Source organism: Pseudoalteromonas sp. NZS100_1, assembly GCF_015864285.1.
Lineage (GTDB): Bacteria > Pseudomonadota > Gammaproteobacteria > Enterobacterales > Alteromonadaceae > Pseudoalteromonas > Pseudoalteromonas arctica.
Genome location: NZ_JADYXN010000008.1, coordinates 57672 through 172550, shown reverse-complemented (window position 1 = coordinate 172550; position 114879 = coordinate 57672). Strand labels below are relative to the sequence as shown.

At 38.8% G+C, this 114879-nt stretch carries 80 protein-coding genes and 1 pseudogene (1 of these 81 cut by a window edge); 23 read left to right on the top strand and 58 right to left on the bottom strand.

Annotated elements, in window-relative coordinates; genetic code table 11:
• The 16 genes from I6F66_RS08075 to I6F66_RS08000 all read right to left on the bottom strand — a co-directional run.
• Positions 1-137, bottom strand: a 137-nt coding sequence (locus tag I6F66_RS08075) for a helix-turn-helix domain-containing protein (RefSeq protein WP_197209075.1), incomplete at its 3' end; no start/stop codon positions are given.
• 105 nt (positions 138-242) lie between these two features.
• Positions 243-1724, bottom strand: coding sequence for a VWA domain-containing protein (locus I6F66_RS22820; RefSeq protein WP_197209074.1), 1482 nt, complete (start codon positions 1722-1724; stop codon positions 243-245).
• Complete coding sequence (locus I6F66_RS08065; protein ID WP_197209073.1) at positions 1717-3258, bottom strand: AAA family ATPase; 1542 nt, start codon at positions 3256-3258, stop codon at positions 1717-1719. The genes I6F66_RS22820 and I6F66_RS08065 overlap by 8 nt, the downstream gene beginning before the upstream one ends.
• Positions 3259-3269: 11 nt before the next feature.
• Positions 3270-3800, bottom strand: coding sequence for a HEPN domain-containing protein (locus I6F66_RS08060; RefSeq protein WP_197209072.1), 531 nt, complete (start codon positions 3798-3800; stop codon positions 3270-3272).
• Between the two features lie 124 nt (positions 3801-3924).
• Positions 3925-4617, bottom strand: coding sequence for an amino acid adenylation (locus tag I6F66_RS08055; protein WP_197209071.1), 693 nt, complete (start codon positions 4615-4617; stop codon positions 3925-3927).
• Between the two features lie 24 nt (positions 4618-4641).
• Complete coding sequence (locus I6F66_RS08050; RefSeq protein ID WP_197209070.1) at positions 4642-5313, bottom strand: hypothetical protein; 672 nt, start codon at positions 5311-5313, stop codon at positions 4642-4644.
• 7 nt (positions 5314-5320) lie between these two features.
• On the bottom strand, positions 5321-7270 hold the full coding sequence (locus I6F66_RS08045; RefSeq protein WP_197209069.1) for a dynamin family protein: 1950 nt from the start codon (positions 7268-7270) through the stop codon (positions 5321-5323).
• The gene (locus I6F66_RS08040; RefSeq protein WP_197209068.1) at positions 7263-9473 is read right to left on the bottom strand and encodes a hypothetical protein; all 2211 of its coding nucleotides are present in this window, start codon (positions 9471-9473) and stop codon (positions 7263-7265) included. Before I6F66_RS08040 ends, I6F66_RS08045 begins: the two co-directional genes overlap by 8 nt.
• Positions 9474-9641: 168 nt before the next feature.
• Complete coding sequence (locus I6F66_RS08035) at positions 9642-12671, bottom strand: DEAD/DEAH box helicase (RefSeq protein ID WP_197209067.1); 3030 nt, start codon at positions 12669-12671, stop codon at positions 9642-9644.
• A gap of 47 nt (positions 12672-12718) precedes the next feature.
• Positions 12719-14422 (bottom strand): EH signature domain-containing protein, encoded by a 1704-nt coding sequence (locus I6F66_RS08030; RefSeq protein WP_197209066.1) that lies wholly within the window; start codon positions 14420-14422, stop codon positions 12719-12721.
• Between the two features lie 2 nt (positions 14423-14424).
• Positions 14425-15183, bottom strand: a complete 759-nt coding sequence (locus I6F66_RS08025) for an OmpA family protein (RefSeq protein ID WP_197209065.1) — start codon at positions 15181-15183, stop codon at positions 14425-14427.
• Positions 15183-17360, bottom strand: a complete 2178-nt coding sequence (zorA, locus tag I6F66_RS08020; protein WP_197209064.1) for an anti-phage ZorAB system protein ZorA — start codon at positions 17358-17360, stop codon at positions 15183-15185. Before zorA ends, I6F66_RS08025 begins: the two co-directional genes overlap by 1 nt.
• A 145-nt stretch (positions 17361-17505) precedes the next feature.
• Positions 17506-18180 (bottom strand): hypothetical protein, encoded by a 675-nt coding sequence (locus I6F66_RS08015; RefSeq protein WP_197209063.1) that lies wholly within the window; start codon positions 18178-18180, stop codon positions 17506-17508.
• A 64-nt stretch (positions 18181-18244) separates the two neighbouring features.
• Positions 18245-18427, bottom strand: coding sequence for a hypothetical protein (locus I6F66_RS08010; protein WP_197209062.1), 183 nt, complete (start codon positions 18425-18427; stop codon positions 18245-18247).
• A 442-nt stretch (positions 18428-18869) separates the two neighbouring features.
• Positions 18870-20279 (bottom strand): sugar porter family MFS transporter, encoded by a 1410-nt coding sequence (locus I6F66_RS08005; protein WP_368668194.1) that lies wholly within the window; start codon positions 20277-20279, stop codon positions 18870-18872.
• A 61-nt stretch (positions 20280-20340) separates the two neighbouring features.
• A complete protein-coding gene (locus tag I6F66_RS08000; protein WP_165727822.1) occupies positions 20341-21381 on the bottom strand; it encodes a LacI family DNA-binding transcriptional regulator in 1041 nt (346 codons plus the stop codon).
• A 210-nt stretch (positions 21382-21591) separates the two neighbouring features.
• On the opposite strand from I6F66_RS08000, the gene I6F66_RS07995 reads away from it, so the two are divergent.
• Positions 21592-23202 carry a glycoside hydrolase family 43 protein gene (locus I6F66_RS07995; RefSeq protein ID WP_197209060.1) on the top strand — a complete coding sequence of 537 codons (1611 nt, stop codon included), beginning with the start codon at positions 21592-21594 and terminating at the stop codon, positions 23200-23202.
• Positions 23203-23275: 73 nt separating this feature from the next.
• On the opposite strand, the gene I6F66_RS07990 is transcribed toward I6F66_RS07995, so the two are convergent.
• Positions 23276-24232, bottom strand: a complete 957-nt coding sequence (locus I6F66_RS07990; RefSeq protein ID WP_197209059.1) for a Gfo/Idh/MocA family protein — start codon at positions 24230-24232, stop codon at positions 23276-23278.
• Between the two features lie 162 nt (positions 24233-24394).
• On the opposite strand from I6F66_RS07990, the gene xylB reads away from it, so the two are divergent.
• From xylB to I6F66_RS07960, 6 genes and pseudogenes are all read left to right on the top strand, one after another.
• On the top strand, positions 24395-25852 hold the full coding sequence (gene xylB, locus I6F66_RS07985) for a xylulokinase (RefSeq protein ID WP_197209058.1): 1458 nt from the start codon (positions 24395-24397) through the stop codon (positions 25850-25852).
• Positions 25853-25882: 30 nt separating this feature from the next.
• Positions 25883-27202: a xylose isomerase gene (xylA, locus tag I6F66_RS07980; RefSeq protein WP_007375167.1), complete on the top strand. Its 1320-nt coding sequence runs from the start codon at positions 25883-25885 to the stop codon at positions 27200-27202.
• Positions 27203-27241: 39 nt separating this feature from the next.
• A complete protein-coding gene (gene tal / locus I6F66_RS07975) occupies positions 27242-28180 on the top strand; it encodes a transaldolase (protein ID WP_197209057.1) in 939 nt (312 codons plus the stop codon).
• A 58-nt stretch (positions 28181-28238) separates the two neighbouring features.
• Positions 28239-30257: a transketolase gene (gene tkt / locus I6F66_RS07970; RefSeq protein ID WP_197209056.1), complete on the top strand. Its 2019-nt coding sequence runs from the start codon at positions 28239-28241 to the stop codon at positions 30255-30257.
• Positions 30258-30337: 80 nt separating this feature from the next.
• Entirely contained in the window at positions 30338-30721 is a 384-nt protein-coding gene (locus tag I6F66_RS07965) for a hypothetical protein (RefSeq protein ID WP_197209055.1), read from the top strand.
• Between the two features lie 13 nt (positions 30722-30734).
• Positions 30735-31708 (top strand): annotated as a pseudogene (locus I6F66_RS07960) (aldose epimerase family protein).
• 96 nt (positions 31709-31804) lie between these two features.
• Here the strand turns inward: I6F66_RS07960 and I6F66_RS07955 are convergent.
• Positions 31805-32953, bottom strand: coding sequence for an endo-1,4-beta-xylanase (locus tag I6F66_RS07955; RefSeq protein ID WP_197209054.1), 1149 nt, complete (start codon positions 32951-32953; stop codon positions 31805-31807).
• A gap of 169 nt (positions 32954-33122) precedes the next feature.
• Between I6F66_RS07955 and I6F66_RS07950 the strand changes: the two genes are divergently transcribed.
• On the top strand, positions 33123-33593 hold the full coding sequence (locus I6F66_RS07950; protein WP_231611854.1) for a cupin domain-containing protein: 471 nt from the start codon (positions 33123-33125) through the stop codon (positions 33591-33593).
• 162 nt (positions 33594-33755) lie between these two features.
• Here the strand turns inward: I6F66_RS07950 and I6F66_RS07945 are convergent, their stop codons facing one another.
• From I6F66_RS07945 to I6F66_RS07935, 3 genes are all read right to left on the bottom strand, one after another.
• Complete coding sequence (locus I6F66_RS07945) at positions 33756-36590, bottom strand: ATP-binding protein (protein ID WP_197209053.1); 2835 nt, start codon at positions 36588-36590, stop codon at positions 33756-33758.
• A 574-nt stretch (positions 36591-37164) separates the two neighbouring features.
• Positions 37165-39390, bottom strand: coding sequence for an endo-1,4-beta-xylanase (locus I6F66_RS07940; RefSeq protein WP_197209052.1), 2226 nt, complete (start codon positions 39388-39390; stop codon positions 37165-37167).
• A 596-nt stretch (positions 39391-39986) separates the two neighbouring features.
• The gene (locus I6F66_RS07935) at positions 39987-41120 is read right to left on the bottom strand and encodes an endo-1,4-beta-xylanase (protein WP_197159491.1); all 1134 of its coding nucleotides are present in this window, start codon (positions 41118-41120) and stop codon (positions 39987-39989) included.
• A 115-nt stretch (positions 41121-41235) separates the two neighbouring features.
• Between I6F66_RS07935 and I6F66_RS07930 the strand changes: the two genes are divergently transcribed.
• On the top strand, positions 41236-42210 hold the full coding sequence (locus I6F66_RS07930; protein ID WP_197178077.1) for an SMP-30/gluconolactonase/LRE family protein: 975 nt from the start codon (positions 41236-41238) through the stop codon (positions 42208-42210).
• A gap of 153 nt (positions 42211-42363) precedes the next feature.
• Here the strand turns inward: I6F66_RS07930 and I6F66_RS07925 are convergent, their stop codons facing one another.
• From I6F66_RS07925 to I6F66_RS07885, 9 genes are all read right to left on the bottom strand, one after another.
• Positions 42364-43644 (bottom strand): glycosyl hydrolase family 8, encoded by a 1281-nt coding sequence (locus I6F66_RS07925; protein ID WP_197209051.1) that lies wholly within the window; start codon positions 43642-43644, stop codon positions 42364-42366.
• Between the two features lie 213 nt (positions 43645-43857).
• Entirely contained in the window at positions 43858-44685 is an 828-nt protein-coding gene (locus tag I6F66_RS07920; protein WP_024611074.1) for a ThuA domain-containing protein, read from the bottom strand.
• A 7-nt stretch (positions 44686-44692) separates the two neighbouring features.
• The gene (locus I6F66_RS07915) at positions 44693-45403 is read right to left on the bottom strand and encodes a DUF6445 family protein (protein ID WP_024611073.1); all 711 of its coding nucleotides are present in this window, start codon (positions 45401-45403) and stop codon (positions 44693-44695) included.
• A gap of 5 nt (positions 45404-45408) precedes the next feature.
• Positions 45409-46893 carry a tryptophan halogenase family protein gene (locus tag I6F66_RS07910; protein WP_197209050.1) on the bottom strand — a complete coding sequence of 495 codons (1485 nt, stop codon included), beginning with the start codon at positions 46891-46893 and terminating at the stop codon, positions 45409-45411.
• Positions 46894-46915: 22 nt separating this feature from the next.
• The gene (locus tag I6F66_RS07905; RefSeq protein ID WP_197209049.1) at positions 46916-47926 is read right to left on the bottom strand and encodes a cupin-like domain-containing protein; all 1011 of its coding nucleotides are present in this window, start codon (positions 47924-47926) and stop codon (positions 46916-46918) included.
• 10 nt (positions 47927-47936) lie between these two features.
• On the bottom strand, positions 47937-48680 hold the full coding sequence (locus I6F66_RS07900; protein ID WP_197209048.1) for a SapC family protein: 744 nt from the start codon (positions 48678-48680) through the stop codon (positions 47937-47939).
• A gap of 177 nt (positions 48681-48857) precedes the next feature.
• Positions 48858-51887: a TonB-dependent receptor gene (locus I6F66_RS07895; protein WP_197209047.1), complete on the bottom strand. Its 3030-nt coding sequence runs from the start codon at positions 51885-51887 to the stop codon at positions 48858-48860.
• Positions 51888-52274: 387 nt separating this feature from the next.
• On the bottom strand, positions 52275-53342 hold the full coding sequence (locus tag I6F66_RS07890; RefSeq protein WP_197209046.1) for a glycoside hydrolase family 43 protein: 1068 nt from the start codon (positions 53340-53342) through the stop codon (positions 52275-52277).
• 62 nt (positions 53343-53404) lie between these two features.
• Positions 53405-54760: an MFS transporter gene (locus I6F66_RS07885; protein WP_165727802.1), complete on the bottom strand. Its 1356-nt coding sequence runs from the start codon at positions 54758-54760 to the stop codon at positions 53405-53407.
• A 364-nt stretch (positions 54761-55124) separates the two neighbouring features.
• On the opposite strand from I6F66_RS07885, the gene I6F66_RS07880 reads away from it, so the two are divergent.
• Entirely contained in the window at positions 55125-55853 is a 729-nt protein-coding gene (locus I6F66_RS07880) for an NUDIX domain-containing protein (RefSeq protein WP_166419481.1), read from the top strand.
• A 97-nt stretch (positions 55854-55950) separates the two neighbouring features.
• Here the strand turns inward: I6F66_RS07880 and I6F66_RS07875 are convergent, their stop codons facing one another.
• Entirely contained in the window at positions 55951-56712 is a 762-nt protein-coding gene (locus I6F66_RS07875) for a 2-keto-4-pentenoate hydratase (protein ID WP_197175044.1), read from the bottom strand.
• Between the two features lie 188 nt (positions 56713-56900).
• Between I6F66_RS07875 and I6F66_RS07870 the strand changes: the two genes are divergently transcribed.
• The 3 genes from I6F66_RS07870 to I6F66_RS07860 all read left to right on the top strand — a co-directional run bounded on the left by I6F66_RS07870 (position 56901) and on the right by I6F66_RS07860 (position 61445).
• Positions 56901-59732, top strand: coding sequence for a TonB-dependent receptor (locus tag I6F66_RS07870; protein WP_024594155.1), 2832 nt, complete (start codon positions 56901-56903; stop codon positions 59730-59732).
• A gap of 172 nt (positions 59733-59904) precedes the next feature.
• On the top strand, positions 59905-60642 hold the full coding sequence (locus tag I6F66_RS07865; RefSeq protein WP_024594154.1) for a FadR/GntR family transcriptional regulator: 738 nt from the start codon (positions 59905-59907) through the stop codon (positions 60640-60642).
• A 68-nt stretch (positions 60643-60710) separates the two neighbouring features.
• The gene (locus I6F66_RS07860) at positions 60711-61445 is read left to right on the top strand and encodes a FadR/GntR family transcriptional regulator (protein WP_197175043.1); all 735 of its coding nucleotides are present in this window, start codon (positions 60711-60713) and stop codon (positions 61443-61445) included.
• Between the two features lie 102 nt (positions 61446-61547).
• Here the strand turns inward: I6F66_RS07860 and I6F66_RS07855 are convergent, their stop codons facing one another.
• The 10 genes from I6F66_RS07855 to I6F66_RS07810 form a co-directional block, all read right to left on the bottom strand.
• On the bottom strand, positions 61548-62168 hold the full coding sequence (locus tag I6F66_RS07855; protein WP_197175042.1) for a 2-dehydro-3-deoxy-6-phosphogalactonate aldolase: 621 nt from the start codon (positions 62166-62168) through the stop codon (positions 61548-61550).
• On the bottom strand, positions 62159-63166 hold the full coding sequence (locus I6F66_RS07850) for a 2-dehydro-3-deoxygalactonokinase (protein WP_197209045.1): 1008 nt from the start codon (positions 63164-63166) through the stop codon (positions 62159-62161). Before I6F66_RS07850 ends, I6F66_RS07855 begins: the two co-directional genes overlap by 10 nt.
• 18 nt (positions 63167-63184) lie before the next feature.
• Entirely contained in the window at positions 63185-64348 is a 1164-nt protein-coding gene (locus I6F66_RS07845; RefSeq protein WP_024594150.1) for a mandelate racemase/muconate lactonizing enzyme family protein, read from the bottom strand.
• Positions 64349-64358: 10 nt separating this feature from the next.
• Positions 64359-65786 (bottom strand): NAD-dependent succinate-semialdehyde dehydrogenase, encoded by a 1428-nt coding sequence (locus I6F66_RS07840; RefSeq protein WP_197175040.1) that lies wholly within the window; start codon positions 65784-65786, stop codon positions 64359-64361.
• A gap of 123 nt (positions 65787-65909) precedes the next feature.
• A complete protein-coding gene (locus I6F66_RS07835) occupies positions 65910-66893 on the bottom strand; it encodes a hypothetical protein (RefSeq protein ID WP_197175039.1) in 984 nt (327 codons plus the stop codon).
• A gap of 1 nt (position 66894) precedes the next feature.
• The gene (locus I6F66_RS07830) at positions 66895-67674 is read right to left on the bottom strand and encodes an SDR family NAD(P)-dependent oxidoreductase (protein ID WP_197175038.1); all 780 of its coding nucleotides are present in this window, start codon (positions 67672-67674) and stop codon (positions 66895-66897) included.
• 11 nt (positions 67675-67685) lie between these two features.
• The gene (locus tag I6F66_RS07825) at positions 67686-69257 is read right to left on the bottom strand and encodes a sugar porter family MFS transporter (RefSeq protein WP_197175037.1); all 1572 of its coding nucleotides are present in this window, start codon (positions 69255-69257) and stop codon (positions 67686-67688) included.
• Positions 69258-69458: 201 nt separating this feature from the next.
• Positions 69459-70334: an SMP-30/gluconolactonase/LRE family protein gene (locus tag I6F66_RS07820; RefSeq protein WP_165739252.1), complete on the bottom strand. Its 876-nt coding sequence runs from the start codon at positions 70332-70334 to the stop codon at positions 69459-69461.
• 17 nt (positions 70335-70351) lie between these two features.
• Positions 70352-71515 carry a mandelate racemase/muconate lactonizing enzyme family protein gene (locus I6F66_RS07815; RefSeq protein WP_197209044.1) on the bottom strand — a complete coding sequence of 388 codons (1164 nt, stop codon included), beginning with the start codon at positions 71513-71515 and terminating at the stop codon, positions 70352-70354.
• Between the two features lie 19 nt (positions 71516-71534).
• Positions 71535-72956, bottom strand: a complete 1422-nt coding sequence (locus I6F66_RS07810; RefSeq protein WP_197209043.1) for a sulfatase — start codon at positions 72954-72956, stop codon at positions 71535-71537.
• Positions 72957-73300: 344 nt separating this feature from the next.
• Here I6F66_RS07810 and I6F66_RS07805 point away from each other — a divergent pair, with 344 nt between their 5' ends.
• Positions 73301-75436, top strand: coding sequence for a multiheme c-type cytochrome (locus I6F66_RS07805; protein ID WP_197209042.1), 2136 nt, complete (start codon positions 73301-73303; stop codon positions 75434-75436).
• A 344-nt stretch (positions 75437-75780) separates the two neighbouring features.
• Positions 75781-78321, top strand: coding sequence for a TonB-dependent receptor (locus tag I6F66_RS07800; RefSeq protein WP_165739246.1), 2541 nt, complete (start codon positions 75781-75783; stop codon positions 78319-78321).
• Positions 78322-78391: 70 nt separating this feature from the next.
• Here the strand turns inward: I6F66_RS07800 and I6F66_RS07795 are convergent, their stop codons facing one another.
• From I6F66_RS07795 to I6F66_RS07725, 15 genes are all read right to left on the bottom strand, one after another.
• Positions 78392-80320: a CRTAC1 family protein gene (locus I6F66_RS07795; protein WP_165739244.1), complete on the bottom strand. Its 1929-nt coding sequence runs from the start codon at positions 80318-80320 to the stop codon at positions 78392-78394.
• A gap of 12 nt (positions 80321-80332) precedes the next feature.
• On the bottom strand, positions 80333-81376 hold the full coding sequence (locus tag I6F66_RS07790) for a family 16 glycosylhydrolase (protein WP_165739242.1): 1044 nt from the start codon (positions 81374-81376) through the stop codon (positions 80333-80335).
• A 156-nt stretch (positions 81377-81532) separates the two neighbouring features.
• Positions 81533-83320: an Ig-like domain-containing protein gene (locus tag I6F66_RS07785; RefSeq protein WP_165739240.1), complete on the bottom strand. Its 1788-nt coding sequence runs from the start codon at positions 83318-83320 to the stop codon at positions 81533-81535.
• A 62-nt stretch (positions 83321-83382) separates the two neighbouring features.
• Positions 83383-87093, bottom strand: a complete 3711-nt coding sequence (locus I6F66_RS07780; RefSeq protein ID WP_197209041.1) for a TonB-dependent receptor — start codon at positions 87091-87093, stop codon at positions 83383-83385.
• 580 nt (positions 87094-87673) lie between these two features.
• Positions 87674-88804, bottom strand: a complete 1131-nt coding sequence (locus I6F66_RS07775; protein WP_197159475.1) for an SMP-30/gluconolactonase/LRE family protein — start codon at positions 88802-88804, stop codon at positions 87674-87676.
• Between the two features lie 107 nt (positions 88805-88911).
• Positions 88912-90783 carry a CRTAC1 family protein gene (locus I6F66_RS07770; protein WP_197209040.1) on the bottom strand — a complete coding sequence of 624 codons (1872 nt, stop codon included), beginning with the start codon at positions 90781-90783 and terminating at the stop codon, positions 88912-88914.
• Positions 90784-90808: 25 nt separating this feature from the next.
• Complete coding sequence (locus I6F66_RS07765) at positions 90809-92251, bottom strand: sulfatase-like hydrolase/transferase (RefSeq protein WP_197118738.1); 1443 nt, start codon at positions 92249-92251, stop codon at positions 90809-90811.
• Between the two features lie 69 nt (positions 92252-92320).
• Positions 92321-93844, bottom strand: a complete 1524-nt coding sequence (locus tag I6F66_RS07760; RefSeq protein WP_197118739.1) for a sulfatase-like hydrolase/transferase — start codon at positions 93842-93844, stop codon at positions 92321-92323.
• Positions 93845-94022: 178 nt separating this feature from the next.
• A complete protein-coding gene (locus tag I6F66_RS07755) occupies positions 94023-94913 on the bottom strand; it encodes a family 16 glycosylhydrolase (RefSeq protein ID WP_197159477.1) in 891 nt (296 codons plus the stop codon).
• A 73-nt stretch (positions 94914-94986) separates the two neighbouring features.
• Entirely contained in the window at positions 94987-97413 is a 2427-nt protein-coding gene (locus I6F66_RS07750; protein ID WP_197159478.1) for a glycoside hydrolase family 42, read from the bottom strand.
• A 724-nt stretch (positions 97414-98137) separates the two neighbouring features.
• Positions 98138-100060, bottom strand: coding sequence for a PilX N-terminal domain-containing pilus assembly protein (locus tag I6F66_RS07745; RefSeq protein WP_197159479.1), 1923 nt, complete (start codon positions 100058-100060; stop codon positions 98138-98140).
• A complete protein-coding gene (locus I6F66_RS07740) occupies positions 100061-100573 on the bottom strand; it encodes a PilW family protein (protein WP_007585188.1) in 513 nt (170 codons plus the stop codon). It lies immediately after the preceding gene.
• A complete protein-coding gene (locus I6F66_RS07735; protein ID WP_007585189.1) occupies positions 100570-100980 on the bottom strand; it encodes a prepilin-type N-terminal cleavage/methylation domain-containing protein in 411 nt (136 codons plus the stop codon). Before I6F66_RS07735 ends, I6F66_RS07740 begins: the two co-directional genes overlap by 4 nt.
• A complete protein-coding gene (locus I6F66_RS07730) occupies positions 100974-101426 on the bottom strand; it encodes a prepilin-type N-terminal cleavage/methylation domain-containing protein (protein WP_007585191.1) in 453 nt (150 codons plus the stop codon). The genes I6F66_RS07735 and I6F66_RS07730 overlap by 7 nt, the downstream gene beginning before the upstream one ends.
• Entirely contained in the window at positions 101417-101815 is a 399-nt protein-coding gene (locus I6F66_RS07725) for a type IV pilin protein (protein WP_165721814.1), read from the bottom strand. Before I6F66_RS07725 ends, I6F66_RS07730 begins: the two co-directional genes overlap by 10 nt.
• Before the next feature lie 581 nt (positions 101816-102396).
• On the opposite strand from I6F66_RS07725, the gene I6F66_RS07720 reads away from it, so the two are divergent.
• Entirely contained in the window at positions 102397-103887 is a 1491-nt protein-coding gene (locus I6F66_RS07720) for a SulP family inorganic anion transporter (protein ID WP_007585195.1), read from the top strand.
• Positions 103888-103897: 10 nt separating this feature from the next.
• The gene (locus I6F66_RS07715; protein WP_197209039.1) at positions 103898-104749 is read left to right on the top strand and encodes a universal stress protein; all 852 of its coding nucleotides are present in this window, start codon (positions 103898-103900) and stop codon (positions 104747-104749) included.
• Between the two features lie 87 nt (positions 104750-104836).
• Here I6F66_RS07715 and I6F66_RS07710 read toward each other — a convergent pair whose 3' ends face one another.
• Entirely contained in the window at positions 104837-105754 is a 918-nt protein-coding gene (locus tag I6F66_RS07710) for a LysR family transcriptional regulator (protein ID WP_197175024.1), read from the bottom strand.
• A gap of 116 nt (positions 105755-105870) precedes the next feature.
• Between I6F66_RS07710 and I6F66_RS07705 the strand changes: the two genes are divergently transcribed.
• Positions 105871-106494, top strand: a complete 624-nt coding sequence (locus tag I6F66_RS07705) for a glutathione S-transferase (RefSeq protein WP_197209038.1) — start codon at positions 105871-105873, stop codon at positions 106492-106494.
• A 215-nt stretch (positions 106495-106709) separates the two neighbouring features.
• On the top strand, positions 106710-107354 hold the full coding sequence (locus tag I6F66_RS07700) for a hypothetical protein (RefSeq protein ID WP_197209037.1): 645 nt from the start codon (positions 106710-106712) through the stop codon (positions 107352-107354).
• A 224-nt stretch (positions 107355-107578) separates the two neighbouring features.
• Here I6F66_RS07700 and I6F66_RS07695 read toward each other — a convergent pair whose 3' ends face one another.
• On the bottom strand, positions 107579-109741 hold the full coding sequence (locus I6F66_RS07695) for a pyridoxamine 5'-phosphate oxidase family protein (RefSeq protein ID WP_197209036.1): 2163 nt from the start codon (positions 109739-109741) through the stop codon (positions 107579-107581).
• A gap of 394 nt (positions 109742-110135) precedes the next feature.
• Between I6F66_RS07695 and nirB the strand changes: the two genes are divergently transcribed.
• The 4 genes from nirB to I6F66_RS07675 form a co-directional block, all read left to right on the top strand.
• A complete protein-coding gene (gene nirB / locus I6F66_RS07690) occupies positions 110136-112709 on the top strand; it encodes a nitrite reductase large subunit NirB (protein ID WP_197209035.1) in 2574 nt (857 codons plus the stop codon).
• The gene (nirD, locus tag I6F66_RS07685; protein WP_002959861.1) at positions 112696-113049 is read left to right on the top strand and encodes a nitrite reductase small subunit NirD; all 354 of its coding nucleotides are present in this window, start codon (positions 112696-112698) and stop codon (positions 113047-113049) included. The genes nirB and nirD overlap by 14 nt, the downstream gene beginning before the upstream one ends.
• A gap of 9 nt (positions 113050-113058) precedes the next feature.
• Positions 113059-113922, top strand: a complete 864-nt coding sequence (gene cobA, locus I6F66_RS07680; RefSeq protein WP_197175019.1) for a uroporphyrinogen-III C-methyltransferase — start codon at positions 113059-113061, stop codon at positions 113920-113922.
• Positions 113923-114196: 274 nt separating this feature from the next.
• Positions 114197-114879 carry the 5' portion of a nitrate regulatory protein gene (locus I6F66_RS07675; RefSeq protein ID WP_197209034.1) on the top strand. The gene runs 580 nt beyond the window's last position, so the window shows 683 of its 1263 coding nt (coding positions 1-683); its start codon is at positions 114197-114199; its stop codon lies off the right edge, out of view.

The window sequence follows — 114879 nt, the reverse complement described above, 5'->3', positions numbered from 1 at the left end:
ACCCACTTACTGACGGTTGATTTACCCACCCCCATCGCTTTGGCTGCTTCTTCTTGAGTATAACTTTGGTCAACTACGAGCTGAGCTGTTTCTAATTTTATTGCTGCAGAATACGTTGCGCGTTTTAATTTCGTCATTTTTCACCCAAATTTGTATGCTTATCAGCATAGCATTTCTTTCTTAATGGGTGGCCAAAATCACTGTACCACTACATGATGCATATTTTTCACTTAATCTCATTTTTATAAATCAATCCAGCTATCAATATCAACCAATTCAGTAACACTTGCATTTTTAGGGTTATATATCCATTCTTGATCAAATACTTCTCTTAGCCGTTTACTTAAGTAACAATTTCCCACGACTAAAGAATAAAACTTATTATCTTTTTGTTTTAAAGCAGAAATAATATCAATTTTTTTGCTTGGGAGGCTTCCCATAATAAAATCAGAAACGATAAGTAAGTCTGCTTTGTTGTATGTGTTTTCTGTCATTAAATTAAGTGCATGGCTAATAGCTGGTCCTACATCCGTTCCGCCATAAAACGACATTGATAAAAAGTCAGCCAGTTTATCTAAACTAAAACCCTTAGATAGATCCAAGGTATTAATTGAAGTAGAAAAGTTGATTATGTAGCAGTCTCTATTTTCAGCTTGCGCTTTTAGTGACATAACTAAAGCAACTGCTTTTGCAACAGTTTCAGGCGCTCCTTGCATTGAACCACTAGTATCAATACATATAATAACGGGGCCCTTTTGCTTATCTTCCTCAACGGTCAACTCCTCTTCTACTTCAAATTCCTCATCAACAAATTGCTGCCCAGACATTTCGAAGCACATCAAAGAAGATTCAACATACTTAAGATCAAATAATATTGAGGTATCCTCGTCACTTAATAGCGCCAACTCAGAAGGTAGTGCATGCTCAATATCTTTAGATAGTTTAATACCAACTATTTCTTCTTTAGAGTTGATATCAATTATGGGCGACTTTTGTATAAAAGAATGAGTAACTGTTTCTATTTTTTCACTTTTTTTAACCTGATTAATACGACCTAACAAGTCTAATAGCTTTTTTATACCTTCATCACTATGAATTAGTTCCATTAAGCTTTTAACTTTAGCTAAGTTATTAAGCTTCAAAGAACCACTTGAAAGATCAAGTAAAATGCCTGGTTCAATACCTATCGTACTCAATAAGGTAAGCATTTCATCAATAAGCTTTAGTTTTTCAATTAAGCTTTTTAAAAGCTTATCTCTTAATAGAGATATTTGCTCTAGCTCCCATTGTTCATATAGTGAACATAGTAATTTTTGCCACTCCTTTGCCAATAAATTAGCAGAAGTGGCTAAATCACTAGCAGCTTGAACGTTCTTACTGTTTGGCGTAACAGCCTCATTTTTAAGGTGAGCTAAATCTGTATCCCAAAAATCTATGTTGTAATTAACGTTACTTTTTAAACACAAAGCTTTGTATTTATTTAACGCAAGTTCATATTTTTTTGTGGTTATGCTATCAAAGTCTAAACCAGTAAAGGCATTCAACTCATTTTGAGCATCGTAATAAGGATACTCTAATAAGCAATGCCGGTTCGTTTTATCGGCCCAATTTTTTAAGCGTTCTTCTACTTGTAATGCTAAGTTGGGCGCTTGCTCAAATACACTTTTGTAATCTTTATGCATTTCGGCCAGCATAGTGATTGTACACTCATCAACTTTACGCACTACATAACCCTTTTAAACGGTCGCAATCTTTAATTCTTAACTTCAAATCACTTATTTGCTGATTAATGCCATTTAGCGCTATATTGCATGATTGTTCAGATACAAACGGTGAGTATAAAGAAGCCACATACTCTTTTTGTTTACCTTCACACAACTCTAAATTTGTTCTTAAGCTTTGTGTCAGCTCATCAACTTCAACTTTTAATGCATCAATTAAGCGGCTATTTACGTTTTGCTTCTTTTGCCCTTTTTTATATAAAATTTCTGGAGTGAAAATAGCTTCAGCATCATAATAAGTATGGTTGATATCATTAGCGTTAATTAAGCAACTTCCTTGCTTATCGAAACTACAGTTGAAGTTTTCCAGTTCTTGCCCTTGAACATTCACCGGGTTGAATTCATCCTCACTTCTCATTTTGCTTTTTTCAATATACAACGTTTTCGTAGCTTTCCTCTTATCCCAATTATTACCAAACTCAAAGTTAATCACTGCTTTAAAAAATTCATTCCCATCAATATTTACAGTATCGTACACATCTTTTTCATGAAAAATTTCATTAGTAATTTCTTTATCAAGCGCATCTTTTTTTCTATCAAGCTCTGCTAAGCTTAACTCTGGCGAAAAGCCAGATTCTTCTATTGCATTGTTTACTATGCTCTCAACATCTTCACGGTTGGCTTCTGTAGTCCAAAGGCAATAACGTAATAATAAAGCATCGCTGTGATTCGTTTGTTTGCGGTTATTAAAAAATGCCGAGGCTTTTAGCAATTGTGCTGCTTTTTGCCAACGTCTGTCTGATACATAAACTCCAAGCTCTTTAAATTGCTCCGACAGTTCTTTTCTAATTAAATGAATTATTGTTAACGTATCTTGTGAAAGCTCAACCGTATCAATTTTTTTAAGCCAGCTAGCCCATTCATTATTTTTAATCACTACATCATCAGCTACTTTAATTTCAGCATGAGTTGGTTTACTACTAATTAGGCTTTCAAAGTTTTCTTTTATTTCAATTGGCCCAACCATTAACCTGATGATAAAACGATCATATAGAGCATCTAAGCCTTGGTTTTCTTCAGGCGTTTCGTTTGATGCTGCAATTAGGGCCTTTAAAGGTGCTTTTTCGAGCTCTTGCCCATTTTTATATATGCCCTCATTTATAAGTGTTAATAAGCCATTTAATATTGCAGGGCTAGACTTCCAAATTTCATCTAAAAAAGCGAACTCAGCTTTAGGCAAATAATTATCAGTTTTACGTGTGTATTGATCTTCTTTTAACGCTTTAATCGATACCGGCCCAAACAACTCTTCTGGTGTACTAAAGCGGTTCATTAGGCATTCAAAATACGAAGGGCTATCGAATGCTTTTGCTATACGACGTGATATTAAACTTTTAGCTGTTCCGGGCGGGCCATATAAAAATGTATTTTGTCCGGTCAGCGCACCTAATAGCGCAATAGGAATAATATCTTCACGCTCATGCATACCTACCGAAATTTGGTCAATTAATTTTTTTATTCTTGTTTGTAAACTCATTACTTATTCCTTTAAATTACTGCTAATGCTTTGTCTGTTGCTTGTGCAAGCGCTTTAAAAAAGCGCAAACACTTTTCAAGCTCATCTTTTTTAATTATTTGTGGTTGAGTAGTATCAAGCTGTGCACGATGGACAGCCTCCCCTCTTTTAGAAATCCACTTATTTAACTGCTCTCTAGCATCTTTTGGTAACACATTAGGCCATAACCATTGCTCAGTAACATCTATACCAAAAAACTCTTCAAATAGCTTTTTGGTTTTATTTGAATTTGGGTTATGAAAAAACTTTAAACGTTCATGTAATTGCTTTTCTGCAAAGTGACCAAATTGAGAGCCTTTAATTAAGCTAAACTTGGCATCAAAAATTTCAGTTACCACATCTTCAACATAGGTTTCCCATGCTGTTAGGGTCATTATCAGGCTCGCTTTCTTTAAAACATCATATGAGCATAATTCTGGGTGATTATTTAGCGTTTCAAAGCATGCTAATAGTTGTTCTGCTTCAGATAGGGTTCTATTAAAATTTTGTAATGAGAGGGTCATTTTCTTCCTTAAATATTTAACTAACAATTAGGTGTTTGTTAGTACTGCTTTATTTTTGTAATGCTATACAAAAATTTATAAAAATATAATTTCACAAGCTTGCGAAAACTTAATTGAGTTGGTTTTAGCCTTTTCTGTAGTCACTAAAATTAATAATATTACTGGTATCAACTATTTCGTTTGATTGCCCATGATCACGTTGTCGATTAGTGATAAGCGATTGGCAGTAACTTAATAATCGCTCTATTGGCGTAAACTTCTCTTTTCGAGCAGTTGCTTTATTAGTAATGCGTTTAGGCTGGGTGTTTAAGTAAACGGCTAGTTCAATGGCAAGATCTTTAGGTAACTCATAAAACCCCTCTTCTTTTAATGTTTGGGTAACCCAAAGTGCAGCGTCGCTAATATGGCCGCTGATGCTTAAATCTGTATTTTTAACCCAGTGCGGAGTAAATTCTATTTTAGATAGTTCACTCAACAGCACCGCTATATCGCTGCGAGGTATTAGCTTATACTTCTCAAGCGTTTGAGCCAATATCAATTGCCATTCATACGCAAAGTGCTGCGTTAACTCCTCTTGCGATAACTTAAAATTAACAGGTATAAAAAACGTAAAGCGGCTATTAGCCTCACAAACAATGATTGTTTTTTCACGAGATTTATAGCTGTTATCAATAATCTGCAATTGCCAGTTAAAGCAACTTGTATTGCTTATGAGCGTATTTACCCCAGCTTGTTTACCAGATTCATGTGGCAAGCGAGGTAAATCAGCTTTTAGGTATTTATTAAGTGCGTTTGAAGCGCAAATTTGGAGTTTCATATTCAATATGTGTTTTCTGATCCCTTAATAGCTAAGTGTTCGAAAACAATAATAAGAGGTAGCAATTAAAGCTGGCACTAATAAAACGAACGAAAATAAATTAATCTTTTTGTTAACTTTAAATATTAAACCTTTAATTTCATCATTTTTACTAGTCAATTCCAATGTTGCTTTCTCTTGTTCTTCAATAATTTTAGCTATTTTATTATTAGTGTCTTCTAATCCATGGAATAATTTATCAACCTTGGAATTTAAAGAACTATTCCTATCTAACAGTTCTTTATGACGCTCATCTATCTTGTTACTAAAAGAAACCAACATACCTTTAACGGTATCACTTGAGCATATTATTTCAGACACCGCACCTTCAATAGACTTATTAAAAACTAACAGCTGTTGTTCAACTCTATCTTTATTTTCACTAATAATTTCTGCGCTATTTTTAGCTATATCGTTTAAAACACGCTCTTCTGAACGTGAAATTTTTTTTGTTAATTGTTTTAATAACTCATCTTTATCTGCACTCACCAAATCAAGCTTTTCATTGGCCTCTTCTAGCGCATCTCCTACAGACAAAATATCATTTTTTAATTTTTCCAAGTCATTGATAACAGGAGCAAGTGGTTGCTTAACGATTCTCCCCATTAACTCAGTTAACTGTGTTTCTTTATTATTAATCCCACTGTTTGTAATCATATTCTAATCACTTTTTTCCATGTAAAAGCTCTAACGTATCTCTCTGAGCACTTAATTCACAAAATGAGACTAACTGCATAAAAGCATCATATTCATCATCTTCAACTAAAAATGCATCAATTTTTTTTGTTATTGATGCATGAAACTCTTGCTTCAATATATTAATAAAAGTTTCAAACTTTGTTATATCTTCCTTCATTAATTTTTCAGTATTTATAACTCTTATTTTCAACTTGTTTAATAAACTTTTTTTTACATGTGATTCTTTCTGTAGCTTTCTTTGTTCATCTTTGTTTATCAATATGCTCGCCTCAAGTTGGCTTTTTTTATTGTTATTTTTTTTATTCATTGTATTAATTGCTTTAATCCAAGAACTCTCCCACTGCAAAAGAATAAATTCTTCTGATTTTTTCCTAGCCGTTTCTACTTTATTTTTATCATGGTGGTAGTTTTTAATTGATAAGTATTTTTTTATAAAATATTTATCTAAATCTTTTTCAACCTGCTCAAATATCGTTCGAACCTCATTATTAATCACGCTAGGATTTGGCTCCATAAAAGTTTTCTCAACATCTCTCCAATATGCTTTATTATTAACAACTAAGGATTGGCTTAAATTTAATTCAATTTCATTCAGTTGAGATTTATAATTAAGTATCAGCCTTTTGAGAGAAGTAACACTGTCTTTCTCTGGGTTTCTATCAATTTTAGAGTGACGCTCACTTTTATAAACAACTATCAAGTCATTAATATTGCTTTTTAAATTTTCACTTGTACCGTACTCAATTAACTTAATTTTTTTATTTAACTGTTCAAGCTCTCGTTCATTTAATTTTTTATAGATTTGAACATCTTCATCAATAGCTTGAATCTCTCTGATGATATTTTTTTCGTCCTGTTTCAACCTCTCTAATTTCTTTTTATAAATATATTCGATCCTTACATGACTATCGAGCATATTTCGAAGACGACTGACAGGCGATACAGAAGCATGTATTTCATCAATTAATGTTGCTCGAAGTCCATTAATTAATGGTTTTAACTTTCTGTAAAGTACAGGTTCCTGCTTTTCTAGATTCTGCCAGCTATTTCCAAATTCAAGAGGGAAAAATAGGTTCTGATTTTTACCTTCATTACTTAGCTCTCCAAAGCGCTGAATTTGCTCAATCAGTCTCGCTCTAATATCACTGATATTAACTTCTTCTTTCTTACGAATTAGGTTTCTTATTGATTGAGCTGAGTAAGAAAATGTCGTTACTATACGAAAACGTCCAAGCATGGCTTGCCAATTATCTAGACCCGGAAGACTCATAGCCTCTGAGTTTAGAAAACTCAAATCATCTCCCCTTCCAACTAATAAAATTAAATCAGCAAAAGGGAGATAAGCTTTTGCCATAGCATATACATGCTTTTGCTCTGTAGCATTCGCAGGATTATCACCGGGTAAATCTAAAATACGTATATTAGCGCATTTTTTAGCAGCGATAGGAAAGAAACGTGTTGGTATATCTACAATACATGGAGAATTAAAAGACTGAGTTTCATTTTCCATACTCTCTCTTAAATCACTTAGAGCTATTATCATATCGGACTCAGCAGCATAGAACTCTTTTTTAGAGTTGATTGTCAAAGCCCAATTTTCACTTGTAGAACGACAGTATTCCATAGTTGTTGCAGTGGCTGACTTCCCAGCCTCTCTTCCTCCCCTTAGCACTTGGGAAACTTCACTTATTTTATCTGAATGAATACCGAGTAAATCAAGAAGAAGTGTCGTTTTTCCTACTTGAGTCTTGCCGTAAACAACTACAAAAGGATCTACCTGCTTTCCTTTCATCGATAATGTTTTTTTTATATCGTGACTCATAGAGCTTATTAATCGCTCGTATGCATCAAACGCCCAGTCCAAGTTAGATAGATATAACTCAGACCAGTATTCAGTTAGCCAATCATTAATCATACTCAGCAGTTTGCCCAACTAATAATGGATTTAAACCGCTTGCTGAAGAATCAATTTCAGCTTTAAGATCATTTGATAAAACAATTACATCAGCTAAAGCCTTTGTTAATCTTTCCTTACGCATTAAGTGTTCATCTAAATGATAGCGTTGTCGTAAAATAAACTCTAATCTAGATCTTGCTGAGCGCATTACTTCATCAAAACTGCTGCAAAAGTTTGCATAATGAGAATCGGAAATTGCATTAAGCAAAGAGTGTGCTTGAATACTTAACTCTTGCTCTTGTTTCCTGAGTCCTGATACAGCTTTGGTTGTTATATAGCAAGCAGCAATAACGGCAGTAACAGCAATGGCGGCAGGGTGAAGCATAACAGGGGGAACACTGCCACCTTCTGGCTCACTGGTTGATTCTTCGCTTGCAGAATCATTCGAACTGGTTTCAGTTTCTTTATCTTTGGTATGACCAAAAAGTGTACCTAGTATGTCTGAATCACCATCACTAATAACGTCTACAGCTAATAAAGCAGCGACAGCTTTGAGAGCATTTCTACCTTCATTTGCGCCATTACGAATTGCCTCCACACTCTGCTCTATTAACTCACCATTATCATTCATCTTTAATTTAAGTTCATCAGCTAACAACTTAGACACAGAGTATGACAACCTCGCATATTCAAGGGATATAATAGGTATCAACCTTACACTTTCAGCTAGTTTTTTACTTGTTTCGCTACTAGTATTAAAGTTATGGTTTAGTACTATTTTGATGTCGTTCTTTATTTCTTCGCTTAATACTTTAAACTGAATTGGTTGACCTGATTCCCCAGCATAACCAAGTTCAATAAGTTTTTTAGTGTTCGGTAACTTAGGGGGGTCATTTTTACTTATCTCTATCTCAGAATTGTTTACTGCTCCTAATTTTTCTAAAGTCAAACCTGTTAATTGAGTAGCATAACCAGAAAGAAAGTTACTTCCTTCTTGTTGCCAAGCTTCTTCAACAGTTTGCTGTGCTTTTGTCTTTATTTCAGTTGTGCTGTCAAACGCACTAGTCATCCAATTTTTGAAACCTTCATGATCTGAAGCTAACTTTTCGTCTAGGTTCTTAGTCGCATTTTTCAGGTTCTGGTTTACATGTGCTCTTGCAATTTTTTTGTGCTCTTCTCTTAATGATGTAACAGCCTCATCAAATTCACCTAGAAGCTCTTTACACATTAATGCACTCTCTGTTGCTTCAGAACTATTAAAGATAAGCCTAGCCTTAGATCTAATACTATTTAAAACTTTAGTTAAATCTCGGCCAATTAACTGTGCTAGATTATTAATTTGAAAAACACGATTCGATTGCCCTGTATAATTTAGTTCATCAATCATGTTAACTAATTTCGGCATCCACTCTTCACAGTAATCAGAATCATCTGTTCCAGTCAATATTATCTGCTTATCAATTCGGCTCTCATCTATTTTGAAAGTGTTCATTGCACTATTTTTGAGTTGACTTTGGCGATCTGAGTTTCCTTTGTATGATTCAGTTTTAGAAATAACAACACAGGGTTCGCAATGCTTTAACTCATTTGCAAGCATATCCTTTGTAATATCAAGCTGTTGTTGATTTGCCATTCTTGTTTCGTCTGTAACAACTATACAACCACCTGCAGCTATCATTGCCTGACGCATTAACTCTTGCCAATCTTTATTATCTCGATCTTGTTTTTCATAGCCTGGTAAAAGTAGCCAAGACTGATTCTCCCTCTTAAAATAACGTTTTGGTACTTTTAAGACTGGGAGTAAATCTTCTGCTGAAGGGTCTGTTATAACTTGATTAAAGTTTTCGACATTTATAAGTACATCTTTTATTAATAGCTGATCTCCAATATCACTTTTTTGTAAACGTCTTACATAGCCCTGCGGTGCACTTACTTCATTAGTTTCAATAATCATAACGGGTAATTTTTCACCGCGCCCTTCGTTGCCTTGTAGCCAATCTCCACAGTCATAAATTTTAGACATTAAAGTTGTTTTGCCTGCCCCTTGCGAGCCACCTACTGCAATTATCCACTCATTCCCTAATATTTCAGCTAACAGTAACCGACGCATCACAGCTAATAATTTTTTATCTATTTCTTCATTAGCAAGTACATTGGATGCCCCCCTTAATCTGCGTAAAGTACTGTTAAGCTCTTTTAAAAAAATCTCTGGTGATTCCATATTCCACTATCCTAATTGTCTAAATATATTTACTTTTATAATCAATTAATAATAACTTATTTTTGTATTTGAGACCGCTAAGATGGTAGCGGCTCTCAATATTATGCTTTTATCTTTCGAAATTAATTTCACAAGCTTGCAAAGTAGCAAGCTCATCCTCAATGCCACTTAACCTCTCAACCCCATTGACGACATTAGCTCATGCTCACTCACAACTTCAGGCGTTACTACAGCGTCCCTTAGCATGGTTTTCTTTGCGAGTAGCTTGTCTAAGTTCACATCAAACGAATCATATTCTGGATGTAAAAGGCAGGGTAAGTGAATAAATACAGGCTTTTTTTGACCAATACGATAAACACGGTCGGTAGCTTGAGCCTCTTTTGCGGGGTTCCAGTGGCGCTCTAAGTGCACTACATGGTTTGCACCAACAACCGTTAAGCCAACGCCTGCCGCTACAGGCGACATAATTATAATGTTAAAACCTTCTTGTGCTTCAAAGTCAGTGATCATTCCTTTACGAGACAGCTGATCTTTTTTTGTAGCAATCGCTTTACTATCACCGTTAATAACATGGATATTTAGCTCATAAATTTTGTCTAAGCATATTTTAAGAACAGCCTGGAGCTTTTTAGTTGTCGCAAAAATAATTACCTTCTCTTGTTTGTTTTTTATATCTGACAATATATCTAACAACATACGTAACTTTTCAGACTCTTGTAGATTACGCTGTGCCTCTTTGGCATTATTAGGTGGCTGTTTAAAAACTTCATCAAGCCTTGGGTGCAAGCTAACAGCTCTTAATTTTTGTAATACTGTTAAAGCATGCCCACCGCCCTGTTCTTTTGCTTTCTCTTGCCTGTAATCTTTTACAATTTGGTTATAGCCAAGTAACTGGCCACCTGTCATATTACGCGCAAGCTCTGGTGCAAATGCCATGTTGTCTGCAAGATTTTTATGAATACCTGTTTTTATTGTTTTAGCCGGCATTCCAGTTAGCTCATCTTCTTTGGTTCGGCGTAACATAAACTGCCCAACCGCATTTCTTAAATCAGTACCGACTTCTAAGCGTACCTCTGCTTTTTCTTCTTCATTAGCACTGCTTATTGGCTTAATCCAGCGCTCTCTAAAATAACCCCAATCACCTAATAACCCAGGCTGCGCTGTATCCATTAAGCACCAAAACTCGCTTAAACTGTTTTCAACAGGGGTGCCCGTTGCCAATAACTTAAAATCAGCTTTTAAACCTTTAGCTGCGCGTGTAGCTTGCGTATTCGGATTTTTAATATTTTGAGCTTCATCAAACACCACAACTCCCCAATCAATCACGCACAAAGAAAACTGGTAATCACGTAATGTCTGATAGGTAGTAATAACAACACGCCTATCCATATCTAAGCGCTTTGTAGCTGCATCAGCACCCACGTTCAACGCGTAGCGAATAGATTTATGATCAGCATGTGAGTCATCAATCACGCTCGTCAGCTGCATAGACTCTCTTTCAGCGCCTTTAACCTTAAACTCATTTAAATCCCTAGCTGACTGTAATACCTTAATATCTCTAAATGGTGAGTCATTAAACGTTACTGCAATCTCTTGTTCCCAGTTTTCTAATAAACTAAGCGGAGCCACTATTAAGATTGGTTTTTCGGATTTATCATTTTGCTTTTGTATTGATAAATACTCAGCCAGCATAACTAACGTCATATACGTTTTACCAAGCCCCATATCATCCGCCAGTAAAGCCCCTTGCACCCTATACATATCATCATGATTATCCAATTGCGCTGATTGAAGTAACGACAACATCCAGGTAATTCCTGACTCCTGATGCGGAAAAGGAGTTCGCGCCAAATTAGTCCGGTCAAAGCTAATATCTTTATCAAGCTGTGAAACTTTATCAACAATATCTTTATTGTGTTCTTCGCTATCTTTAAGCAGTAAAGAGACTTGTTCTTTTTTAACTGGTAAATCATCAGTTTTAGGTATGTCAGAGTTATGAGATGGATTTGCTAAATTTTCTCTTACTTCTGCAAGCGTTTCACTAACCCGCTTTTCATCTCGTATATCAATTAGCTCATCATCAACAATGACACTATCGGCATTTTGCCCTTTAGCTTGCTGGTAACTTTTCTCAAACGATACAACATCTTCCTCGCACTCAAGTAACTTAACCAATCGCTCTGTCGGCTCACTGTCTGCATTAGTCGAAAACCAACCATTGCTGCCATCGCTGTCCTGCCCAAAAGGAATGTGTACCATCTTGCCAATACCAGCAACTCTAAGAGAAAACCCAAGATCGAGGTTAAGAATCGACGCATCTAAAAAAGCTGAAGGGGTTTTGATAAACTCGGCAACTTTATGTGCAGGAATGGTTCTATTTTGAAGTACTTCTTTAACGGCTTGTTTTTTATCGTCAGTCAATAAAACAATGCGGTCTTTTATTCGCATTACTTGCCCGTCGGCCTGTAGCTGAGCTAAACGATTTTGTAAGTCTTCAGATGAGGAACCATCTCCAAAGCTTGGAGTAAGCTCTAAACTACCATCTGCGTTTTGATTTGCTGTTACTGTAATTTGTTCTGGCTGTACTAAATCAAACTTATCAAAATGTTTTAAATCAAGTACCAATCCATCTTTAACTGCTTGCTGTAACTTAGCTACAGCCAACACATTGTTCAGTTCAGTACGCTCATCAGGTTTAAGTGAAGAGTGCTCTTCTACGGCCAAAACAGCATTAAGCTGCTCAGGCTTCATTAAAAACTGAGAGTGCTCGCTAAAAGCGAGTATTGGGCCTTTTCTTTTTACTGGGTATTTTTGATGTTCTAGCTTTGCAAACAACTGCAGCGTAAAGCTACTTTTAGTTGTTCTACCTTGAATATCAACGTCAAAGTCGTTATTAAAAAAAGGCGGTAGCCCTAAAACGTCTGTATCTTCGGGGTCTAATAAACATGCTTGTTCACTGTCTAGTCTAAAGCCATTAGGGATAGACTGTGCAATGTCTCGCTCTTGTAGCATTTTGAGTACAACATGCTGAATAAGCTGGCTACCTCCGCCCTCACCTTTGTTAAGGCAGTGGAATGATGCTTCATCAGTGGCAAAATTAACGCCATACGAGTCATACACTAAGGAGTATCTATCATCTGATAAATGAATATTTTTATTGTTAGGCAAAAGCCCTTTTATCAAACTAACAAGTGACATATATGTATTAATTCCCTTTAAATATTCCTAACTTACAACTTACTCAGTCAGTCAACTAAATACCAATAAAAATCATCATCTCTGATAACTTTATTTTCTGATAACATTGTATAAAGTTTAGAGTTAACTACCGAACGCTCGACTTTTATGTTAAACATATTATCTAAAACCTTAACCAACTCTTTAGCTTTAATAGGCTGGTTAAGTTGTAGAGCTTTTAATAAGTTAATTTCTAAAAGATTCTTTTCTTCAATGTTTCTTCTAACAACTGGTAATCCATAACGGCTTACGTAATTTCTATACTCATCTTTGTAAAAAAGCTTTTCTAAATCGAGTTCAACACCGTTTTCAGTTAAAAACTCTATCGCTCTGTTTTGCCAAGTTGTAGGCGAATGAGTTATGTCCTTATAATTATTATTAGGATATGTAGTTCTAAACTCTCGAGGAAAACGATGGATTAGGTCTGATCTGGTCAATTCACTAAGCGTATAATCTATGAGCTTTTCACTTGGTAGCCCCATATATATCCAAAGTTTAAACTCATGAGAACCTTCAACAATATGAAAGTCACCACAATCTAAATAAATAATTGAGGTATGAGTTTCTTGGGAGCCAATTAAATTTATATAATTAATATTCAAATTATTCCCCAACAGGGTCTTAACTGTCTTCGCAGCATTTGTACCAAGCATTAGCCGCGTGTTACGCACAAAACCATGATCATAAAGCCCTTCTAAAAAACGCTTACGTGCAGGAAACATTCTATTTAACGCTTCATCGCCGGTGTAATTTGCGTACTCTTCAATAGCGCCTAAAAATAACCGCAAGTCTTCTTTGGCAAGCCAACTTGTTACTGCTTTTACTCTACTCTCACCAATGGGCTTCCACCACTGGCGGTAATTTGTAGCTGTATTAGCAATACGCGGGTCGCCAGCTAAATTCAATACAAAGTTTTGCCATATTTCACTTGGTGCGCCAGCAGAGCGGTCAATAATAATTTCAAGCGCTATGTGCCCTATTCGTTTACCTTCTTCAAAAGGCATTGTGGCAACATCTTGTTTTAATAACTCGTACAAAACATCATGTTGTTCACCAACAGGAATTTCTTTCAGTGTATCCAGGTAATATTGCGCGTGGCAATTATCTAAAAAACGCCCTTGCGGCAGCTCGTTTAAGCGTAGTTTTTTTAATTGTTCGTTTAAGTCTAAGTGGTTTTGTTTGGCAAGGTTAACCAAAGCCTTAGGAGCTGTTAAATCAAACAGCCATTTAGCCTGATTAAGCACAGACAAAATTGTGTCACTTGTATTTTTGCGATCTTTTAAACGTTGCTCTATTTGCTGGTTAAGCCACTGCGTTAATCGATTAAAAATATTGCCATCAACCAATACATCAAAATAACGATAAACTAACGAAATTAAATTCATTAACGACGACATACCAAGTTTGGGATGTTTAGCTTGAATGTAATCTATTGTTTCTTCGTTTAATGAGCCTTTTCTTACGTCTTCTTTATCAATCCATAACTGAGTTAAAACACGCACACCTTTGCGTTTAAGCAGCGTATTTTTTAATTGTGTAATATCCCTACTTAATACACATTGCCTTACCTGTTGCTCAAGCGCTTTAAATTCTTCGCCTTGCCCTGCACCGTCGGCAATTTTCTTTGTTTGTAAAGTCAGGCTATTCCACTGCTGTGAAAATCGCTCCCAGCTAAATTCTGAAAGCTGAGGAATAGGAGGTAAAAGCAACATAATTAAGGCATCTCCAAACGACTTCTTACCGTTTCATATTCTGCACTAGTGGGTCTGCGAATAGTAAAACGTATGTCTATTCTTCTGTTAGACCTAAAATCACTTTCTGTTAGCTCTTCAACAACCATGCGCCTTGTTGCCGCATAACCACTAACCGAAAAAAGCGGGTTACCTTCTTTGTTAGTAATATCTGCTAAATCATGTTGGCTTGGCAGTAACTTACTCCAAAGCTCCCATAACGAAATCGCCCTGAAGGTCGATAAGCCCCAATTACCTTTACCCAGCATACCGTTAAAGTTTTTACTATCGGTGTGCCCTTCAATAAAAATAGTATCGAGAAATTGCTCGCGGTTATCTTTATTTATAACCTCAGCTAGCACCTCACCAATTTCAAGTGCAGTGTCTTCAAACTGCGGACTTATATTAAATGCAGCGCTATCAAATCCTAAAATATCGTTAGGAATACTTAATACCGTTTCATTTTCGCTTACAGTAACTTGTATACCTCGCTTACGCAGTAACTCAGCGGCTTCGTGTAATATAGTTTTACGAACACCCTCAGCCATGTGCAGCATTTCTAGCTCTTGGGTAAATGCTTGTTGCTTATTTTCAAGCTCTTGTTTGGCTTCCATAAGCTCAACCATCAACACAACAGACGCTAAAACAAATAAAATAAGTAAGCCCGACAAAATATCCGAAAACGACATCCAATACGGGTTTTCTTCATCAACATTTACTTGGCTGCTTCTAAATATCCGCATTAGCTACGCTCCAATTCATCCACTAAATCAGAAATAGAGCTCACTGTTCGGCGCATCTGGTCACCAAACTCAAGGGTTGTGGTATTCCAGGTTTCCATGCGTTCTTTAACTTGGGTATTTACTTCTGATGAATAGCTGCGTAGCCACTCATTCGTTTGCTTTTCAATATCCGATACTTGCTTAGCTAACGTATTACTTAGCCCCTCAAAAGACGCCTCAACACCACTTATAAACTCTATTTGATGCGTTTTCATTTCACTAAAGCCACTTTGAGCTAACTTTGCTGTATTACCAAACTGCTCTGTTGTAGCAACAAGCGACGTTTCAAGCCCTCTAAGCACTTTAGCTTGTTCAATTACATGGCTCGCTAATGCATCATTTTGAGCTGAAATACCTTTAATAGTGTCGGTCATGTCTCCTAAGCGCGTATCAAACAACTCTGTTGCTTTAACTAAATTGCCCGATAACACCCCAATTTGGTTTGAGCTGTTACTTAAGTTTTGGCTACTTGTAGCCGATGACTCAGCAACCGCTTTAAGCTCTCCAATAACTTCTTTATGCTGTGCAATAACCGAATCCATATGCGTTTGCGTACGTTTTACTGCATCAGTCATCGAGGTAAGCATTTGGTCTTGTTGTGCTAGCCACTTACCTAACTGCGTTTGTAATTGCTCTCGATACTCTGAATCACGTTTAGTGGCTTCAAGCTGTTGGCAGCTAATTAATGAGCCAAACGTTTCTTCAAGTGCCTTTTGGCGCTGCTCAGAGCTTTGCATAAAGCTTTGTAAACTTGTTTCAAGGCCATTGGTAAACGCTTGTTGCTGCGCCGTTGTTTTTTCGTTTTGGCTCGAAAGCTCATTAACAAATCCACGATTCGATTCGCCCATCGCGCTTTGTACTTGGGCCATCGAGTCAGAAAGCTTATTAAGTGTTTGCGATTGCTCAGTTAACCAACCACCTAATACCGACTGTAAATTATCTACATGGTTTGCTTCACGCGTTGCTTGCGATTGCTGCTGCGATTCAATCGCCGTAAACAGCTTTTGCTCCATAAGCTGCTGGCGCTCTTCGCTTTTGCTCAGCATAGATTCTAGTTGGTGATTAAATTGCGATGACGCACCCGCTTGTTGCTCAGCCATTAACTCAGCTTGTTTACTGCTTTGTTCAAGCACAGCACTCATTTGCCCGCTCAAGCTACTTACTGCCTCGTGCATTTGCTCAGTCGACTTTTGTATAAGCTCGCCTTGGCCTCTACCTGCCGCTTGCATGCTTTCGGTAAAGTTACTAATTAAATGCTCTAACACGCCGCTGGTTTGTTGGCTGGCATTACTCACTAACGACTGCATAGCAGGTGCCATTACATTGTTAAGTGCATTGGTAAAGGCCTCCTGCATGTCTTTGTTCATGCCTGAAATAGTTTCTTGTAGGCGGTCACCAATACGCTCATGTAATTCTTGCAGCGCTTCACTACTTTCACTGGTGTTTTTAGAAATATCAACAAGTGACTTTTCAGCAGGTAAACGAGGGAATAAAAAGTCAATTTTCTGCTGAATCTTAACTACCTTTTTAATTATTCGGCGTTCTGTGTTTTTTTCAAAAATATTAAGTAATAAGCTAAGCCCCACACCCCAAACAGAGGTAACAAATGCCATTGCGGCACCGTTAATCATGCTTGCAATACCACCCTTAAGCGCTTCTATTTCGTTGCTTTCCATGTGCAGCCCTTTTAAGCCCATAGTTAAGCCTAAAAAAGTACCGAGTACACCAATTGCAGTTAAAAATGAAGGAGCTGCTGCTAGTAATCTATTTGAAGTGATACCCGAGGCAAGCGTTCTTGGGTTAAAAAAGTGCTCTGCGTCTAATGTGTTATACACACCCTTTTCACGGTGATCGAGTACTAAGCTTTCATCAAACTCACGCCAAAGGTTTTTAACTACGTTGTCATTAGATAATTTAGCTTTATCTCTAATATCAGCAATATTATCGTAAAGAGACTCTGTAGTTTGTTTTGCTACAATTTCTTCAACCTTTTTAATTGTTTTTTTACTGTTATGCTTTAGTAAAAGTACCCAACCAACAGCAAATACAAAAAGTAGTACCATAATAATTATAAATGAACGCCCTAACCATGCATTTGGCCATAATAAATCAGCGTTTAATAACAATCCTTCAAACATGCCTTACTCCTAATCCCTTAGTTTACGGGTAGTAATTACTTAATAAGTGGTTAATAGTTTATTTTTTACTTAATAATTAAAGTCATTAATAAAAAAATATCTATCAGCTGTTAGTTTTAATTTTAATATATGAACACTTAGCTCTTTAGCGATTTCGGCTTGGGTTGGTTAAAAACAAGTTGGTGCCGTTGCTTTCAAAGCGCTTATTCCAAACCAAATCAAAATAAATACGGTGGTTTAAACCTATTTTTGCCGCTTCATATTTTAAAAAGTTTTGTATATCTGCGTGGTGCTGCGCTGTTTCAATATCTTTATAAGTAAAGCGACGCTTAATGCCTAAAGCCTTCGCTTCTTGGGCGGTGAATATAAATTCTGACTGGAATATTTGGCTATCAAGGGGTAAAAATAACCATGGTGTTGCGATTTTCCTTGCTGGTGCAAAGTCTTCCCCCATTGCTACAAAGTGCTCAAATACAATATCAACGGGCTTTCGTACTTTATTAAACGACTGCAATTGCGAAGGTTTAATGTTTTTACTCAGTTCAATTTTTAGCTCACTACATAACTCGTTTGCAAGCTCATTTAATTGCATTTCAGAGGTGAGATTATTTAGTGCCTGTATTAAATAATCCTTCTTTTTAGTTAATACATCTCTAAAGGTATGTGAGGCGCCTAAGCAATTATTATTTTTACGATGAAAGCCGCGATAGGTATTTGAGCCTAAGCTTTTTAACACCAATTCCTCGTAGCTGAGCAATGGCGTGGGTGTTAAAAATACGGTATCGCCCACTTCGTTCATGCGTTTTACTTGTGCCTGCATTTTTTATTTATCCTTACGCATAAAGTAAGCAGCTTGTTTTAAAAGCTGGTTTTCAGTTATGTTTTTATTTACGTTGAGTAATGCAACACCCTTGTTGTTCTATGAAAGGCAAGGAGATATCCAAATCACATAATACTGCTACATTAATATTTTGGAGGGCAAATTCTAAACCTACTGGTAACTCCCCACCATAACTATCTTTTATTATTTGAAAGCTGGATATTTTTTGTTTATGAAATCCCTTCACGATTGTTCCTTGTTTTACAAACACAAAATATTAGGTAGATGTTATTTAATAACTAATACTAAAAAAACTTGCTGACCATTTTTAATTGTACAAATAACACTCTAAAAACACAGCATTAATGAACTAGCCCTTAATTATAATGCATTACATTACATAAAACACTCTGAAAATAAAATAGAAAAGCCCTTTCGCATATACTTAATAAATTTAAATCATATGAATTTCGAAAGTTTAATTAATAAAACTTTGCCTATATTTTAACCAACAATAAAATTCTAAAAACTGAGATTGAATAGATTTACAGGATTTACAGGATTTACAAATGAAAGTATTGAAGGGAAAGGATCTTGAATTATATTTGGGACTTAAAATTAATAATAAGTGCCAAAACTATTGCTTTAGTCCTATTGCTTTAGTTTTGGCGCTTATTAAAGGGATAATACTACCCTTTCATTTGTTCAAGCTCTTTGCCTTTGGTTTCGTGTAAAAACTTAAATACAAATATAACTGAAACAAACGCGCAAAATGCGTAAAAACCATACGCACCTGCTAAACCTATACCGGTGAGCATAACAGGGAACGACCAGGTAATTAAAAAGTTAGCTATCCACTGGGCAAAACCGGTAACAGCAAGGCCAGAGCCGCGAATTTGGTTAGGGAACATTTCGCCTAACATGACCCACATTACAGGGCCCCACGATAGGTTAAAAAAGAACACGTAAGCGTTAGCGGCAATTAAAGCAACTATGCCCTGCTCACCTAATTCTAAGTTACCGGTTGGGCCAATATCTGCATTTAAAAAGGCATAAACAATAACCGAAAGCGTCACTGTCATGCCAATTGAGCCGGTTAACAAAAAAGGTTTTCTGCCAATTTTGTCTATAAAATACATGGTAATAAACACCGCTAAAATACTTACAAAGCCGCTTATTATATTAATGAGTAACGCGTCAGATTCAGTAAAGCCTGCCGCTTGCCAAAGCACCGCGCCGTAGTAAAAAACAACGTTAATGCCGACTAATTGCTGAAATGTAGCTAAGCCAATTCCTATCCAAACAATGGGGCGTAAACGTTTTTTAGGTTTATCAATGAGATCAGATAATTTAGGTTGGTGTTTATCACCAGCAAGAGACTCTGCTATTTCATTTAATTTAAGAGCGGCAGTTTCAGCACCATATAATGACGATAAAACACGTGCAGCAGCGTCTTTTTTACCAGCCATAATTAGGTATCGCGGGCTTTCGGGGATAAAAAATAAAGCGATTAAAAACAAGCATGCAGGTAATAACTCAACCCAAAACATCCAACGCCATGTTTCAAAGTCGAGCCAAAATATAGCCGTAGAGCCGCCAGCTGTGTTGGCTAAAAAATAGTTACTCACAAATGCGCTAAATAAACCAAATATAATAGCCACTTGTTGCAGTGTAGAGAGCGTGCCTCTGTATCGCGCCGGGGCAATTTCGCTAATATAAGCTGGGGTCATAACCGATGCAGCCCCTACAGCTAAGCCGCCTAAAATGCGATAAATCACAAATTCAAACGATGTGACTGACACACCCGAGCCCCAAGCACTGATAATAAATAAAGCAGCGGCAAAAAGTAAAATTGGACGCCGACCAAATTTATCAGCCAATCGACCTGCGCAAAACGCACCAATGGCACAACCAATTAGCATGCTTGATACGTTAAATCCCGTACCCGCACTACTGGAGCCAAACGCCGTTTGGAGTCCATCAACCGTGCCGTTAATTACACCGCTGTCAAAACCAAATAAAAACCCGCCAATGGTCGCAACAAAGCAAACCAGTACTATTAAAAGTACATTTTCTTTCTCGTTCATAAGTATCCATATTGTGTGTTGTTGTTATTTTATATAGATTTTGAAGCTCAAAAGGGTGTGCGTACTCGTTTATTTAGTTGTTTTTATTGGCTGAGCTTGATTCTCTTTCTATTAATTCAAAATCTAAAATATGTCTTAAGTCTAAGCTTTTTACATTGCTCAAATCGTTATACTGACCCGATGCAAGTAACGTAATGGCAAGCTCAGCCATTTCATTGATAGGCTGTTTTACCGTAGAAATATTTGGCCAAACTATAGTTGCAAGTTGCGTGTCATCAAAGCCAACAACCGAGAGTTCGCTTGGAATATTAATACCTTGTTTTTGAGCTATTGAGATTACAGCGGCTGCCATATCATCGTTAGCTGCAAAAATAGCTGTTGGTTTATCATCAAGCGAAAGTAATTTTATTGCCGCTTCCATGCCCGATTGATAGGTAAAACTGCCCTGCTCTATATACTCAGGTGGCGTTATTATTTTATTAGAACGCAACGCATCTAAATAACCTTGGTAACGCAAACGGCTTACACCTTGTTTGGTGTCGCCAATAATATGTGCAATTTTGCTATGCCCTTGATTTATTAAATGCTCTGTAACATCAAACGCCGCTTGATAATCGTCCATGCATATATAAGGGGAGCGATTTAATTTTGTATCTGGTGTTATTCTTACAAATGGAACATTTGCTTTAGTTAGTACATCTAAAACCTGTTCGTTGTCGCACATAGGAGGCAGTAAAATCATGCCATCAACCTGTGTAACATCAATAAGTTGCTTTACCGATTCAATTGTTTTGTCAATATCGGTATGCGCTTCGTCAACAACAAGGTGATAGCCCAATGCGCGGCATTTTTTAAGCGCTGCCAATAAAAACTGGCTTATGTAAGAGTCACTTGGGTTATCGTACAACAGTCCTAAAAAGAATGACTTAGTACTAGCAAGACGCCTAGCAGACACGTTTGGTCTGTAGTTTAATTGCTCAACAACCGCCATTACTTTTTCGCGGGTTTTGTCGCTTACTTTTTTGTCTTGGTTGAGCACGCGCGAAACTGTCATCATTGATACACCAGCCTGCTCGGCTACATCTTGTATTCTTGCTCTTTTAGGGTCGGCCATATTCTTATTACCTACTCACAATCATTTGATTGTTATAATTAACTTTCTTAATTTTCATTATACATAATTGCGAAGCTTGATATTGTTTACAGCGTGTTTTAAATGATTACTTATTGACAAAGTCTTATACTACACTGAAAATGTTAGCGCTAACAACAAATTTATAATATTCACAAATAATAATATAAAAAACTTAATAAGGCCTATATTATGAGCATGCTGCAAAACCCAATCCTAAGAGGCTTTAATCCAGATCCCAACATTGTCAGAGTGGATGATGATTACTACATAGCCACCTCAACATTTGAATGGTTTGGCGGTGTGCAAATTCACCACTCTACCGATTTAGTAAATTGGCGAGTTATAGGCCAAGCACTTAACACCGTAGAGCAACTCGATATGCGAGGAGTGCCCGACTCTTGCGGCGTATGGGCTGCGCAACTTAGCTACAACAATGGGTGTTTTTATTTGGTATATACCAATGTAAAAAGCTTTGATGGCCCTTGGAAAGACACACCAAACTATTTTGTATCAACCACTGATATTACCGGTAACTGGTCACAAGCGACTTACTTAAATTCTAGCGGTTTTGATCCGTCTATTTTTCACGATGATGACGGTAAAAGTTATTTACTCAACATGTTGGTTGATCACCGCAACAACGCACTATTTGGTGGCATAGTGATGCAAGAGCTTTGCCTAAAAACCAATAAGTTAATAGGCGATGTTAAACCTATATTTTCAGGCACAGAACTTGGTTGCACTGAAGGCCCACATATTTTAAAACGCGGCGATTACTACTATTTAATTACCGCTGAAGGTGGCACTGGGTATGAACACTGCATTAGTGTAGCGCGTGCTAAAAACGTATTTGGCCCTTACCAAGTACACCCACACAACCCTGTAATAACAGCAGTACATGAGCCGATTAATGCGCTACAAAAATGTGGCCATGGAGATTTTTTTCAAACACAAACCGGTGATTGGTACACGGTATTTTTAACATCAAGACCGCTGTCTGAGCGTGGCCGCTGCATTACAGGGCGTGAAACAGGGATTGAGCAAATAATCTGGAAAGACGATGACTGGCCTTATGCCAAACACACAAATAAAGCCCCCAGAATACACGTACCCGTTGAAGGTTTAATGCTAAATCCACAGCCTCAACCCTCAACACATATTGATTTTAGTAACGATGATCTGACTGTTGATTTTCAGTCATTGCGTATACCCATGTGCAAAAGCTGGGTGTATAAAAACACTCAAAAAGCATCGCTTACCCTAGTAGGTAAAGAGTCTTTAAGCTCATTGCATCAGCAAAGTTTTATTGCCAGGCGTGTACAGGCTCATCATACTGTTAGCAGCACATGCGTTGATTTTGCGCCGAGCAGTTTTCAGCAAATGGCGGGGCTAGTATGTTATTACAACACCGCTCATTACTACTATTTGCATATAAGCGGCGGCGATGTAGGCGATGAAACCATACCACGTTATTTAAATATAATAAGCTGCGATAAATACCAAACAAGCACGCCTGTTGCACCGCTTTTGCTTAAAACAAACAAACCTGTTTACTTAAAAGCTGATTTTAATGGCGCTCAGCTGCAGTTTTACTACGCCACCGAAAAAAGCTGCTGGATAAAGTTTGGTCCAGTGCTCGATGGCAGTATTTTATCTGATGATTACGTACAGCAATCACCACAAGGGTATCGCCCGTGTTTTACCGGTGCTTTTGTTGGTATGGCGTGCCAAGACTTATCGGGGCAAAATAAAGAAGCTCACTTTTCATTTTTTAATTATGACGAACCTAGCGGCGAATAAATCGCCGCCAGTTAAGTTTATTAGTTGATTTAGAGCTGATATAAAACCATTTAAAAGCTCATTCAAAGCTCTATTAAAACAGGGCTTTAATACGCTCCATTTGCGATTGTAAAAGTAAACTTTGAGAGTGACTCATAATGTCACTCTCTCGTTTATTTTCGCTCAGTAAGCGCCCTACTTCTTGGGCTTCAAAGCTGTAACCTTGTGACTGCCTCCCATCTTCAAAATGCTCAATTAAGTCATCAAGCTCATACAAAGAGCACTCATAAGCTCTAAATGCATCGGGTATTTTTATATAGCCTTTGTCGCCAATAATATACGCGCCATTACCTAACCGACATTGAAATGACGTTGCTAAGCTCACCATTACATCGCCACAATTAGCCGTAATAAGTACATCGTCCTCTACGCCTTTGTAGCGAATATTTGCTCTTACGTATAAGTTTTCCAGGTCGTTATTTAAAAAGTAATTGGCAATAGCTAGCGGATAAATTCCCATATCAAGTAAACAACCGCCCGCTAAATCGGGGTTGTATTCACGCCCGTCGGGATTAAAAGGCACGGGGTAGCCAAAGTCGGCTTTAACATGCTTAATAGTGCCTATTCGTCCTTGCTCTACCCATTGTTTAGCTTTTTGTATTGCTGGTAAAAAGTACGTCCACATGGCTTCCATTAAAAATACGTCGTGCTTTTTAGCCAGTAAAGACAACTGCTTACACTCTTCAGCCGAAACCGTAATGGGCTTTTCACACAATACATGCTTACCTGCTTTAATAGCATCGCTGGCATTTTTAAAGTGAAAGTTATGCGGGGTCGCAATGTAAACCACATCAACGTTTTTATCGTCAAATAATGCTTGGTACCCTTCGTAGGCATTGGCCGCACCATACTTGCTCGCAAAAGCGGTTGCATCACTCCCGTTTCTTGCTGCAACCGCGTACGCAACACCATTATTGGTATGTGCTAAGTCTTCACAAAATTGTGCAGCAATTCGGCCACAACCAACGATACCCCAGTTTATTTTTTTCATAGTGTTTCCTTATGATCTTAAAAAGAAATTTAAGTGAACTCCAACAACCAAGCAATAAACTTGCAAATTAATTGTTAAACATAGTTTAAAACTAGCTTGACTTAACAATATCAAATCATTAATGTTAGCGCTAACACTAAAACAACATTAAGCATCACATTTATGTTCCTTGGTATCGATTTAGGCACTTCAGGTGTAAAAGTAATTATTTTAGACGAGCAAGACCAATTGCTTGCTCAAGCGAGCGGATCTTTGAGCGTTTCACGCCCGGCCCCCCTTTTTTCTGAACAAAATCCAGCAGATTGGTGGCTTGCTACATCTAGCGCAATCGAGGAGCTTAAAAATACTCACCCTGCATTACTAAAGTCAGTAAAGGCAGTAGGCCTTTCTGGGCAAATGCATGGCGCAACACTACTTGATAAAAACAATAATATTATTCGCCCCGCCATTTTATGGAACGACGGGCGTAGCGCAGCGCAATGTGTAGAGCTTGAAAAACGCGAACCAAATTCTCGTAATATTACCGGCAACATTGCCATGCCTGGTTTTACTGCACCAAAATTAGTGTGGTTAAAAGAGCATGAGCCAGCAAATTTTGCCAAAGTAGCCAAAGTATTGTTACCAAAAGACTACCTACGCTTTTTAATGACCGGCGATTTTGCATCAGACATGTCTGACTCAGCAGGCACATTATGGCTAGACGTAGAAAAAAGAGCATGGTCGCAAAAAATGCTTAGCGCTTGCGACTTAACAGAGGAACACATGCCTACTCTTTTTGAAGGCACACAAATTACGGGCAAATTAACCGTTGATGTGGCTGCTAAATGGGGAATGGAGCAAGTACCTGTTGTTGCAGGCGGTGGCGATAATGCCGCAGGCGCTGCCGGTGTAGGCGTTGTAAAACCAAAGCAAGCGTTTTTATCATTAGGTACTTCGGGCGTTTACTTTGTTGCCAACGAAAAATACCTGCCTAACCCAGAAGGTGCAGTACATACCTTTTGTCATTGCATTGAAAACACCTGGCACCAAATGTCAGTGGTGTTAAGCGCAGCGAGCTGTTTAACCTGGGTCACTAAATTAACCGGTTTTAAAAACGAAAGCGCATTGCTTGAACAAGTAAGTAAATGCGATTTTAGCAAACCAAGCTCAGTCATATTTTTACCTTATTTAACTGGCGAGCGTACGCCGCATAATAACCCCGATGCCAAAGGCGTATTTTTTGGTTTAGACAGCGATACCGATGCAGCAGCTCTTGGCCGTGCAGTACTCGAGGGCGTTGCTTTTGCCTTTGCCGATGGACAACAAGTACTGCTTGATGCCGGTGCACAAATTGACGATGTAACCGTTATTGGTGGCGGCGCTAAGAGTCCACTGTGGGGAAAAATCATCGCAAGTGTACTTAACCGCCCCCTTATTTACCGAGAAGGCTCAGAAGTTGGCCCTGCATTTGGCGCCGCAAGACTTGCCCGTATAGGAGTAGAACAACTCCCTGCACAACAAGTGTGTGTTAACGGCAAAGTAACGCAAATAATTGAGCCAGACCCAGTTATGCAAGACTTTTACGCACAGCAATACACAACATACAAAGCACTTTATCAAAGTGTAAAAACATACTTTTAATACACTATTATAAAATTAATGGAGCACATTATGAGCGAGCAATTTTTTACAAACGTTGAAAAAATTAAATTTGAGGGTGAAAACTCTAAAAACCCATTTGCATTTCGTTACTACGACGAAAACCAAGTAGTGCTTGGCAAAACAATGAAAGAACATTTACGTTTTGCAGCCTGTTACTGGCATAACTTTTGTTCTACTGGGTTTGATATTTTTGGTGAAGGTACATTTGATCGTCCTTGGATCCAACCTGTAGGCAACCAATTAGAACTTGCTGAACAAAAAGTAAAAGTAGCCTTTGAATTTTATGAAAAATTAGGCGTTCCTTACTTTTGTTTTCATGATGTTGATATTGCCCCTGAAGGCAAAACACTACAAGAAAGCCACGATAACGTAACGCACATAGCTAACATTATCGAAAAAGAAATGCAGCGCACAGGTGTAAAACTACTGTGGGGTACTGCTAACTTATTCTCAAATCAGCGTTTTTGTGCCGGTGGTGCAACAAACCCTAATCCTAATACGTATGCATACGCAGCGGCACAGGTTAAACATGCAATGGAAATTACGCATCGTTTAGGCGGCGAAAACTACGTACTTTGGGGTGGCCGTGAAGGTTACGATACGCTACTAAATACAGACCTTGCACAAGAAAGCGAACAGTACGCACGCTTTTTGAAAATGGTTGTAGAGCACAAGAAAAAAATTGGTTTTAAAGGCACATTATTAATTGAGCCAAAACCACAAGAGCCAACTAAGCACCAATACGATTACGATACAGCAACGGTTGCAGGCTTTTTATATAAGCATGGCTTACAAGACGAAATTAAAGTAAACATTGAAGCAAACCACGCAACACTTGCGGGTCATAGTTTCCATCACGAAATTGCAGTTGCTTGCGCAGAAGGCATTATGGGTAGTATTGACGCTAACCGTGGCGACATGCAAAACGGTTGGGATACTGACCAATTTCCTAACGATGTGGCTGAATGTACGCTTGTTGTTTACGAAATTTTAAAAATGGGTGGTTTTACAACGGGTGGCTTTAACTTTGACACTAAACTTCGTCGTCAATCGTGTGAACGTGATGACTTATTCATTGGCCACATTGGTGGTATGGATACGATGGCGAAAGCATTACTCAATGCAGCAGCGATGATTGAAGGTGGCGAGCTAACTGACTTTGTTGAAAAACGTTACGCAGGTTGGAAAGAAGACCTAGGTCAAAGCATTCTAAATGGTGAGCAATCACTTGAGAGCCTTTCTGCCTTAGTACACGAGAACAACATCGATCCTAAGCAAGTTTCTGGTCGCCAAGAACTGCTTGAGAATATTGTTAACCGCTACGTATAAGGACATCGCCTCGGTTTTAAAGCCGAGGCGTACATCATTATGAACTTGTTAGAACAACTCAAAAAAGTAACCACGGTCGTTGCCGACAGTGGCGATGTAGAGTCAATCAAAGCTCTACAACCGGTTGATGCAACAACCAACCCTTCGTTAATTTTACAAGCTGCAAAATTACCTCAGTATAAACATTTAATTAGTGATGCTATAAGCAAAGCTGGCAACGACGTTGACGCTATTTGCGACCAACTAATTGTTAACTTTGGCTGTGAAATACTAAAAGTAATACCTGGGCGTATATCAAGCGAAGTAGATGCGCGTTTATCGTTTGATACCCAAGCAAGTATTGCCAAAGGGCGTAAGCTTATTTCACTTTACGAGCAAGCGGGTATTTCAAAAGACCGCGTACTTATTAAACTTGCTTCAACATGGGAAGGCATTAAAGCCGCCGAGCAGTTAGAAAAAGAAGGCATTAAGTGTAACTTAACGCTGCTTTTTTCGATGGCTCAAGCCATTGCGTGCGCACAAGCTAACGTAACGCTTATATCTCCGTTTGTTGGGCGTATTCTTGATTGGTACAAAGCCCGCGATAATAAAGAGTACACCCCAAGTGAAGATCCTGGTGTGCAATCGGTTACTGGTATTTATCAGTATTACAAAAAGTACGATTATAAAACCGTGGTAATGGGCGCAAGCTTTAGAAACATTGAAGAAATAATCGAACTTGCTGGCTGTGATTTACTTACTATTTCGCCATCACTGTTAAATAGTTTACAAAGCCAAGAAGGTGAACTGGTTACTAAACTTGACGCTGCAAACATAACAAAAGCGCCGCGAAGTGAAATAACCGAGCTTACCCATCAGCAGTTTTTATGGCAGCACAACGAAGATGCAATGGCCTGCGAAAAACTCGGTGAAGGCATTCGTAACTTTGCCAAAGACCAGCGTATTTTGGCTAAATTGGTTGAAGACCTACTACACTAATTTCCCTCAAGCCTGCCACATTACGTGCGGGCTTTTTTAATTTTATTTGAGGTAATACATGACTCAGCTTTCTTCTCGTGCGCCTTTTGCAAATGCTATTCGCGCACTCAGTATGGATGCGGTACAACAAGCAAACTCAGGGCATCCGGGCGCACCTATGGGTATGGCCGATATAGCCGAAGTACTGTGGAACGATTTTTTAAACCACAATCCAAACGATCCAAAGTGGCCAAACCGAGACCGCTTTGTACTCAGTAACGGTCACGGATCTATGCTTATTTATTCTTTATTGCATTTAAGCGGGTACGAACTACCACTTAGTGAGCTTAAACAATTTAGACAAATGCATTCAAAAACCCCAGGTCACCCTGAATATGGTTATACCCCAGGTGTTGAAACAACCACAGGTCCGCTTGGCGCCGGTTTATCAAATGCCGTAGGTATGGCTATTGCCGAAAAAGCCCTAGCAGCACAATTTAACAAAGAGAGTTTTGATATTGTTGATCATTACACTTACTGTTTTATGGGCGATGGCTGTTTAATGGAAGGTATATCGCACGAAGCATGTTCGCTTGCAGGCACATTAGGCCTGGGTAAACTTATTGCTTTTTGGGACGATAACGGCATATCTATCGACGGACACGTTGAGGGCTGGTTTACCGACGACACCGCTAAACGCTTTGATGCTTACGGCTGGCATGTAATAAAAGATATAGACGGCCACGACCCAGAGCAAATTGCCAACGCCATTGCACAAGCAAAACAAGTAAGCGATAAACCTACTCTACTGTGTTGTAAAACCGTGATTGGTTTTGGCTCGCCAAATAAATCAGGCTCGCACGACTGCCATGGCTCGCCATTAGGTAATGACGAAATAACTGCTGCACGTAAATTCTTAAACCTACCAAATGAAGCATTTAGTATCAGTGATGATATTTACGCCCATTGGGACGCTAAACAAAGCGGTGATAAAAAACAAAAACAATGGCAGCAACTGTTTAGCGACTACACCAAAAGCCACCCAGAGCTTGGCAAAGAATTTGAGCGTCGCGTAATTAAACGCAACCTGCCTGAAAACTTTGAAACAATTGCAAATGACTACATTGCACAGTGCAACAAAGACGCTGCTAATATTGCCAGCCGAAAAGCCTCGCAAAACACCATTGAAGCCTTTGCCCCGCATTTACCAGAGTTACTGGGTGGCTCTGCCGATTTAGCCGGCTCTAACTTAACGCTTTGGTCTGGATCTAAAGGCATAAGCGCTGATGACGCCAGCGGTAATTACCTGTTTTATGGTGTGCGCGAGTTTGGTATGAGCGGCATTATGAATGGCATATCACTGCACAGTGGTTTTATTAATTACGGTGCTACATTTTTAATGTTTATGGAATACGCCCGTAACGCAGTAAGAATGTCGGCACTTATGGGTATTCAAAATATATTTGTGTATACCCACGACTCTATTGGCCAAGGTGAAGACGGCCCGACTCATCAACCTATTGAGCAACTAGCCAACCTACGTATGACGCCAAACCTAGTCACATGGCGCCCGTGTGATGCAGTAGAAACCGCCGTTTCGTGGAAAAACGCGATACAAAATCAGCAGCAACCTACTGCGCTTATTTTTAGCCGCCAAGGGCTAAACCACCAGCCACGTAGCACACAGCAAATTAGCGATATAGAAAAAGGCGGCTACATTCTTAGCGAAAGCAATAAAACGCCTGAGCTTATTTTAATTGCAACTGGCTCTGAGGTTGATTTAGCAATGCAAGCCGCTAAAGAGCTAACAGAACAAGGCGTTGCCGTGCGTGTGGTTTCAATGCCAAGCACCACATTGTTTGATCTACAATCAGACGATTACAAGCAAAGTGTATTACCAAACTCGGTAGCAAACCGTATTGCAATTGAAACATCACATCAAGATTACTGGCTTAAATATGTAGGCTTACAAGGCAAAGTAATTGGTATGAGCACTTTTGGTGAGTCGGCGCCAGGTAACGTGTTATTAGCGCACTTTGGCTTTACCACCAAAAACGTAGTGAGCACCGCGCAAGCGTTAATTAAAGCCAACGCTTAATACTCTTAAAAATACAATTTTATCCAATTAATGCGCTAAGTATCCCAATGCTTAGCGCATTTTTAAATTTAAGGAATATGATGAAATACTTACTATTAATTATGCTTTTTAGTGCAAGCACTAGTTTTAACGCATGGGCAAATGACGCTCAAAATGATGAACTAATGCTGACGATTTTTTTAAAGCACGACCAATCAAAAAACCTCTCTGAAATAAAAGAAATACTCAACAACGCTAACTTTTACAAACACTTCCCGCCAGAAGGCGCAACAGTAGAATCTTGGAAAGTAATGATGGGCATAGGGCAAGTAGTTACTTTGCGCTTTCCAGCAGCGTTATTACCAAAAGTAAATTTATCGATTGAACGTTATGGTTGGAAAGCCTACAGCACTGAGTTTTATCCAACATACGATCTGTATCCAATCGTAAAAGAAGAAATTAAAAAAGCTAGAACGAACAATTAAAAGAGTAACCAACATGACAACTTCACTTGTTCAATACACGCTAAGTAATGAGGTAAACGACACTATTTCTATTATTAACTACGGTGCCCGGCTTACCAGCTGGGTTACCCATGTTGATAATAAAAAACGAAATATTGTACTTGGCTATTCTAATATTAATGACTATTTAAATGACACGTTTTACTTAGGCGCAGTAGCCGGCCCTTATGCAAATAGGCTAAGTAACGCCCAAATACACATTGATAATAAAGCTTATGCGCTTAATAAAAACGAAGGCAATAACCAACTTCATGGCGGGCATAAAGCATTAAGCGACTTGTTTTGGCAGCTCGATTATCATCACAAAAATGCATTAAGTTTAAGTATTACCCTACCCGATGGTTACAACGGCTACCCAGGTAAAACCACATTTAATGTGCTGTACAGCTTTACCACTAGCAGTAAAAACGAGAGTAATCTTGATATTAAATTTACAATTACCAGTAATAAAAAAACCATTGCAGGGCCTACATCACACCCGTATTTTAATTTAAATGGCATTACTAACAGCGCACAAGGGCATATATTAAAATTGGCCGCCGCGCATTATACGCCCATAAATTCGCACGCAATTCCCACAGGTTTAATAGCCCCTGTAGCCAATACGCCTTTTGACTACATAGATGCGCGCGTGCTCAATAAAACCGATAAACTCGATCATAACTTTGTAACCGAACAAACACTTAACCTGCAAACCAATAAGCAACACGCTGAGCTTACAAGTGCTGATGAAAAGGTAATGCTGAGTGTCTTTCTAACTACCCTGCTATTCAGGTATATACGGGGCAGCATTTAAAAAGTCCTTTTAATGCACATGACGGTATTTGCCTAGAGCCGCAATTTTGCCCCGACAGCCCTAATAACCCACTCTTCCCATTTAGCTATTTAACACCACAAGTGCCTTTGCAAACGCATATTAGTTACTGCTTAACTAACTTGAAATCTTAATAATAAACCTATCAAAAATAGCTATTTTAAGCGCTTAAAACCAAAAAAGGATCGCTATTAAGCGATCCTTTACGGGAGGTTAAATGTTTTTTACTATTATAAATCGCTTACAAAGCTTTTAAGTTTTAGCTCACGGTCAATTAATAATGGGTAATCGGTGCGCCCTTGCATTGGCCAATCGTTACGCCAAGTGCCTGCATCGCTTATACCCCAAAATGTTACGCGGCTTACTTTATCGTCATGCTTTTTAAGTATGTTAAACACGGCTTTATAGCGCTCGCCTAACTGGGTATTTACTTCGTTCGGTAAACCATTAGGGTATGGGTTAAAGCGCTCTTGTAGCGCAATATCTAACGAAATATCAGCGCCTTGCTCTTCACCTTCAGGGAACGGCAATACTGAAATATCAAGCTCGGTTATCATCACATCAATACCCGTTGCAGCATATGCCACAATAGAGTCTTCCATTAACGACAGCTCTGGGTTATCAAGCGAATAATGCGCTTGCATGCCAATGCCATCTATTTCAATGCCTTTGCTTTGTAAATTTTTAATAAGCGCAATTGCACCGGCTCTTTTTTCTGGCTTATACAAGTTGTAGTCGTTGTAATACAGCTTGGCATTAGGCGCTGCCTGCTTAGCGTATTTAAACGCGTATTCTATAAAGTCGTCACCAATAATAGTGCTCCATTTAGATTCACGCAGTGTGCCGTCTTCGTTTAATGCTTCGTTTACAACGTCCCATGCAAAAATACGGTTTTTATAACGCCCTGCAACAGCATTAATATGGTTTTGCATGCGCTTAAGTAATGCATCGCGGGTTAGCGGTTCGCCCTGCTCGTCTTCAAAAACCCAATCAGGGGTTTGCGAATGCCACACTAATGTATGCCCAACTAACTCTTGGTTGTTCTCTTGTGCGTACTGAACTAACGCATCAGCGGCTTCAAAATCATACGTTTGTGGCTCTGGGTGTATACGCTCCCACTTCATAGAATTTTCTGGCGTAAAGGTATTAAATTGCGCTTTAGCCACGTTTAAATCTTCAGGCAAAGCCCCTAATACTTGGTCGCGGCTAATCGCTGTACCAATTTTAAAATGGTCTTTAAATTGCGCTTTAAGCGTTAATTGTACCGGCGCTTTTTGTGCTTTTAAAGTCGGTTTACTTTGCTCTGCTGAGCCATTACAGCCAAGTGCAAGGCTCGACATTCCTAATAAAATAGCAATCGTTAGTTTATTTTTATGCATGATGTACCTGTTGTGTGTTTTTTAGTGTGCAAGGTAAACTTAACACCATATAGTCTTTTTGACAACAACGTTTTATTAAAATAGACTGAACAAAAATAACACAGCACACATTTCTTAATTGCATACCTAACTAGCAAGATAATTAGTAAATAAATTAGCAAGGACACACATGAAAAACACAACAAACACTTTATCACTAAAAGCCGCAGGCACCTTTGCATTAACGGTCGCATTAACTGCTGCATTAACTTCTGCAATAATTACTGCATTACCTGTCAGCGCAGCAGATAAACCCAAGCAACTTACCTCATCTATAGTGAGCCAAAAAGACGCGCACATTACTCACTACGAAGGCGGTGATTTTCATACCTACTTTTACGGCGATACATCACTTACCAAAGGCGCTATTACAGGTGTGGCGGTTATTAAACCTAATAACGAAATACACCCCGCCCACCAGCATCCCGATGAAGAATACTTAATGATTCTTGAGGGCTCAGGTACCTGGACACTTAATGGCAAAAGCCAACCAGCACTCACCGGGGATATTTTATTTGCAGCCCCTAATGACCTACACGGGATTTATAACAACGGCGATGTGCCACTTAAGTTTGTGGTAGTGAGGTATCAGGCTAAGTAGGTTTGATTTTTTAGTTTTTAAGTGAAATAGATTAAGTGAATTATGCACTAAGAGGTTAAGAGACGCTTCGCTTTTAGAGGAAATAAAACAGCCTGATATTAGATCAGGCTGTTTCTTCAAATTATTTATATAGTCTGTTAGCAGAAATTTGAAACGTGTGTATTAATCATTTTTCATGTACGGTAACTGACCATTTTCTTTTAGCCAAGCTCTTGAAAAAAATGAAGGTTCTTTATCGTCAACAATGTTGTCCCAGTCTAAATAACAACTTATGAAGCCGAACGATTTAGACTTATTTAGATCACTAGTAAGCTTTTCCAAATCTAGATCCATTTCAGGGGTACTACCAATAGACATTAAAACCCAATCATCATTACTCCACTCACATTCTAATCTATTCCAAAAAGTTCTTGGAACATAACCAGGTGCAACAAGATCTTTAACATCTGTTTTTTTAATTAATATCCTTCTTCCACATATTGGTAATGCAGAAATACCACTTTTAAGTAACCAGTGGTGTTCATGAAATTCAAAAAATGTTCTTATAAATGATGTTCGGCTAGATTTAGCATCAGTTATTTTTTCTACAAAAAGGTAGGAATCGCATTTTTTAACAAATTCAGGAGATGTGAATGAACCTCTATTTTCACTTAAATTAATTGCATCAACATAAATAGTATTAACTTCCATATTTTCAATTAATTCATAATCTAATGGTATCAGTTTATTATCCTTAAAAAGCATTTTTGACACATCAGATAACTGGTAATTATTAAAACTTTTAAGCCCCTCTACAGAAATATTAGTTAACTTATTAATTAAACTTTTCTCTAGTCTTATAGGACCAAGGTTTTTAATAAATGAAATTAAATTTTTTGCTAAGTAATGAGATAAATCTTTAGATAATTCATGCTGAAAGGGTAAATAACGGCCTACCAAATCAGAGCGTTCTAAATTAATAGGTAGACGACCATCTTGATCAAATACATTAATAGAAGGTGTACTAACATCAATGAGTCCAATTTTACTAGAAATATCAAAATGAGCTAAAGACAATTCATCGGTAACAACTATACCATTACATATCAAATGATTACCTGAACGTCCATTTTTCCTCTTTTTTATCTTCTCGTATGTCCATAAAATATCATCATAGCCATCCGCCGCTGTTCTATTCCATGAACTGTCACCTAAATTTGAATCTGAATTCGGCACAGTTCTAAGTTGTTCTAAATGCTTTTCTTCTGAATTTTTAACTATTTTCCTAATAACTTTTGGAGATGAAAGGCAGAACCAATCCCATAAGTCCTCATTATCCAATAAGATATCTCTTACATGATCATTTATACTAATTGTGATTCTGGTTCCTATATGAAAATCAATATTAGATACTATAATTTTTTCAGAACCTTTATTACATTTAAATTGGAGAGCTTTGTTTTCAGCTTGACTGATATGTCTAGTTTCAACTTCTAGTTCATCTCCGAGAAGGTATGCTGCCAATAATCCTATGCCAAACCTTCCTGTCCTATAAACATTAGAATGACCTTCAGTTTCATGATCTTTTTTCCATCGATCACTATTTCGGAATGAAGCCCCTATATTTAAAAAATAATTCTCAATTACATCTAGAGTCATTCCTATACCATAATCTTCAATTACAATTTTACTATTACCATCTTTAATATCGAGAGTGATCGAAACATCAAAATCTGACTCGTGGCTAAATGAACGACCATTTTTTATAAGAGTATCTTTAAGCTCTGAGCAGGCATCGATAGAGTTTTGAACTAGTTCCCTTATCCCTATCTCAGGTTTATCCCCATAGAGTGGAGCTATCAATAATTCCATCATTTCAGAGTCAGCGGTTCTAAAACTAAGAACTTTGGGAATATATTTAGGTTTTTTATTAGTTATAAATTCATCGAAAGAATCTAAAGAAGACCTGATTCTTCTAATTTTAATAGCGAAATTTTTAAGGTGTGGTGATTTTCCATAAACCTCTCCCAGTACAGACCATGAAAGGTCAAGCTCTGACTGAATGCCAGTAAAAAGCTTTTTTAATTCTTCATATGTAATTGCATCGCTTGGTTCTGCATCAACATAAATTGCTTCAGGGTCGTCATGCTCTTGATGTATACCAATAATTGAATCGTGTTTTTTCCATTCACCTATAGAAGTTGGACTTATTAGAGTTTTCAAATGTAATAACTGATTAGGAGCTCGTTCCCCATGTATTTGGATATAATCAGAAATTCTTAAAAGAAGCATAATGAATGGCACGTGTGTATCTAAATGTACTCTCCTCGTATTCTTTTCTATCATATCCACGGCTTGACGTAATCCTAAATGGTGACTTCTAGCAATAAAGCCACATAAATCTAAGAAGTTACTCTGCGGCTCCTCACCTAACTTGACAGTTTCACCGTCAACTCCTGGTACACCATAAAAAGCAATTTCATGCGCCATTCTTGCATGGTGCCTGCGAATAAACTCCCCAATAAGTAATTTATCTCTTGTTGTTAAATCAATTTTACTTGTTGGGATGTTTTTGACAGGGACAGTATCACCAAAAATTGAATGAAGTTTCTTCGAATCAAACCTTTTTGCCTCAGAAAAATAATCATTCCATACCTCGCTCCAACTTTTCTCTGAATTAGTATGGCGAGATTCAATTTTAGGGAATTTATCTTGTATTAAGCCATAGAATCCATCCTCTGTAATATGCATTGCACAATCATGTAACAAGACAGATATAATCATTGCAGCTGCATCGTTTGGAGTGAGGTATTTCCAACTTTCATCTGAGGTAATACTATCCGCAGTTAACAACACCTCATTTAAATGAGTAAACCCATGATCTGTGTATTCTGGAAAAAAGATTGGCTTATTATCACTAATCCAAGGTGTCAAATTGGAAATACTCGAATACACAAAAGCTTTTAATGCAGTGCTTTTTTCTAGAAGAGTTTTTGTTCTATTAGGTAAATGTAGCAATTCACTATCCTTATGATTTAAATTGTTATCTTTTCAAATAAAAGCTTTAAAGTTTGTCATTAATATGCGTGAGATATAATACCCAAAAGTCCATGGTCTTATATGTGAACCTATTTAAAATTAGGCATTAACAGTATCTGAGTTCCCATTTTGATTCAATCATTTATAAAGCCTACTTATTGTACGAAAATCGTAATTAAAACTTAATATGAGGGTTTTGAAAGACTTTAAACGATGGCTTGATATATTTATTTACGTACTGCTATCTATTTAAAACTTCCTAAAAAGCCGAGTATTTTTAAATACTCGGCTTTGACTACAAAATGCGGTTTACTGAACTACATCAGAAATTATTTTAATAATCGGTTTAGGGTTTTAATCGCAACCCCATCGTATTGGACACTTTGTTTGGTATTAGGTAATCGTTTATCAAGGCATGCTATTAAGCCACCTCAAAAGGTAATGCTGATTAACCTGCTGCATCATGCACAAACAAAAAAACACACGCAAAAAAATAGTCTGTATAAAAATACAGACTATTTAATTTGGGATTAATTACTTTTAGGTAGGTTTATTATTCGACCAAAGTCACCGATATATCATCCACATAAAAGTCTGCCATGAGTTCGTTTGACTCAACATAAAGTAAAGCGGCGCTTTCCTGCGTTGTAATTGAATGAGTATAAGTACCTGATAACTGTACCCAGTCACCTGCTGCAACGGTTGTAACAGGCGTCAACTCAAGGTATTCAGTGCTAGTGTGCTCTATTTGTAGTGTGAGTTTTATATCTGGTGAAACGGTACTGGTATCGTCAGATAACTTAACCCATGCAGATACGTTATACGTTTTACCTGCGCTAAATAAGCCTTTTACATCTTTTTGTAACCCATTCCATGTTTCTGTTCGCCCTTGTACTAAAGCGCTATTATTGCCACTGTGAGTTTGGGTTGACTCTAAGGTTATGCTTGCATTGCCACGGGCTTGCCATGAATCAAGTCCTGCTTCAAAGTCGCCATTGGTTAGCAGCTCCGAGGAAGGTGCTGGCTCAGCTACTTCAATTAGCTCTTTTAATGCATTAGCAAATCCTTGTAAGGCAGGCTTTGCAGTAAAGTCATTAAAAAATAACAGTGGCCATTCTGTTGTCGGCTCTGGCCAGTTTTGTAACCAGCTATCCTCGTCAATTACGCCCCAAATTGTAATACCACCGCGTTGATCTTCAGGTACAGTTTCTAGGTATGTTTTAACAATATCGTAGTAGTACTGCTTTTGTTCATCTGCTCTTTCACTGGTTAGGTAAGTTAGAGGAATGCCGCCTTCGTTGTTCATACGAACATCTAGCTCGGTAATTTTCACTTTAATTTTAGGGCGAATATCGACCACTTTTTGAAGATGTGCCTGAATGGTTGAAATATCAGGGCTGTTGAGTGAAATATGAGATTGAAAACCTATGCCATCAATAGGCACGCCATTGTTTTGAAAATCGTTAACCATAGATATAACGGCATCTAATTTATCGGCATTCCAAATCAGGTTGTAATCGTTGTAGTATAAGTCTGCATCGGGGTCGGCAGCTCTTGCTGCTTTATAGGCTAATGGTAAAAATTCGGCTCCTATATTTTCAAACCATACAGATTCGTCGGCGCTGTCGTCAGTGGTTTTTTCACCACGGTATTTACCATTTTCCATAAACGCTTCGTTAACTACATCCCAGCTAACGACGGTATCGTTATCGCCTTCTTCTTCAAAATGAGTGGCAACTTGAGTGATGTGATTTTCCATCATGGTTATCCACGCGGCTTTATCACCTTGAAAGCTCTGCATCCAAGGCGCAATTTGCGAGTGCCACACAAAAACATGGCCATGTACCGTGAGTGAGTTGTCTTTGGCGTAGTTAACTAGCTCATCAGAATCATCGTAAAAAAATTCGCCTTGGGTTGGTTGTAAATAGGTAGGCTTCATAATATTTTCAGCAGAGAGCTGATTAAAGTGTTGTTCAATAATCGTTTTAATCTCTGGTCTGTCTATTACGCTGTTACCAAAACCACCCGCTGGCACAGCCACGCCAATATTAAAATTAGGTGCCAATGCTTTTAAACTTTGTGCTGTTACTTCGCTGTATTGAACATCAGGTATTTCTTGTGCTGGTACATCGTCTAAAATAAAGCCTGAAAATTCGTCTAGGTATATAGACTTGTTAATATTCTCTTCTTTTGAAAAGTGAATTGCCAGCCTTACTAAAGAGTCAGCTTCGGCTGTTGCGGCTGTTAATGTAATTTTTTGCCACTCGCCTGTGAGTGTTTCTTTTACCAGGCTAAGTTGACCGTAATCTGGTGCGGGTGTTTGAATCCAAAAATCGGCACTGGTTCCCTCTTCACCTTTGGCCCAAACACTAAACTCATAATTTTTACCTCCAGTGACAGGAATGTCCTCATAAGCTATTTCAATACCCCAAGGGTTATCACCTAATTCACTAACGATAACCTCTACCGCTTTTGTCCCTTTATAGGTATTAATGCCTTCTTGTGATTCAATTACTTCTATAGTTGAAGAAGCGCTTAATTCTTGAACAGGTCTAAATACCCAATTTCCGACGGGCGTTGTTTGACCTGCAGTGTCTTCCTCTAATCCACCATTAACTATTTCAGCCGCAATTGGGGCTTCAGGCTCTGGAGTATCAGGTGCTACCACTTCCGGTATTTGTACTTCAGGTATCTGCGTATCACTTTTATTACCCCCGCACGCCACTAATAGCGACACTAAGGTCACTAATCCGGTGTTACGAAAAATCGATCTTTTCATTTTTTATTCCTTAGACTAAAGCAATAAATGAGTCGTTTTTTAACTAGATGCAATAAACGTCATTTAAGTGAATAAATATGCTCAAAGTGTTTTTTACAACACTTTCAAACTATCTATTATTCAATATGACTACAACTTACTAGTAAAAATAGACTGTCATCTATATTTATTATTGTAATATCTCTTTAATTATTAATATTCACCTTGTAAAAAACCACAAAGAGAAGCTAATAATCAATTAGTTATAGTTAAGGTTTAAATTAAATTTTTACTGTTCTATATCGTGTGTGTGAATATATCATCATTAAATTAACCTAAAACCAACACTGTTATAGTCTAATTAACAATAAGTATCAAGATTAAAATTTGTTCTACTTTTATATTTGCCTAGGTGGTTAAATCGTAAGGTGAATACTTTTATAAAAGGCATAGTGGTATCTGAACGTATAACACTTGCGTAAAATCAGGATATTTAAAATCACTAACTAGCTAAGTTAGTGAAGCGGTTGCTCATTATTTTTCTTTGTAACAACTTCAAACACAAAAAAGCCGAGTATTTAAAAACACTCGGCTTTACATTTTACACATTAAATTGCTTACTGAACTACATCAGCAATTGTTTTAATAATCGGTTTAGGATTTAAATTACGATCCCATAACAACGGGTAGTTTGTTCTGTTTGGGATTGGGTAGTCGTTTTTCCACGACATACCATCGTGTAATCCCCAAAAGGTTACGCGGTCTATCTTGTCGCGTTTTGCGTAAAACAGTTCAAACAAGGCTTTATAACGGGCGTTTAATTGCGCCTCTACGTCGCTAGGTAAGCCATTTTTGTATGGGTCGAGGTAGGTTTCAAACTCTTCTAACTGAAACTGTGGTTTCATCATATCGGTGCCGGTAATCTGCCCTTCTTTTGTTAAAGGCAGCACGTCTATATCAAGCTCGGTGATCATCACTTTTATACCCAGCGCGGCGTATGCATCAATGGCTTGTTCAATATATTGCATTTTAGGAAAGTTAAGCCCCCAGTGCGCTTGTATGCCAATGCCATCGATTCGAATACCTTCTTTTTGCAACATTTTGATCATACGTATAATGCCGTCTCTTTTTTCTGGTCGCCATGCATTAAAGTCGTTGTAGTAAAGCTCGGTATTAGGTGAATACTGCTGGGCGTATTTAAACGCGGCTTTTACCATTGTATCGCCATCACCTACGCGGTTAACCCACACAGTTGGGCGATAAGAGCCGTCATCAGCAATTACTTCGTTAACTACGTCCCATGCATCTACTTTGTTTTTATAGCGCCCTGCTACCAGCTCTATGTGTTTGCGCATTTGCTCTAACTGCTCTGCTGGGGTATTTGGCTCATTTTTGCTATTTGTAAAAAACCAGTCAGGCGTTTGGTTATGCCACACTAAGGTGTGGGCTACGGTAAACATGTTATTTTGCTTGGCAAAATCTATAAATGCATCTGCACCACTAAAATCGACCTTACCTTGCTGTGGGTAAATTACTTCTGCTTTCATGGCGTTTTCTAGGGTGACTGTATTAAATTGCTTAGCAATAATTGACTGCGCGGCTGCGTTTTTGCCTGTCACTATATCTTGATTTACAGCAACCCCCATTTTAAATGAGTCTGCAAAGGTGTTTTTAAGACCTTGGTCTTGTGCAGCGTTTACGCTTAATGATCCTGCAAGTAAAAGCAGGCTGAGTGTGTGTTTTTTATGCATGTGTGTGCTCCGTTGAATCGTTATTATTTTCGATAAATATCATACAACGAAAAAAATAAATGATATAGTCAAAATGACCATTAATTATAAATTAAACAAACCTGAGTAAACGTCTATGCTAAAAACACACAAAAAAACGCTAAGCCTAGTTGTATTAATGCTCTTTTTTAATAAAGCAGCGCTGGCACAACAACCTGAAAATACACCTTTGTTAAACGCTGTAAACAGCCAAAGCAATGAGCAGTCGCCATTAATAAAGGGCGTAACACCCACACTCGTTAGTGACAATTTATTATTTTTAGAAGGCCCAACGTGGTCAAGCCAAGACAATGCGTTTTATTTTTCAGAAATGAACTTTGCTAGCTCGCAAGCACTTGGCCCTGATTCGACCATTTATAAATTAGTGCTGCCCAATACCCTCACCACTTATTTAAAACACAGTGGTACAAACGGCTTGTATGCCAAAGGGCAGAACCTCTATACGCTTAACCATAGTACGCAGTCGCTTTCTAAAATTAATATAAAAAGTAAAACTAATACCGTAATAGTTAGCGAGTTTGATGGGCTAAGCTTTAGCTCGCCAAACGATATGACTATGCATAAAAATGGCGATATATTTTTTACCGATCCTAACTGGCAAATAGGCGAACGCACTCAACAAATGCCTTATACTGGTGTGTATAAGTTAAGCAATACAGGCGTACTTAGTTTAATTGACGCTACTCTTGAAAAGCCCAACGGTGTTGCGCTCTCGCCCGATCAACGTACCCTTTATGTTGGCGACTTTAGCAACCGCGTAAGCAAATACACTATCGATGAAAACGGTGATATTTCACCGCGCGAAGACTTTATTAAAGTAACCTCGCCCGATGGTATAAAAGTAGACTCTGCTGGCAATATTTACGTTAGCAGCCACAAAGAAGGCGTTATTAATATTTACACGCCAAGCGGCTTACTTATCGATAAAATTGAACTGGGCCCTAATGTAACCAACCTTGCGTTTGGTGGTAAAAATCGCAAAACATTATTAATAACCACCGCTAAGGGCTTGTTTACGCTTGATGTAAAAGTAGCGGGTTTGGCTAATTAGCTAAATTAGTTAAGTAACTTATTAAAGGGAAAGTTAAGCTCACTCGTTAAGCACAAAAACCGGTGTAACTTGGTTACACCGGTTTTTTATTATTTAAGTTTTTGCTGCCTAAGCTTTTGCTACTTAGATTTTTGCTACTTAGGCACCGTTATTTTAATTAAACGTGTTGTTATAAAACTTAAAATTGCCCGATACATGCAGCATAGCTAACATATATAACGAACCATTATAGTAACGGTAGTCACCCGTTGGTTGCGATAAAGACCAAAATTCGTTAAAAAACTCATTTGCTTGCCCAGCGTTTGTTGAAGCAAGTAACGCTACTGCATTCGCGGCTTTTTGACCTTCGCCTGCACAGCCTTTGTTTTGCGCTCCACCGTACGAATACACTTGCTCGTAACAGTTATTACTGTTGTTAGTTTTTGCATAACTTAAAAAGCCCAGTGCTTTATTTACTGCGCTTTTATGCCACGCTTGAGCACCCATTAAATGCGCGTCTAAGCCAACATTCATAATTACGCGCCATGCATCAAACTCATACCATTGACCTGGGTTTGCTTGGCCGTTAAAAATGTAGCCAATAACAGGGCTGCCATCTAAGCGCGATAAAAATGTAGGTAAGTTCCAATGCGGATTATCATTCACTTTTGTAAAATGGTTTTTAAGTAAGGTTCTACTTTTTGTAGCCACTTGTCGCCAGTAATTTTTGTCGGCTTGGTTAGTTACGTTATTTGCAAAGTAGTCATAAAACGCAGGTATGTGATAAGAAGGGTCTGTTAGGTTATCAATGTAAGGTGAAAAGCGGATTATTTGGTTTTCCATCAGCTTATTTTTAATTGTGTTTAACATGGTAATGGCATCGTTGTAGTAGTTAAACTCACCCGAATTCCCCCAACGAGCAGAGGCATTAAGTAGTGCAAACGCAAAGTACTCTTCACCATCGGGAGCGGGGCCCTCATCCACTTTATAAACAAAGCCGTTTTGATTAAGCTTTAGTTTCCACGCGTAAACGCCTTGTTTTTTTACATCAGGGTGATTGTCTGGATTTTTTTGATACGCTTTAGCAAAGCGCCATAGGTTATCAAATTCTTCTTGCTTGTAGAGCATAACAGCGGCGGTCATTCCCCACGATTGCCCTTCTGTTCTTATATCGTCGCCTTCGTCTGGGTTAATTGCTTTTATGTAGTGTGCTTTATAAACACCGTTTTCGGTGTACGGGTAGTAAAGTTGTTGAGTGTTGTTATAGCCAAACATATTGTCAAAAGTACTATTCACCTTTTGCTGTATATTTGTTTTACCCATTTCTTGTGCGAGGTTACGGTATGTCCCTGAACTGTCGGCGCCTACACTCGATGGGTTATTATTAAATGCAGCAAGTGATTGATAGCTTATTAGTGTTAACAATAAAGTTGTTATTTTAAAAAATACTTTCATGTTTATCCTCTTTATTTGAATTATATCAGCGTGCAAATTTAATATAGTCCTCTTGACCATTTGATCAAGCAATTCTCAAAATTATTTGTTTATTTTATAAACTAAGTGAAATGAGTGAGGTGTTTAAACAGTGCCTAAAATGCAAAAGGCCGCTTAAAAAAGCGGCCTTGAACGATGTAAATAAAACTAAAAAGTACATTTATGAGTTATTCATTAATTACTGCTTTTTAACCCTTTACCTGTTGCAGCCCAATAAATACCGCCATAAATATGTTCGGTTAAAAACTCACTGCTATACACCGCATTAGTATGCCCAAGAGCGGTATAAAATGAGCGGCCGCCATCGTAATTGTGATACCACGAAATAGGATGAAACGATCCCATGCCTGAGCCTGTTTTGTTATTACCCCAATCGGCAGTTGGGTTGTAAGTTTGCTCATCAACCGTGAGTAAGTAGTTTAACTTAGTGAGCTCTGGCCCAAACTCGTACCACTCGTCAGTCCAAAGCATTTCCTGCGGCATATGGCTTAAGCCAATAAAGTTAGTATTAGGCACTTTGCTTAATACACCGGTTTGAATAACAGGATGAATGTTAAAGGTGCGCCCCACCAGCTTTTGATACCACAGCCAATCGTATTCGGTGTCTGATGCGCTATGAATACCCACAAAGCCTTTACCTGCTTTTACAAATCGTTCAAGCGCGGCTTGCTCTTTTGGGTTTAAAATATCGCCTGTGGTTGATAAAAACACTACTACATCAACATTTTTTAAGTAATCGTCGTTAAAATAATGGCTTTCTTCGTGCCAAATTAAATTAAAAAAGTGCTTATCGGCTAAGCCTTCTAGCGCTTTAACGCCTTCGGTTTGCGACTTATGGTGCCACCCTGCGGTTTTTGTAAATAGCAGCACATTAAATTGCTTTTTAGGGAGGGTATCAAACCCTGTAGCATGACTTTTTTGCACTGTTGCCATACTCAGCGCCAATACAACAAAGCTTAATAGCCAACCCTTATATGCGAATCTAGGTAAAGAAAAAAACATAGTATTCCTATTTAAAATGAACAAACATATTGGCCGTTAACCGCCCTGTTTGTGGACACGGTGAAATATCGGTGGCTGTATTAAGTAAACTGGTGTGCAGCAAATACCCAGGAAACACAATAAGCCTATTTGGCTTGTAGGGTATGTGCTTGTAGCATTCAAACTCACTGTGCTGTGGGGTGCAGTAACTAGGTTTTGTGTTACTGCACTCAAGAATGTGTTGAGCATGCGTTAAATACGTGTTTTTGCGCTTTGTGCTTATTGTTTCAAACCCTGTTTTTTTATGCCTAAAAAACCCCGTTCCGCCATGCGGCCCCTCTCCAAGGTAATGAATAATGGCAATTAGGTTAGGATCGTTGGTATCAAAGTGTGGCAAGGTTTGTATTGGTGATAGCTGCTGCTCCGTTTTAGTAATTAACGATAAGGCATTATCTTTTGGGTATGGGGTAAGTGTTTGCCCAATATTAAATACGTTATAAAACCCCTGTATAAGAGGCTTTAAGTAATCAACCACACATTGCTTTGGCAGCGGCATACGTAAACCTGGGTATTGAGTGAGTTCGTCGGGTTTAAACTCTCCATTACTTTGAGCAGCACTTTGCGCTAATTTTATAAGTTTTTGCGGCTCACTAAGGTAGTCGTCAATTATAATAATTGGCGTTTGCTCTTGCCCTATAAACTCATACTCTGGCTGTAAGTTATTGCCAAGTGTTAGCATAATACTTACTTAGCCTTGCAATAATGATTAATAAAATCAATGTGACTCGGTAAGCTATTTGCTTTTTTAGCCACATGATTTTTTATTGATTCTAAAAATCGTTTAAGCTCATCATCGCTCATGCTATCTACAATGGGGTGATAATTTTGCGGCACTAGCCCTTGCCCTAACATCACTTGTAACCACGATGCTTCGCCAAATAGCTCTTGCTCTGCTTTATAAACATGCCCGCTTTGTTTAAATAGCTCAAGGCGTTTAGCGAGCGACTCTGGTATTGGCATATTTTTACAGTAACGCCAAAAGTCGCTGTCGGTGCGCTGCGTTACGTGGTAATGCAGTACAATAAAGTCGCGGATATTTTCCGCCTCAAAGCGCATTTTGTTATTAAAGTCATCTTGATAACACGACTCAATTGCCTTGGTTGGCATGTTTTGCATTAATCTAATAATGCTTTGCTGAATTAAATGAATACTGGTTGATTCAAGCGGCTCAATAAAACCACTTGCCAAGCCAATAGCAACACAGTTTTTGTTCCAATGTTTACGCCGTGTACCGGTGCGGTATTTAATAACGCGCGGCTCATTAATAGGTTTGCCTTCTACGTTATTAAGGAGCGCTGTTTTTGCCTCATCATCGCTCATGTATTTACTACAAAACACTAAGCCATTACCACGGCGGCTTTGCAGCGGTATTTGCCACTGCCAACCACATTTATGTGCCATTGCACGCGTATATGGCACTATTGGGCTTACTAATTCGGTTTGTACTGCTACTGCGCTGTCGCACGGGAGCCAATGGCTCCAATCTTCGTATCCGGTGTGTAGCGCTTGCTCTATTAATAAACCTTTAAAGCCGGTGCAATCTATAAATAAATCGCCCTCAATAATTTGCCCGTCACCTAAAGTAAGCGATTTTATAAAGCCATTATTGGGCTCTAAGTTAACTTTGCTTATCATGCCTTCTATACGTTTAGCGCCGTTTTGCTGTGCAAAATTTCGTAAAAACTTAGCGTACAAACCGGCATCTAACTGATAAGCATGGTTACGGTCTTGATTCGGCACTACGGCAAATTTACCCAAGCGACTTGCTACGTGCTCTGTGCAATAATCACCAATATCGGCTGCTACACCTTGTTGCATACCTTTTAGCCAAAAGTGCTGAAAACCTGCAGCCCAACAACCTTGCCCCACATAACCAAATGAGTGAAAGTAGCTTTGCTGGTTTTGTTTCCAGCCCTCAAACGATATGCCTAACTTAAACGTGGCATTAGTGGCTGCCATAAATTCTGATTCGCTAATTTTTAGTAAATCGTGAAATATATGCAGCGTAGGAATAGTTGACTCCCCGACCCCTACGGTAGGTATTAAATCGGATTCAACCAAGCATATTTCAATATTTTTACCTAGCAGCTTTGCCATTGCAGCGCTGCACATCCAACCAGCGGTGCCGCCACCTGCTATTACTATTTTTTTAATTGCATTTTGATTCATAATTCAAACCTTACAAGTACGCTTAGCGTCTTAATTTATTTTGTAATTCGGCTCTTAATTTACGCGCTGTTAGCTCATCCATTGGCTTTGTTAAAATAGCCTGTGCGGGCTCTGGTATGTGGGTAAATTCGTTATCAGCAAATACATAGTAATTAAACAAGCGTTGCCATGCTGCTCGCTCATGTTTTGGTAAATTACGTATGTTTAAAATAGCAAGGTGCAACGCATTAGTAGGCTGCCCATACACCGCAGGCGTATTTTTAAACCAATAATTAAACAGTATATTTAAACTGCCAAGCCCCTCTACTTGGTGCCACCACATGCTGGGTAATATAAGGGCATCGCCGGCTTCAAGATCAACGGTAATTGCCGCTTTTATTGCTTGCTCAAACTTAGGGTATTGCGTGAAGTTGGGCGCAGTTGTGGTGGTTAAGCTTATTGGCTGACCACCGGGTGCTTTATCAAGCGGGCCTATGTATAAATTATCTATTTGATCGGGGGCAAATAAAGTAAAACGCCTTTTACCTGCAACACAACATGCTAAATTTTGCGCTACGTCGTAATGTGCTGGTACGGTAACCTTTCCGCCTGCCCATACATTAAATAAACAGCCTTCGCTTAATGCGTTAACATGGCAGTGTTTAACCAAAGCAGGTAAGCACTGTGCAATGCTGGTAGAGCCAATGTATAAAGTGTCGGCTTGTGGGCTATTTGCACTTTGCGTTATTTGCTCAAGCGCATTAATAAATGCAGCTTGCTGATTAGTAAAATTAAAACCGCTCATATCGGGGTTATACCCTACAACCCCGCTTTGACTGGCGGGTATTGTGCAAGTATTAACTAAAAAACCTTCGTAAAACGGCGTTAAATAATCAATCGCTGCACTGTCTGACTTTTTAGCAGCAATAACTAAGGGCCAATCGCTTACAAACCCTTTTAGTACAATAGGCACAGGCGAGTTTAAAAGCTCCTTGGGTAACGTACTGGGAGTTAAGCCACTCAGCGTTTGAATATTATTTGCTAAACTTTCCATAGCTAAGTACTTACACAGCGTGCTTTTGTAGCATAAGTTGCTCGTTTTTAAGCGCCACTAAATCACGCACATGTACTTGCGATGCAATGATCATGTATATACACGCTAAATATCCTTGCGAATGCAGCTGTGTAATTGCATCGCTACTTAGCTGGTTAAGCGACTCTTCGTTTATGGTGTAAAAACCAAGTAAGTTATGTTTAAGCCCGTTTACTAAATCAAGCTCTAGCGATACCGATTCAAGCAAACCATATTTAATTAAGGTTTTAATAAAGGGCTGGTTTTGTTGTAGGCCGTGATGAAGGCTGTCGAGCACGTTTATTATATTTTCGAGGTAATCACTATTCCCGCCGTGTTCTAAAAAGAGGCTAATACCCTGCTTTGTTGACACTTTTGGCGAGTCTAAATCAATACTAAGCATGCGCTCTTGCGTTGCTACACCGTTTTGCATTGTATTTTGAGTCGCAATAGCAAAAGGCAGTCGCTGCATGCTGAGCGGAATGTAGTGTGCTTGCCATTGTTGGTTTACTAAAAATAAGTTTTCGTCTTTGTTTATGCCGTATAAACACACCGGCGAAAATGTATTTGTTGTATCGTCTTTGGTAAAAAATATTGGGTAATGTGCTTGAGCGACTCTAAATTCACTCACAAATGTTTCGCTGTACCAAACCCCGTCACCTAGGTGTGTGCTGCGTGCAGGGTTTATTTTTAAATGCTGATGTTCAACATTATTTAATAATGCATGATTGGCCATGGATTGTGTGCTCCAATTGTTGTTGTGTGCCTTTACCTATTGCTACACATTAAATGTAACTAATAAGTTAAATTCACATTGACTATAACAGCTGGATATTATTATTACTAGGTTAATTTAGGCAAATAAAAAAGCCGCAAAATGCGGCTTTTATAAGGTTGCTACAAGGGTAATTTATTAAAAATTATAACGAACACCTAAACCGTAACGAGAGCCTGTTTGAGTGATGTTATAAATCAACTGTTGCTTACGCCCGTACGATGTTACGTACTCGTCGGTAATGTTTATACCTTCAATAAATACAGTAAGTCCCTCTACTGCTGGTACTTCGTAACTTACGTTAAAGTCTATTTGGTAATACTCATCGGTGTAAATTGGTGCGGTTAAATCGCCATTTACACGACGTTCATTTAAAAACGAGTCGCGCCAGTTATACGCAATACGTGCTTGTAAGCCTTCTTTATCGTAAAAGAACACCACGTTTGCAGTATCACTTAACCCTACGAGTGCTTCTGTATCCTCTAGCGAATCGTTGTCGTATTCAAGACCCGAGTCAACCATGGTGTAGTTAAAAATACCGCCAAAGCCTGACTCACCAAATAAGTGCTGAATATTAAATTCAAATCCATCAATGGTGTATTCTTGGTCGCCATTTACAGGCACGTTTATTCTAAAGTTAATTGGATCATCTGAGTCTGGGTCACCAACAATTGTGCCGCCGTCTAACTCACCATCTTCATCAAATTTAGGTTGCACATTTGGATCATCCGCAAAGTTTTCAAATATGTAATTTCTGATGTCTTCGTTAGATGCATTACCACCTAGAGCACTTGATGCAGCTCTAAATTTTTCACCATTTAATGGATCCGCTAAGTTAAATATATTTGAGTCGATAGTGCCTGTAGTTATCCAGTTTGTTACGTCTTTTTTAAAGTAACCAAACGAAATATAGCTTCCTTCGCCGTAATACCATTCACTTGATAAGTCGTAGTTAATTGATTCAAGCGGTTTAAGTCCTGGATTACCAGACCCACCCGAATAACCACTTAAACTACCGCCGGTATTAATAGTTGTGCCGCCTTGCAGCTGACCATAACCCGCTCTTGAAATAGTTTTGCTTGCTGCTGCGCGAATCATTACATCTTCAACAACTTCAATATTAAAATTAATATTTGGCAGGAACTGGCTGTAATCTGCCGATTGGCTTAGCGTTTCAATACCGGTAACACCCGTTACTGATGTGGCTGTATCTTCGTTCCATTCTACGCGGCTGTAGCCGGGTGCGGTTGCTTTAGAATATACGTCTGTTTTTTCGTAGCGTAAGCCAACTTGTAGATCGAAGAACATGCCGCTCAATTCGCCTTTGTAATTTACTTGTGCAAAAGCAGACTGCGTTTTTTCTTCAGTAAAGCGGTTTGTTGCTGCATCCCAATCGGTTGAGGCACAAAATTGTCCTTCCCCGTTTGGTCCTGCCGCTGCGCCGTCGGCTGCTTTACAATCACCGTAAAGGTTATCTACGTTAGCAACAGGGTCAGCAAACTCGGCAGCATTTACAATCGTATCAAAGTCGGCAAAAAAGATTGTATTAAATAAATCGTATTCGCCTTGTGTTGCAGTGCCTTCAAAGTTACCCGCTTTAGCTTGAAACTTATCTAAAATAGTATCTTGGCGCCAATCAATATCAGCAAAGTCGCCCTCAACACCAACACCACCCCAATCTGGGCGTTGTACTTGGGTATGACGATAATGGTTATTTACTTTGTTAACCGCAACACCAAAGTCGATGCTTAGGTTGTCGTCAATGTAGTAGTCACCTGAGATTTGTGTTTGATCGATTTCTGAATCGTATTTATCATTTGCAAACCAGCTACCCGATAAGCGCATAGTGCTTGGGTTAAAGTTTTCGATGTTACCAATTGCAATACCGGGTAAATCGCCAGTTAAATCAAGCCCAGAGCGCGTACGTGTGTACGAAGGTAACTGAATATTATTACGTGTACCGTGGCGTGGATCAGTTGCTTTCATTGATGCTTTTGAACTGTGATGATCAAATTCTAGGTTAAGCTGATCCGATACCGCCCATTCTAGGTTAAAGCCTAATGAATCTGTTTTTTCTTCGCGACCCCAAGAACCTACCGTAAGCGACGTATCGCGGTAGTCGGCATCACTTTGTATGTCATAAATTTCTGAGTAAATAAGTGGGTACGCGTTAGGCTCGCCCGCCCAAACAGATTCACTTCTGTCGCCAGCGTAGTTAAACCATACTGAAGCATCAGTGTGCTGCTCTTCAACGGTTGTTTTAAAGCCCGTGTAATCAAGGGTTGCTGTAATATTTTCAACAGGTTGATATTGAAATACCAACTGACCATTTACACGTTCACGTTGACGCTCTTCAAACACATAACGTGGTTGTTGCGGGTTTGAGTAAATGCCTGATGTAGGTCTGTTTGTTCCGCCTTCTGCGCCTGCAGGTACGCCGCCCCATCCTGTATTTGTGTAATCAGATGCTCTGTAGCCTTGATCTTGAATAAACTGTTGCATACCGCTTTCACGGTCTTGGTAGCTACCTGAAATCGAAATACCAAACTTGTCATCCCCAAATGTTTGCGAATATAAACCGCTTACCTCTGGTGTAATGCTACCCTCGTCGGTAGATTGATCGTCTACAGCTTTAACGCCAAACGATGCTTTTATACCTGGGCTATTTAAGGGTCTGTTGGTTGTTAAGTTTATAGTTGCACCAATGCCACCTGAAGTAACACTTGCGTCTGATGTTTTATAAACTTGCACGCCCGATACGCTTTCAGATGCGACATTTGCAAAATCAAATGTACGGTCACCTGTTGTATTTGGAAGTTGGCGGCCATTAATTGTAATTAAGTTATTAGCAGGTCCAAATCCACGTACTGTTACGCGGCTACCTTCACCGCCCGCTCTATCTATTGATACGCCGGTAATACGTTGTAGTGATTCAGCAAGATTGGTATCAGGAAATTTCCCCATATCCTCAGCCGAAATTGCATCGACAATACCAGAAGAATCGCGTTTAACATCCATAGAGCGCTGCAATGAACCTCTAATGCCTGTTATTTGTATTATTTCTACATCTTCATCGGCAACGGTTTCTGCAGCGTAGCTTTGGTGAGGAAGCGTAACGGTACCCATTGCAGCGAGTATGGCTGTTGAAATTATCTTTTTCTTAAACATCATGATGCCTTTTTCTTATTAAATTATTATTGACGTACTGCAAGACTTTAAGAATTACTCGAAACATAATTGTAAACTATTTGTTTCATTTTACGGTCAATAAATAATTATTGTGTGTGTATGTTTTAAACGTTTTACAAAGACCACAACCAGTTTTAAACATGTGCTACTTAACTAAAAAACATTAAATATCATCAAGTTTATGCTAATTCTTTGTGCTAATTTTTTACTTTAAAATATTTTCATTTTGTCATATGTCCTCAGCTTCCTCTTAAATCGACCATTAACAAAATAAATTAATGGTCATATTGACTATATCTTTTTTATGCAAATAAAAGGCGTTGCAGTGCTCACGCAGATAATTTGCATTGTTTGTAACAATTTATATTAAGCGTGTTCATATGGGCTTATTGTTTGGATTTTTCCGTTTGAGTCGTGCTCAAGCTTAGCCATTTTCATACTGCGTAAATGGGTTTGTCCGCCCGACAACGTACTGTCGTGATAAAATAAAAACCAACCATCATTGTGCTTAACAATTGAGTGATGCGTGGTCCAACCAAGTACTGGGTTTAAAATAACGCCCTGATAGGTAAATGGTCCGTATGGGTTATCGCCCGTTGCGTATACAATTTTGTGTGTATCGCCCGTTGAGTACGAAAAGTAATAAACACCGTTGTGTTTATGTACCCAAGGACCTTCAAAAAACCGGCGGTTGTTATCGCACACTGTAATTGGTGAGCCGCTCTCATCTAATACAACAACCTCTTTTACGTCTTCGCTTAGGCTGATCATATCTTCAGATAATTTTGCTACGCGCGCAGGAATTGCAGGTTCACTATTTTTGGGATACGTGTTTTGTTCATTAAATTCGCTCGTTTGCCAATTTTGTAATTGGCCACCCCACAAGCCACCAAAATACAAATAATGGCTTGAGTCGTCATCTTCAAATACAGCAGGGTCAATACTAAACGTCCCTTGAATGCAATCGTCTTCGGCTTTAAATGGACCTGTTGGGCTGTCACTTTTTGCAACGCCAATTCTAAAAATACCTTGCTGATCGCGCGCCGGAAAATAAAGGTAATACTGACCAAGTTTATGCGCTGCATCGGGTGCCCACATTTGCTTGCTTGCCCATTTTACGTCATCTACACAAAGTGCTACGCCATGGTCTATGGCTTTACCTGAGCTTTCGTCAAGGGAAAACACATGGTAGTCGCGCATTGCAAAGTGGTCGCCGTTATCATTAATTTCATTTTTTGATTCAATGTCATGCGATGGATAAATATACACTTTGCCGTTAAACACATGCGCAGACGGATCGGCGGTATACATGTGATCAACTAATACATTATGATTTTGTATTAACGAGTTGGCTCGTTGTAAGTCTTTTAACTGTTTAAGTTCAGCGTCACTTAATCCATTAGATGGGGGTGCTGCTTGCGCTGTATTTTGCATTTTTACTCCTAGTATTGCCTGCCCAATTTACACTTTTAAAAGGTGAAAAATGGACTGCTAAATTAGTTTATGGTTTTGTTATCAGCCAGCTTCGTTTGAATGCGCTTTACTTCAGGCTCGGTAAGTTTGTAACGTGTTATAAAAATTAAACATGCCACGGTACAAATTACTGGAATACCAGCAAAGGCGAGTAAAATGCCTGATAACGTGTGTTCTGATTGCTCTTGATTTGGTACGTAGGCGTACCCTGATAATATCCAGCCTGCAATAGCACCGCCAATTGCAAAGCCTAGTTTTATTGCTAATAAATGACCCGAAAACGTAACTGCCGTTAATCTGCGGCCAATTTTTAATGCGCCGTAGTCAACCGTATCTGCCACCATCGAAAACATAATTGGGGTAATAATCATGTGGGCAAAGTTAGCAATAAAGTACACAATAAAAATGGTTACGATTGCGTCGCTCTCAAGTACGTAAAACATGCTGTGAGAAATAATTACGACCACTAAAGCGACAATGAAAAGTGTTTTCTTTTCAATAAATTTGGTTAAAAAGTTGGTAGATATAGCGCCCAATACTGAGCCAATTGCTGAGAGTGTTAAAAAGTTAGAAGTAAGCGAGGCTTCCCCTACGTAGTATTTAATATAATGCGGCGCTACTGAGGCTCTAACGCCAATTAAGATTAAAGTTGCTAGGCTTATAACGGCTATAACAACCCATTGATCGTTTTTAAATAGGCTTAAAAACTCAAGAAAGGCATTCTTTTTACTTTGCGCGGGTTTAACTTGTTTGGTTTCTTTGGTCATTTTAAAACACAGTAAAAAACACGCTGCGGCAAGTCCGCCTAAAAACACCATTGCTAGCGGGTAACCTACTACATCGTTGCCGTCGCCAAAAAAGGCAACCAGCTTAGGCAGTGCCCATACAATTACAAGCAGTGCTGCCATTGCCATTGCAAATCGGTATGACTGTAGCGATGCGCGCTCTTTAGGATCGTTTGTCATTACTGCGCCAAGTGCACCGTACGGTATATTAATGGCGGTATAACACGTCATTAATAGCCCGTAAGTTAAGTAGGCATATATAAGCTTGCCCGTAGAATCAAAATCTGGGGTTATAAATGCTAAGCAAGCAAACACACCGTACGGAACAGCTAAAAATAATATGTAAGGACGGTAAGAACCCCAACGGCTGCGCGTTCTATCGGCAATGCTGCCCATTATTGGGTCGGTAATACCATCAAATAAACGAACCGCTAAAAGTAGCGTACCCGCAGCAGCTGCAGATAAACCGTAAACATCGGTATAAAATATCAACATAAAGTTAGCGACCATTTGAAATACAATATTACTGGCTGTATCACCTAGGCCGTACCCTATTTTTTCTTTAATTGTGAGTGTGTGTTTTGTGTTGTTCATGTGTGCTCAATTTTCAATGCAAATCGATATAGTCAAAAATACTATATGCATTTTTAGCGCATGTAAACATTTATGTTACATTTTTAATCAACTGGTAATTTATTTAATACATGACGCTAATTTGGCGTTAAATTTACTAACATACAAAGGCATTAGCCGTTCAATAAAAAACCACTACTTGGCCAAAATAAAAAATGTGTGTTGATACATTAAATTAGGTACAGCAGAAATAGCAGTTAATTAAATAGATGTGATTGTTTTAGATAGGATTTATAAATGTTTTTTATTTGCGCTTTAAGCGCCTTTTATATACTCTTAATAGTCTTTATAACAATATGTATGTATAGCATTGGCTGAGTAATTTATGCACCATAAAACATCAAATATTTCTAACAATATTGACGAAGAATCGATTCCTGATGACTGCATTAGTAATCTAACCGTAGATAATATTGTATTTGCTATTCATGAAGGTAAGTTAAAAGTGCTGCTGGTTAAATATAATCGCGGTCTTGCAACAAGCCAATGGGGTTTAATTGGTCATTGGGTTCGTAAAGACGAAAACTTAGACCTTGCAGCTCTGCGTGTTGTTAAAAGTACCACCGGTGTTGAAAACCTTTATTTAGATCAGTTAGGTGCATTTGGTAACGTAGACCGCTACCCCGCTAGGCGTATTATTACTATTGTTTACTACTCGCTCGTGCGCTTTGAAGAAACCAATCTTGTGAGTGGCGATAACGCTGTAGAGTGTGAATGGTTTGATGTAAATAACGTCCCTAGTTTAATGTTTGACCACGCCGACATTTTAAAAAGTGGCCTTGATTACTTACGTTATAAAGTAAGGCACGAGCCTATCGGTTTTAGCTTACTCCCAGAAAAATTCACCCTGCTTGAGCTACAAGGAATTTACGAGTCGATTTTAAATAAGTCACTCGATAAGCCTAACTTCAGACGTAAGTTTCAAAAAATGAACTTATTAATAAACTGCAAAGAAAAACAAACCAACGTAGCCCACAGAGCTGCTACTTTGTACCGTTTTGACATAAACGTATATGAAAAATTAAGAGAGTTTGGTTTTACATTCGAGTTTTAAATAATTTAATTTTTTTTACCGTAAAATCAAATACACGTGTAGGTTAGCTGTACAACGTAATTTAAAAGCGTTTGCTAACCTACAGAACCTCAATGTATCAACATGAAAATTCGACTGTAATCTCTCCTAAACCTTCGTACTTTATTGATGTTTTTTTATTTATGTCTAATTGCATTAGACCGTTATAAGAGCCTGTAATAAAAATATGGCCTGCTTTTAATTCAAACCCATTTTCCGTTAAAAAGTTAATAGCCCAATATAAAGGAAGTTGCGGCAAACCTGCAGGATGCGTCCCCGCATAGCTTTGTAAATCTTCGCCCTGTTTAACATCAATATTTATATCACTGCTCTCATATGCTTTTTTAACGTCTACTTTAGGGCCTAAATATACACCTTGATTAGATAATCCATCGGCCAATTTTTCATAGTGTGTTGCTTGATAACCCTCTGGAAATCTGTTTTGAATAAGCTCCAACGCTAAATGGGCACTACCAATGGCATTATCTATATCCTCATTTTTATATTCTTCATAGCTTGCTAGGTCTTTGTTTAGCACAAATGCAATTTCTGGCTCAATGAGCGCTTTATTATTTTTTGTGAAAAGAGCACAACGTCCCATAGATTTAACCGGTGCATGCAAAAGTGGCGCGAGAGTAATCGTGCCATCACCTGATGGAAGCATACATTTCCAACCATACACTTTTTGGTTATTTAGCTTAATCATCAACTTCTGAACTGCTAAAACGTCGTCTATAGAATTAAGCGTTATATCTGATGATAAGTCAGGTATCGCAATGCCTTGCTCTCTTTTATTTAGTAAATGCTTAGCGATATGTTCAAGCAAGATTGAGTTATCCACTGTAGTTCCTTTTTTGCTATTGAAAGTTATTTGCATAGTAATAATAACAGTGTTCTTGACAATTAAACATATGATGTTTAGATTTGTCGAACGTTACTCTTTTGCGAATTTACTTCTTGTTAAGTGAGTAAACTCTCAAAGGTTGAACTTTACCTGACGACACGACACACAAATATATGGAGATCACTATGCGTTCAAAGAAAAAAATTGCACTCGGTGTTTTAGCCGCTCTCTCAAGCTGTTCATTTGCTCAAGCTGCTACAAACGATAAAGTAAAAGACGATACTGAAGTCATTGTTGTAACGGGTGTTCGTTCAAGTCTCGAGGCCGCATCATCTCTAAAACGTTACAGCGATAGTGTTCAAGATAGTATTGTTGCTGAGGATATTGGTAAGTTTCCCGATCAAAATGTGGCTGAGTCTTTACAACGTGTTCCTGGTGTTTCAATTAACCGTGTAAATGGTGAGGGCTCAAAAATAACCGTTCGTGGTTTTGGCCCAGAATTTAACGTTGTTACATTAAACGGGCGCACATTAGCTACTTCTGAAATTGGTCGCTCGTTTGATTTTCAAGTATTAGCAGCTGAGCTAATATCGGGTGCTGATGTCGTTAAGTCGCCTACGGCTAAAACACCTGAAGGGAGCATTGGTGCTTATGTTAACGTTAAAACTGCACGCCCATTAGATAACCCCGGATTACATGTACTTGGCTCTATAAATGCCAAATACAGTGAACTTTCTGGCGAGACGAGTCCTGAATACTCTGCGTTATTTAGCAATACGTTTGCTGATGAAACATTTGGTTTTAATATTGCCCTTTCACAACAAAAAAGTGATAACCGATACGATTCAATGGGCACTACCCGTTGGTTATTACTCAATAATGAGCCAGGTGTGATTGAAGGCGACATTCATAATTTAGATGGCAATGTGGTTACGCCAACTATGCTTCGCCATGCTGGGCGAATTGAATACGCATTAGGGCAAGAGCATCGCGAACGTACAGGCATTAATACCAGTTTTCAGTGGGCACCAGATTCAAGCTTTACCAATACTTTTGATTACATGTATACGGATCTCTCAGTAGAAACTCAAACTCAAGGTTTGCAAGCCGGTTTACAGTATCCTAATTGGCGAAATGTGGTTGTATCAGACAACGGTACTATTTTATCAGGCACTAAGTTTTCGGGTAAAACACTGGGCGGAACTGGTGAAAATGTAGATTTTAGAATTGATGGTTTATTTCAAGAGCTGGAGTCAAAATCAAAAACACAGGCATTTGGGTTTAATTCTATAAAAGAATTTGATGTATTAACGCTTGAGTTTGATATAAGCCATTCAACATCAAAATCAACGCCGCGTAGCGACTTATTAGTTCCTAATTATATTTCACCGGAGCGAAACGACAGTTTAAATTTTGATTTTAGAAACACTGATACCGTTAATTTAGACACAACCATTGATTATGCTTCGCCGACAAGCGTGAGAGCACATTGGAATCAAGTTTCACATTACGAATTAGAAGACACGATTACAGAGCTGCAAACAAAAGGGAAATACCTACTCGATTTAGAGTTTGCTGAAAGCCTAACCTTAGATTCAATCGATTTTGGTATTGCGTATTCAGATCGCGAAAAAGTAAGGGATCGCTTTGAAACATTCCATGAAGATAACTGTGGTTTAGTAGCACCGAATGCCGATATTTGTGGCGAACTTAGAGATATGCCTGATGACATATTTTCAGCAAGTCCCTATTCAGATTTTTTAAGTAGTGAGCCAGGTAATTTTCCGCGTGACTTTTTGTTTGCTGATATAAATAAATACCATAGCGCTATTCGTGATATGACCAAAAATCCAAATTGGCCAAACGAGCAATATAACGAAATCGCATCATCAAGCGTCACCGAAGAGAAAATAAGTGCTTATTCGCAGTTTAATCTCAGCGGCTTAATTGGTGATTACGATTGGCGCGGTAATGTGGGAGTCCGTTATGTAAAAACGGATACAAGCTCAAGCGGTTACGGCAAAAGGCGCCTAGGTTATACGGGCGAGCTTGATAATGGCCAACCTTTATTAGTTGTTGATTACACAGACTCAGGAAGCCTTAAAGCCAAAAATAGTTACACTAACTGGTTACCTAGCGCTAATTTTAGTATTAATTTAAGTGATAACTTATTGGTAAGAGCCGCAGCGGCTAAAGTTATGTCGCGCCCTGCCATTGACGACATTGGCGTACAAACAACGTATACCGATATGCAAGCAGGTAGCTTTTCTCAAACAGGTGGCAATCCTTATTTAGCACCTTATAAAGCTAATCAATACGATTTATCTTTTGAATATTATAGTGATAGCGGCGATTCTTACGCGGTTAACTTTTTCAAAAAGGATATATCTAGCACAATTGCACAAATAACTTATCTAGATAATACGCCTGATATTTGGGATGGGTCGCAATACGTTGATTCATCAGTAAGTATTGATGGATACGGCAATGTAAACGAAACTATTAATACTAAACAAAACCAATCAGGCGGCTCAATTACTGGAGTAGAACTTGCTGTACAACATAATATGGATTATTTACCGAGCTTTTTAAATGGCTTAGGTGTGCAAGCAAACTATACATGGGCTGATACTACAAATAAAAACACACAAAAAATAGAGCTTCCAGGTGTGACCGACCCAGGTGATAAATTAGAGGGGTTTGCCGAAAACTCTTATAACATTGTTGTCTACTACGACAAAAATGCATTTCAAGCGCGTTTAGCTTACAACTGGCGAGATGACTTTTTAAGTAGCCGAGCTGGTATACGCAGTGGTGGATTACCAGAGCATACTGCGGCTTATGGTCAGCTCGACTTTAGTATGTCTTATGCGGTTAACGATAACTTTACGCTAACAGGCGAAGCAATAAATATAACTGATGAACGTACCTATCAATATGCCGATGTAAAAGAGCGCGTTATTAATACCCAATATACTGGTCCGCGTTACCGTATAGGTATACGCGCTAAGTTTTAACGCTTTATTGAAATAACCCAAATTGCTATAAAGATCGCTCATCAGCGATCTTTATTATATTCCCACTATGTCAGTTTTAAACATATAAACAACGATTAAAATTAGTTACCACTCCCCCTATTTTGTGCACATTACATTGACCAGCCAAACATAATATGTTTATATTAAAGATATGAGCGAACTTATATATTACGACCTAAAACAAACATCAGGAATGGCAGCAAGCCTTTCTGTTCAAGTGGCTAAAGAAATTGGCAGACGCATTGTGTCTGGATCATTTGAAGCCGGCAGTTTAATTGATGATGAAGATGCACTCGCTAAACGCTACCAAGTAAGCCGTGTAGTAGTACGCGACGCGGTAAAAATCTTAGTAAGCAAAGGCCTACTTGATGTACGCAGAGGTATTGGTACGCGTGTACTACCTCGTGATAGATGGAATATGCTAGACGATGACGTATTAGCATGGCATTTATCAGCACCACCTAATCGTAAATTTTTAGAGCAATTAATGGACGTGCGCCTAGCCTTTGAGCCAAAAGCAGCACGTTGGGCAGCTGAACGTGCGCGCCCTGAGGATTTAATTGAAATTGCAGCCGCATGCGAGCGCATGGCTAAAACAGATAACAGCGTAGAAGATTTTATTATTGCTGATTCTTTATTTCATAAGGCCATTATAAAAGCAGCGCAAAATAGCTTTTTAGCTTCTATGGAAGGCGTTATTTATTCTGCACTTTTAGTTAGTATTAAAGTAACAAATAAAGACCCGCGCGATAACGGTGCATCTATTCCGTTTCATCGTGAAGTGTACGAAGCCATTGCTGCAAAAGATGGCGATAAAGCCGAATTTCTCACCGAAAAACTCCTAAAAGATGCCAGCTTTCGTCTTTCTGCGACAGTAAATAACAAATAGCCATTGTTTATTGTCGCAAATTCATATAAATAGTACGTATAAATAAATAATACGGACACTAAGATACTATGAGCGAATTAACATACTACGATCTAAGACGCAGCAGTGCCATGTCACCTAGCTTACCGGTACAGGTAGCTAAAGAATTAGGCCGTAGAATTGTTGCTGGCACATATACTCCTGGCACACTGATTGATGATGAAAACCGTTTAGCTGAACGTTTTCAAGTAAGTCGAGTTGTTGTTCGTGATGCAGTAAAAATTCTTGTTGGTAAAGGGCTTTTAGATGTACGCAGAGGCATTGGCACTCGTGTAAAAACCCGTGATAACTGGGCGTTGCTTGACGATGATGTTCTTGCGTGGCATTTAAGCGCCCCACTTAATCCTGAGTTTTTAACTCAATTAATGGAATTTCGTTTAGCATTTGAGCCCAAAGCAGCCAGTGTTGCAGCGCTTCGCGCAGAGCCTGAAGATATTAAAGCCATTGAAGATGCATTAAATGAAATGCAAAGCTCGGTAAGCGATTTAGATAAGTTTGTTATTGCTGATGCGCATTTTCATGGCGCTATTTTACGCGCTTCTCATAATGAGCTATTTATTTCGATGGAATGCGTTATTTTTTCAGCGTTGCTTGTGAGTATTAAAGTAACAAACCAAAGTGCACAAAGTAATCATGCTTCTATTCCGTTTCACAGAGAAGTATTTGATGCTATTGCCACCGGTAATAGCGAAAAAGCACAAGCCCTTACAGAAAAGCTTTTAGCAGATGCTAAAGCCAATTTAGCTAAGTTAATGGATATTTAATTTATTTTAAATAGCACCGCTAACTCATCATTTAATGTGAGAGGAATGATGAGTAGCGATGCAAGCACAACAACGTTTTATCGCAATTTAATTAAAAATTAATTAAAGATAATATTCAGCATAATTTTTAGCATTAGTCGTAAATTCTTCTAAACCCATTCCGGCTTTATACAAGCCGCTTCCTAAACCAAAACCCGATGCCCCTGCATTAACAAATTCATCCTGGTTTTGAGGCGATACACCGCCCACAGGGTAAATATCAATACCCGAAAGCACCGTTGTAATTGCTTTTAAGCCTTTTGGACCTGCTGTATCTGCTGGAAAAAACTTAAGCGCGTCTGCACCGGCATGCAATGCAGCAAACCCTTCAGTGGGTGTATAAAATCCTGGTACGCAGTACAGTCCTTTTAATTTACTAAAACGGATCAGCTCTACATCGCTATGCGGAGATATAATAATACGACCGCCCGCTTTAATTACCTGATCAACTTCGTCTTTAGTAACAACCGTTCCCGCACCAATAATGGCTATATCTGCGTATTTATCACTTAATAACTTAATACTTTTTAATGCATCAGGAGAGTTAAGTGGCACCTCTATAACGCGGTAACCAATATTAATAAGTACCTTTGCATAATCAAGCACTTCACTTGGTGTAATGCCGCGTAAAATGGCAACCAATGGTAGTTGCTTCATAGCATGAGTTAACGAAATTAATGACATAATTGAGTTTCCTTTTCAGTGACTAAACCGGCCTGTACAGCTAGTGTAAACATGCCTTTAGTAGATGCAGTTGCACTGCTTAAAATAGAAGAAGTAAAGCCGAGTTCTTTTAATGCTTCACAATACAGAGTGTTTAAACTTGAGTTACCAATTAAATAAACATGCTTAATGTCGTTTAGCTTACTTTTAATACCCGCAAGCTCAGCGCCAATAAGTAAACCAGATAAGTAACTAGGTACGTTTTGCAGCGTTAATTGTTTATCTAGCTTTAAAGTACGCGCACTAAATAATGCACTTAATAAACTGCTTTGAACTTGACTAACACCAACGCCTTTTAAAAAGCTTGGCATATCTGTTGGTGTTTTACCTAGTGCCTCTAATCCTTCACCTAAAATGCTTTGTTTAGTCAATAAATCAAACATTTCACCGGTCATGAACGTACTAAGGCTCGTAATAACCGTTTTACGTTGAATATCTTTTGCAACTTGAACCCATTTAGAGTGGGTGCCGGGTAAGCAAAACATAGTCTCACTTAAGGTTTGATTACTTAGCTCACCCGCTGTTTGCTCTACATCTAATACAGCGCCAAATACTTGTACTTCTTCACCGCGCATTACATCGCATACATTATTTTCCATAACGTATTTAACACCCGGCACAATACTAATTTGTAAGCCTGCTTTATTATTTGCTTTACAAAGGTTTACGCTCATACTACCGAGATTAGCTGGCGCATTTACATAGCCTGTATCTTGCCAACCTATAGCACCGCCTACCATACCTGCCATAATAATCGGCGTTTTATGTTTTGATAACCAGCCTGATATATAACTAAGTAATACGGTTTCTAAACAGTCGTTTTTAATACAAAGTACGCCCTGCTCACCATTAACAGTATCTAAAATGCTGCCTTTGCCATCGACTAAAAAAGCTCTAAAGTTAGAGCTTCCCCAATCAACAACAATTAATGCTGGAAAGTTGCTTTTGTTATCGCTCATAAGCCTTGCCCTTATTTATTAAATTGATACTTCGTAATGTTTAATAAAATCAAGGTCGGGCTCAATACCAAGGCCTGGACCTTGTGGTAGCGCAACTGTTCCGTTGTTATTTTTAACTTGCTCGTTAATGTTTAGAGACTCTTGCAATAACTGCTCTCTAAATAAGTTTGGCGTTGTATCGTACTCAAGCATAGGTTGTACTGGGTGTGCAGCACCTGGTAAATCAGGTAACGCAGCTAATAAATGTAGATTAGTACCTACCGCAATAGCCGAGCCCCATACATGGTTTATTACAGGCACAAAATGCGCGTGTGCCATAGCTAATACTTTTTGATATTCGGTAATACCACCGAGCGCACACACTTCTGGCTGGAGTAAATCAACGCAGCGGTTTTTAATTAAGTCTCTAAAGCCCCAGCGGGTAAATTCGGCTTCGCCACCGGCAATGCTCATATCAAGTGCTTCACATAAATCGCGATAGCCTTGATGATCCTCTGGTGCAACCGGTTCTTCAAACCAGTACACGCCTAAATTTTGCAGCTCTCGACCTAGCGGAATAGCTTCGCGCGCTGTATATGCATGGTTAGCGTCAACCATTAGGCGCATATCGCGGCCAATACCTTTACGTACAGCTTCAACAAGCTTTATATCGCGGTCTGGCGAAAGGCCTATTTTCATTTTCATGGCCGTAAAGCCCATTTCTTTAATACGCTGGCTTTCTTCGGTAAAGCGCTCTTCCAGGTTTGGAAACTTTTGTAGCATCATACCGTAACCATAAGCCGGAATGCGGTCTCTAAAAGCACCCCCTAGTAACTTATAAACGGGTTGATCTAAAAATTTACCTGCAATGTCCCACAGAGCAATATCTACACCAGATAAAGACTGAATAGGCATGCCTTTTTGGCCATGATCGCGCAGTAAGTTATAAACTTTATGCCAAATCACTTCTCTGTCGAGTGGATCCATGCCCAAAATCATAGGCTGAATCACATGCTCAACAATTGTTTTATTGGCAAACGCAACGCCGCCACCGCCAAAACATTCGCCCCAACCTGTAATACCTATATCGGTACGAACTTCAACTAAATGTGCGGTACGTTTAGCGTAATACTGCTGCGAATAACCAAGTTCTTCTTCTAGGTCGTACTGTAAAACGTGGCTAATAATTTGTGTGATTTTCATAGTCTGTTCCTTAAACCTTTAACGCGCGAGAAACACGTTTATATGCAAGGTAGTCATCTAAAGCTAACAACGAACAATCAACACCCACGCCCGATTGCTTAATACCAAAATGAGGTAAATTAATGCTGTATTTAATGCCGTTTACTTGTACTTCGCCAAAGCGTAAATGTTTTGCAAAGTAAGAAATAGTGTCTTCGTTACTACTAAAAATAAATGAACTCAAACCAGCGTCCGTGTCATTTGCATCGCTAAGCACCTGTTCGTTATCACTAAATATAATAATACTAATAACAGGGCCAAATATTTCGTCTTTGTATAGATTCATGCTCGAATCTACATTTGTAAGTACGGTTGGTTCGTAAAAATACCCATTAACGCCTGTAGGTTTTTTACCACCTAATTGTAATTTAGCGCCTTTTTGCTGTGCATCTTTAACTAGCTCATCAATACGTTGCCATGAGTTAGCATCCATAACGGGGCCCATATCAATAGCCTCGTTTTTATCAAAACCAACTTTTACTGCTTTTGCACGAGTAAGTACTTTTTCAATAAATTCATCAGCAACGCTTTCGTGTACAAATACACGATTTGGGGTAACACAAATTTGCCCTGCGTTGGCAAACTTAACGCCACAAATCACATCGGCTGCGTTATCTAAATTTGCATCGCTACATACAATGGCAGGTGCATTACCACCAAGCTCCATTGAATAACGCTTGATTGACGTAGCACCTGTTGCAATTACATGCTTACCCACATTAGTAGAACCAATTAAAGTAAGTACAGAGGGAATAGTTGACGCTGAAATGGCATCGCCTACGGTGCTATCTGTGCCCGAAAGTATGTTAACCACACCTGCTGGCAAGCCGATTTGTTCACATAATTCGCCTACAGCATAAGCAGACAAAGGCGTTTTACTTGACGGTTTTACTACAAGCGGACAACCCGCAGCCATTGCTGGGCCTAATTTATAAGCCAAATTTAATAATGGAAAATTCCATGCTAAAAATGCTGCAGCCACACCAACAGGCTCACGCGAAAGAACGTGGCTATGTGTACCTTCATTATCTTTTAATTCTTCATCGGCGATATTAACAATGGCATCAGCGTAAAAATTAAGGCTATCAACTAACATTTGAAAGTCGTCAGCGGTTGACTGCCATGGTTTAGCCATTTCTAAATGCACGCATTCACGTAAGTGTTGCTCGTTTGCAATTACTGCATCTCGCAGTTTAAGCATCCATTGAGCACGCTCTGTTGCAGGCGTTGTTGACCAACTTGAAAATGCTTCTTGCGCAGACTCTAAGGCCATGTTTGCTTCATTAATACCTGCAGCCGAAATTTCGCCTACAACTTCAAGTGTTGCAGGATTGATAATTTCGGTCGTTGCGTCACTCGTTATTAATTTTCCACCGATATACAGTTGTTTAGAAAGCATTTTGTCGCTCCATTATTATCTACAACACCCTAAGGGCTAAATGACTAAAGTAAGACACACAGGCCTTAATACATAATAACTATTTAAACATATGATGTTTGATTGAGCAAACACAAAATACATTTAGTTAACAAAAAAACTCATATGCCAAGATTTATGAGCATTGCCTTTAATTAACCCTTCCTCTTCACTCGCCATGGCTTTGTGTAAAGAATCGCTATTGCCTATACAAGGTTCTATCCCAAGTACAAAAGGGGGTAGCTGCTCATTGGCAGACCAACCGTTGTAATTAAACCAAAGCCCCAAGTGACTTATGTTTGTTGATGAAAATTCAAACCCGCAGCTTTGCTGAGCTTTATCATCAACCAGTTTTACAATTATATTTAGATCTTTATGAGTGCCCGTATTTAGGTGTTTGCTAAAAACCTTACTTGCAAAACCACTGTTATAGGGCATAACCTTATTTAGCGGCGGGACTTTAGTTGAGCACTCACTCCAGTTAATAAAGGCACTATTAACGTTATAAAAATGACTTAGCCCTTCATCAACTTTAAACTCCATATGTTTGTTATTTATTAAAATACGCATCTCTGGTTTTATGGCAAAAATAGGATGCGCTGACCAAACAAAAGGGAGATTGTGAGTTGTGTTATTTTTTACGTAGTAATCAACAAGCAGCCGCTTACTGTGTTTTTTTAAGGTAAACGTTCTTATAAATGTAAAAGTAGAGTCAAAAACCTCAGCTTGTAAGCTAAGTATTATTTCTTCATCGCTAATATGGGTATTAGTTATTTGCCATGCTTGGCACCACAACTCACCATGATCATGTGAAAAATGCGTTTTATTGGGGATATGTTCGTACAGCTGAGGAGAAATACCCGGAAAACATTCATCCCAACCACCGCTATCATGCTCAGAGAAATCATTGTTTTTTGCAGGTTTTAAAGTGATTTGTTTATCGTGAGCAAGCCACTCTCTATTGTGTTTTAAGCTTACAATAGAGATGACTTTTGCACCCAACTGAGGAATGACTGTAATAGCAAGCTCACTATTTTTTAGCAAAATAGCCTCAAAACCATGAGCCTTACAGTGTGTTAAGTTAAGCACTTTAATCGTGATAAATTACAGAACGGCCACCATCAATGATTAAGCTTTGCCCTGTCATAAAACTCGAATCTGAACTGGCTAAAAACACGGCTGGGTAAGCAATTTCTTCTGTTGTTCCATTTCGTTTTAGAGGATGTACATCGCCCATTGCTTTGCGTGAAGCTTGCGGATCGTCTGTTTGCTCCCACGACTTAAACGCCATAGGTGTTTCTATCATGCCTGGGCACAGTGCGTTTACTCGTATGTTGTGCTTTGCGTATTCAACGGCCAAGTTTTTAGTTAACCCTATAACCGCATGCTTAGTTACCGCATACGGAAAATATCCCGGTACAATTTTATAAGAATGTACAGAACCTACATTTATAATACTACCTCGGCCTAACTCTTTCATATGCTCAAGTACGGCTACAGCACACTGCCACATACCTTCAACATTAACTGCAAAGCTATCACGCCACATTTGTGGAGTAACGTCATCTACGTTTCGCCCGGGGCTAATTAAAGCGGCGTTATTAACTAAAATACTGGGCTTGCCGAGCTCATTAACTACTTTTTCAACCATGTTTTTTATAGCCGCTTCGTCCCTAATATCGGTATGAGCAAAAATAGCATCAAACCCTTTGCTTTTTAGCTCTGCTACAACACTTTCACCCATTTCTTTATTTATATCAGCAACACACACTTTAGCGCCTTGCTCACAAAATACGCGTGCTACTGTTTTTCCAATTCCATCGGCTGCGCCAGTGACAATAGCAACTTCGTTTAATAATCGTGATGACATAGTTATATTCCTTATTTATTGAGCCCAGGGACCAAATCGCGTTCAATGGCCTCAATAGACTTGCCCTTAGTTTCGGGAAGTATGAATGCCATAACAATGCAGCCTACAATAGCGACGCCTCCGTAATATAAAAACGTATTTGCTGCGCCCATATTCTCTAATTGCCAAGGGAAAAACTGCTGAATACTCCAGCTAGAAATACTCTGTACTAAGGCGGCAAAGGGTAGCGCAACACTGCGTACTCGGCTTGAAAATATCTCCGAGAATATCACCCACATTATTGGCCCTATCGACATATTAAAGGCGGCTAAAAATGCAAATAAGCCAAATAAAACATACGCAGGGCTAATATTTATAGAAGCATTAATAATTGCACCGGTAACAACTGGTAGCTCTTTTTTACTGTAAATAGTGGCTAAATCTGCTTTTAGCGCAACATCCGTGCTGTATATTTTATTTTCGAAAACGTGCAGCTTTGTAATATCTACTTTTTGCTCTGCAACTTTGGTTATTGCTTCACTGTTGAGTGAGTACGTGGCATTTTCAAAACCATACCAAATTGATACATGCGCAACAGCAATAAGCAGCAAACCGGTAATTGTTAATGTTCTTCTGCCGAGTTTTTCAACAAAGAATATGGCGACCAATGTAAATAATACAGATACCGCACCAAGTACTATTGTTTGTAAAAAAGAGTTTTCGACGCTCATACCTATTTGCTCAAACACGGTAGGTGCATAAAACAATACGGCGTTCATGCCAGTTGCACCCTGCACTACTGCGTAACATACAGCAAGTAGCACAACAAAACGCATAGGCTTACTAAACAATACTTTAAGTTGCTCTAGTGCACTGTTTTTTGAATCTTCTTGAATGGTTGCTTTAATATCATTGAGTACTATTTCGGTATCGGCGTTATTTATTCCCATACCTTTGAATACAGCGCGTGCTTCTTCATCACGTTTTTTGCTCATTAACCAGCGCGGCGATTCAGGAATCGTCATTAATAACGAAAACCAAATAATATTAGGCACAATTTCAAAGCCAAGCATATAACGCCAAATATTGGCTTCATTTAACCATTCAATTGAGCCCATGTTTTTAACAAAAAAGTAATTAACAACAAACGCAAATAAACTACCTAACGTTATAAGCAACTGATTAACTGATACAAATTGGCCGCGTTTATTAGCGGGTGCAATTTCACCAATATACATGGCTGAGACGGTTATGGAGGCAAATGCGACCCCTCCTATAAAGCGTCCAACAACCAGCATGGGGTAACTTACCGCAAAAGCAGAAATAACCGTAGAGAGTGAATATGTTAAAGCAATGCCAATAAGTACCTTTTTACGACCAAATTTTTGGCATAAAGTACCTGTAAAAAATAATGCGATGATTACGCCAACAATGGCGCAACCCACTACATTACCTGTTTGTAAACTGGTTAGCTCAAACTGCGAACTAACATAGCGTAACGCCCCCGATATATTGGCCGCGTCTAGGCCAAATACAAATCCGCCAAATGCTGCAATGAGGGAGTACTTAATTGCTTTTGTTGATTGTGTGTGTGTGTCTTTCAATGTATTACCCTTAGTTTTATTTTTATACTTTTACTGTGTTGGTAATGAGTGCTCTACAACATATAAAAGAATAACATTGATAGAATTAGTAAAAACAATATAAACATATGATGTTTATATGTGCAATGTGTTTTTCCTCTCACATCTAATTAATGTAAGAGGAAAAAACACAAAATTAATATTTAAAGTGAATACGTAAAATTAAAAGCCGTCTATTTTAACACAAGGCTCAAACACGCCTTTTACCGCATTTTTAAATGCAAGCGTAGCGCCGTGAGGTATAGCATTAAATGGGGTATCTTCTAGGCCACATTGTGCTGACGTTACGTAAAGTGTTGTACCATCGTCGCCAAACGCTGGGCAGGTAGGGCGAGGTGTTTGAGTCGCTAAGCTTTGAATTACCTTAGCTTCGGGCGATATGCAATCTACACGTGCGCCATCCCAAAGTGCAATCCACATGTTGCCTTCGCTATCAATTACAGCGCCATCAGGTGATACAGCTGAGCTCGAATAGTCAAAAAACAACACACTTTCTCCTATTGGCGAACCCGTAAGTGAGTCGACGTCAAATCGGTAAATTTTTTGCGTTTTTGAATCTGCGTAATAAGCTCTAGCACGCGACTTATCAAAACAAATACCATTGGGTATGGTTAAATCACTAACAACTTGAGTAAGTACGCCGTTGTGAAAACGATATATTGCCCCTTCGTTTTCGTGAGCATCACCGTGCATTGTGCTTATCCAAAACCCACCCCACGGATCGGCACGCCCATCGTTACTGCGGTTGTCAGGTTTATCTGCTTCAACGCTGCACAAAAAAGTTTGCTTATGCGTGCTGGTATTATAGGTATTTAGGCCTTTATCACTTGCTAGTAATAGGGTTTCATTGTTTACCCAAGCCAGAGCGGTAACCATATTGTCTAAGCGTTGCTCAACTTTATGGTCGCCTTTTTTGCTGTGCAAAATATGGTTTGGAAAATCAACCCAATAAAGCGTTTGTGTGATCGGGTGCCACAAAGGCCCCTCGCCTACAAAATTTAGTGTGCTGTCAAAAACAGTCGCTGTAATTGTATTCATTTAATTCTCTAAACAAGTTACCAGTTAGTATGTGAACCATCACGCTTTGATAAATGCGGTGCTTCGGTTTCTACAGGGGTTGCCAATCTAAACGCGGCTTCATTCACTTCAACACCTAAACCAGGTACTTCAGGGATAGTAAACTTATTGCCTGTTAACACATGCTGCTTAGGAAAAAGAAGTGGATCATGGGCGCCAAACTCACTAAACGGGCCTTGGTGCGTTTCCATTAAGCCTAAATTTGGTAGCGCTGCTGCAAAGTGATTTGTGGCTGCTGTACACACAGGGCCAAGCGGGTTATGTGGCATAACATCGATATAATGTGCCTCAGCCCAACCAGCCACTTTCATTGCTTCTGTTAAGCCACCAATGTTACACACATCAACACGTAAATACTGAGTAAGCCCTTGTTCTATATAAGGCTTAGCTGCCCATTTAGAACTAAACTCTTCACCAATCGCAAAAGGAATATGCGTTAAAGTACGCAGCGTTTTATACGCATCAGGAGATTCATGACGAATCGGTTCTTCAATAAAATCAAGTGTATCGGGCTTTAAACGTTGGCAAAACGAAGCTGCCTCAGCCACGCTTAATCTGTGATGGTAATCAATACCAAGTGTAATATCAGGCCCGAGTACTTTACGCAGCTCATTTAAGCAGCGAGCTGTGCGCGTTATAGATTCTTGTGGTTCAAAAAACTGTAAATCGTCAAAACGACTCGGTATGACTCTTATTGTTGTCCAACCTAGCGCTATAAGTGCTTTTGCTTCTTTAACTAAATCGTCAAATTTATCAGGATCGGCCTCTGTATAACAACACGCAAAACACTCTATGTGCTCGCGTTGTTTGCCCCCTAACAACTGATAAACAGGCACTTGTAGTGACTTACCTAAAATATCATAAAGAGCAATATCAATCGCTGAAATAGCAGCCGTAATTACACGGCCCCCTTCAAAGTAATGGCTGCGGTATAGTTCTTGCCAAATACGGCCAATTTTACGTGGATCTTGTCCTTTCAAAAATCCAGCAAAGTGATGTATCGCGCCAATAACTGCTTGCTCTCGATTTGATAAGCCCGATTCGCCCCAGCCAACTATGCCACATTCGGTTACTACTTTTACTAATAGCTGATTACGTTTCCCTACGCAGCCTAAAAGCGCTTCAACAGATTCTATTTTCATTATTATTACCTATGCGTTATTAAGGTTGAGTTGCTGGTAAACGGTATTTATCCATGCGGTCTATATCGTATTTTTCGTATTTTCTTTTTAATAACCAGCGCGGACGCTCTAACGTTAATTCCCATTCAAACAATGATTTAAACATAGTTTTAACACGTTCAGGATTTTTTGCTGCTAAATCTGTTTGTTCACTAATGTCTGTGCTTAGGTCGTATAGCTCTGCAGGGCGGTCTGGGTAACGAATAAGTTTCCAATCGTTATCGCGTATTACAGCTCTGTTTTCTTTTTTCCAGTACATCACTTTATGTGGGCGTGCTGTGTTTTTACCTTGAATATAAGGGAGTAAATCAACGCCATCAATATCATTACCTAACGCCTTACCTTGTGCGGCACTGTAAAAAGTAGGCAGTAGATCTAGTGTGCTTACTGGGTAGTCGTAAGTCGAACCTGGTTCAATATGCTTTGGCCAGCTAATTAAAAATGGTACACGAATGCCCCCTTCTAACTGGTTTGATTTAGTCCCTGCAAGTGGTGCATTATTTGATGCGTTTTTATCAGATGGGCCACCGTTGTCGTTTGAAAAAACCACAATAGTATTTTCATCCAAGCCTAGCTCTTTAAGTTTATCAATTACATAACCACTGGCTCTGTCTAACCCTAGGGTCATTGCAGCAAGCTCTTTACGTTTGCCCGTTAAGTTTGGAAACTTAGCTAAATCTTTAGGATCTGATTCAAGCGGAGTGTGTACTGCGTTAAAAGCTAGGTAGATAAAAAAGGGTTCGTCTTTGTTTTGTTCAATGTATTTAGCGGCTTCTTTACCTAACTCATCGGTTAAGTACTCTTTTGGCTCTTCGTAATTGCCAAAGTCGCGTTCTAATTTTTTATCAAAAAAATGTTTGTTTCCGTTTTTCATTTCTTGTTCTGAATAGTTAAAGTAGCTTCTGTCGCCACCTCTAAACCCTAAAAAGGTATCAAAACCACGTTTTAAAGGATGAAACCTGTCGGCGTCCCCTAAATGCCACTTACCAAATACCGCTGTTTTATAACCCTGCTCTTTAAGATAATCGCCCATTGTTTTTTGATCTAATGGCAAGCCCATATCTGCACCTTTAAGTGCTGAGTTATCGCTCATAAAACCTGGTACGTTAATTTCTTCGTAACCAAAACGTTGCTGGTACTTACCCGTCATTAAACCTGCACGTGAAGGACCGCAAGTAGAATCACTTACGTAACCTTGAGTAAAACGGACACCGCTTTGGGCAAGTTTATCTAAATTAGGTGTTTTAAGCTGCGTACTACCTTGAAAGCCAAAATCACCAAAACCTGCGTCATCAGCAAAAATTAAAACAATATTAGGTTTTTCTGTTTGTGCTTTTGCCATTGCATTAGCACTAACGCAAAAGCCTAAACATACAGAAAGAAGAACAAGTAGCTTATTCATCACAGTTTCCTATTTAATATAATAGTTAAGCACATAGCTAAAAAATATTAATTACACCATAGCTAACATATTGGTTATATTAGACTATTACGGCTAGTTAATTTAATGGTTGAGTTGTAAATAATGCGTTTATAAATCACAATATCGCTACACTAAACAAAACATAACAATATTGCAAACATATGATGTATGATATTTTGAAATTAATTTTTCAATTTCTCACTATTACTTAAGCCTAATAACAGTGTCAGTTTAAAGGCAAAGCCTATTTACTGTGTACTTAGCTGCGGCCCGTTATTTAGTTTTAAGTATGCATTAGTGTGCTATTAAAGGTGGATTCTAAAATGATAAATATAAAAAACAGCCTTTTTGTTGTTCTTTTTTTATGCAGCTGTTTTTCAGCGGTTGCAAATGATGAGTGCCAGTCTTGCCATCAACAACAAACCTACGATTGGAAGCAGTCAGACCATGCAAGTTCAATGGCTTTAGCCAATAAAGATACCGTGCTTGGTGATTTTAGTAATATAACCGCGACCCACTTTTCTCAAAAAGCCGTGTTTTATAAAGAAAAAGAGGCCTTTTTAATTGATTTGACCGAGCAAGGTACAAAAAAAACGTACACCGTAAGTTATGTATTTGGCTTTGACCCACTGCAACAGTATTTAATTGAAGTTGAAAAAGGCAAATACCAAGTATTTCCCTTTGCATGGGATAGTCGCGCTAAATCACTAGGCGGTCAGCGTTGGTATGCCAACTACGCTAACGAAGATGTAAAACCCAGCGACCGTCTCCATTGGCTGCAACCTCTGCAAAACTGGAACGGCATGTGCGCCGATTGCCATTCTGATAATTTAAAGCGTAATTTCAATAGTGAAAAGGAGCGCTTTGATACGCACTTTTCAAACATAAATGTGGGCTGTAAATCGTGCCACAGCGATATAACGGATGAACATAAAACTAAAAAAATAATAAAGACAGCTCAAACAAGCCCTACCAATATGTCGCAGTGGAAAATAATCGGTGATGACACCATTGCTACCTGGCAAGGTGAGCCGCGCGATAACAGCTTTATGCAAGGCTGTTATGCGTGTCATTCGCTTCGAAGCCCATTAACCGATGGCTTTAATAACAGCCAAGCGTTTTTGGATCAATTTAGCCCTTCATTTTTAGAACCAAATTTGTATCACGCCGATGGCCAAATTAAAGAAGAAGTGTATGTGTTTGGCTCTTTTACACAAAGTAAAATGTACAAAGCCGGAGTTAACTGTGTTGACTGCCACGATAAACACACCATGAAAGTTAAAACAAAAACAAATGGGCTGTGCTTACAGTGCCACAGTGCCAGCGAATACAACAAACCCGAGCATCATCGCCATAAAGAACAATCAACCGGTGCACAATGTGTTAGCTGCCACATGCCAACCAACAGATACATGGGCGTTGATGACAGGCGCGACCACAGCTTTAAAATTCCGCGCCCTGACATATCAATAAAATACGATACACCCAATGCGTGTGTGCAATGCCACGACGGTCAAACAAACGAATGGGCAGCAAGCACGCTTGAAAAATGGCATGGTAAAGCACCGCCATTAAGTGCAAGCGACCACAGTATGCTTGAACTGCGCTCATTAAAAGCGATATCGCAAAATGCACATATGCGCTTAATTAATGACTTTTCGTTAAATGAAATAGACCGCGCCAGTGCAATTGCCTATTTAGGTAATTCGGGCGCTGAGCTAAACGATGCCACAGTAAAAAGTTGGGTTAACTCGCCGCTTCCGCTTATTCGCTTAGCGATTGCTAAAGTGGGCTTTTTACTCCCCGAAGCAGAGCGCTTAAAAAGCTATAAGCAACTATTAACCGACAAATTAAAGTCGGTGCGTGTTGCTGCTGCGCAAAACCTAAGCCAAACAACAGCGCAGTTAAACGGGCTTAATCAATCAATTATAGAGCTTGCACACGCTAATACTGTCAATACATGGCGCGGTGAAGGTAACATAAATCAAAGTATGCTCGCGCTTAATAAACAAGACATAAACGGTGCTATAAAGTCGTTACAAAAAGGCATTAGCGTTGACCCTTACTTTGATGCAAGTTATGTAAATTTAGCCGATATTTATTATCGCCTTGGTCAAACAGCAAAAATGCAAAGCACATTAAATAGTGGTTTAAAAGCAGTACCTACCTCTGCGCCGCTACATTATGCAAACGGTATGGCGCTTATTAGAAGCGGTAACAAACCCGCTTCGGTTAACTCGTTTAAACACGCAATGACACTTGAGAGTAATAACGTGCAATACGCTTATTTGTATTTTTTAGCGCTAGATAGCATTGGCTCAACAGCGCAGGCCATGGGTGAGTTAAAGCTCAAAATGGGTGCTTATAATAATGCGCAGCAGCTCAAAAACTTAGGGATGAGCTTTGCTCAAAAGCTTAAAAATGCTGAGAATTACCACTTTTTTGCTCGTTTAAAATAATTTTTGAAAATTGAATTATTTTTCATTCTAAATTTGTAATTTAGATTAGAGATTAAAATTCAACCACTTAACTTAATAATCTTGTGTTACTTAAACGGTAATACAAGGTTATAAGCTCAATATTACAAGCAACATTTAATAAACAAGTAATCAACACATTGCACTTGCAAACATCATATGTTTAAATTGTTAGAATGAATCATTCGTGATTATTTACACTTCTTGATTGCTTATAGCTTTATCGCAATTAAGAGTCGCTGTTTAATTAGCCTGATTCTAAATAACAGATACTGCCGTTGCATTATCTGCACACACAGTAATTATGAAGAAACGGAGTGGTTAAAATGCTTAAACACAGTAAATTGCATACAGCAATATTACTTGCATGTTGTTCTTTATCAGCTTTCACACACACTGCATATGCACAAGAAGAAACAACCGCAAAGCAAGCTAAAAGCAATTCAGACGATTTTGAAGTTATTTTAGTGAGCGCACAAAAACGCGATCAAGCATTAAAAGAAGTTCCCTCTTCAATCGAAGTGCTAAGCGGTGATTTAATTCAAGAAATTGGTATAGATAATGGGTTTGATCTAGTCACCTACTTACCTGGTTTTGGCATTGATGACAGCAGTGAAATACGAACTACAACATTAAAAACACGTGGTATAGGCACTTTTACAAATTCAATTGGCTTACAGTCTTCAAACCTAGTCGTTATAGATGGCGAAGTATTACCTCGCCAATCAATGCTTAACTTACCTATTTCAGATGTACAGCGTGTAGAAGCAATGCGCGGCCCACAAGGGACTTTATTTGGCCAAAACACATCAACAGGCCTATTGCATTATGTAACTAAAAAGCCGCAACTAGATGACCGAGTTTCAGGCACGGTTAGAGCACAAGTTACTGAGTTTGATGGCACTGATTTTAGCGGCACCGTAAATGTACCCCTTAACGAAAACTGGGCAGCTCGATTTAACGCGCAATACAGTGATATTGATGGTTGGATAAAAAACACCATGCCTGGTGAAGAAGATTACACCATAGGCGCAAAAACAACGAAAGCTGGTCGCGGCCAACTTTTGTACGATAACGGCCAAGAACTAAACGTACTATTTCGCTTAGAATATTCAGAGACAGACACAAATTGTTGTTCTCTTACTCGTTTAGGTGGAATAAACCCAGATTTTGGCCCTCGTCCAATCGTTAATGTAAAAGATGATGGCACTATTGAAGGCACAACCTATAACCGTGTAAATCCTGAGTCTACTTTTGAAGAAGCCGGCGGCCCAGTTACATCGCGTAATGCAGAAGGTAACTTTGGTAGAACAGAAAATTTTGGCTTTTCAATATCGGCTGATTACTACCTAAATGATGAAATTACACTTAGCTATAATGGTAGCTACAGAGATTTTGATTTATATAACAGTTCAGCATTTTTCACTATTAATTTTCCTGTAGAGCGAACCGCTTTTGGTGGTAACGAATCAGTAGATGTGCTTCAACAAGAGTTTCGTATTTCGTCATTTAATAATGAAAAATTTGATTGGGTATTAGGTCTTTTTTACCATGATACCGACGGTCAGCGCTCTGAAATACGTGACGGCTGTATTGCAGGTAACCGTGGCTTTATTGAAGGCGGCAAATTAACAGGGTGTTATTCAAAGCAATCTACCGATGCTTTTTTAGCTAACTATGCAACTACTGGCGATGACGACCGCTCATTACTAACGCCTTCTCGCTTACTAAATAGTGGTGATTTTACAACTGGTTTTGAAAACGTCGCTATTTTTGGACAACTTGAATACCAAATAACTGAGCAATTAGATGCTACTTTTGGTTTTAGATTATTACACGAAAAAAGTGATGCAACCTTTGCTCGTACAGATTTGGCAACACCTTCTACAGGTGTTGGAATGGAAACATTCAATGAAGTATTAGAACTTGCTCAAACAGATCCATCGCTTATTTTACGCCAAGACGCGCCAACTAAATTTGATAACTCAGACACCGCCTTTATATACAAAGCGGTTGTAGGGTATGACTTTACTGATGATATTCGCGGTTATGTAAATTATTCTACCGGCTATAAAGGGGCATCTTACTTTGTAACAACAAATACCGACCCTGCCGATGCAGACAACTTCCCTACCGATCCTGAAAACTCTTCAAACTTTGAAGTAGGTCTGCGTTCAGCGTATTTTAATAACGATTTACTGTTTAACTTTACGTACTTTGATATGAGAGTTGACGATTATCAAGTACGTGCCAGCCGTGTAATAGATGAAGAAAATAACATTATTTTTGCAGGCTATGTAAACGCAGCACAAGCACGTTCAACCGGTATTGAAGCCGATGTGGTGGTTAAAATATCAGATAAATTAAAGTGGTCATTTAACTACGCTTATTTTGATGCACGCTACGAGGACTTTGCTGATACACCTATCAATTGTCCTGCTGGTGATGGTGGTTTACTTGCTTCTCGTTGTACAACTGATTCAACAGGCAATCAGAGCTTTGATCAAACGGGTTTATCTTTCCCTAATAATGCTGAGCAACAATTTTTAAGTACTATTTCATATAATACACAAATTGCTGATACAGGCTGGAATGCTAATACACGTGCAGTTTGGCGTTATAATGGCAGCCACACGCAATCAATTAACGAACTTGCCTTTGGCGAATCAGCTAACCCATCGTCAAGCATTTGGGATGGTTATTTAAGCGTAAGCAAAGATAACCTAAAGTTTAGTGTATTCATTAAAAACTTATTTGATAAGTCGTACACTACCCGCCAACGTATAAACTCTGAAGGGTTTGGGGAAGCATTCTACCCTCGAGATTGGAGTCGTTATGTGGGTGCAAGCGTTCAATATAGCTTTTAATAGATAACGAAAACTAAATACAAAAAAATAGCGCTTAATAAGCGCTATTTTTATATCTGCATTTAATTACTTACAGCGGCTCTTTTCTTCCAACTAACTCCCCGTTAGCGTCATTTATAACTGCATTGTTAATATCTACATGCTCATTATTACTCCAACGAACCGATACATTATTTATCTGTGTACACGTACCTAAACCAACGTGTAACTTGTTATTTTCGCTTTGTGAAAAGCCAGCACCTGTCGCGCCTACAACTTGTTTATAAGTTTGCCCACACGCTTTTATAGTCGCAGTAGCTCCCAATGCCGACACACCAGCGTTAGGTGAGTAACCAATATTAGTGACTAAAAAATTATGCTGCGTATCTAAAGCTGTGTTATTAGTAAATAAATGCCAACGGCCGCGCTCGTTTGAGTAAATTAAGTCAAGGTCGCCGTCATTATCATAATCAAAGGCCTGTGCGCTGCCCCCTGTTGCTCCAAGCTCAGTTGAAATAACACCATGATTTTGTAAAGCCTTAAAGCCTTTACCTTGCTGATTTAAATACAGTAGCTGCTCGTTGGCTTTTGCTGGATTGCCATAACGTAATACAAATAAGTCACTCCAACCATCGTTGTTAAAATCTCCGGCTACAGCACTGGTTGTGGGTTCGCTAAGATTAATATTTAGCTTGGCTGTTGCATCAACAAATTTTCCTTGCTGGTTTTCTAATAATACCGCTGGTAATGGCTCAAGCCCTTTTACTTTGGGTGAATTAGTCACTCTTTTAATAACACCGGCTGTAGGTGATTTAGTATCCCCCGCTACGCGCCAAGTATCGTTACCTAAGTAACCTATATATAAACCTTTTTTATGTAGCTTTTTAGGCCAGCCAGCAGCTTGCTCTTTTGTTACCTTTACCGTACGTTCACTGCCGCCGTGCCCTTGTAATGCTAAAGGCGCACTATTTTTACCAATAAACACATTAAAATGGGGGTAAGCCATTTGCAGGTTTTCTATTTCAAAGTCACCTTCGATTTTAAAATCTTCAAATTTAAATGCTTCGTTACGAGTGAAAAAAGCAAAGTTTTGAGATTGAGCATCGTAAAAGGTGTGTTGCTCAAATTGGTGTTTAGCGCGAGTTAAAAATAAATCAAAGTCACCGTCATTATCAAAATCGATTTCGGTCATGCTGCTTACATGGCTAATATTGCGATTATTTCCTAGTACAGCCTTACTTTTATTTTTATAACCTAAATCAGATTTACTCTGCGCTGCAACAATGTCATCTCCACCGTAAAAAAATAAATCACTGTGCCCGTCATTATCAAAATCACTAACTAAGGCTTTATATCCAAGCCATTTTGCAGTAGGTAAGTAATCGACAAACTTAAACTGATTATGCCCTTCGTTTTTATATATATGGTTGGCTCCCTTTTTTTGCTTTTTAAGCGGAAAAGCAGAGAGCATTAAATCTAAAGTGCCACTGTTATTGCCATCAATTAATTTAACCGCACGTCCGCGTGTACGTTCAAAATTATTAAACGTTTCTCCGCCTTCAACAGTCCGGTCATGATTTATTTGAAACGATACAGGTAAACGCGGTTTTAGGCCTCCACCACCGCCTTGGGCTATTATTAAATCCATACGACCATCTAAGTCGTAATCAGCAACAGCCACGCCGTGTGTGTCGCCTTTAATAATTATCTGTGGTGCTGAAAAGGTATTGTTTTTGTTATTCCAAAAAATTTTTACTGCGTGGGTATGCTCAGTAATTAATACATCTTGATAGCCGTCTTTATCAAAGTCTGCAATCAGCGCGCTATCCCATTTACGACGCGATAGCGGCTCAAAAGGTATAATATTGTGCGATTCGCTAAACATTAATTTATTACTGCTGTTGTCGCTTAGCGTTTCATTGCTTGCCCTTTGAGTGGTGTTACATCCATAAAGCAGAATACTTGTAGCGATCAGTGATAAACAAAATAACGTGTTTGCTGGCTTACTATTTTTTTTCATTTAACCCACTCCTTACTTAACTGACTGTAATGGTTTTTGCTGCCACACACGGATGTATTCAATTTCAAAGTCGACTACACCATCATCTTTTTTGCCCTCAGGGCTATTACGTTCAAGCTCTTCTTTACTTTTTGGTACGCCATGCCAAGGAAAAGTCTCCTGATCAAGCCATAAAAACAGTGGTTTAGTGGCTACATAGCCTGTATCAACCCCGCGATGCTCTTTTGCCCAGGCATCAGCTTGTGCTGCAGATACTTCGCTAAATAATTTACCGTCAACATAATATTTAATTCCTTGGGCGCTCCAGTCAATTCCATAAACATGAAAGTCATCTGCTACTCTAAAGCCTAAATCTTTGCGCTCTGTATAAGTTGGCTTGCCTTTTACTTTTTTATTCCAATCGCGGATTGACCACCATAATTCACTGTCTATGTGATCTTTTTTAGGATCAAGTGAGTCGCCATATAATTCAAAAAAATCAACTTCTAACTTTTCGCCCATCGACCAAAATGCACTGCTCACTTGCGCATCAGCGGCTTTGCTTTTAATTTCTATGTATCCGTACTGAAAAGACTTTCTGCCGATAAAGCATGCCGTTGTGAGGTTTTCGTATTTAAGTGCATCGCCAAACACAGGCTTATGTATTTTTTGTTCAAAAGGAAAGTCAGGCTCCCAACGTGTCTCAAGTTTTAGTTTGCCATTTTCTAGGCGATAGTTATTACCCGAAAATTGCGAAGGTGCGCGGCCTTTCCATACTTTTTTATTTGGATTATCTGGATGCTTATAAACAGGTTTACCGTTTTCAAGTTTACCCACAATGTACCAACGTTCTTCATTGATAGTGCTGGTTTCAAATTCGTCACTTACTTGAGTGTTAAGTACCCATTTACCGGTGTTTTGCGGATCTGTTAAAGGCAATAAGTTATTTTTAGTTTGGGGAAGCTTTTGCGTGTTAGTCGTCGCATCGCTGCTACAACCGCCAATGGTTATTACCGACAATAATGCTGCTGTGAGCGTCAATTTATGTGTTTTTATATTTTTTTGCGTGTTGTTCATGATGTCTCATTATTTTGTATGTAAGTTTGTGTGAAAGTTAAAAATTAATACGTAAATAAATAGATTTTTAGTGGCTTATAAGCAAACAAAACGACTTTAAACCTATTTAGTTTAAAGCCGCTTTAATTAATATTATGTTATGCGTCTAGTACTCGCTTAAATATCGGTACGCGTAACGGCGTAATCGTCAATCAAGATTGAATCACCCGTTGGCAGTCCGTACACTTCCCAAAGGGTAAACACATCAGTTACTGAGCTCCATGTTGCTGGAATAGCCCAGTCGCGTTTATTAGTTGAATCCTCTACAAACTCGATGTATTGCCACTGCGTAGTAGCTGCGAGTGCTGCGCTAAATAAGCCCGCTTCTGAGTAACGACCTGTAAATCCATTTGCATCCTCAGGTATGCCGTCATAAACCCACGGTACAACAACATGGCGCAACGTAACGGGTTCAACAGGCACTTGATTTAACTTAACCCACACGGCATAACGGTATGTTTTATCAACAGACTCGGCACCACGTCCATAGTTGGCGCTATACCAGTTACGTTGTTTATTCCAAACTTGCTGAGTTGCAAAAGAGTACGGTGTATTCGCTTCACCTTGAGTTGCAGTACCCGCTGTAATTTCAAGCGAACGACCATTACCCGACACAGAGGTTGCCGATACGCTATAAGTGGCATTGCCTTTATAAGGTGCGCCTTCACCATTGAGGTTAAAGTCGGTGTTAAAGCCTGCTTCGTGTTCAGACACACCCGGCTCACACATTTGGTTATTAACGGTATTGACCGTAATACTTTTTTGCGAAATAAGTGATAAAGGTGTACTTGCTGTATCGCCATCAATAAGTTCAACCGTTACCGTATTTGAGCTATCTATTGTTGTAGGTGCTTTAACGGCAAGTACTTCTCCAAAGCCGCTTTTTGCGGTTAAGCTTTTCGTAAATGAAACTTCATCGTTAAGTGTCCAATCAAAAGTATATTCGCCGCTTAACTCTGCGTTTAGTAAAGCCGGCTGTACTTCTACACCACTGGCCACACAGATTGGAACGTCCTTGTTACCTGAAGAAGCGCCTAGCTCATTTTTATCGTCGTTTGTTATTGCAAGACTAAAAGCACCTGTCACTGTAAGTGTGGCGCTTGCTGAAGCATCGGGGTTATCAACACTTGTGGCTGTAATAGTTGTTTCACCGGTATTTTTAGCGCTAATAAGGCCATTTTCATCAATGGTTGCAATATCTTCATCTGCAATTGAATAAATAAGTGCGGGGTTACACGCGTAACTTGGTATCGCTGATGCGAATACACTTGCTTGACCACCAGCAGGAATTTCAATCGGCGAGACGCTGACCTCAGTTACAACATCATCAATCGCATTGACAGTTAATTGTAATGTACGTGTAGGCAGTGCGCCGCTCGGTTCAACAGCTGCACCATTATTGATAGAATATGTAATGTTATAAATAACTTGGTTCGGAAAATCTAAGTTACCATCAGAAATAGGATTACCACCGCCATCTAAAGCGCCTCTTATATCGGTTTGGTCGCATTGTCTTAATGCCGCCGAAAACGCATCGGTATTTATAACTAATTTAGTGCTATCACTTGATTGTGTAAAAGGTGAAATTCGGTGTGATGCAATGGTATTAGCACTTGTTTGTGGGGTAGTGAAATTATTATTAACCACAAACTCTAACTCACTTACGTTTATGGTTGCACCTGACTCAGAGGCTGGTTTACCGTCGATTGTTACGCCTTGCAGTAAATCAATTTCTTGAACTCCGGACTCTTCATTTAATGTGCTCGTGATTACTGCGGTATCGATTACAAGTGCTAAATCAGATTTAAACTGCGGATCGTAACCTTCATCCGTTCCACCGCACCCTGTTAATACTGAAAATATAACACTGCTAATTGCTGTTTTTATTAGTAAGTTATGTTTCATCTTACTCTCCAAGATTTGTAAGGCAGCGCGCCTAACGTGGCCCGCTGCTAATAGTTTCTCAATTAAAAGGTACCGCGAAGACCAACACGGAACTGACGACCTGTTTTCCAAACTGATGCTGTACGCGAAGTAGTCACACTGCTATCTTCAATTGCATTACCTTCATCAAGCACAACCTCTTGCGAGTTAGCTTCAAACGCATTACGACTAAATGAACTGGTGTAATAAATTCGGTTAGTTTCATCAGTTAAGTTAAGTGCCTGAAAAGTTAAGCTAAAGTTTTTATTAATTTTATAACTTGAGCTAAAGTCCAAACGATGGGTTGCCTCTTGCCATGTAGCGCCGCCAACTAAACCTCGGTTAACTAATTGATCCCCTGTGTAGCGACTCGCTAAACGTAATTGAATCCCTTTTTGTTCCCAATACAGTGTTGTATTTAGGGAATGCTTTGGAGTGAAAGGTTGTGGTAGTGGTTTTAAAAATATATCGGTATTACCTACCTGCTGACGATCAGATTCTGAATCTTGGTAGGTATAGTTCATGTTTAAACCTAAGCCACCCCAATAACTTGGTAAAAAGTCATAGTTTTGGTTGTAACCTAGTTCAACACCTTTAATATCGGCGCCTTTACCATTAGTTACTGTGGTTACGTTTACAACGTCACATTCAATGCGCCATTGGTCAAAAAATCCCGCAACTTGCCTAAGTGGCATACAATCTTCTTCGCTACCTGGTGCTCTATTCTCATCGTAATCAAGTAATAAATCGGCTGTTTGTAAATCGTATTCAGTCCTAACGTCTTTGTAGTGATACGGAACAACCACCGTTTCTTCAAAGTCTTTCATATCTTTGTAAAAAAACGCTGCCGACAGCAAGCCTGAATCGCTAAAGTACCACTCATAAGACAAATCGAGATTGGTTGATTTAAGCGGTTTTAAATTTGCATTACCTGCTGAGCCATTAGCAGAGTCCCATTGTTGCTCAAAAATTTGTGTACGTGGGTTTAATGAATCAAAACGAGGACGCGTCATTGTTCTACTAACAGCAAAACGTGCAATCATTTCTTCGTTAACTGCATAATTTAAGTTTAAGCTAGGTAAATAAGCGTCATGTCCGCCTTTTTTAGTAACCCATGCAACGCGGTCTTGTACTTCACGTCCGCTACCTTGTGGCCCTGTAAATGAGGTTGTTCTGTCTAAAAATGGCCAAATTTGTCCGTTACTTGCAAAGTGTGCCCATGCATTAGCTGACGTTGGAACTAAATTTCCGTTGCTGTCGTAAATTAAAGAAGGTAATGCATTGTTAGCTATAATGTTGCCATTTTCATCTACAAACACTTGCTGATTTACACCCAGCCCAGTGTTGCCATCAGCACCGGGAATTACAAACTGACCCGTTTGCGGATCAACAGGGAAAGTAGCTGGGTTTGAGCGGTTATACGCATGAGTGATTTGCCATGCCCAACAGTTTTGTAGCTCAGCATCGTTTGTAGGTGTGTAACGATGATCAGCCTGACCCGTGTCAGAGACCCCCATAACAGCTGCCGGGCAGGCATCTAAATTTGTATTTGCTAAACCACGTTCAACTAACAAATTGTACGCATCAACCATTTGCGGATTACGAATAAAGTTAATACCGCCTACGCCTGTTGCTGTTGTGTCATCTTTTACATACCTAAGGCCTAAGTTACCTGTTAGCTTGCCATCCATCAGCTCAAAGTTTGCTTTAAAATAAGCGGCTTTTGTTTCGGTTTCAATATTACGACTGCCTGTAATGGTTTCGCGTATACCTACTTCGCCTGCATCTTTACCTGAAACAATTTCAAGCGCTTTTTCGGCATCTAGTAACGGCCAGCCATTAAAAAACGGTGCAGAGCGGTCTGATTGAATATCTTCACCAAAATTATCGTAAGGATAGGCGCTATCAGCCACTATATCGGCTAAGCGAATTGTACCAAGCCCACGTACTTCAAACGCTTGATCAGGGTCTTCTAAATCTATTAAGTCACTGCCATTTGTGGTTGCTCTATTTTGAATAGAGACATCTTTTTTACGATTTGACCACTTAACTCCAAATTCAAGCGATCTAAGAAAGTCGCCATCAAGCGCATAGTCAAAATCAACAAAAAGCGACTTGTTTGTATCCGCTAATTTATTTTTACGAAGCACTAAACTACCTAAGTGATTGTGCTGCAAGTCATACGGATTAAAACGGCTGTATACCGCATTAGACGTACCATCAAAGGCGTCAAACTCCCCTGGAGTAACACCTGTTGAGTAACTACATTCTCCATTGCCGCCACAGTCGTAGCCAACCATTTCGTGGCTGCCATCGGGCATTGATTCAACTATTTGACGACCTGCCGTGCCCCATGTAGCTGTACTAATAGAGATGTAACGGTCTTTCTCATCATCATTTGGTGTTTCATCTGTCGTTTTAGAAAAACCAGCTCTTACATTCATATTTAATGAATCGGTTACCTGATAATCAATATCGAGTGACGCTACATTAGTATCAATTTCTCTAAGTCCGTAGGAGCGAACAAAGTTACCACCTGTAGAGCGGCTACTTGATTGCTGCAAGGTATTGGTCGATAAATCAACCCCGTTTAGTGCTGTATTATCGTCACCGGCATAAATTAAAGGTGTTACAGGCCCCATGTTCAAACGCAGTCGTTGACTGTCGGTTAACACATCTTGCTCTGTATGAGTTACATCTAGCTGAATATCGAGTGACTCTGTTGGTTGGTATTGAAAACCTGTAGACACTGACAAGCGATCTCGTTGGTCATTATTCAATGTAAAATCAATAACCTCACGCGCTAAAACAAATAAATCACCTTCATGTAATATTTGCGTTTCAGGGTCGTAATTATTAAGTGAACTCAGTGGATTTAATAATGCTTCTCCATTTTCACCAAAAAGCTTATTTCCATCAGCATCACGTTGATTGCCAAGTACCCTGATTGCTTTGCCTGTAACGGTGTCATGTGCTGTACGACCAGTTGCATCATCTAAATCAACAATAGGAATTGCGCCGTTAGCCCAATCGGTATTGATACGATCTTGTCGTGTTTTTTGGGTATCTTTAGAGGCCGTTATAATAAAGCCAAAGGTGTCGTCGAAGTATTTATCAGAAAAGCTAAAATTAATGCGTGAGTCACTTTCATCAGAAAACTCGTTGTAGCGCCCTTCAACCGTAAAAGAGCGACGTGGTTTATTTAAATTTAACGGTTTTACAGTTCTAAGCACAACACTTGCGCCGAGTGAGCCTTCATCGTTATCAGCAGAAGATGTTTTAATTACATCGATAGATGACAATATATCTGACGAAAAAGAGCTTAAATCAACACTGTTATCGTTAGTAGCACCCGCACTAGAGCCATCGGTACTTAGTCCGCCGGTAAGTGCTACACCATTCATTGATATTTGATTTAAAGAAGGTCCGGCACCACGAATTGATATACGTGTTCCTTCACCGCCCTCTTCTTGAATACTCACCCCGGTTACTCTAGATAGTGCATCAGCGATGTTTTGATCTGTTGATTTACCTACATCTTCAGCATGAATTGAGTCACTTACGTTGTCGGAAAAGCGCTTTGCGTTTACCGCTTTTCGTAAGCTACTTTTGATTCCTTGGACTTCAATTATTTCGATATCTTTTTGTAGTTTTATTTTCTCTTTTTCTTCATCTTCTTGTGCAAAAGCAGATGATGAAATAAGCGAAGCAATAATAGCTGCAGAGACTGCTGATAACCTAAAGTTATGCTGCATTGTGTGCTCTCCTGTTTATCGGCATCGTTTTTCTCAATGCCAGTGTGTGATGATGTCGTCTGTTTTTATTGTTAGTTAAGCGCCACAGATAAAATGAATGAACGTCCTGGTATCCTAATTTCGTTTCAGAGCGTTGCTTAACTTGCGATCAAGTTAAACATATGATGTTTATATTTACAAGTCGTTTACTTTGATTTTTACATTTTTGTTTATTTTTTAAACGAAGTAATTTAAATCGCTGTTTTTAAACAATTTAAATTCATTAATATTTAAGTGAAAGTGATGTAGATATTTTTATTTTTTATACAAAACAAAAAAAGAGACTCAAAATCCCCATTAATAAATAAAATATGTTGTTGAAAATGATCAAAATTGAGTTGTTCAGAAAGAAATTTACGAGGGTTTATAATATTAACTTATGCTCATTAGAATATTTACAGCGATCAAAAGCTGCCAATCAGCAGTTTTGAAAGCGGTAAACCAAATGTATTGCCCATAAATCTAAAGCTCAAACATACACGGCAATACACACGATTTTAATTTAAGAACCTAATTTAAGCGCTTAACTTAAATTAAAACCTTACTTATTATGTAACTTAATTTCACTTACCGTATAAGGTTTGCCATGCCCAGTATTGGTAATGCCTGGGCCTGTAAGCAAGTCAAAATTCGACATAAGCAAAGAGCCTTTATAATAAATAATATCGGCGGGTTGGTCTAATTCACCATTTTCTGAATTGTTATCGGGGTACGATGCAATAACGGTTACATTTTGGTTTGTATCAATTTTTATAACTTGATTATTTAAAAAACCTGCGGCGTATAAATTACCTTGAGGGTCTATAGTTAAGCCATCAGGTCCACTTCCTTTTGTAAGTGTTGCATAGGTACTTTGGCTAAGCAGGTTGTTGTTTGTATCAAACGTTAATTTATAAATTAAGTCGTCACCTAGGTTGGTTACAAACAAGTTGCCCTGTGAATCAAACACTAAGCCATCAAGTCCAAATTTACGTTGCTTATTAGCTGTTTTAGCCAAAAACAATAAATGCGGATCATCTGTACTGTTAGTCACTAATATATTGGTATCTGTGGCCTTAAAACGATATATCCCGCTGAGAGTCTCGGCCTTATTTTTACTTGGCACACGCAGTTGAGTTACGTAAATATAGCCATTTTGATAGCGCACACCGTTTGGCGAACTCATGCCTTTTGCTACTATTTGAGTATTGATGACTTTGTTATTTTTTAAGGTGAGTTTAAGTAATCGAGCTTTGCCAGCACCTTGGTTATCGGCTATAAATAACGCACCATCGGGGGCATAGGCAAGCCCCATAGGACGGCCCTTCCCTTTATTGTTTGGCCCCGATAACTGGGCTATTTTAGTAAACGTTTTATCATTATTAATATTAACCAGCACACCCGCTTGTAGCCCTTTATTGGCATAGTTAACACACGATAAAGTAAGCTCTCCTGAAGGAGAGACAGCAAAAGCGTCTGGGGTTGGGCAATAATCAGGGAGTGATGCAAATAAACTCGCACTCTCAAGCAGTGTATTAGACGTTTTAACAGACGCTAAAGATGCACTTTCGCCCCCTTTATTTATATTTTTATTATTGCTTTGAGCCGTGTGGGTACTGCAACCAAACACAGTAAATAAGCACACTAAACCCGCTAATTTATTTTTAAGATGAGTGATGTTATTTTTATTCATTATTGCTCTCTTTTACTCTTAATTTTTTGCGAAAAAAAAGCAAGGCTTGTTACCAAACCTTGCTTTTTACCTCTCATAGTTAACTTTGTCGTAATCAAACGTTGTAATTAAAAATTGATTACTTGATCTGTCCCAACCTTAGATTTATTGATTACTTCGCCATTGCTGTAACGCACACTTACGTTATCTATTTCGTTGCACTGGCCTAAACCAAAATGAACCACGTTATCAAATGATTGTGTATAAGGTGCGGCATCAGGCGACACGCGCCTTGTAAGGGTTTTACCACAGCCTTTAAGTGTCGCTATAGCGCCAATGGGGCTTGCATTATGCTTAAGTGAATTACTTATACGCAGTAATGCATAGTGATTACTGTTATTGGCTTGATTACTAAATAAGTGCCACTGACCTCTGTCGTTATTCATAATAATATCGACCTGGCCGTCTAAGTTGTAATCAAATACATTTGCGCCTGAGCCAATGGTACCTAAGGTGTTTGTTATTAATCCCGAATGAGTCGCTTGGCTAAATGTGTTATCGCCATTATTTAAATACAGTATTTGCGATGTAGGCGTTACCAAGTTGCCTTGTTTAACAACAAACAAATCTTGGTAGCCGTTGTTGTTAAAATCTCCCACACTTACGCCGGTCGTATTTAAATTTGTTTTAATGCCAGCTTTAGCACTCACATCTACAAATTTTCCACTTTCATTTTTAAGTAACAAATCTGATGGAGCTATTGGTTTTTTATTTACCGTATAATGTTTAACACCGGTTACAACACCCGTTGTAGGTGAAAAAGTATTACCCGCCATACGCCATTTATCATTGCCTATATAACCAACATATAAGCCTTTATTAGGTTGGGTATCGGCCCAGCCTAGGCCATTACTGCTAACAATATTGACGTTTTGACCACTGTGCCTTTCACCTTCAAATTTATATTTATAAGTGCCTTCGCCTACAAATACATCTTGGTTTGGATAAGGTGACTGGTAGTTAACTAAATTAAGCGTATCGCCAATAAGTAAGTCATCATATTTAAATGGTCCACGCTTGGTGTAAAAACCAAATGTGTGGCTTTTAGCATCAAAAAACGTATCGCCTGCTTGTAATGGGTTAGCACGACTTATATATAAATCAAAGTCACCATCATTATCAAAATCGATTTCGCTAACACCCGTCGCATCCATTATTTTATTAGGTAAAACATTGGCGGTTACGTCACTAAAGGTAAAGTCGCCATTGCCTTTTAAAACACGTAAAGCACCGTCGCCGTAAATCACTAAATCGTCAATTTTATCGTTATTAAAATCTGTAATAAGGACTTTTTGACCATCTCGATTAGTTTTTGGTAAATCACTTGCGTGAGTTATATTGCCGCTACCATCGTTTTTATAAATAAAATTACTGGTTTGTTTACCGCTATTAGCCTGCGGGAATCCCATTAGTAATAAATCTAAATGACCGTTGTTATTGGCATCAAAAAACTTACTAGTGCGCCCACGCAACGTTGGCAGTTTGGGTAAAAACTCACCGCCTTCAACAATTTCTCTTTTGTTAAAGTGAAATAACTTAGCATTACGCGCGTTATCGCCAGAGCCACCACCACGCGAAAGCAAAATATCCATTTTGCCATCTTTGTCGTAATCGCCTACGCCAATACCGTGCATATCACCCACAATCAGGTCGCGCCCTTTGTCGTAAACACCTTTATTGTTCCAATACAAACGAATGGTATAACCATGATCGGTAAGTAATAAATCTGGGTAACCATCTTGGTCTAAATCGCTTATTAATGCGTTATCCCATTTACGGCGATTTTTGTTTTCTAATTTAATTGCTTGGTGCTGCTCAGTAAATAATGTTTTGCCCGGTGTTAGCTGAGCACCCGCTAGAGCACTCGCTTGTTGACAACCTAGTAAGCTTGCGCCCATGCATAACAAAGAAACATGCCATACAATAGTTTTTACTTTCATAAAGCCTCCATGAATTTGATAAAACTTACTTAGTTGTTTTAAACGTTTTATCGAATCGTGGCATGGCATCTAATCGCCAGTTCGCACCTTCAGCCGTTTCGTGAAACCATTTTGGTTGTTGATTATCCCAGCTCCATTTTTCCATTTCGCGAACCATGTCGGTTAACAGTGCTTTGTTAGATTTACTTACATCGTGTTTTTCAGAAATATCGTTTTCGATATTAAATAACTGCCATGGTTGCTGGTTAACTTTTAATGCTTTCCATTGGTTCATACGAATTGCAGCATCGCTATAACCTTTACGATGGCGAAGTGCATAAATAGGCTCATCTTTATGTGGGTTTTCATTTTTAATAAATGCAGGCCACATATTTGTACCATCTAAATGTTGGTTTTCTTCAACTTTAGCGCCCGCTAAAGCTGCAAATGTTGGGTATAAGTCAAGTGCCGATACAGGATGCGAAAAACGCTTGCCCGCAGGTACATGTTTAGGCCAATGAAACAACATAGGAACTCTAAAACCGCCTTCTTGTGTACTGCCCTTACCTGCTTTAAGTGGGAAGTTATTAGCGCCTTTACTTAATTTGCCACCGTTATCACTCATAAATACGATAAGCGTATTATCATACTGATTATTTTTTTTCAGGGTTTCTACTAGTTTGCCCACGCCGCGGTCAACTGCGTAAACCATACCTGCGTATGTTTTACGGTCTTTATTTTTTATATCAGGAAACATCGCCATATCTTCGTCTTTAGCTTGCAATGGCACATGCGGTGCGTTGTAAGCTAAATATAAAAAGAATGGATTTTTTTTATCCGCTGCTTTGTCTACAAAATTAACGGCTTCGCGCGAAAGTGCATCAGTAATGTACTGCGTTTCTTTTACTTCTTTGCCGTTGTGCTCTAGCGGAGTTATGTACTCAAAAATATTTTTTAAGCCTTGTGCCTTTTGCTTTTTATACTGAAGTTGATATTGGTCAGGAAAATAATTGTGCCCACCGCCTAAAAATCCATAGTATTCATCAAAACCACGTTTATTTGGATGATACTGCGGCGCATCACCTAAGTGCCACTTACCGAGAGCGCCAGTAAAGTAGTTATTTTCGTTTAATAGTTTACTAATAAACTTAGCGTCAGTAGGCACGCCTACGTTTGAGCCGCGTGTCGGTAAATTAAATTGTGAGCCAATCTTATGTGGATATCGACCGGTCATTAATGCCGCTCGGCTTGGGCCACAAAACGGGTGCGCTACGTAAGCGTCTGAAAAGGAAGTACCCGATTTAGCAAGATCATCAATATTTGGGGTAATAATATCCTTAGAGCCATTAAAACCAACATCTGCATAACCTAGGTCATCTGCAACAATAAGAATAATATTGGGTTTTTGTTCACTTGCGTGTATGCCCGCAGAGCCAATTAATAAGGCAAGCGATGATAAAGCGCTCAATAATTTTGTGTGTGTTTTCATAGTGCCAATCTCAATTTTGATAATAAAAAATAGCAGGCCAATTAAGGCCCACCAAAGGGCATTACTCGGCTATAAAAAAGCTTTCATGTGGTGATTAAATTTAGTTAATGATGGGTCTTCAATACGCTTAAGCTCTCCTGCCATTTTATGCACTAAATAAGTAAGCTGTTTTTTGTATTTAGGATTATCTATTTGGTTTGTGATTTCGTACGGATCATTTTTTAAGTCGTATAATTCATCGCGGCTGTCGCCTGGATTCCATACAAATTTCATTTCAGGGGTACGTATAGCTCTAATACCAAACCATCCACCGTTGTACCATTCGTAGGCATATAACGAAATATCATCTTTATCAGCATCGGCACTATCGCCTTGTTTCATCAATGGTAAAAGTGAACGTCCATCTTCATCGCCATCAAGGGGGAGTGTCATCCACTGGCGAAGTGTTGGTGCTATGTCTAGCATAGACACTTGGCGGTTAATTATTTTAGGCTCAAGGCTAGGGTCACGAATAATAAGTGGCATACGCATTAATTCGTCATACGCATATGGGCCTTTGTCATAAAGGTTATGCTCGCCTAGCATACTACCTTGGTCGCCTACTAAAATAATGTGTAGGTCGTCGTATAAACCTTCTTCTTTGGCGGTATTAATAAGCTCGCCAACTGCGTGGTCAATCATGGCAATGGCACCATAGTAAAAACTATGCGCTTTGCGCCAATCGGTTTCAGTCATGTGGCTTACATCGTGCCAAGGCCACCAAATATCATCTTGCGCCATTGGTTTATGTTTACGTTCTATACCAAAGTTTTTAGGAAGTTTTATATCTTTGTAGTCGTACATGCTGGCGTAAGGTTCTGGTACGCGGTACGGCGGATGAGGTTGCTCAAAACTAACAATACCAAAAAATGGTTTGTCTGATTTGGCCGCATTTTGCAGCATTAATTTGCCTTCGTTTACTTCTTTAGCTGTTACTGTATCTGCGTATGTACCCGGAAGTGTTTTGTAGTAATCGTGCTTTTCGCCGTTTTTATCGCGTTCACCTGCATTCATACGGGCAACATTTTTTTGTGTTCCATAAGGCGTAAAAGGACGGCCATTACGCTCTTCATCTTTATCGTGCCCCCACATAAAGTTTGCACCGCGCAGTGCTGGGCCTTGTGCGCCTAAGTGCCATTTACCTACATAACTAACATCGTAACCTACGCTTGTTGCACGTTTAATTACGCTGCCTTCACTAAGTGATAACTCCGAAAGGCGAGAATGATAAAGCCCCACGTTATCGTCAAGCCCTGTTTTATGTCCCCACCGCCCAGTAAACATAGCCGCGCGCGAAGGAGAACATAAGCCAGTAGATGTCATCGCTTGATCAAAACGTGTACCTTCGTTTGCTAATGCGTCAATATTTGGCGTTGAAACTGGACCATTACGATAAGAAAACGTATCAAAGCGCATATCATCAAACAGTAAAATAAGCACATTTGGCTTTTTGGCTTCAGAGTTTTTCAGCTCGGCATCTTTTGCATATAAATTGGGAGCAAATAATGTGCAGCACCCTAACAGCATCACCATTTTTATTTTAAATAAGTTCATGTGTGTGTCCTTTTAAACAACTAAAAATTGCTACGTCAGTGTTTTAGCAATCTGCCTGTACTTTATTATAAAAGTATAAAATTGATTTTAATAATATAAACATATGATGTTTAAGTTGACAACAAATAAATTTAATTTGGCTAATATTTACACTTTATTAGAATGGGTTTTAAGGTTTTTATTGCTTTAACCACGTTCTCACGTAATCAATTTCCATTGATGTTGGAAAACCTTGTGCTGACTGATTATCTGAAGGATAAAATTGATTACATTTCCATTGTGTATGCGGTGCGCGTAAGCCCTGCGACAATGTTAAGTTCATCTCGCGGTGCCAGTACAAATTCTTTTTATAGCCAACCTGAACGTTATCTACATACCATGTAATGTCGTCTTTGGTTACATTAACCCCATAAGTATGAAAGTCTTCACTGGGATCAAATGGTAAGTGATAGCCATTATGATTTGTTTCTGGCGAGCTACCAGGTCGCATCCACTTTGGTGCGCCATCTTTTATAACAATATTATGTAGGTCGTGGTCCGACTCCTGAAGCGTCTGTTTTTGAGTTAACTCAACTACGTCTATTTCACTATATTGCACATCGCCTTCATTCGTTAAAGTACGATCTATTTTGCTGTACATCCAAAATGCAGGTGACACTCCCGGAAATTTATCCGCACCCTTTATACGTGCCTCATAATATCCGTAACTCCCTGTTGCTCTAGATTTAGCAACTCCCGAAGTGTAAAACAACCTATAATTAGGCACTTTTGTTTTATTACAGCCATCCCAAAACGTTCTTAAATGCGTTTCTCGTTTAGTGGTTAGTTTTAATATGCCTTCAGAAACACTGGCATTTTCATCTTTCCAAGACCAAACACCGTAGTTTTCTGTTTGAAAATTCCATTTTTCAGCATCTTTAATATCAAACTCATCTGAGCGATCGGTTTGTAAAACCCAATTTTCGCCTGGTTGCGCAATATGAGGCATCGGCTGAGCATTAACCCCTGCACTACCAAGGATTAAGCTCAACGATATTGCTATTAGTTTAACCTTATTATTTGTTTTCATTTGCTATCCACAACTTAATGTATCGTGTTAATTGAAAAGCGAGCACATAGGTATGTACTCGCTAAAAAACTATTTATTGAGCTGCAACTTCAACAAGCAAGACACCCTCAGAAGGAATATCAAAGCTGGTGTTCATTTTATTGCTCGTCATTAAGTTTTTAACATGAATAGATTTACCATTTTTAAGCGACAGATCAACGGTTGCTGTTGTGTGGCCTAAATTTAAAATATTAACCAGGTAACTACCATTGTCTTGCTTAACAGTACGCCATGTTGTGGTTTTAAATGACTCACCATTATCTACTTTTACAACAACATCAGGCGTACTACCCGAAACCTCTGCAAGTGCAGTTTGTTTAATAGCTTCAACGTCTGCGCCTTTTGGCATAACAATAAGCTTACCTTTACTGGCAACTAACTTAGCCTTACGCGGATGCCCATACTCGTCTAAAGACAAGCTTTGCGCTGAATCTAAAATAACGGTACCGCCTTTGTTTAAATACCCTTGAAGCGCTTTAAACTCTTCATCTGTAACAAAGTTATTGCGATAAACCAGTATTGCATCCCAGTTGCTATTGTCTTGCTTTTCGATTACATCTTTAGTTGCAAAACCAAGCGGGAAGCCTTCAAAAAATAAATTTTCGTAAAGTGTGTAGCCCTTTGTCATATAGTCGTTTGTATTAATTGCTGTTGTTTCAGAGTAAAACAAACGAAGTGGACGACGCTGCTCTCTAAGCTCAACAATTTCCTCAGAAAAACTATTAAGATCAAACATTACTTGGGTAACTTCGTTAGTTACATGTGGCTGCATATTGTTAGAACCCGCAAATGCACCGCCAAGACCTGGGTCAAAAAAGTCCAGTTCGCCTTCTAAACGATCTTCTGGTGAACCATCTGGATCACGCGCCCAAAACCAGCCCATATTGGCATCCATACCAAGTAAAGTTGCAAGCCAATAAACACTACGTACATAACTTGTACGTGTGTCTAAATCTCGCCACTGACCAGATGATAAAAAATGAGACTCTGAATTTACATTAATTTTATTAGGCGCAACTGATTCCATAAAGTCATGAAACATAGTAACTATGCCCCAGTTATACGCGTATTTTTCAATCCACTTAGATGACTTACCAGGACGAATATTTTCGCTACCAAACGACTTAGCATCGTGCCCTACCATGGTTGTTAACTCAGCTAATGCTTCGGTATCAATACCGCCAGAGCGTGAATCGTCCATAAACATGCGCGGCATAATTTTTATATGGGTATCAGCGTCTTCATTTACAGAATGCAGTTCGTTTTGAACGTAAGTAAACCAGTCAGTACTTCTGTCCATATTGTAACGCGTCCAGTCGTACCACTTAGGCTCGCCTTTAATCGCAGGATCAATAGGTATCTCAATAGCTACATCTGTAAACTGGCTAAAATGCGTTCCCCAGTTTTCATTTAGCTCGTTAATATCACCTTGGTATTTTTTATCTAACCAACTTCTAAACTTATTTAGTGTGTATGAAGAGATGCTGGTCATTTCTTCATATTTTTGTGTCCAATGGCCTTTTTCGGCGTACCAATGCGGCTCGTTAGCTAACACAAACCCAACTTCAGTTACTTTTTTGCCTTTAGTAAGCTCACCCGTTTTACGAATTATTTTACCCCAAAGATCTCGCGCTAATGGGTTATCAATATCGAATCCTGTAAATAACGAACGGCCTTTTCTAACTTCTGGCTCTTGCTCTTCAACCCACTTTGGAATACCCATTAACCAGTAAACTAAAAAACCAATGTTGGTATCAGGGATACGCGTTAGCTCTTTCATTAACTCTTCGTCAAAAGTGCCATCTTCACGCACTAAAAATGAATTAATGGCACGGTCGTGATCTACCGGGTATAGATCTTCACCGCCATGATAGAGCGCGCCTAAATGATCGTTATAAACATCTTTATTTGTAAGTGGCTGACCAACACTCTTTGAAAAATAGTCATATAAAAAAATAGGCTTGCCATTACTAACAAACATATTGTCTTGTGCTTTAGTATTTTGCCAATCAACCTTATTTACAGGGCGGCGTTTGATTTCGCCTGCAAGCTCTTTAGACAAGTCATCAATACCTTTATCTAAAATTTGAATTACTTTTTCGCGTTCAAAATTTGGTAACTCTTTTGCTAACCTTTCCTTGTCCGCTGCATAGTGGCGCTCGTAACCAAAAAGCTTTACAACCGCGTCGTAATTATTTTCATCCCAGTTAGCAAATTTTAAAAACTGCTCTGCAAACCAAACTACGCTTTCTTCACGAGTCACATCAATCTGTTTTGTTTGAGCTTGTTCCATCAGCTTTTTAAGTTTACTGATTTTTAAAAGAGCAGATTGCTCGTAACTATTTTGAGAAGCGCTTAGTGTTTCTGTGCTATTAACTTTAGCTACGCTTTCTTGCTGCGAGCATGCTGTTGTAAGTAGAAATAAGGGGGCTAGTGTGAAGCCTAATAGATGTTGTCTCATATTTTCTCCCGTTGAGGTCGTTATGTGTTAACAGGTTTTTGCACTGCTGTTATTATTTAATATCGACAACATACATCATATGTTTATATTTGTAATTCCTTTTCTTTCTGGAAAGTGAAATATTTCATGATGGCACCACATACTTATCTAACTTAAATGTGAATGCTTTTTAGTCTTTATGATGGCGATCCTAATTGATAAAAACTATAAGGATTTAAAAATGAAAGTATTGAAGGAGAATGATCTTAAATTTATATTATTGGACTTGAAATTAATAATATGCGCCAAACCCGTTACTATGGTTTTTGCACTTATTAAAAAGGATAGTATTTACTCTGTTATTGGTACAAGCTTTTTGTTTCATATAAAAAATTTAATAAAAATATCACTGAAACAAACCCGGCAAAAGCAGCTAAACTAATGTCTATAAGCATTACATTGAACAATCCGGTAATTAAAAAGTTAGCTATCCACTAGTATAGTAGGTTTCAAATTCGCTCCAAAATGTAGCACCACTGCCACCATGAAATTGCTAAGAAACTGCAAAGAAAAACAAACGTGGCTCCCGAGCTCCTATTTTTACCGTTTTGACATAAACGTATATGAAAAATTAAGAGCGTTTGGTTTTACGTTCGAGTTTTAAATTTTAGAATATTAATAAGAGCAATTAATTTAGCAAGCCTAATAGCTTCTCTTATATAAATAAGCTTATTAGCAGTATTTTTTATTCATTACTTTGTTCAATGGGTGTAAAGCGCCACCCTTTAAAAACTAATTTGCTTGTTGATCCATTACCACCAGATGAAGAGCCACCAAAACTTGCTTCATTTAATGCCGTGTCAAAGTGAATACCACCGGCGCCGCTTACAATAACGGTATCTCCTAAAATAGAACCTTTAAAACCGACAGCTGAAGTAACTTTAACTTGTGTAAGTGGTGCGTATATAACAGCGTAAAGCTCTCGTGTACCACCTGAAAACTCTATCCCAGTGTCACTTCCACTGTATGAACTATAAATACTAAAAACGGGTCGGCCTTCATTTGTAACTCCATTATCTGGTGCGTAAACTTGTGCCCCATTTCCTATCTTAAGTTTTCCTTTAATTATTATAGTTAAACTGCTGTTATCAGGGATCGTTAGCGAACTTGCGCCATTCATTGTAAAATCACCATCTACAAACATAACCGCATTGTGGTTGCTTTTTACCTGCATTCGCCCCTTAATTTTCACGTCATCAAAATAAAATATTTGAGTTGCTGAATCAAGAAAAGCTGCAGCTTTAGCAGTGATGGCACCATCTGGAGTACTTCCAAAATCTACTAAAAAGTTAGCCTCATTAGTTTCTAATTCGAGTAAGTCACCTGCACTGCTATTATTATTTATAAAAAGATCAGGGCTTGCCGTATTGACTGACACACCATCAATTGCTGTTGCAATATCAAGTGGATCACACGCAGTTAACCCTCTATTATTTTCACTTTCTGGTGTTATTTTTTCAACTGGCTCTATAGTTGGTATTGATATGTCTGGACTTGATACTTTATAAGGTGAAAAAGCATACTCTGGTGTGTCGCCCTTAAAAGAGCCATTACCTGCGTATCTAAGGTCTTTACTATCAATAGTACTGCCCCACTGTTTAAGCGTCACATTACCTTGAACACGCACTCCACCGTATACACTTCCCCCTGTTTGCTCATAATTCCCGGAGGTATAAACGCCGTGCCGTATTGTTGTTTGATTAAGAGCGACTAAATCATATGAACGAATTGTTCCTTGGACTGCATTACCTGTAATAGAAATTGGACCTGATGAACTAATATCACCACCAACTGGAGTTTGCTTTACTGATATAGATTGGTTTGCTGAAATACTACCTGAAACAGTACCACTACTTTGTGTGAAACTTAGATATGCCGATGCATCCCCTCCAACGACCACGCCACCAGAGAGTATTAAATTTCCATTACTATGAATATTGCCTTTAATATCAGCGCCTTGAATAATTGATAAATTACTAGAGGATAGAACATTACCTTCAATTGTACCGCTACCATTGAGCGTAATATCACCAGAGTCGTTAACTGTATTAACAAAAGATTCTTCTGATGTATTTTTGTTACCATCAGCTAGTGTGTCGTTATAATCCCCTAAAGACGAATCATAGCTATCAATTAAGCCACTTCCACTAATTGCAACACCAGAACACCCTGTAATTCCATTAGAAAAAACTGAGGCACTGCTGGTCGTTCCGCCCCCACCAGCTACATATTCGAATATAGCTTGCATTTGGTTCTCACCTTCAAAGCGAGTACCTTCGCTAGAAATTAAAATATCGCCATTACTGTCAATCTCAATGGTTGCATTGTATATACTAGATTCAAGCGAACTTGTACCAGAAACTTCACTATTATGGGCTATTAAATCGTTAATATTTATAGTCGGATCTGCAAGCATTGCTGTTTCTAGTTTTTCAATACTTGAAAATACCCCTTTCTCAGACATCAACCTTGCGTTCAATTTTTTCTGAAAATTACCACTCAAGCGCTCCTGGATCACACTATCTCTAAGAGTACTAAGTACAACAATTGAAGCCATAGATGTTAAAATAAGTACAGTAACAAGTGTAAAACCAGATGTATTTTTCATTTATTGAAATGCCTTATTCATTACCATTTGCGACAAAGATATATCAATCACTAAGCTGTTATTGAATTGGCTTGGTAAGTTTGTAGGTTCTACAAGGACACTCACTACGTTGTTATCAATTACGTAGCTAATTGCATTAACACCTTTTAATATTTTTACTTTTCCATTCCCTACATCACAAAATAATGAGTCATCTTCATGGCTATATTTTTCGATAAATGGCGCACTAATAGTTAAGCCAGTACAAGCAGATGACCCCATCTCTTGCTCAACACTTAGAATATTATTTGTGTAAGTAGGGACTGAGTTGGTTTGTTTTAGACTTCGTGTAAATACTTTACTGCTAAATCGGATTACATCTAATGCATTTTCTAAATCTTTTGCTGTGCTGGTACTGCTATTAATTGAAGAATAAGCCAGACTCACACCGCCTAATAGAAACATACCTGCAGCAAGTGCAACCATAAGCTCTATTAAAGTAAAGCCTTTATGTTTATTTATTAGATGTTTCATGGCGTGCAACCATCAGGTAGTGTTGGGAAGCTTCCTGTAATTACAACGCGATTTTCTAAATTGTCAGTCAAACGCTTATCTTGCCAGGTTACTTCAACCGATAAATCATTTGAAAAGTTAGCAGGTAGAGTGAGTGTATATGCATCAATTTGTGGGGATAAATAATTTCTAAAGTCAGTATCGTTGTACAAACTTGGATCTGTTTGTTGTAGCTCGCATAAATGAGGCCAAATACGCTCTAAAACATTATTAGCCTCAATTATTGACACCGTATAATTAAAGCTGTTTGTAATATATTGCAATGATTTTAGTTGACCTGAAGCAAGCCCTAACAATGCAACCGTCGCGACAATTAAAGCAACCATAACTTCTAAAAGAGAAAATCCTTTGCTGTAATTTATTAGCATGTCTCTGGGGCCTCAACTAACCAACTTTGTCCACTTTGTAAAATACATAAAGTAAAGTCGCCAGTTGTACTGTCCTTATCGCTCACCAAGATTTGATACATTTGGCCTAATTCACCCGTACTTGAAATATTAATATTCTTTAAATCTACAGAAATGCTGCTATGTGTAGTTTCAAAAATATTTAACGTGGTTTGCGTCGAATTAATAGCAGTTTTTACTAGCCATTGTTTATTCAACGTTTTGATAGAAACACTTTGATCTCTTTTAATGGCTTCACTACGCGCAAATTTAAAAACACTGTGCAGTTGATTCGAATTTGTAACTAATCTATCCCGCTTTATAAAAGTAATAAACGAAGGAGTCGCAACTGCAGTTAAAATACCAATAATGGTCATCGTGATTAAAACTTCGAGTAAAGTAAAACCAAGGCTTTTTTTTACCAGCATTTAGATTTATCTGCTGACTTAGTACCACTTTGATTTACAGACAACTTGCCACACTCATCACTTTTCTGAGCACCTTTAGGTGTAACTTGTATTGTAAATTCAGACCCATTTGAAGCGCCTGTAGTTGCATCGGTTGTATAGCTAAAGGAGTAATAATCTGAGGTAGGAAAAGTAAATGTATTTGGGTAACCACCAACACGAGTGTATTGCCTTTCTAAAACAGCTGTTTGCTGTAGTAAAACCTGTTGGATATCAGCTCTTCGACTTTGTTGTATGTAACTCGTATAACTTGGAAGTGCAATTGCATATAAAATCCCGATAATAGCAATTACTATCATTAATTCAATAAGGGTAAAACCGTAAGGTATCCTTAATTGCTCCGTTTTCACTTATTTAATTTCCATTATTTATATCAAACATATTTTATTTTTACGTAAAATAAAAAGTAATTTGGAGTTTTTTGAAGAATGTATAATAGCGACAAGTTACATCTTGTCAACAATATAACGTTAGAATATACAGAAGCATTTATTTAACTCCAGTTACGCACCAGATTAAATAAAAAAACGTTTGAGTGCACTAAAACAGTGCAAATAACGAGTGTTTTAAATAACATAGTATTATAATTACCTTAATAGCTCACTGTTAATATACTAAGTTATTTTATATAATTAATAACTTATTTATTGTATATGTTTCTAAAATGTAACTAGGATTTTATTCATCAGCCGTAACCTTCTATTTTTCTATTCGCTAGAAACAAACTTTTTCTTATGTTATTTTCACGTAGCTAGTAAATTAATTAATCAAAAAGGAGCTTTTTACTTGAAACTTACGCCGCCCTAGGCAACCACTCCCTTTTTCATCAGCACGTTACGTGCAACCTTAATCGCCATCTGTGCGAGAATCATTGTTATTTAAATAAAATACTCCCCTATACTCTGGGAAACTAACTAATTAGGTTTATTACATGTTTGATCACGTAAAAAGAGATTGGCTCTCTAATGTTCGTGGCGATGTGCTTGCTGGTATTGTTGTGGCGCTTGCCCTAATACCGGAAGCTATTGCCTTTTCTATTATTGCGGGTGTTGATCCTAAAGTGGGTTTATACGCCTCATTTTGTATTGCGGTTATTATTGCCTTTGTAGGCGGACGCCCTGGCATGATATCGGCTGCTACCGGTGCAATGGCGCTGTTAATGGTAACGCTGGTTAAAGATCATGGTCTGGAATACTTACTGGTTGCTACCTTACTTACCGGTGTACTGCAAATATTTGCAGGCTTTTTAAAGCTTGGTGAGTTAATGCGGTTTGTATCGCGCTCTGTTGTAACAGGGTTTGTAAACGCGCTGGCGATTTTAATATTTATGGCGCAATTACCTGAGCTGACTAATGTTACTTGGCATGTTTATGCGATGACCGCAGCGGGCCTAGGTATTATTTACTTATTTCCGTATATTCCAACTATTGGCAAAATACTCCCCTCTCCTTTAGTGTGTATTGTTGTTATTACGCTGGTTTCACTGTTTTTAGGGCTTGATATAAGAACCGTTGGTGACATGGGCGAACTGCCAGACACCCTGCCTATATTTTTATGGCCAGATGTACCGCTAACACTCGAAACGCTGCAAATTGTATTACCCTATTCAATTGGTCTTGCGGTTGTGGGCTTACTTGAATCAATGATGACCGCCACTATTGTTGATGACTTAACCGATACAACGAGCGATCGTAATAAAGAGTGTAAAGGTCAAGGTATTGCCAATATTGGCGCAGGTTTATTTGGTGGTATGGCGGGTTGCGCCATGATTGGACAGTCAATCATTAACGTTAAATCGGGCGGTCGTGGACGACTTTCAACCTTTATTGCTGGTTTATTTTTAATCATCATGGTGGTGTTTTTAGATGAGTGGCTGCGTTTAATTCCTATGGCGGCATTAGTTGCAGTAATGATTATGGTATCGATTGGTACGTTTTCGTGGGCATCAGTTAAGGATTTAAAAAAGAACCCGCTTTCGTCAAACGTAGTGATGATTTCCACCGTTATTGTAGTAGTTGCCACGCATAATCTAGCCATTGGCGTTTTAGTTGGCGTGTTGTTAGCTACGTTGTTTTTTGCAAACAAAATTGGTCGCTTTATGGTTGTTACAACTAAGCACGATGAAACTAAAAACCTAGTAACTTATGAAGTTGTAGGTCAGGTATTTTTTGCCTCAGCAGAGCAATTTATTGCTTCGTTCGATTTTAAAAGTGCGGTAACAAATGTTGTTATAGATTTAACCCATGCCCACTTTTGGGATATAACCGGTGTATCGTCACTCGATAAGGTGGTTATTAAATTTAGACGCGAAGGTGCAACAGTTAATATTGTTGGTATGAATAGCGCAACCGAAACAGTTGTTGATAAGTTTGGCGTACATAACGACCCTAAAGAAGTCGATAAACTACTTGGCGGTCATTAAGGAGAATGTAATGGAAAAAATAATTACCTGTATCGATGGCTCTGTCATTACACACGCTGTAACCGAAGCTGCTATTTGGGCTTCAAAAAAGCTAGATAAATCAATTAGATTTATACATATGCTTGAAAAAATACAACAAACTAATGTAGGTAACTACACCGGTACAATTGGTTTAGGTGCCCAATCGGATTTGCTTGAAGAAATGACAAAACTCGATGAACACCGTAGTAAAGTTTCTTTAAAACTAGCAGATGAATTACTCGACTCGGTTGCTGTACAAGCAAAAATTGCTCATATTCAAAACTATGAATTAATTAAACGTCACGGTGATGTAATCGACGCTATTATTGATTTTAAAGATGATACTCGCTTAATCGTTATTGGTCGAAATGGTGTTGATCATCGTGTTGATTTAAATGCACTTGGTTCACACATCGAAACGCTCGTGCGTAGCGCCTCGCAACCAATATTGCTTATTTCTAGAAAGTTTAAGCAGCCTAAATCATTTATGATTGCGTACGACGGCCGCGAAACAGCCGACAAAGCACTGCAACAAGTTATTGATGGCGGTTTATTACATGGGCTTCATTGTCATTTAGTGAGTATTAATAATAATGAGAAGAACTTAGAAGAGAAGTTTCTTAACGCTCAATTTAAACTTAGTAGTATGGGTTTTGAAGTGTCTGCAAGCTTTTTAGAGGGCAATATTTTTGACTCGTTAATGCAATACAAAGAGCAAAATAACATTGATTTGATTGTTATGGGGGCTTTTGGGCATTCGAAGTTAAGGCAGTTTTTTGTGGGCAGTAATACCATTAAAATGCTCGAAAACAACGATGTGCCAGTTATTATATTAAAGTAAGTGGTTGTTTTAAGTAAGCGCAACTTTTAAGTAAGCAACTGTTTTAAATTATATTTTAATGACCCATTTTAAAAAGCCTAAAATCACTTAACTGATTTTAGGCTTTTTTGTTTTTGGCTTAGCTTCAAACTTTTCAAATAAAAACTGAATAAACGACGTAACCTTTTGAGCCACAAACTTTCTATGCGGATAAATAGCAAATAAGCCAAACTCAAAGGTTTTATAACCTTGCATAACCTGTACAAGCTTACCCGATGCAATATCGTCTCTCACCACTATTTCAGGGATTAAGCCAATACCGCCACCCGCTACAACCACCTCTTTTACTGCTTGCGGATTATTAACCGAAACACGCGAGTTTACGTTTGCCGTTAATGCCTCACCAGTAGGTGAAACAAGTGGCCAATGGCGACCTATTTTAAAGTTGCTATCAATCACTGTGGCGTGTTGTTCAAGCTCATCAACACTCGCTGGTGCGCCAAAGCGCTGAATGTATTCGGCTGATGCACATAAAATTAAAGGGTAACTGGTAATTTGCCGCGCAATTAAATTAGAGTCAGACACACTGCCAATTCTTATTGCTAAATCAACCCCCTCTTCTAGCAAATCGATTGTTTTGTCTGAAAGCACTAAATCAATACTTAAATCAGGGTAGCGGCTCAGTAACTCAGGCATTAACGGCGCAAGATTTGATTCGCCAAACGACACCGGCGCACTCACCCTAAGCTTGCCGCTAGCAAGCGCTGTTTGACCCGATAAGTTATCGAGCATTTCGCTGTAGCTTTCAATTACAGGCACTACGCTTGCGTAATAACTTTGCCCCGCCTCGGTAATCGAAATTCTGCGCGTGGAGCGGTTAAATAATCTAACCCCTAAGTCTTGTTCTACAATGCCCACGTATTTACTGACCAACGCCTTTGAAAGCCCTAGTCTGTCGCCTGCGGCTGTAAAAGAGCCTGTTTCAACAACCGCGATGATTGTTTTAATGCCAATAATAGTATCCATGATTGTCAATATAGCATTGACATTAATTCCTTGCTAGCTCGGTTTTTCAAAACTAATAATAATGAAAGAATAGCGTTACTAAAAATCACTATTCAAAATTAAAAACAGGACTACCCATGAACAACCTAACGCTATACCGTTTTACTTTATCTGGTCATTCACACCGCGCAGAGCTATTTACATCGCTTTTAAAGCTTGATGTAAATATGGTTGATGTGGCACTGCAAAACGGCGCACAAAAGCAAGCTAACTTTCTAAAAATGAATATTTTTGGACAAGTACCGGTACTTAAAAATAACGATGACATTATTAACGATTCAAACGCTATTTTAGTGTACTTGGCACAAAAATTTGATGCTAACAGAACCTGGTACCCTGAAGATGTAACTATTCAGGCACACATTCAGCGTTGGTTGAGTGTTGCAGCGGGGCTTGTGGCTTCAGGTCCCTGTTCAGCGCGTTTAGTAACAGTATTTGGCGCGCAGCTTGATCATCAAAACGCTATAAACATTGCCCATACATTATTTAAAACTATGGATGCGTACTTACAAAACCGTGAATACTTAGTAGGCACTCAACCTACTATTGCCGACATTGCCAACTTTTCGTACATAGCACACGCACCAGAGGGCGGCGTATCACTTAGTGAATACCCAAATATTTTAAGATGGTTAAGCAACATTCGTAAACTTGATGGTTTTATAGCAATGCCTGAAACAAAAGCAGGTTTACTGGCTTAGTAGTCCAAGTATTTAAGAGTGTTTTAAAAGAGGCTATTAAGCCTCTTTTTTGTTTTTGTTAAAGTGAAATCTGAAAAGCTAGTGCATAATATTTATAATTGGCAATAACTTAAACTATTTGCTTATAATACATATTCACAATATAGGAACATTACCTTATGAGAATAAGGGAGTGTTCCTTGATAATGTTGTTATATTAATTGCAAGGAATTAGCATGGAGTTATTGAAGAAGTTATTGGCTTATCTATTTAGTGCTTTTGCTGGCGCGGCTGCATGGATAGCATCAATTAATTTTCTACCACAGATTGGTGCGTACGACGCTAAGGTTCTTGCTGCAATCGTCACCGTGGTTGGAACACTTATGACAGGTGTCGTACTTGCGTTATTAAACCACTCGAAATCAAAAACACGTGAAATTGAAGCTCAAAGGAAAATATCTGAGCGCGAACTTGAAGTTCAAAAACAGATACGAGAAAGAGAAATAGAAGAGTCTCATAGAGGTCGAAAAGTCGATATGTACCTTGAGTTTGTGGGAATGGTCTCACATTTTATGCAGGCATCTAATACAGAGAATAAAAAAAAGCCTCTAACACAACAACAAATATTAGACAAAATAGAGAAATTTCAAAATGGTATTTTACTATGGGGTGGGCCTAAAGTTATAAAAGCGTATTTGAATTACAGGCTAGAGGCAGAGAGTGGGCATGGTAAGCTCTTTGAATCTGTTGATGTGTTATATCGAGCTATACGCGAAGATATTGGTCTATCAAACGAAGGGTTAGAAAATTTAGAAACAGTAAAGCTATACCTAAAAGATCCTGGCGAATTAGAAAAAATTAAAGACATAACAAGATCATAAACATTTAAAAACCTCTTAATGTAGATCTCTTTTCGTTCACCTGTTGTAAATACGCTGTCTTACTATGAGGGTATGAGTACCGATCAAAAAAGGAGGTTAAGATCAAAAGAATTACTTGCAACCACTAACTTTTGCCTTCATAAATTAAGAAATATGATTTTGATTATAGGCTGGAGGATTTCTACACCTAAGTGCAATTTCACCCCATAGCTCTATATTAATAACTACAGCACTAAATCAAGCTCATCAACACCTTTAGCGGGTACGGCGCAGCAAATTAGCGCCTGCCCTGCATCTACTGGATAACTTACGTTATTGCGATAAACCACAGCGCCTGTATTTATTTTTACTGCGCAACTGCCACAACTGCCGTTTCGACAGCTAAATTCAGGTTCTAAACCATGAGCTTCGGCTACATTAAGTATAGTGTTATCGCCTTTATTCCAGCGTTGTTCAAAACCCGATTTACTAAATTTAATTACGGTGTTGTCTGCTTCTTCTACCCTAATCTCTTTCCTTTTGTTAGGCGCTTCGTTTGTTTTAAGTACTTTGCGCTTAATAGCGGAGGGTCCAAATGCTTCTGCAAATATGTTTTTATCCTGCACACCGAGCATTAATAACTCGTTATATACGTGTTGCATAAACGCTTCAGGTCCGCATAAAAAGAATTCGTAATCATCAAGTGGTAAATAAGATCTAAACACATCAGCATTTATGCGCCCTTTTAAATCAAAGCTTTCGTCTTTTAAATTAAAGCTCTCATCTTTTACGTTAAAGCCATCGCCTTGTTTTTCATCAAGCTCAGGCTGAGATAAAAGTGAGTAGTAATCAATTGCGCCGCCACTCGTGTCTGCAAGTGTTTTTAGCTCGTTATAAAACGCACGCTGTTGTTTATTTTTAGCACTGTGAAAAATATGCAAAGGGCGTGTATAGCGGGTTCTTAACCCTTCATTGGCAATGTGTTTAGCCATTGAGATCATAGGTGTAATCCCTATTCCACCACCAATGAGTACCGCTGGTTTGGTACTAGTTGGGTCAATAAAAAACTGCCCTTGTGGGTACTTAGCTAAAATAACGTCGCCTACTTTTACGTTATTATGAAAGTAGTGTGATACCTCGCCACTGAGCTCTTTTTTAATCGATAACCGATAAAAGAGTTCATGCGGGCTTGATGAAACGGTGTAGGTTCTAATAACAGGTTTGCTATTACTGTTATTGCTATTGCTATTGCTACAATTTTCACTTGGTATTTGTACGGTTAAATGCTGCCCAGCTTTAAACGGTAACAAAGTTGTATTGTTATTGCCCTCTAAATAAAAGGAGGTAATTACATCACTTTCTTTAATTATTTTAGTTACTTTTAAAGGCTGCCAAGCATGTTTTAGTTTTTCGGCTTGTTTGTTTTTATCAGCCTCAAGCCACGTGCCTGTCATTTTAGTGTTAGGTGAGTAAGCATCAAATTTAGCACTAAACGGGAGTAAGTTTTTAAGCCATATTCCTTTAGTGAGGGTTAATTTCCAGCCCCGGTCTGCGCCAATAAAACCTTTAAGCTCTGCGTGCCCGTCCCATAAAATCTCAACGCTGCCGGTAAGCATTAATACATTACCCGTGTCAAAATCAGGAAATAACAAACCCGCTTTTGGGTTTAATAAAAAGTTACCCAAGGTATTAAAAAAATTGTTACCTGCGTAATCAGGTATCGTTAATGTGTTGCCCTCTCGCTTTACAAAGCCCGGCAACCCACCACGGTGAGAAACATCAACACCTTCAATTTTTGGATTGTTTTTTGCGGTTATAAAGCTTGATACAAAAAACGTATCGGTGGTGTCAATTAACGCACTGGCTGCGTTATCAAGTGTATTAAATTCAACTTTTTGTACAGTATTACTTTTAAGTAAAGGATCTCTATTAAACGTTAAGTCGCGCGTTTGAATATACTGCGGGCAATTTCCAAAAGATTGATCAACATTAAAACTCACCTGATTATCGCTAATTACCTCACCTACGCGCACATTTAAACGGTTACGCCTACGCGTGCTTAGCTCAATGCCTAATAAACCAATTGGTGAGCCGGCAATATTTAACGTGTTATGTAGAGGGTCGTTTTTATCAACCGCGTGGGTCATTAATAACGACGTGGAAGTTGGGGCGCTTAAAAAGCCTGACTGCCCTGAAACAATAGATACCCACACATCGGCATTTTCATCAACACTGCCTGCAACCACAAACGGTAACTGCTCAAAAAATGCTTGATGCTGCTCTGGCATAAATGAGCGCACGGCACGTTTGCCAAATGTTGCCATTATTTCTCGTTTACCGAGTTTGTCTTGTATTGCCAGCTCGCCTTCATGAAAAGGTGAAGCATCTATTGAGTTTGTGTTTATCATTTTGCTCGTAATTCATCTGCGTATTTCATGGGTTAAATTTAACGCAATACACAATGAATGATAATGAGTGTTTTATTGACTGATAATGCACAAAATAATGACAATACTTGCACCCTCTTAGTGCCGGGCGCGCACCAACATATAACAAAATAGGTTTTATCTTCACTCTAAAAACACATTAAATGCTATTTAAACAACAACTTAAAAAACTGGCTGTATTTTTGCAAACATTCTATTAACAAGCCCGTTTTACTTACGGCAAAAATTTAGGTTGTGAGCACAATAGCTATTAGCAACCATCGGCAAAGAAGCCCGCACACAGTTATGCATAATGCGTATTTGTGGCGGGCTTTTTTGTTAATTGTATTTAAACCGTCACTTTAAGGAATGCCCTATGCAAACCTCGCAAAAAATACTCATTATTGGTAATGGTATGGTCGGACACCACTTTGTTGAGCAAATGCGCCAAAGCGATGCCAACGCAGACATTACTGTACTTTGCGGAGAAGCTAATCTTGCATACGATCGCGTGTACTTATCAAGTGTATTTGATGGCAAAACCGCTGCCGATTTAGCACTTACCACTCACGACAACTATAAACAGCTCAATATTAATGTGCATACCAGCCAGTGGGTTGAAGGTATTGATAGAGCTGCAAAAGTAGTGACAACGCTAACGGGTGAGCAATACCCGTACGACAAACTTATACTTGCAACCGGTTCGTTTCCATTTGTGCCGCCTATAAAAGGTAACGACCAACCCCATTGCTTGGTGTATCGCACATTAGAAGATTTAGAACAAATAAAAGCCAGTGCCGCTGTAAGTAAAAGCGGTGTTGTTATTGGCGGTGGTTTGTTGGGGCTTGAAGCCGCAAACGCCATTAAGCAACTGGGGCTTGATACCCACGTAGTTGAATTTGCACCGCAGCTTATGGCTGTTCAACTTGATGGACAAGGCGGTACGCTACTAAAAAATAAAATAGAAAAACTTGGCGTAACTGTACATACATCAAAAGCGACCAGCGAAATAGTCAAAGGCGAAACGAGCCGCTTTAGGTTAAATTTTTCGGACGAGACATTTTTAGAAACAGACTTGATTTTGTTTTCTGCCGGTATTCGCCCGTATGACCAACTCGGCAAAATTGCCGACTTAGAGCTGGGTGAACGCGGCGGTATTATTATTAATAACCAATGCCAAACGTCAGATCCTGATATTTTAGCCATTGGTGAATGTGCCCTGTGGGACAAAAAACTATTTGGCTTAGTAGCACCAGGTTACAATATGGCGCGCGTTGCAGCGAGCCAATTAAGTGGTGGCGAGCTTGAGTTTTTAGGTGCCGACATGAGCACAAAACTTAAGTTATTAGGCGTAGAAGTAGGCTCAATTGGCGACGCTCACGCAAAAACGCCAGACTGTAAAGAACTTATATACCAAGACGCTATTCGCGGCTGTTATAAAAAAATCATACTAAGTGAAAAAGGCGATAAATTACTGGGCGCTGTACTTGTTGGCGACACCAGCGATTACGATACTTTATTACAGTACATGCTTAACGACATGGACTTACCCGAAAATCCTGAGTGCTTAATTTTGCCAGACAGCGGTGGCGCGCCGTCGTTATCGGGCAGTGCCCTACCCGACACAGCCACTATTTGTTCGTGTCACAATGTGAGTAAAGGTGACATTGTAGGTGCAATTGATGGCGGCTCATGCGATTTAGCATCGGTAAAATCATGCACTAAAGCAGCAAGCGGCTGTGGTGGTTGTGCCGCGTTATTAAAGTCAGTTGTTGATAACGAATTAGCGAACCGCGGTGTTGAAGTTAACAACCATGTATGTGAGCACTTTGCGTATTCACGCCAAGAACTACTGCACATGGTAAAAGTAGAAAGCATTAAAAGCTTTGATGACTTACTAACTAAACACGGCAGCGGTCATGGCTGTGAAATATGTAAACCTGCCATTGGCTCTATTTTAGCCTCAACATGGAACGACTTCATTTTAGAACCCGCTCATGTTGGCTTACAAGACACTAACGATACGTACCTAGCAAATATGCAAAAGGATGGTTCGTACTCTGTAGTACCCCGTATTGCTGGTGGCGAAATAACGCCCGACAAACTCATTGTAATTGGACAAGTAGCAAAAGACTTTAACCTGTACTGCAAAGTTACTGGCGGTCAGCGTATTGATTTATTTGGTGCGCGCTTAGAAGAGCTTCCTGTTATTTGGGAGCGACTTATAGAAGCTGGATTTGAGACCGGTCATGCCTATGGTAAATCTCTTAGAACCGTTAAATCGTGCGTGGGTAGTACGTGGTGTCGTTATGGTGTGCAAGACAGCGTTGGACACGCAATAGAAATAGAAAACCGCTACAAAGGGTTACGTGCGCCGCATAAATTTAAAATGGCGGTATCGGGTTGTACTCGCGAATGCGCCGAAGCACAAAGTAAAGATATTGGCATTATAGCCACCGAAAATGGCTGGAACTTATACGTGTGTGGTAATGGCGGTATGCGCCCTCGCCATGCTGATTTATTTGCGACCGATTTAGACACGCCAACACTTATTAAATACATTGACCGCGTAATTATGTTTTACATTAAAACGGCTGACAAATTACAGCGTACATCGGTATGGATGGAAAATCTTGAAGGCGGTTTAGACTACCTTAAAAGCGTAGTCATTGACGACAGCTTAGGCATTTGCGACGAGCTAGAAGCGCAAATGGAATTAATTACACAAACCTATGCCTGTGAGTGGAAAAAAGCGATTGAAAGCCCAGATGCTGCCAAACGATTCCGCCAGTTTGTTAATAGCCCCGAAACCGACGACAACATTTTATTTGTGCAAGAGCGTAACCAAATCCGCCCTGCTACAGAAGCCGAAAAACGTGAGCAACGTAATACACAAAACCGTATTCCAGTAATGGAAGTTGAAGAGGAGCAAGCTGATGTCTTGGCATAATATTGGAACAATCGACAACTTAGTGGCTAATAGCGGCGTATGCGCATTAGTTAATAATCAGCAAGTGGCTATTTTTTACATTCCACAAAATCCAACGGCTGTGTTTGCCATTAGCAACTACGACCCGATTGGCAAAGCCAACGTATTATCGCGTGGCATTATTGGCTCAATCGACAATAAATTAGTTGTCGCATCGCCTTTATATAAGCAACACTTTTGCCTAGAAACAGGCGAATGTTTAGAAGCAGAAGCAATACACTTACCGGTTTTTAATGCAAAAATTGAAGACGGCAGTGTATTTATAAGCTCTGAACCAAAAGTTACAACAGCTGTGGCTTAGGGGAATATTATGAGTGTACTGTCTTATTTTTCGGGTATTGAAAACGTGTGGCTAAATAAGCTTGTTACTAAGCTAACAAGCTCAAATGATCGCAGTGCTAAAAGCGGCAACGTTTATATAATTGGTGCGGGCCCAGGAGACGCAGAGCTAATTACGGTAAAAGCGCAGCGTTTAATTAATACCGCCGATGTTATTTTATACGATTGGTTAGTAAGCGATGATTTATTAAAAACGCTTCCTAAAAAAGCGCAGCGTGTATTTGTAGGTAAACGTGCTGGTAAGCATTCGATGACCCAAGCTAACATTTGCGAACTACTGGTTAAATACGCGCAACAAGGCTTAAACGTAGTGCGTTTAAAAGGCGGTGATCCGAGTATATTTGCACGTATTAACGAAGAAGCCGATGCGCTTACCAAGCATAATATTAATTTTGCTATTATTCCGGGTGTTACAACGGCTTGTGCTACTTCTGCTTATACGGGTATTCCGCTCACTGCACGCGATGTAGCGCGTAGTGTTACATTTTTAACGGCGCAGTTTGCCGATCCTAACAAGCAACCTCATTGGCAAAATTACGCGTTTATGCCTGCAAACAACAACCCCACTTTAGTGGTTTATATGGGGCTTTCGCGCTTACAAACGCTAAGCAACGGTTTGCAATCAGTGGGCTGGCCAAGTAATACACCCATTGCACTAATAGAGAATGCCACTACCACTAAGCAAAAAGTAATTACCAGTACGCTTGAGCAAATAGTAAGTGAGCATGCTAAACATAACTTCCAAGGTCCTACCCTTATTATGATTGGTGAAGTAATAAATCATAAAATGGCAATTAGCCCTGAGTTATTAAACAGTATAAATGTTAACGCATGATACAAAATGAATAATGCACTTTTCGCGCTTACTACCTCCCCAGGAGTAGGCGCTTTTTTTGTTTTTAATTTGGGTTCAAGTTGTGTGCAATAACATGTTTAAATGCACCAAATAAGTTAAAAGTAATGGTAATTTAAATTATAGAAACACAGTGACAAACAAAAACAACACTTTAAGTAATTGTATTAGCTTGATTTTAAATTCAATGATGAAATTTATTAATGATTGGAACAGTGGTTGCACTTTAAAAACAAAAAAGTGTGGAATAATACCAATGGCGACAAGCAATCCTCTCACAAAACAGTTTTTATTAGCAGCAAAGTATCAAGAAATACACGCGCTAAAGCAATTACAAAACAGTTGTGCCTCGCTTACTAAATTAGGCGATTTTGTACATCAGTTACAAAAAGAACGCGCAATGAGTAATATATTTTTGGCCTCAAATCGAGAGCGATTTAAAACCCAATTACAAGAACAAATCCCTTTAAGCGACAGCGCACAAACTGCATTTTATGATTCTCTTAAACAAACATTTATAAACGACAACGCCGATACTGGCCATACTCGGTTATTTAATTTAATTACCTATAGCTTACAAGCACTCGATGCATTACCGGTATTGCGCAAGCAAATAGCACAACAAAACATTAGTGCGGTACATGCTACGCAGTCATTCACTCAGTTAATTGCTAGTTTACTCAATATTATTTTAGAGGCAGCTGATGGCGCAAGCGATCCCAAAATAACGCGCTTATTAGTCGCATTTTTTAATTTTATGCAAGGTAAAGAATACGCAGGACAAGAGCGTGCCTGTGGTGCACAAGCATTTGCAGCGAGTAAATTTACCACAGAACAAAAACAACAACTCGCGCATTTTGTACAAGAGCAAAACCACAGCTTTGACTTTTTTAATGAGTACGCCGATGCGCACCTTTTAAAATGTTTTGGCACACTAAC

Excerpts from the sequence above, each read along its gene's own strand:
- I6F66_RS07865 (WP_024594154.1), top strand. The coding sequence starts at position 59,905 with ATGAGCGAACTTATATATTACGACCTAAAACAAACATCAGGAATGGCA.
- I6F66_RS07800 (WP_165739246.1), top strand. The coding sequence starts at position 75,781 with ATGCTTAAACACAGTAAATTGCATACAGCAATATTACTTGCATGTTGT.
- I6F66_RS07950 (WP_231611854.1), top strand. The coding sequence starts at position 33,123 with ATGAAAAACACAACAAACACTTTATCACTAAAAGCCGCAGGCACCTTT.
- tal (WP_197209057.1), top strand. The coding sequence starts at position 27,242 with ATGAACTTGTTAGAACAACTCAAAAAAGTAACCACGGTCGTTGCCGAC.
- I6F66_RS07890 (WP_197209046.1), bottom strand. The coding sequence starts at position 53,342 with ATGCAAAATACAGCGCAAGCAGCACCCCCATCTAATGGATTAAGTGAC.
- I6F66_RS07700 (WP_197209037.1), top strand. The coding sequence starts at position 106,710 with ATGGAGTTATTGAAGAAGTTATTGGCTTATCTATTTAGTGCTTTTGCT.
- I6F66_RS07785 (WP_165739240.1), bottom strand. The coding sequence starts at position 83,320 with ATGAAACATAACTTACTAATAAAAACAGCAATTAGCAGTGTTATATTT.
- xylA (WP_007375167.1), top strand. The coding sequence starts at position 25,883 with ATGAGCGAGCAATTTTTTACAAACGTTGAAAAAATTAAATTTGAGGGT.
- I6F66_RS07810 (WP_197209043.1), bottom strand. The coding sequence starts at position 72,956 with ATGAATAAGCTACTTGTTCTTCTTTCTGTATGTTTAGGCTTTTGCGTT.
- I6F66_RS07770 (WP_197209040.1), bottom strand. The coding sequence starts at position 90,783 with ATGAAAGTAAAAACTATTGTATGGCATGTTTCTTTGTTATGCATGGGC.
- I6F66_RS07925 (WP_197209051.1), bottom strand. The coding sequence starts at position 43,644 with ATGAAAGTATTTTTTAAAATAACAACTTTATTGTTAACACTAATAAGC.
- I6F66_RS07955 (WP_197209054.1), bottom strand. The coding sequence starts at position 32,953 with ATGCATAAAAATAAACTAACGATTGCTATTTTATTAGGAATGTCGAGC.
- I6F66_RS07850 (WP_197209045.1), bottom strand. The coding sequence starts at position 63,166 with ATGAGCGATAACAAAAGCAACTTTCCAGCATTAATTGTTGTTGATTGG.
- I6F66_RS07775 (WP_197159475.1), bottom strand. The coding sequence starts at position 88,804 with ATGAATAAAAATAACATCACTCATCTTAAAAATAAATTAGCGGGTTTA.
- I6F66_RS08030 (WP_197209066.1), bottom strand. The coding sequence starts at position 14,422 with ATGTTGCTTTTACCTCCTATTCCTCAGCTTTCAGAATTTAGCTGGGAG.
- I6F66_RS07790 (WP_165739242.1), bottom strand. The coding sequence starts at position 81,376 with ATGAACAACACGCAAAAAAATATAAAAACACATAAATTGACGCTCACA.
- zorA (WP_197209064.1), bottom strand. The coding sequence starts at position 17,360 with ATGTTTGAAGGATTGTTATTAAACGCTGATTTATTATGGCCAAATGCA.
- I6F66_RS07735 (WP_007585189.1), bottom strand. The coding sequence starts at position 100,980 with ATGCTAATAAATTACAGCAAAGGATTTTCTCTTTTAGAAGTTATGGTT.
- nirB (WP_197209035.1), top strand. The coding sequence starts at position 110,136 with ATGCAAACCTCGCAAAAAATACTCATTATTGGTAATGGTATGGTCGGA.
- I6F66_RS07880 (WP_166419481.1), top strand. The coding sequence starts at position 55,125 with ATGCACCATAAAACATCAAATATTTCTAACAATATTGACGAAGAATCG.
- I6F66_RS07860 (WP_197175043.1), top strand. The coding sequence starts at position 60,711 with ATGAGCGAATTAACATACTACGATCTAAGACGCAGCAGTGCCATGTCA.
- I6F66_RS08025 (WP_197209065.1), bottom strand. The coding sequence starts at position 15,183 with ATGCGGATATTTAGAAGCAGCCAAGTAAATGTTGATGAAGAAAACCCG.
- cobA (WP_197175019.1), top strand. The coding sequence starts at position 113,059 with ATGAGTGTACTGTCTTATTTTTCGGGTATTGAAAACGTGTGGCTAAAT.
- I6F66_RS08040 (WP_197209068.1), bottom strand. The coding sequence starts at position 9,473 with ATGGAATCACCAGAGATTTTTTTAAAAGAGCTTAACAGTACTTTACGC.
- I6F66_RS07830 (WP_197175038.1), bottom strand. The coding sequence starts at position 67,674 with ATGTCATCACGATTATTAAACGAAGTTGCTATTGTCACTGGCGCAGCC.
- I6F66_RS07705 (WP_197209038.1), top strand. The coding sequence starts at position 105,871 with ATGAACAACCTAACGCTATACCGTTTTACTTTATCTGGTCATTCACAC.
- I6F66_RS07820 (WP_165739252.1), bottom strand. The coding sequence starts at position 70,334 with ATGAATACAATTACAGCGACTGTTTTTGACAGCACACTAAATTTTGTA.
- I6F66_RS07710 (WP_197175024.1), bottom strand. The coding sequence starts at position 105,754 with ATGGATACTATTATTGGCATTAAAACAATCATCGCGGTTGTTGAAACA.
- I6F66_RS07995 (WP_197209060.1), top strand. The coding sequence starts at position 21,592 with ATGAGCATGCTGCAAAACCCAATCCTAAGAGGCTTTAATCCAGATCCC.
- I6F66_RS07900 (WP_197209048.1), bottom strand. The coding sequence starts at position 48,680 with ATGGCCAATCATGCATTATTAAATAATGTTGAACATCAGCATTTAAAA.
- I6F66_RS07915 (WP_024611073.1), bottom strand. The coding sequence starts at position 45,403 with ATGCTAACACTTGGCAATAACTTACAGCCAGAGTATGAGTTTATAGGG.
- I6F66_RS08015 (WP_197209063.1), bottom strand. The coding sequence starts at position 18,180 with ATGCAGGCACAAGTAAAACGCATGAACGAAGTGGGCGATACCGTATTT.
- I6F66_RS07740 (WP_007585188.1), bottom strand. The coding sequence starts at position 100,573 with ATGAAACATCTAATAAATAAACATAAAGGCTTTACTTTAATAGAGCTT.
- I6F66_RS07765 (WP_197118738.1), bottom strand. The coding sequence starts at position 92,251 with ATGAAAACACACACAAAATTATTGAGCGCTTTATCATCGCTTGCCTTA.
- I6F66_RS08000 (WP_165727822.1), bottom strand. The coding sequence starts at position 21,381 with ATGGCCGACCCTAAAAGAGCAAGAATACAAGATGTAGCCGAGCAGGCT.
- I6F66_RS07695 (WP_197209036.1), bottom strand. The coding sequence starts at position 109,741 with ATGATAAACACAAACTCAATAGATGCTTCACCTTTTCATGAAGGCGAG.
- I6F66_RS07895 (WP_197209047.1), bottom strand. The coding sequence starts at position 51,887 with ATGTTTAAGAAAAAGATAATTTCAACAGCCATACTCGCTGCAATGGGT.
- I6F66_RS08060 (WP_197209072.1), bottom strand. The coding sequence starts at position 3,800 with ATGACCCTCTCATTACAAAATTTTAATAGAACCCTATCTGAAGCAGAA.
- I6F66_RS07780 (WP_197209041.1), bottom strand. The coding sequence starts at position 87,093 with ATGCAGCATAACTTTAGGTTATCAGCAGTCTCTGCAGCTATTATTGCT.
- I6F66_RS07715 (WP_197209039.1), top strand. The coding sequence starts at position 103,898 with ATGGAAAAAATAATTACCTGTATCGATGGCTCTGTCATTACACACGCT.
- I6F66_RS07905 (WP_197209049.1), bottom strand. The coding sequence starts at position 47,926 with ATGGAAAGTTTAGCAAATAATATTCAAACGCTGAGTGGCTTAACTCCC.
- I6F66_RS07855 (WP_197175042.1), bottom strand. The coding sequence starts at position 62,168 with ATGTCATTAATTTCGTTAACTCATGCTATGAAGCAACTACCATTGGTT.
- I6F66_RS08050 (WP_197209070.1), bottom strand. The coding sequence starts at position 5,313 with ATGATTACAAACAGTGGGATTAATAATAAAGAAACACAGTTAACTGAG.
- I6F66_RS07815 (WP_197209044.1), bottom strand. The coding sequence starts at position 71,515 with ATGAAAATAGAATCTGTTGAAGCGCTTTTAGGCTGCGTAGGGAAACGT.
- I6F66_RS07930 (WP_197178077.1), top strand. The coding sequence starts at position 41,236 with ATGCTAAAAACACACAAAAAAACGCTAAGCCTAGTTGTATTAATGCTC.
- I6F66_RS07760 (WP_197118739.1), bottom strand. The coding sequence starts at position 93,844 with ATGAACTTATTTAAAATAAAAATGGTGATGCTGTTAGGGTGCTGCACA.
- I6F66_RS08035 (WP_197209067.1), bottom strand. The coding sequence starts at position 12,671 with ATGTCACTTGTTAGTTTGATAAAAGGGCTTTTGCCTAACAATAAAAAT.
- I6F66_RS07935 (WP_197159491.1), bottom strand. The coding sequence starts at position 41,120 with ATGCATAAAAAACACACACTCAGCCTGCTTTTACTTGCAGGATCATTA.
- I6F66_RS08065 (WP_197209073.1), bottom strand. The coding sequence starts at position 3,258 with ATGAGTTTACAAACAAGAATAAAAAAATTAATTGACCAAATTTCGGTA.
- I6F66_RS07870 (WP_024594155.1), top strand. The coding sequence starts at position 56,901 with ATGCGTTCAAAGAAAAAAATTGCACTCGGTGTTTTAGCCGCTCTCTCA.
- nirD (WP_002959861.1), top strand. The coding sequence starts at position 112,696 with ATGTCTTGGCATAATATTGGAACAATCGACAACTTAGTGGCTAATAGC.
- I6F66_RS07990 (WP_197209059.1), bottom strand. The coding sequence starts at position 24,232 with ATGAAAAAAATAAACTGGGGTATCGTTGGTTGTGGCCGAATTGCTGCA.
- I6F66_RS07730 (WP_007585191.1), bottom strand. The coding sequence starts at position 101,426 with ATGCTGGTAAAAAAAAGCCTTGGTTTTACTTTACTCGAAGTTTTAATC.
- I6F66_RS07965 (WP_197209055.1), top strand. The coding sequence starts at position 30,338 with ATGAAATACTTACTATTAATTATGCTTTTTAGTGCAAGCACTAGTTTT.
- I6F66_RS07720 (WP_007585195.1), top strand. The coding sequence starts at position 102,397 with ATGTTTGATCACGTAAAAAGAGATTGGCTCTCTAATGTTCGTGGCGAT.
- I6F66_RS07755 (WP_197159477.1), bottom strand. The coding sequence starts at position 94,913 with ATGAAAACAAATAATAAGGTTAAACTAATAGCAATATCGTTGAGCTTA.
- I6F66_RS07910 (WP_197209050.1), bottom strand. The coding sequence starts at position 46,893 with ATGAATCAAAATGCAATTAAAAAAATAGTAATAGCAGGTGGCGGCACC.
- I6F66_RS07745 (WP_197159479.1), bottom strand. The coding sequence starts at position 100,060 with ATGAAAAATACATCTGGTTTTACACTTGTTACTGTACTTATTTTAACA.
- xylB (WP_197209058.1), top strand. The coding sequence starts at position 24,395 with ATGTTCCTTGGTATCGATTTAGGCACTTCAGGTGTAAAAGTAATTATT.
- I6F66_RS08055 (WP_197209071.1), bottom strand. The coding sequence starts at position 4,617 with ATGAAACTCCAAATTTGCGCTTCAAACGCACTTAATAAATACCTAAAA.
- I6F66_RS07940 (WP_197209052.1), bottom strand. The coding sequence starts at position 39,390 with ATGAAAAGATCGATTTTTCGTAACACCGGATTAGTGACCTTAGTGTCG.
- I6F66_RS07750 (WP_197159478.1), bottom strand. The coding sequence starts at position 97,413 with ATGAGACAACATCTATTAGGCTTCACACTAGCCCCCTTATTTCTACTT.
- I6F66_RS07840 (WP_197175040.1), bottom strand. The coding sequence starts at position 65,786 with ATGCTTTCTAAACAACTGTATATCGGTGGAAAATTAATAACGAGTGAC.
- tkt (WP_197209056.1), top strand. The coding sequence starts at position 28,239 with ATGACTCAGCTTTCTTCTCGTGCGCCTTTTGCAAATGCTATTCGCGCA.
- I6F66_RS07805 (WP_197209042.1), top strand. The coding sequence starts at position 73,301 with ATGATAAATATAAAAAACAGCCTTTTTGTTGTTCTTTTTTTATGCAGC.
- I6F66_RS07845 (WP_024594150.1), bottom strand. The coding sequence starts at position 64,348 with ATGAAAATCACACAAATTATTAGCCACGTTTTACAGTACGACCTAGAA.
- I6F66_RS07920 (WP_024611074.1), bottom strand. The coding sequence starts at position 44,685 with ATGTTTTTTTCTTTACCTAGATTCGCATATAAGGGTTGGCTATTAAGC.
- I6F66_RS07795 (WP_165739244.1), bottom strand. The coding sequence starts at position 80,320 with ATGAAAAAAAATAGTAAGCCAGCAAACACGTTATTTTGTTTATCACTG.
- I6F66_RS07885 (WP_165727802.1), bottom strand. The coding sequence starts at position 54,760 with ATGAACAACACAAAACACACACTCACAATTAAAGAAAAAATAGGGTAC.
- I6F66_RS08045 (WP_197209069.1), bottom strand. The coding sequence starts at position 7,270 with ATGATTAATGATTGGCTAACTGAATACTGGTCTGAGTTATATCTATCT.